The sequence below is a fragment of the Actinomadura vinacea genome, assembly GCF_039532545.1.
Classification (GTDB): domain Bacteria; phylum Actinomycetota; class Actinomycetes; order Streptosporangiales; family Streptosporangiaceae; genus Spirillospora; species Spirillospora vinacea.
This window is the reverse complement of sequence record NZ_BAAARW010000012.1, coordinates 624,593-739,935: the sequence shown is the minus strand read 5'-3', so window position 1 is coordinate 739,935 and position 115,343 is coordinate 624,593. Positions and strand designations below refer to the sequence as shown.

General features: G+C 72.1%; 95 protein-coding genes and 2 tRNA genes (2 of these 97 running past the window's edge). 65 read left to right on the top strand and 32 right to left on the bottom strand.

Annotated features, from left to right (window positions below; all coding sequences use genetic code 11):
* Positions 1-1,449 carry the 3' portion of a glycosyltransferase family 2 protein gene (locus ABD340_RS18730; RefSeq protein ID WP_344590263.1) on the top strand. 45 nt of this gene lie to the left of the window's left edge, so the window shows 1,449 of its 1,494 coding nt (coding positions 46-1,494); the start codon falls outside the window, past its left edge; the stop codon is at positions 1,447-1,449.
* 282 nt (positions 1,450-1,731) lie between these two features.
* Positions 1,732-3,558 (top strand): hypothetical protein, encoded by a 1,827-nt coding sequence (locus ABD340_RS18725; protein WP_344590262.1) that lies wholly within the window; start codon positions 1,732-1,734, stop codon positions 3,556-3,558.
* A 34-nt stretch (positions 3,559-3,592) separates the two neighbouring features.
* On the opposite strand, the gene ABD340_RS18720 is transcribed toward ABD340_RS18725, so the two are convergent.
* A complete protein-coding gene (locus tag ABD340_RS18720) occupies positions 3,593-5,209 on the bottom strand; it encodes an ArnT family glycosyltransferase (protein WP_344590261.1) in 1,617 nt (538 codons plus the stop codon).
* A 150-nt stretch (positions 5,210-5,359) separates the two neighbouring features.
* Here ABD340_RS18720 and metG point away from each other — a divergent pair, with 150 nt between their 5' ends.
* The 9 genes from metG (at position 5,360) to ABD340_RS18675 (ending at position 14,659) form a co-directional block, all read left to right on the top strand.
* Positions 5,360-7,180, top strand: a complete 1,821-nt coding sequence (gene metG, locus ABD340_RS18715; RefSeq protein ID WP_344590260.1) for a methionine--tRNA ligase — start codon at positions 5,360-5,362, stop codon at positions 7,178-7,180.
* Positions 7,177-8,001 carry a TatD family hydrolase gene (locus ABD340_RS18710; protein ID WP_344590259.1) on the top strand — a complete coding sequence of 275 codons (825 nt, stop codon included), beginning with the start codon at positions 7,177-7,179 and terminating at the stop codon, positions 7,999-8,001. Before metG ends, ABD340_RS18710 begins: the two co-directional genes overlap by 4 nt.
* A gap of 186 nt (positions 8,002-8,187) precedes the next feature.
* Positions 8,188-8,985, top strand: coding sequence for a resuscitation-promoting factor (locus ABD340_RS18705; protein WP_344590258.1), 798 nt, complete (start codon positions 8,188-8,190; stop codon positions 8,983-8,985).
* 39 nt (positions 8,986-9,024) lie between these two features.
* Positions 9,025-10,026: a 16S rRNA (adenine(1518)-N(6)/adenine(1519)-N(6))-dimethyltransferase RsmA gene (gene rsmA / locus ABD340_RS18700; RefSeq protein ID WP_344590257.1), complete on the top strand. Its 1,002-nt coding sequence runs from the start codon at positions 9,025-9,027 to the stop codon at positions 10,024-10,026.
* Positions 9,962-11,032 (top strand): glycoside hydrolase family 26 protein, encoded by a 1,071-nt coding sequence (locus ABD340_RS18695; RefSeq protein ID WP_344590256.1) that lies wholly within the window; start codon positions 9,962-9,964, stop codon positions 11,030-11,032. Before rsmA ends, ABD340_RS18695 begins: the two co-directional genes overlap by 65 nt.
* 88 nt (positions 11,033-11,120) lie before the next feature.
* Complete coding sequence (locus tag ABD340_RS18690) at positions 11,121-12,041, top strand: 4-(cytidine 5'-diphospho)-2-C-methyl-D-erythritol kinase (RefSeq protein WP_344590733.1); 921 nt, start codon at positions 11,121-11,123, stop codon at positions 12,039-12,041.
* Between the two features lie 100 nt (positions 12,042-12,141).
* Positions 12,142-12,549: a hypothetical protein gene (locus tag ABD340_RS18685; RefSeq protein WP_344590255.1), complete on the top strand. Its 408-nt coding sequence runs from the start codon at positions 12,142-12,144 to the stop codon at positions 12,547-12,549.
* Positions 12,550-12,591: 42 nt separating this feature from the next.
* Positions 12,592-12,825: a hypothetical protein gene (locus ABD340_RS18680; protein WP_344590254.1), complete on the top strand. Its 234-nt coding sequence runs from the start codon at positions 12,592-12,594 to the stop codon at positions 12,823-12,825.
* Positions 12,826-12,883: 58 nt separating this feature from the next.
* On the top strand, positions 12,884-14,659 hold the full coding sequence (locus ABD340_RS18675) for an ABC-F family ATP-binding cassette domain-containing protein (RefSeq protein ID WP_344590253.1): 1,776 nt from the start codon (positions 12,884-12,886) through the stop codon (positions 14,657-14,659).
* Here the strand turns inward: ABD340_RS18675 and ABD340_RS18670 are convergent.
* Entirely contained in the window at positions 14,656-15,162 is a 507-nt protein-coding gene (locus tag ABD340_RS18670; RefSeq protein WP_344590252.1) for a MarR family winged helix-turn-helix transcriptional regulator, read from the bottom strand. The genes ABD340_RS18675 and ABD340_RS18670 overlap by 4 nt on opposite strands.
* 76 nt (positions 15,163-15,238) lie before the next feature.
* Between ABD340_RS18670 and ABD340_RS18665 the strand changes: the two genes are divergently transcribed.
* Positions 15,239-16,054, top strand: coding sequence for a trans-aconitate 2-methyltransferase (locus ABD340_RS18665; RefSeq protein ID WP_344590251.1), 816 nt, complete (start codon positions 15,239-15,241; stop codon positions 16,052-16,054).
* Positions 16,055-16,285: 231 nt separating this feature from the next.
* Here the strand turns inward: ABD340_RS18665 and ABD340_RS18660 are convergent, their stop codons facing one another.
* On the bottom strand, positions 16,286-17,029 hold the full coding sequence (locus tag ABD340_RS18660) for a TetR/AcrR family transcriptional regulator (RefSeq protein ID WP_425547389.1): 744 nt from the start codon (positions 17,027-17,029) through the stop codon (positions 16,286-16,288).
* A 16-nt stretch (positions 17,030-17,045) separates the two neighbouring features.
* Complete coding sequence (locus tag ABD340_RS18655; protein WP_344590250.1) at positions 17,046-17,999, bottom strand: acyl-CoA desaturase; 954 nt, start codon at positions 17,997-17,999, stop codon at positions 17,046-17,048.
* A gap of 305 nt (positions 18,000-18,304) precedes the next feature.
* Here ABD340_RS18655 and ABD340_RS18650 point away from each other — a divergent pair, with 305 nt between their 5' ends.
* The 14 genes from ABD340_RS18650 (at position 18,305) to rfbD (ending at position 32,109) form a co-directional block, all read left to right on the top strand.
* The gene (locus ABD340_RS18650) at positions 18,305-19,207 is read left to right on the top strand and encodes a sigma factor-like helix-turn-helix DNA-binding protein (protein ID WP_344590249.1); all 903 of its coding nucleotides are present in this window, start codon (positions 18,305-18,307) and stop codon (positions 19,205-19,207) included.
* 19 nt (positions 19,208-19,226) lie between these two features.
* Positions 19,227-19,298 (top strand) — tRNA-Gln (locus ABD340_RS18645).
* Positions 19,299-19,525: 227 nt separating this feature from the next.
* Positions 19,526-20,986 (top strand): bifunctional UDP-N-acetylglucosamine diphosphorylase/glucosamine-1-phosphate N-acetyltransferase GlmU, encoded by a 1,461-nt coding sequence (glmU, locus tag ABD340_RS18640; RefSeq protein ID WP_344590248.1) that lies wholly within the window; start codon positions 19,526-19,528, stop codon positions 20,984-20,986.
* Positions 20,987-21,047: 61 nt separating this feature from the next.
* Complete coding sequence (locus ABD340_RS18635; RefSeq protein WP_344590247.1) at positions 21,048-22,028, top strand: ribose-phosphate diphosphokinase; 981 nt, start codon at positions 21,048-21,050, stop codon at positions 22,026-22,028.
* Between the two features lie 317 nt (positions 22,029-22,345).
* Positions 22,346-22,963: a 50S ribosomal protein L25/general stress protein Ctc gene (locus ABD340_RS18630; protein WP_344590246.1), complete on the top strand. Its 618-nt coding sequence runs from the start codon at positions 22,346-22,348 to the stop codon at positions 22,961-22,963.
* Positions 22,964-23,287: 324 nt separating this feature from the next.
* Positions 23,288-23,860 (top strand): aminoacyl-tRNA hydrolase, encoded by a 573-nt coding sequence (gene pth, locus ABD340_RS18625; RefSeq protein ID WP_344590245.1) that lies wholly within the window; start codon positions 23,288-23,290, stop codon positions 23,858-23,860.
* Positions 23,861-24,082: 222 nt separating this feature from the next.
* Entirely contained in the window at positions 24,083-25,567 is a 1,485-nt protein-coding gene (locus tag ABD340_RS18620; protein ID WP_344590244.1) for a sugar transferase, read from the top strand.
* Positions 25,568-25,652: 85 nt separating this feature from the next.
* Positions 25,653-26,549 carry a 3'(2'),5'-bisphosphate nucleotidase CysQ gene (locus ABD340_RS18615; protein ID WP_344590243.1) on the top strand — a complete coding sequence of 299 codons (897 nt, stop codon included), beginning with the start codon at positions 25,653-25,655 and terminating at the stop codon, positions 26,547-26,549.
* 103 nt (positions 26,550-26,652) lie between these two features.
* Complete coding sequence (cysD, locus tag ABD340_RS18610) at positions 26,653-27,567, top strand: sulfate adenylyltransferase subunit CysD (protein WP_344590242.1); 915 nt, start codon at positions 26,653-26,655, stop codon at positions 27,565-27,567.
* Positions 27,567-27,692 carry a hypothetical protein gene (locus tag ABD340_RS18605; protein ID WP_344590758.1) on the top strand — a complete coding sequence of 42 codons (126 nt, stop codon included), beginning with the start codon at positions 27,567-27,569 and terminating at the stop codon, positions 27,690-27,692. The genes cysD and ABD340_RS18605 overlap by 1 nt, the downstream gene beginning before the upstream one ends.
* Before the next feature lie 44 nt (positions 27,693-27,736).
* Positions 27,737-28,999: a sulfate adenylyltransferase subunit 1 gene (locus tag ABD340_RS18600; protein WP_344590729.1), complete on the top strand. Its 1,263-nt coding sequence runs from the start codon at positions 27,737-27,739 to the stop codon at positions 28,997-28,999.
* Between the two features lie 202 nt (positions 29,000-29,201).
* Positions 29,202-30,269: a glucose-1-phosphate thymidylyltransferase gene (locus ABD340_RS18595; RefSeq protein ID WP_344590241.1), complete on the top strand. Its 1,068-nt coding sequence runs from the start codon at positions 29,202-29,204 to the stop codon at positions 30,267-30,269.
* Positions 30,266-31,246 (top strand): dTDP-glucose 4,6-dehydratase, encoded by a 981-nt coding sequence (gene rfbB, locus ABD340_RS18590; protein ID WP_344590240.1) that lies wholly within the window; start codon positions 30,266-30,268, stop codon positions 31,244-31,246. Before ABD340_RS18595 ends, rfbB begins: the two co-directional genes overlap by 4 nt.
* Complete coding sequence (gene rfbD / locus ABD340_RS18585) at positions 31,243-32,109, top strand: dTDP-4-dehydrorhamnose reductase (RefSeq protein WP_344590239.1); 867 nt, start codon at positions 31,243-31,245, stop codon at positions 32,107-32,109. Before rfbB ends, rfbD begins: the two co-directional genes overlap by 4 nt.
* On the opposite strand, the gene rfbC is transcribed toward rfbD, so the two are convergent.
* The 4 genes from rfbC to ABD340_RS18565 are packed head-to-tail and all read right to left on the bottom strand — an operon-like array spanning position 32,094 to position 36,527.
* Positions 32,094-32,678 carry a dTDP-4-dehydrorhamnose 3,5-epimerase gene (rfbC, locus tag ABD340_RS18580; RefSeq protein WP_344590238.1) on the bottom strand — a complete coding sequence of 195 codons (585 nt, stop codon included), beginning with the start codon at positions 32,676-32,678 and terminating at the stop codon, positions 32,094-32,096. The two genes, rfbD and rfbC, sit on opposite strands and share 16 nt — an antisense overlap.
* A gap of 5 nt (positions 32,679-32,683) precedes the next feature.
* Complete coding sequence (locus ABD340_RS18575; RefSeq protein ID WP_344590237.1) at positions 32,684-34,018, bottom strand: O-antigen ligase family protein; 1,335 nt, start codon at positions 34,016-34,018, stop codon at positions 32,684-32,686.
* A 49-nt stretch (positions 34,019-34,067) separates the two neighbouring features.
* A complete protein-coding gene (locus tag ABD340_RS18570; protein ID WP_344590236.1) occupies positions 34,068-35,882 on the bottom strand; it encodes a right-handed parallel beta-helix repeat-containing protein in 1,815 nt (604 codons plus the stop codon).
* Positions 35,883-35,936: 54 nt separating this feature from the next.
* Positions 35,937-36,527: a hypothetical protein gene (locus ABD340_RS18565; protein ID WP_344590235.1), complete on the bottom strand. Its 591-nt coding sequence runs from the start codon at positions 36,525-36,527 to the stop codon at positions 35,937-35,939.
* 218 nt (positions 36,528-36,745) lie between these two features.
* Between ABD340_RS18565 and ABD340_RS18560 the strand changes: the two genes are divergently transcribed.
* Complete coding sequence (locus ABD340_RS18560) at positions 36,746-39,985, top strand: LamG-like jellyroll fold domain-containing protein (protein ID WP_344590234.1); 3,240 nt, start codon at positions 36,746-36,748, stop codon at positions 39,983-39,985.
* Between the two features lie 240 nt (positions 39,986-40,225).
* Positions 40,226-41,854 (top strand): PQQ-binding-like beta-propeller repeat protein, encoded by a 1,629-nt coding sequence (locus tag ABD340_RS18555; protein WP_344590233.1) that lies wholly within the window; start codon positions 40,226-40,228, stop codon positions 41,852-41,854.
* Positions 41,855-42,083: 229 nt separating this feature from the next.
* On the opposite strand, the gene ABD340_RS18550 is transcribed toward ABD340_RS18555, so the two are convergent.
* Positions 42,084-43,241 carry a DUF1972 domain-containing protein gene (locus ABD340_RS18550; RefSeq protein WP_344590232.1) on the bottom strand — a complete coding sequence of 386 codons (1,158 nt, stop codon included), beginning with the start codon at positions 43,239-43,241 and terminating at the stop codon, positions 42,084-42,086.
* 171 nt (positions 43,242-43,412) lie between these two features.
* Here ABD340_RS18550 and ABD340_RS18545 point away from each other — a divergent pair, with 171 nt between their 5' ends.
* The 3 genes from ABD340_RS18545 to ABD340_RS18535 are packed head-to-tail and all read left to right on the top strand — an operon-like array spanning position 43,413 to position 47,538.
* Positions 43,413-44,582 carry a glycosyltransferase family 4 protein gene (locus ABD340_RS18545; protein ID WP_344590231.1) on the top strand — a complete coding sequence of 390 codons (1,170 nt, stop codon included), beginning with the start codon at positions 43,413-43,415 and terminating at the stop codon, positions 44,580-44,582.
* Positions 44,579-46,195 carry a hypothetical protein gene (locus ABD340_RS18540; RefSeq protein ID WP_344590230.1) on the top strand — a complete coding sequence of 539 codons (1,617 nt, stop codon included), beginning with the start codon at positions 44,579-44,581 and terminating at the stop codon, positions 46,193-46,195. The genes ABD340_RS18545 and ABD340_RS18540 overlap by 4 nt, the downstream gene beginning before the upstream one ends.
* Positions 46,192-47,538: a lipopolysaccharide biosynthesis protein gene (locus ABD340_RS18535; RefSeq protein ID WP_344590229.1), complete on the top strand. Its 1,347-nt coding sequence runs from the start codon at positions 46,192-46,194 to the stop codon at positions 47,536-47,538. Before ABD340_RS18540 ends, ABD340_RS18535 begins: the two co-directional genes overlap by 4 nt.
* A 13-nt stretch (positions 47,539-47,551) precedes the next feature.
* Here ABD340_RS18535 and cysC read toward each other — a convergent pair whose 3' ends face one another.
* On the bottom strand, positions 47,552-49,048 hold the full coding sequence (gene cysC, locus ABD340_RS18530) for an adenylyl-sulfate kinase (protein ID WP_344590228.1): 1,497 nt from the start codon (positions 49,046-49,048) through the stop codon (positions 47,552-47,554).
* A gap of 148 nt (positions 49,049-49,196) precedes the next feature.
* On the bottom strand, positions 49,197-50,048 hold the full coding sequence (locus tag ABD340_RS18525; protein WP_344590227.1) for a class I SAM-dependent methyltransferase: 852 nt from the start codon (positions 50,046-50,048) through the stop codon (positions 49,197-49,199).
* A 401-nt stretch (positions 50,049-50,449) separates the two neighbouring features.
* Between ABD340_RS18525 and ABD340_RS18520 the strand changes: the two genes are divergently transcribed.
* Genes ABD340_RS18520 through ABD340_RS18510 form a run of 3 tightly spaced genes read left to right on the top strand, consistent with a single transcriptional unit; the run spans position 50,450 to position 52,109 of the window.
* A complete protein-coding gene (locus tag ABD340_RS18520) occupies positions 50,450-50,893 on the top strand; it encodes an adenylyltransferase/cytidyltransferase family protein (RefSeq protein ID WP_344590226.1) in 444 nt (147 codons plus the stop codon).
* On the top strand, positions 50,890-51,681 hold the full coding sequence (locus ABD340_RS18515) for a CDP-alcohol phosphatidyltransferase family protein (RefSeq protein WP_344590225.1): 792 nt from the start codon (positions 50,890-50,892) through the stop codon (positions 51,679-51,681). Before ABD340_RS18520 ends, ABD340_RS18515 begins: the two co-directional genes overlap by 4 nt.
* Positions 51,678-52,109, top strand: a complete 432-nt coding sequence (locus ABD340_RS18510; RefSeq protein ID WP_344590224.1) for an FAD synthase family protein — start codon at positions 51,678-51,680, stop codon at positions 52,107-52,109. Before ABD340_RS18515 ends, ABD340_RS18510 begins: the two co-directional genes overlap by 4 nt.
* A gap of 17 nt (positions 52,110-52,126) precedes the next feature.
* Here the strand turns inward: ABD340_RS18510 and ABD340_RS18505 are convergent, their stop codons facing one another.
* Positions 52,127-53,740, bottom strand: coding sequence for an MFS transporter (locus ABD340_RS18505; protein WP_344590223.1), 1,614 nt, complete (start codon positions 53,738-53,740; stop codon positions 52,127-52,129).
* Positions 53,737-54,312 (bottom strand): TetR/AcrR family transcriptional regulator, encoded by a 576-nt coding sequence (locus ABD340_RS18500; RefSeq protein ID WP_344590222.1) that lies wholly within the window; start codon positions 54,310-54,312, stop codon positions 53,737-53,739. The genes ABD340_RS18505 and ABD340_RS18500 overlap by 4 nt, the downstream gene beginning before the upstream one ends.
* A gap of 206 nt (positions 54,313-54,518) precedes the next feature.
* Here ABD340_RS18500 and mfd point away from each other — a divergent pair, with 206 nt between their 5' ends.
* The 6 genes from mfd (at position 54,519) to ABD340_RS18470 (ending at position 63,769) form a co-directional block, all read left to right on the top strand.
* Entirely contained in the window at positions 54,519-58,157 is a 3,639-nt protein-coding gene (gene mfd / locus ABD340_RS18495; RefSeq protein ID WP_344590221.1) for a transcription-repair coupling factor, read from the top strand.
* A gap of 177 nt (positions 58,158-58,334) precedes the next feature.
* Positions 58,335-59,000, top strand: a complete 666-nt coding sequence (locus tag ABD340_RS18490; protein ID WP_344590220.1) for a SurA N-terminal domain-containing protein — start codon at positions 58,335-58,337, stop codon at positions 58,998-59,000.
* 3 nt (positions 59,001-59,003) lie between these two features.
* Entirely contained in the window at positions 59,004-59,984 is a 981-nt protein-coding gene (locus ABD340_RS18485; protein WP_344590219.1) for a MazG family protein, read from the top strand.
* 67 nt (positions 59,985-60,051) lie between these two features.
* Positions 60,052-62,496: a penicillin-binding protein gene (locus ABD340_RS18480; RefSeq protein WP_344590218.1), complete on the top strand. Its 2,445-nt coding sequence runs from the start codon at positions 60,052-60,054 to the stop codon at positions 62,494-62,496.
* 104 nt (positions 62,497-62,600) lie between these two features.
* Positions 62,601-63,542 carry an NADP-dependent oxidoreductase gene (locus tag ABD340_RS18475; RefSeq protein WP_344590217.1) on the top strand — a complete coding sequence of 314 codons (942 nt, stop codon included), beginning with the start codon at positions 62,601-62,603 and terminating at the stop codon, positions 63,540-63,542.
* Positions 63,543-63,565: 23 nt separating this feature from the next.
* Positions 63,566-63,769, top strand: coding sequence for a hypothetical protein (locus ABD340_RS18470; protein WP_344590216.1), 204 nt, complete (start codon positions 63,566-63,568; stop codon positions 63,767-63,769).
* A gap of 30 nt (positions 63,770-63,799) precedes the next feature.
* On the opposite strand, the gene ABD340_RS18465 is transcribed toward ABD340_RS18470, so the two are convergent.
* Entirely contained in the window at positions 63,800-65,227 is a 1,428-nt protein-coding gene (locus ABD340_RS18465) for a sensor histidine kinase (RefSeq protein WP_344590215.1), read from the bottom strand.
* A 78-nt stretch (positions 65,228-65,305) separates the two neighbouring features.
* Positions 65,306-66,253, bottom strand: a complete 948-nt coding sequence (locus tag ABD340_RS18460) for a sulfite exporter TauE/SafE family protein (protein WP_344590214.1) — start codon at positions 66,251-66,253, stop codon at positions 65,306-65,308.
* 342 nt (positions 66,254-66,595) lie between these two features.
* On the opposite strand from ABD340_RS18460, the gene eno reads away from it, so the two are divergent.
* From eno to ABD340_RS18440, 4 genes are read left to right on the top strand one after another with little or no spacing between them, the layout of a single operon-like run.
* Positions 66,596-67,879 (top strand): phosphopyruvate hydratase, encoded by a 1,284-nt coding sequence (gene eno / locus ABD340_RS18455; RefSeq protein ID WP_344590213.1) that lies wholly within the window; start codon positions 66,596-66,598, stop codon positions 67,877-67,879.
* Between the two features lie 6 nt (positions 67,880-67,885).
* Positions 67,886-68,335 (top strand): septum formation initiator family protein, encoded by a 450-nt coding sequence (locus ABD340_RS18450; RefSeq protein ID WP_344590212.1) that lies wholly within the window; start codon positions 67,886-67,888, stop codon positions 68,333-68,335.
* Positions 68,336-68,363: 28 nt separating this feature from the next.
* Positions 68,364-68,930, top strand: coding sequence for a DUF501 domain-containing protein (locus ABD340_RS18445; protein WP_344590211.1), 567 nt, complete (start codon positions 68,364-68,366; stop codon positions 68,928-68,930).
* Positions 68,927-69,859 carry a Ppx/GppA phosphatase family protein gene (locus ABD340_RS18440; RefSeq protein WP_344590210.1) on the top strand — a complete coding sequence of 311 codons (933 nt, stop codon included), beginning with the start codon at positions 68,927-68,929 and terminating at the stop codon, positions 69,857-69,859. Before ABD340_RS18445 ends, ABD340_RS18440 begins: the two co-directional genes overlap by 4 nt.
* Positions 69,860-69,891: 32 nt before the next feature.
* Here the strand turns inward: ABD340_RS18440 and ABD340_RS18435 are convergent, their stop codons facing one another.
* Positions 69,892-70,620, bottom strand: coding sequence for a DUF2510 domain-containing protein (locus ABD340_RS18435; protein ID WP_344590209.1), 729 nt, complete (start codon positions 70,618-70,620; stop codon positions 69,892-69,894).
* Between the two features lie 215 nt (positions 70,621-70,835).
* Here ABD340_RS18435 and ABD340_RS18430 point away from each other — a divergent pair, with 215 nt between their 5' ends.
* The 5 genes from ABD340_RS18430 (at position 70,836) to ABD340_RS18410 (ending at position 76,115) form a co-directional block, all read left to right on the top strand.
* Positions 70,836-71,690, top strand: coding sequence for a uracil-DNA glycosylase (locus ABD340_RS18430; protein WP_344590208.1), 855 nt, complete (start codon positions 70,836-70,838; stop codon positions 71,688-71,690).
* Between the two features lie 276 nt (positions 71,691-71,966).
* Complete coding sequence (locus ABD340_RS18425; protein ID WP_344590207.1) at positions 71,967-73,388, top strand: NAD(P)/FAD-dependent oxidoreductase; 1,422 nt, start codon at positions 71,967-71,969, stop codon at positions 73,386-73,388.
* 45 nt (positions 73,389-73,433) lie between these two features.
* Positions 73,434-74,708: a class I SAM-dependent methyltransferase gene (locus ABD340_RS18420; protein WP_344590206.1), complete on the top strand. Its 1,275-nt coding sequence runs from the start codon at positions 73,434-73,436 to the stop codon at positions 74,706-74,708.
* Positions 74,709-74,910: 202 nt separating this feature from the next.
* Positions 74,911-74,986: transfer RNA gene (locus ABD340_RS18415), tRNA-Leu, on the top strand.
* A gap of 346 nt (positions 74,987-75,332) precedes the next feature.
* On the top strand, positions 75,333-76,115 hold the full coding sequence (locus tag ABD340_RS18410) for a Bax inhibitor-1/YccA family protein (RefSeq protein WP_344590205.1): 783 nt from the start codon (positions 75,333-75,335) through the stop codon (positions 76,113-76,115).
* 253 nt (positions 76,116-76,368) lie between these two features.
* On the opposite strand, the gene ABD340_RS18405 is transcribed toward ABD340_RS18410, so the two are convergent.
* The 4 genes from ABD340_RS18405 to ABD340_RS18390 all read right to left on the bottom strand — a co-directional run bounded on the left by ABD340_RS18405 (position 76,369) and on the right by ABD340_RS18390 (position 80,860).
* Positions 76,369-76,596 (bottom strand): DUF4287 domain-containing protein, encoded by a 228-nt coding sequence (locus ABD340_RS18405; protein WP_285695609.1) that lies wholly within the window; start codon positions 76,594-76,596, stop codon positions 76,369-76,371.
* A gap of 244 nt (positions 76,597-76,840) precedes the next feature.
* Positions 76,841-78,061, bottom strand: coding sequence for an acetyl-CoA C-acetyltransferase (locus ABD340_RS18400; protein ID WP_344590204.1), 1,221 nt, complete (start codon positions 78,059-78,061; stop codon positions 76,841-76,843).
* Between the two features lie 286 nt (positions 78,062-78,347).
* Complete coding sequence (locus tag ABD340_RS18395; RefSeq protein ID WP_344590203.1) at positions 78,348-79,667, bottom strand: outer membrane protein assembly factor BamB family protein; 1,320 nt, start codon at positions 79,665-79,667, stop codon at positions 78,348-78,350.
* A 158-nt stretch (positions 79,668-79,825) separates the two neighbouring features.
* Positions 79,826-80,860, bottom strand: a complete 1,035-nt coding sequence (locus tag ABD340_RS18390) for an SGNH/GDSL hydrolase family protein (protein WP_344590202.1) — start codon at positions 80,858-80,860, stop codon at positions 79,826-79,828.
* Between the two features lie 199 nt (positions 80,861-81,059).
* Here ABD340_RS18390 and ABD340_RS18385 point away from each other — a divergent pair, with 199 nt between their 5' ends.
* Complete coding sequence (locus ABD340_RS18385; RefSeq protein WP_344590201.1) at positions 81,060-82,445, top strand: cystathionine beta-synthase; 1,386 nt, start codon at positions 81,060-81,062, stop codon at positions 82,443-82,445.
* Positions 82,446-82,596: 151 nt separating this feature from the next.
* On the opposite strand, the gene ABD340_RS18380 is transcribed toward ABD340_RS18385, so the two are convergent.
* Positions 82,597-84,750 carry an MMPL family transporter gene (locus tag ABD340_RS18380; protein ID WP_344590200.1) on the bottom strand — a complete coding sequence of 718 codons (2,154 nt, stop codon included), beginning with the start codon at positions 84,748-84,750 and terminating at the stop codon, positions 82,597-82,599.
* Between the two features lie 155 nt (positions 84,751-84,905).
* On the opposite strand from ABD340_RS18380, the gene ABD340_RS18375 reads away from it, so the two are divergent.
* On the top strand, positions 84,906-86,066 hold the full coding sequence (locus tag ABD340_RS18375; protein ID WP_344590199.1) for a cystathionine gamma-synthase: 1,161 nt from the start codon (positions 84,906-84,908) through the stop codon (positions 86,064-86,066).
* Positions 86,067-86,260: 194 nt separating this feature from the next.
* Positions 86,261-87,367 (top strand): alpha/beta hydrolase, encoded by a 1,107-nt coding sequence (locus ABD340_RS18370; RefSeq protein WP_344590198.1) that lies wholly within the window; start codon positions 86,261-86,263, stop codon positions 87,365-87,367.
* Positions 87,368-87,672: 305 nt separating this feature from the next.
* On the opposite strand, the gene ABD340_RS18365 is transcribed toward ABD340_RS18370, so the two are convergent.
* Both ABD340_RS18365 and ABD340_RS18360 read right to left on the bottom strand, forming a co-directional pair.
* Entirely contained in the window at positions 87,673-89,643 is a 1,971-nt protein-coding gene (locus tag ABD340_RS18365; protein ID WP_344590197.1) for a hypothetical protein, read from the bottom strand.
* A gap of 12 nt (positions 89,644-89,655) precedes the next feature.
* Complete coding sequence (locus ABD340_RS18360) at positions 89,656-91,065, bottom strand: magnesium chelatase ATPase subunit I (RefSeq protein WP_344590196.1); 1,410 nt, start codon at positions 91,063-91,065, stop codon at positions 89,656-89,658.
* 156 nt (positions 91,066-91,221) lie between these two features.
* Here ABD340_RS18360 and ABD340_RS18355 point away from each other — a divergent pair, with 156 nt between their 5' ends.
* Genes ABD340_RS18355 through ilvA form a run of 3 tightly spaced genes read left to right on the top strand, consistent with a single transcriptional unit; the run spans position 91,222 to position 94,646 of the window.
* Complete coding sequence (locus tag ABD340_RS18355; RefSeq protein ID WP_344590195.1) at positions 91,222-92,382, top strand: FIST signal transduction protein; 1,161 nt, start codon at positions 91,222-91,224, stop codon at positions 92,380-92,382.
* Complete coding sequence (locus ABD340_RS18350) at positions 92,379-93,422, top strand: ROK family protein (protein ID WP_344590194.1); 1,044 nt, start codon at positions 92,379-92,381, stop codon at positions 93,420-93,422. The genes ABD340_RS18355 and ABD340_RS18350 overlap by 4 nt, the downstream gene beginning before the upstream one ends.
* 12 nt (positions 93,423-93,434) lie before the next feature.
* A complete protein-coding gene (ilvA, locus tag ABD340_RS18345) occupies positions 93,435-94,646 on the top strand; it encodes a threonine ammonia-lyase (protein ID WP_344590193.1) in 1,212 nt (403 codons plus the stop codon).
* Between the two features lie 89 nt (positions 94,647-94,735).
* On the opposite strand, the gene ABD340_RS18340 is transcribed toward ilvA, so the two are convergent.
* The 4 genes from ABD340_RS18340 to hppD all read right to left on the bottom strand — a co-directional run bounded on the left by ABD340_RS18340 (position 94,736) and on the right by hppD (position 100,756).
* Positions 94,736-96,160, bottom strand: a complete 1,425-nt coding sequence (locus ABD340_RS18340) for a M1 family metallopeptidase (protein ID WP_344590192.1) — start codon at positions 96,158-96,160, stop codon at positions 94,736-94,738.
* A 79-nt stretch (positions 96,161-96,239) separates the two neighbouring features.
* The gene (locus tag ABD340_RS18335; RefSeq protein WP_344590191.1) at positions 96,240-97,724 is read right to left on the bottom strand and encodes a M1 family metallopeptidase; all 1,485 of its coding nucleotides are present in this window, start codon (positions 97,722-97,724) and stop codon (positions 96,240-96,242) included.
* A 120-nt stretch (positions 97,725-97,844) separates the two neighbouring features.
* Entirely contained in the window at positions 97,845-99,491 is a 1,647-nt protein-coding gene (locus ABD340_RS18330; protein ID WP_344590190.1) for a M1 family metallopeptidase, read from the bottom strand.
* A gap of 173 nt (positions 99,492-99,664) precedes the next feature.
* Positions 99,665-100,756, bottom strand: a complete 1,092-nt coding sequence (gene hppD, locus ABD340_RS18325) for a 4-hydroxyphenylpyruvate dioxygenase (protein ID WP_344590189.1) — start codon at positions 100,754-100,756, stop codon at positions 99,665-99,667.
* 134 nt (positions 100,757-100,890) lie between these two features.
* On the opposite strand from hppD, the gene ABD340_RS18320 reads away from it, so the two are divergent.
* Entirely contained in the window at positions 100,891-101,382 is a 492-nt protein-coding gene (locus ABD340_RS18320; RefSeq protein ID WP_344590188.1) for an Lrp/AsnC family transcriptional regulator, read from the top strand.
* 7 nt (positions 101,383-101,389) lie between these two features.
* On the opposite strand, the gene greA is transcribed toward ABD340_RS18320, so the two are convergent.
* A complete protein-coding gene (gene greA / locus ABD340_RS18315; RefSeq protein ID WP_344590187.1) occupies positions 101,390-101,890 on the bottom strand; it encodes a transcription elongation factor GreA in 501 nt (166 codons plus the stop codon).
* Positions 101,891-102,076: 186 nt separating this feature from the next.
* Positions 102,077-102,607 carry a DUF4307 domain-containing protein gene (locus ABD340_RS18310; RefSeq protein WP_344590186.1) on the bottom strand — a complete coding sequence of 177 codons (531 nt, stop codon included), beginning with the start codon at positions 102,605-102,607 and terminating at the stop codon, positions 102,077-102,079.
* 217 nt (positions 102,608-102,824) lie between these two features.
* On the opposite strand from ABD340_RS18310, the gene mca reads away from it, so the two are divergent.
* Positions 102,825-103,682, top strand: coding sequence for a mycothiol conjugate amidase Mca (gene mca, locus ABD340_RS18305; RefSeq protein WP_344590727.1), 858 nt, complete (start codon positions 102,825-102,827; stop codon positions 103,680-103,682).
* The gene (locus ABD340_RS18300; RefSeq protein WP_344590185.1) at positions 103,682-104,008 is read left to right on the top strand and encodes a hypothetical protein; all 327 of its coding nucleotides are present in this window, start codon (positions 103,682-103,684) and stop codon (positions 104,006-104,008) included. Before mca ends, ABD340_RS18300 begins: the two co-directional genes overlap by 1 nt.
* Positions 104,009-104,057: 49 nt before the next feature.
* Here ABD340_RS18300 and ABD340_RS18295 read toward each other — a convergent pair whose 3' ends face one another.
* Positions 104,058-104,534 (bottom strand): pyridoxamine 5'-phosphate oxidase family protein, encoded by a 477-nt coding sequence (locus ABD340_RS18295; protein ID WP_344590184.1) that lies wholly within the window; start codon positions 104,532-104,534, stop codon positions 104,058-104,060.
* Between the two features lie 99 nt (positions 104,535-104,633).
* Here ABD340_RS18295 and ABD340_RS18290 point away from each other — a divergent pair, with 99 nt between their 5' ends.
* The 4 genes from ABD340_RS18290 (at position 104,634) to ABD340_RS18275 (ending at position 110,506) form a co-directional block, all read left to right on the top strand.
* On the top strand, positions 104,634-105,581 hold the full coding sequence (locus tag ABD340_RS18290) for a ribonuclease Z (RefSeq protein ID WP_344590183.1): 948 nt from the start codon (positions 104,634-104,636) through the stop codon (positions 105,579-105,581).
* A 25-nt stretch (positions 105,582-105,606) separates the two neighbouring features.
* Positions 105,607-106,965 (top strand): dihydrolipoyl dehydrogenase family protein, encoded by a 1,359-nt coding sequence (locus tag ABD340_RS18285; protein ID WP_344590182.1) that lies wholly within the window; start codon positions 105,607-105,609, stop codon positions 106,963-106,965.
* 44 nt (positions 106,966-107,009) lie between these two features.
* The gene (locus ABD340_RS18280) at positions 107,010-109,010 is read left to right on the top strand and encodes a thioredoxin domain-containing protein (protein WP_344590181.1); all 2,001 of its coding nucleotides are present in this window, start codon (positions 107,010-107,012) and stop codon (positions 109,008-109,010) included.
* A 320-nt stretch (positions 109,011-109,330) separates the two neighbouring features.
* Positions 109,331-110,506 carry a C40 family peptidase gene (locus ABD340_RS18275; protein WP_344590180.1) on the top strand — a complete coding sequence of 392 codons (1,176 nt, stop codon included), beginning with the start codon at positions 109,331-109,333 and terminating at the stop codon, positions 110,504-110,506.
* Between the two features lie 17 nt (positions 110,507-110,523).
* Here ABD340_RS18275 and ABD340_RS18270 read toward each other — a convergent pair whose 3' ends face one another.
* Together ABD340_RS18270 and ABD340_RS18265 are read right to left on the bottom strand one after the other, a co-directional pair.
* A complete protein-coding gene (locus ABD340_RS18270; RefSeq protein ID WP_344590179.1) occupies positions 110,524-111,165 on the bottom strand; it encodes an acyl-CoA-like ligand-binding transcription factor in 642 nt (213 codons plus the stop codon).
* Complete coding sequence (locus ABD340_RS18265) at positions 111,146-112,690, bottom strand: DHA2 family efflux MFS transporter permease subunit (RefSeq protein WP_344590724.1); 1,545 nt, start codon at positions 112,688-112,690, stop codon at positions 111,146-111,148. Before ABD340_RS18265 ends, ABD340_RS18270 begins: the two co-directional genes overlap by 20 nt.
* A gap of 116 nt (positions 112,691-112,806) precedes the next feature.
* Between ABD340_RS18265 and ABD340_RS18260 the strand changes: the two genes are divergently transcribed.
* The 3 genes from ABD340_RS18260 to phoH2 form a co-directional block, all read left to right on the top strand.
* Positions 112,807-113,328, top strand: coding sequence for a hypothetical protein (locus ABD340_RS18260; RefSeq protein WP_344590178.1), 522 nt, complete (start codon positions 112,807-112,809; stop codon positions 113,326-113,328).
* Positions 113,329-113,479: 151 nt separating this feature from the next.
* Entirely contained in the window at positions 113,480-114,370 is an 891-nt protein-coding gene (locus ABD340_RS18255) for an isoprenyl transferase (RefSeq protein WP_344590177.1), read from the top strand.
* Between the two features lie 177 nt (positions 114,371-114,547).
* Positions 114,548-115,343, top strand: partial view of an RNA 5'-3' helicase PhoH2 gene (phoH2, locus tag ABD340_RS18250; RefSeq protein WP_344590722.1) — the 5' portion only. Its footprint extends 524 nt past the window's final position; the window shows 796 of its 1,320 coding nt (coding positions 1-796); its start codon is at positions 114,548-114,550; its stop codon lies off the right edge, out of view.

The window sequence follows — 115,343 nt, the reverse complement described above, 5'->3', positions numbered from 1 at the left end:
GTCGAGACCTGCGTCCGCAAGACGATCGGCTTCTTTGAGGACAACGGGATCGACGGCGAGGTCGTCATCGCCGACAACGGCAGCACCGACGGCAGCCAGCAGCTGGCCCGGGACGCGGGCGCCCGGGTGGTGCCCGTGATCGACAAGGGTTACGGCAACGCCCTGATGGGCGGCATCCGCAGCGCCCGCGGGCGCTACGTCGCGATGGGCGACGCCGACGACTCCTACGACTTCACCACCCTTGGGCCGTTCCTCGAGCAGCTGCGCGACGGCGCCGACCTGGTGATGGGCAACCGGTTCAAGGGCGGCATCGCCGACGGCGCCATGCCGCCGCTGCACCGCTACCTGGGCAACCCGGTGCTGAGCTTCGTCGGCCGGCTGTTCTTCGGCAGCAAGATCGGCGACTTCCACTGCGGCCTGCGCGCCTTCAACAAGGACTCCATCATGCGGCTGGGGCTGCAGACCGGCGGCATGGAGTTCGCCAGCGAGATGGTGGTGAAGGCCACGCTCGCCAAGTACGACATCCGCGAGGTCCCGACCACCCTCTCGCCGGACGGGCGGACGCGGGCGCCGCACCTCAACACCTGGCGGGACGGCTGGCGCCATCTGCGCTTCCTCCTCCTCTACAGCCCGCGGTGGCTGTTCCTGATCCCGGGTCTGGTGTTCATGACACTGGGTCTGATCGCCGGAATCGCGCTTTCGTTCGGGCCGGTCCGGGTCGGGGAGATCGCCTTCGACGTCGACACGCTGGTCGGCGCGGGCGCGGCGATGGTGATCGGCTTCCAGGCGGTGGTCTTCGCGCTGCTCACCAAGATCTACGCGATGCAGGAGGGATTCCTGCCGCATGATCGGAGAGTACAGAAGATCACCGACTGGTGGAGCCTGGAACGCGGACTCGTGCTCGGCGGGCTGCTGGCCGTCGCCGGTCTGGCCGGTCTGGCCGCCTCGCTGTTCCACTGGCGGGTCAACAACTTCGGCGAGCTGGACCCGCGGCAGTCGCTGCGGATCGTCGTGCCGGCGGCGACCGCGCTGGTGATGAGCTTCCAGGCCATCTTCGGCTCGCTGTTCGCCAGCATCCTGGGCATCCGCCGCCGCCAGCACCCGCCGGCGATCGACCCGGCCGACGAGGCCGCGGGAGTGGTGGACGCCGCCGCCCGCCAGGTCGCCGCCGAATCCGCGGCCCAGAAGGCGGCCGAGTCGGACGCCGGCTTGGACGACGAGGCGGGCACCGAGGTGGACGCCGAGGCCGAGAAGGCCCCGGCCGGTAAGACCGCGTCCAAGACCGCCGCCAAGCCGTCTTCGAAGACGGCTCCGAAGACGGCGTCCAAGGCGAGGGCCAAGACCGGGTCCAAGGCGGCCCCCAAGGGCAAGGCCCCAGGTAAGGGCGCGGGCAAGACCCGGACAAAGGACGAGCCGGCTAGCGGATCCGGCGCCGCCGAAGACGAATAAATCCGGACGAACGGGTACATCTCCGGCGTCGGCGCACTTCTTCGTTCTTTCCGCGCGCCTCTCCCGCGCATTCTCCTTAAGGGGGCGGAAACGTGTCCGAGCTCGCGCACCGCCTCTCACGGAAAGGAACGCCGCCGCCACGCTCCGGAGCGGATTCCGACAACTTGCTGAGTGTTTCGCGCGCAAGGGAAGCGGCCGCGCCGGACTGTGACAGGCTGACTCGCTGATGGATCTTTCGCCCGTGCCGGCCGTCAACGCCGTCCTCGCGGACCTCGGCCACTGATGACCACCCAGGCAGCGACCCTTCCCGTCGCACGACCGCCGGCCCGTTCCACGGGCGAGCGCCCGAGCGGCGCGGACCCGCGCTTCCGGCACTGGGGCCTCCTGCTGCTGCTCGGCTGGGCGGCCCAGGTGGCCGTGCGGCTGTGGCTGGCCGCCGGGCAGACGATGCCGGTGGCCACCCCCGACGAGGCGGGCTACCTGTTCGCCGCCCGGGTGCTGACCGGCGGGCCCGAGGCCGACATGTCCTACGGCACGGTCTACCGCGGCGGCTACGCGCTGCTGCTGCTCCCGGCGTTCTGGATCTCCGACGAGCCGGTGACGATCTACCGGATCTGCCTGGTCATCAACGCGCTGATCAGCGCGGCCCTGCTGCCGCTGGCCTTCCTGATGCTGCGCCGGATGGGCCTGTCGCGCAGCTGGTCGTACGCGGTCGGGCACGTCACCGCGCTGCTGCCCTCGGTGGTCTTCTACGCCGAGTTCGTGCTCACCGACGCGGTGCTGCCGGTCGCGGTATTCGGCTGGCTGCTGCTGACGCACTCCTGGCTGACCGCGCCGCCGGGCACCTCCCGGGCGCGGGTGGCGCTGTACGGGGCGTCGGCCGCGATGGTGGTGGCGTACGTGTACGCCTCGCACACCCGCGGCGTGCTCCTGGTCGTCGTGCAGGCCGGGCTGATGGCGGCCGCGGTGCTGCTGCGATGGCGCGACTGGCGCACCACCGGGATCGCCGCCGCCGCGATGGCGGCCGTGGCGGGCGCGGGCGCGCTGCTCAACAACAGCCTGCTGCCCAAGCTGTACCCGGGCGGCGACAACAACCTCAGCGGCAATCTGGAACGCCGCCTGACCAGCCTGGACGGCTACGGCTGGGTGCTGTCGCTGGGCACCGGGCAGGTCTGGTACCAGATCGTGGCGACCGGCGGCATCGCGGGAATCGGGCTGGTCACCGTCTCGGTCCTGGCGGCCCGGCGCGGTACGCCGGGGCGGTTGCGCGCGCTGGCCCTGGCGATCCTGGCGACGATCGCGGGAATCGCGTTCGCGACCTCGGCCGCGCTGCCCGTCGAGTGGCGGATCGGCAACTACGTCTACGGCCGCTATCTGGCGTGCGTGACGCCGGTGCTGTTCGCAGTGGGCGCCGCCGTGCTGCTGCGCGCCGCGCTCCGCACCGTGCTGTGGGCCGCGGCCGCGACGGTGGCGCTGGCGGTGGTGACCGCGAGCGTCGTCCAGTGGTACGCGGGCGATCTGCTGAGCCGCTACACCTACACCCGGTTCGACTTCCCCGAGACCTCGTTCCTGACCTGGAACTGGACGGAATTCCACCTGTGGCGCGCCACGCTGGCCGGGCTGGTGCTGCTGGGGCTGGCGCTGATCGCCGCCCGGCTCCCCAGGCACGGGCGGGGCGTCCTGGTGGTGCTGCTGGTCGGGGTCAACCTGACCGCCGTGACGACGGCCACGATGCAGATCTCCCAGCCCTTGGTACAGGGGCTGACGGCGTACACCGACCTGCGCGACAAGACCGACCTGGACGCGCAGCGTTCGATCGCCCTGGACTGGAACGTCCCCTGGACGGTGCGGCTCGCGCAGTTCTACTGGGCGTGGGACAGCAAGGGCACCCTGTTCGACGCCCGCTGGACCCCGGCGCCGCGCAACGTGGACCTGGTCGTCCTGGCGTGGCCGAAGGGCGTTCCCGCGGAGCAGACGTGGCGGGACGCCCCGGACGGCTGGCGGATCGTCGACAGCCGCCGTACCCCGGAGGGCGACTGGGTGGCGTGGCGCAGCCCGTCCCCGGCGCAGAGCGACCCGGAGCGCATGGTCACCGGCGGCCGCCCGTAAGGAAGGCTTCCACCGGGCCGGCCCAGGCCCAGGCTCAGGAAGAGGCGGCCGGTCCCCAGATCTCCAGGACGCCGTCCGAGGACCGCCACATCAAGCGCCACCCGCCCTGCGCGCTGGGCCGCCAGCCGGCGAAGATCTGCGCCTCCTGGCCGCGCCACTTGGTGAACAGCATCGGCTGCCCGTAGGAGTCCTCAGGCAGCTTGGTGGAAGTGTGCTCGAAGTCGCGGATCCGGCCGTGCCACAGCGTGTCGCCCCACATGGAGCGGCTGTAGAAGGTCAAGGTCTGGGCGAGCCGCCGGTCCGCCCACAGGACGGGCATGTCGCGGTCGTGGCCGGCCAGGTAGCCGCGCAGCTCGTTCCACGCCCTGTCGCGGGGGAGGTACGGGACGGCGCGCACCGCCGACACGGCATAGGTGCCCGCCAGGACGACCGCCACGGCCGGGGCGACGACCGTACGGAGCCGGAACCGGGCCGCCAAGCCCTCGGGGATCCGCCGGACCAGCAGGATCAACGATCCCGTGCCGCCCGCCAGCAGCGCCGGGAAGATCGCGAACCAGTACCGCAGCAGCCAGGCGCGCAGCGAGATGTCCTGCGGGTCCAGGACGCCCGCCAGCAGCGTCAGCGGGGCCGCCAGGGCGAGGAACCACACCAGCGTCAGCGCGAGCCGCCGGTCGCGGGTCACCGCCCAGCCGACGACCGTCAGCACCAGCGCCGCGACGAAGACCATGCCCATCGGGTGCCAGTCGTCCATCGCCCGCACGAAAGACTTCAGCGCCAGCGTCCGGGTCACGTAGTCGCGGGACTGGCCGCCGTGGCTCGCCGCCGACATCAGCCCGGCCAGCGGATCGCCCCACACGATCGCGTTGTGCGTCAGGTTCGCGGCCAGGATCGCGGCCATCGGCAGCCCGACCGTGACGTTGCGCCGCCACGGGATCCGCAGCAGCGCCAGGTAGATCGGGATCGCCAGGAACAGGAACGCCAGGAACTCCCGGACCAGGAACGACGCGCCGAAGCAGGCGCCCGCGGCCAGCAGCAGCCGGGTCTGGGCGCGCCCCGTGCGGCGGCTCGCGACCACCAGCGCCGCCATCCCGAACGCGAACAGCCCCGCGCCCGGCATGTCCGGCAGCATCACCCCGGCCGACCAGGTGACCTCGATCCCGTACGGGTTGGTCATGGTGAAGAACGGGTGGACGATCAGCAGCAGCGTCGTCGCGACCCCGGCCAGGTCGCCGAACAGCGACCGGACGGCCAGGTAGCAGCCCACGAAGAACAGGCAGCCGCCGAGCGCCGCGACGGTGGAGTAGGCGGCCTGCCCGTCGCCGAGCAGCTCCTGCGCGACCCGCGCGGGCAGCACCAGCCCCAGCCGGGTGACCTGGTGCGGGACCTCGTTGAACGGCCACTGGTCGAGCGGGATGTCCGGCCAGTCCCGCGCCGCCAGCCACACGTAGTAGGGGTCGAAGTACATCGGCGGCGGGTTGGTGATCCACTGGGCCAGCACGGTGCACGTCGCGACCAGCGCCGACAGCCACACCGCCCGGCGGCGGGGCCGTCCCCAACCGGCACGGAACCCGCCCGCGAACCGCGCGGCGGGCCCGGTGCGGGCCTCGGTGTCGTCCTGGCCGGCCGGCTCGCGCACCGTGGTCTGGCCCATGCCTGTGATCAACCTCTGCTGTGCGGGTGATGGATCCGAGGGACGGGCGGGGAAAGGGACACCGCCCGGTTCGCAGAGTATCGGCAGGCGCGCCCTGCCCGGGTGGCTATACCGTTCGAGCGGGACCGGTCGGCCCTCTACTCTGGGTGCATGTCCTCGTCGAGCCGACACATCCTGACCGCGCCAGCCTGGCCGTACGCCAACGGGCCCCGTCACATCGGGCACGTCTCCGGATTCGCGCTGCCCGCCGACATGTTCGCCCGCTACCAGCGGATGGCGGGCAACCAGGTCCTGATGGTCAGCGGCACCGACGAGCACGGCACGCCGATCCAGGTGCAGGCCGACAAGGAGGGCGTGACCGCGCGCGAGCTCGCCGACCGCTACAACCGGGTGATCGCCGAAGACCTGCACGGCCTCGGCATGTCCTACGACCTGTTCACCCGCACCAGCACGCGCAACCACTACGCGGTCGTCCAGGAGATCTTCAAGGGCCTGTACGACAACGGCTACATCTTCCCCAAGACCACGATGGGGGCGATCTCGCCGTCCACCGGCCGCACCCTGCCCGACCGCTACATCGAGGGCACCTGCCCGATCTGCGGGTACGACGGCGCGCGCGGCGACCAGTGCGACAACTGCGGCAACCAGCTCGACCCGATCGACCTGATCAACCCGGTCAGCCGGATCAACGGGGAGAAGCCCGAGTTCGTCGAAACCGAGCACTTCATGCTCGACCTGCCGGCGTTCACCGACGTGCTGGGCCGCTACCTGCGCGGCAAGCAGGGCGAGTGGCGGCCGAACGTGCTGAAGTTCTCGCTGAACCTGCTGGACGACCTGCAGCCCCGCGCGATCAGCCGCGACCTCGACTGGGGCGTGCCGATCCCGCTGGACGGCTGGCGCGACAACCCGGCCAAGAAGCTGTACGTGTGGTTCGACGCGGTGATCGGCTACTTCTCCGCCTCGGTGGAGTGGGCGCGGCGCCAGGGCGACCCGGAGGCGTGGCGCGCCTGGTGGCAGAACCCGGACGCCCTGTCGTACTACTTCATGGGCAAGGACAACATCGTCTTCCACTCCGAGATCTGGCCCGCGATGCTCATGGGCTACGGCGGCCAGGGCGACAAGGGCGGCACGCCCGGCTCGCTGGGCGCGCTGAACGTGCCCACCGAGGTGGTGTCGTCGGAGTTCCTGACGATGGAGGGCCGCAAGTTCTCCTCGTCCCGCCAGGTGGTCATCTACGTCAAGGACTTCCTGGAGCGCTACGACGTCGACGCGCTGCGCTACTACGTGGCGGTCGCCGGCCCGGAGAACCAGGACACCGACTTCACCTGGGCGGAGTTCGTCCGCCGCAACAACGACGAGCTGGTGGCGGCCTGGGGCAACCTGGTCAACCGCTCGATCAACATGGCCGCCAAGAACTACGGGGCGATCCCGGAGCCGGGCGAGCTGACCGACGCCGACCGGGCGCTGCTGCAGCGCAGCCGCGGCGCGTTCGGCGCCGTCGGCGCGGAACTGGGCCGGTCCCGGTTCAAGAACGCGATCACCGAGGCGCTGGACGTGGTCCGCGACGCCAACCGCTACCTGTCCGACCAGGCGCCGTGGAAGCTCAAGGACGACCCCGAGCGGGTGAAGTCGATCCTGCACGTGGCGCTGCAGGTGGTCGACGACGCCAAGTCGATGCTGACCCCGTTCCTGCCGAACTCCTCGCAGAAGGTGCATGAGATGCTCGGCGGCGAGGGCACCTGGAGCGCGATGCCGCGGCTGGAGGTCGTGTCCGAGGAAGGCGGCGCCGACTACCCGGTGCTGACCGGCGACTACGTCTCCGAGGCGGTCTGGGAGTCCCGGCCGATCAAGCCGGGCGTGCCGCTGACCAAGCCGACCCCGCTGTTCAAGAAGCTCGACCCGTCGGTCGCCGACGAGGAGCTGGCCCGCCTGGAGGCGGGCAAGGCGCAGAACGGGGGCGACGCCCAGTGAGCAGGGGGCCGGGCGGGGAGGCGTCCCGAGCCTTTCCGCCGCTGCCCGAGCGCCTTCCGGTGGACGTGTTCGACAGCCACTGCCATCTCGACCTGGCCGACACGCCGGTCACCGAGGCGCTGGCGGCCGCGCACGCGGCCGGGATCGCGCGGATCGTCACGATCGGCTGCGACCTGCCGTCGTCGCGGTTCGCGGTGGAGGCCGCCGGCGAGTACCAGGACGTCTACGCGGCGGTGGCGATCCACCCCAACGAGACGACCGGCATCAGCGACGCGGTACTGCACGACATCGAGGCGATGTCGGTCCACCCGAAGGTGCGGGCGATCGGCGAGACCGGCCTGGACCGCTACCGCGACTGGGCCCCGCAGGACGATCAGCAGCGCTCGTTCCGGGCCCACATCGCCATCGCCAAGCGCACCGGCAAGGCCCTGGTCATCCACGACCGGGACGCGCACGCCGACGTGCTGCGCATCCTGGCGGAGGAGGGCGCCCCGGAGCGGGTGGTGTTCCACTGCTTCTCCGGCGACGCCGAGATGGCCAAGGTCTGCGCCGAGCGCGGCTATGTGATGAGCTTCGCGGGCAACGTCACGTTCAAGAACGCCGAGCCCCTGCGGGACGCGCTGCGCGCCGCCCCGCTCGATCTGCTGCTGGTGGAGACCGACGCGCCGTTCCTCACTCCGATCCCGCACCGCGGCAAGCCCAACGCCTCCTACCTGATCCCGCACACCGTCCGGTTCATGGCCGAGGTGAAGGGCGTCGACCTCGCCGAGCTGTGCACGGCGATCGCGGCCAACGGCGAACGCGTCTTCGGCCCATGGTGAGCCGACACCTTTGAACCGACACCGCTGAACCGGCGCCGCTGAACCGGCGCACCTGAACCTCACCCGACCGGGACGCGGGGTCGGGAACATCGCCGTTCGGGTGGCGGGAGAGCCCCGCGGGGCTCTAAGGTCTGGCAGTTGCACAGGGCACCCCCCGGAGCCCTGTCGGCCATGGAGGAAACGAAGGTGCGCCGACCCCCCACGCGCTCTGCGCTGTCCCTGCTCGTGACGGCGGCCCTGCTCGCCGGCTGCGGCGGCGAGAAGGCCCCGTCCACGAGCGCCCCGTCGTCCGCGGCCGCGGACGCGCCCCGGCCGAGCGCCACCCCGCGCAAGATCGTGCTCATGGTGGACAAGAAGAAGTCCGAGGTCATGAGCGCGGGCGCGACCGTGGAGCAGGTGCTGAGCCAGGCCCGCGTCGCGCTCGGCCCCTACGACCTGGTGTCCCCGCCGCGGCAGTCCCCGCCCGGCGAGATGATCAAGGTGGTGCGGCTGCTGTCCAAGCCCGTGACCAAGACGGTGAAGACCAGCGCGCCGCCCATCCGCAAGAAGAGCTCCAAGGTGGCGCCCTTCAGCGAGAAGGTGATGCGCAAGGGCAAGCCCGGGATGAAGGTCGTCCAGATCGCCTACGTGCGGCGGCGCGGCAAGAAGGTCAAGGCGGTGATCTCCGAGCAGGTCAAGCGCAAGCCGGTGGCGGCGATCGTGGCGGTCGGCCCCAAGGGCGCCTCGACCGGCTCCGCCGCCCGGCTCAACTGGGCGGGCCTGGCCAAATGCGAGTCCGGCGGCAACCCCAAGGCCGTCAACCCGGCCGGCTACTACGGGCTCTACCAGTTCTCGATGCAGACCTGGGGCTCGGTCGGCGGGTCGGGCAAGCCGTCCGACGCCAGCGCCGCCGAGCAGACCTACCGGGCACAGCTGCTCTACAACAAGGTGAACGGGCGCTGGCAGGGGCAGTGGCCCAACTGCGGCAGCAACCTCTTCGGCTAACGCGCACGACCCGCCCGGCCGACCTGAGACACTGGAGCCGTGGGGGACGTACAGGCACTTCTCGGACCGGCGGACGTCCGGGAGCTGGCCGCACGGCTGGGCATCCGGCCGACCAAGACGCTCGGCCAGAACTTCGTCATCGACGCCAACACCGTGCGGCGGATCGTGCGGACCGCCGGTCCGGCCACCGACGACGTGGTGATCGAGGTCGGCCCCGGGCTGGGCTCGCTGACCCTCGCGCTGCTGCCGGAGACGCGCCGGGTCGTGGCCGTGGAGATCGACCCGGTGCTGGCCGGGGCGCTGCCCGGCACGGTCGCCGCACGCGCCCCCGGACAGGCCCGGCGGCTGGAGGTCGTCCAGGCCGACGCGCTGCGCCTCACCGGCCTGCCGGGGCCCGAGCCGACCGCGCTGGTCGCGAACCTGCCCTACAACGTGGCCGTCCCGGTGGTGCTGCACCTGCTGGCGACCTTCCCGTCGCTGCGCCGCGCGCTGGTGATGGTGCAGGCCGAGGTCGCCGACCGGATGGTCGCCACGCCCGGCGGCAAGATCTACGGCGTACCGTCGGTGAAGCTGGCCTGGTACGGGGAGGCGCGGCGGGCCGGGGCGGTGGGCCGGTCGGTCTTCTGGCCCGCGCCCAACGTCGATTCGGGCCTGGTGGCCTTCACCCGGGCCGAGCCGCCGCCGACCCGGGCGTCCCGCGCGGAGGTGTTCGCCGTGGTCGACGCGGCGTTCGCGCAGCGCCGCAAGACGCTGCGCGCGGCACTGGCGGGCTGGGCCGGATCGGCCGCGGCGGCGGAACGGGCGCTGCGCGCCGCGGGCGTTGATCCACAAGCTCGTGGCGAAGCGCTGGACGTGGCCGCCTTCGCCCGGCTCGCCCAGTATCGTCCTGGGGGCGTGCTGGACCGGAACGAGGCGGAGGAACATGCTGAAGGGGCGGGCGAAGGGGCGTTCGCGGACGGCGCCGGCGAGGAGGCCCGTGGCGGCGCCGGCGAGGGGGCCCCTGGCGGCCCTGGCGGCGCTGGCGTTCGCGGCGGGCTGTAGCAGCGGCGCGGGCGCGGCACCGACGATCACGAGCACCGCCCGTCCGGGCGTCGCCCCCGTGCCGCCCAAGCAGGGCGCCTACTTCGGCGCCTGGATGCCGCCCGACGCCGCCGGGCCGTCCCCGTCGGGCTCCCCGTCCGGCAGCCCGTCCGAGGCGGCGGGCGGCCCGTCGGGTTCGCCGTCGTTCCGCCCGGTGCCCGGACCGGTGGGCGACCTCGAACGCGACCTCGGCCGCCGGCTGGACATCGTGCAGAGCTACCGGGGCTGGAAGTCCGCCTTCCCGAGCCGCGACGACTCCCAGCTGCTCAACGCCGGGGACCGGTACCTGCTGCTGAGCTGGGCGGGCACCGACACCCGGGAGATCGTCTCCGGCAAGCACGACCGGCTGATCCAGGAGCGGGCCCGCGCCATCAAGGCCACCGGCAAGCCGATCTTCCTGCGCTGGCAGCGCGACATGGACAAGGAGAGCCTGCGCGATTCCAGGATCTACGGGCCGGCCGACTTCATCGCCGCCTGGAAGCACCTGCGCGGGATCTTCCAGCGGGAGGGCGTCGACAACGTCGCCTGGGTCTGGTGCCCCACCGCGGGCGGCTTCGGCTCCCGCAACGCGCCCTCGTTCTACCCGGGCGACGACCAGGTGGACTGGATCTGCGTGAACGCCCAGCCGGGCGGCGAGTACGACTACCGCGACCTGTCGGAGTCGCTCAAGCTGTTCCTGGAGTGGGCCGACGACCGGCCCAAGCCGATCATGGTCGCCGAGTTCGGCGTGCCCAAGTCCTACGGCGTCCGGCGCGCCGAATGGCTCCGCAAGGCCGCCGAGACGCTGCAGAACCCGCGGGTCAAGGCCGTGGTCTACTTCAACTCCGACGAACAGGCGACCGAGTCCAGGGACGAGCGGCGCCGGTACGCCGTCACCGGCGACAACCAGGCCGTCTCGGCGCTGCGCGAACTGGCCACCACGCCGTACTTCAACCCCCGCAACCTCCCGGTGACCAGCGGCGGCTGAGCGGGCCTCGGGCCGGTGGCGGGGACCCGGTGCGCCCCGCCCGCCACGGAGGGGCCCGGGTCCTCTACGCTTCCGTGACGTGACCGCAGTGACCGTACGCGTGCCCGCGAAGGTCAACCTCCAACTCAGCGTGGGGCCGCTTCGCGACGACGGGTATCACGACCTCGTCAGCGTCTTCCAAGCCGTCTCCCTCGTCGACGAGGTGACGGCCGTTCCCGCCGAGCGGCTGGAGGTGACCGTCGAGGCCGCCCCGCACGCCCGGGTGGCGATCGACGGCGTCCCCGTCGACGGCGACAACCTCGCCGCGCGGGCGGCGCTCCTGGTGGCCGAGCGGCTCGGCGTCGAGCCGCAGGCCGCGCTGCGCATCCGCAAGGCCATCCCGGTCGCGGGCGGCATGGCGGGCGGCAGCGCCGACGCCGCCGCCGCGCTGGTGGCCTGCGCCCGGCTCTGGGACGACCGCGAGGACCCCCTGCTCACCCGCGACGACCTGCTGGAGATCGGCGCGCTGCTGGGCAGCGACGTGCCGTTCGCGCTGCTCGGCGGCACGGCCGTCGGGGTGGGGCGGGGCGAGCGGCTGACGCCGGCGCTGACCCGCGGCACCTTCCACTGGGTGTTCGCCACCGCCGACGGCGGCCTGTCCACCCCGGCCGTGTACGCCGAATGCGACCGGTTGCGCGCCGCCCGGGGCGAGCGCGCGCCCTGGCCCGAGGTCTCCCAGGCCCTGATGACCGCCCTGGCCACCGGGGACGTCAAAGGGCTGGGCGCCGCGCTGGACAACGACCTGCAGCCCGCGGCGCTGCTGCTGCGGCCCGCGCTGCGCCGCACGCTGGCCACCGGACGCGACTCCGGGGCGATCGGCGCGCTGGTGTCCGGGTCCGGTCCGACCTGCGCGTTCCTGGCCGAGTCGGAGGAGCACGGGGCCGAACTGGCGGAGGCTCTGGACGACACCGGCGTGGCCCGGTCGGTCGTCCGCGCGCAGGGACCTTTCCCCGGGGCAACAATTATCTGACTGAACCGCCACCGGACCGGCCGCGTCTAAAACCGAAAGCCCTTCACCCCGCAACTGCTCGACCCGTCGGAACCCCCGACCCTTCGGAAAGGGAGACGCGGTGGCCAGTATCACCTTGCTCCTCGTGCTAGTCCTCCTCCTCGCCCTCGTCGTGGTCGTGGGCGTGGTGATCGCGCTCGCCGTCCGCTCGTCCGCCGGACGCGGCCGGGCGCCCGGGTACAACCCGTACCAGCCCGGCGGACCCGGATCCCAGCCTGGCCCGTACGGCTCCCACAACCCGTACGACCCGTACAGCGCCGGCCCGGCTCCCTCTCATGGCGGATACGCGCCGGGCGCCGACCCCTACAGCGGCTACTCCGGCGGACCGTCGCCCGATCCCGGTTCCTCGTCCGGCGGGTCTTACGGCGGCTCCTCGGGCTACGACAGCGGCGGCTCGTCCGGTGGTTCCTCGGGCGGCTCCTCAGGTTTCGACAGCGGGGGCTCCTCCAGCTCGAGTTCCAGCTACTAGCCAGAACTCGCGGCGGCGGAGCGGAACGGAAGGAGAACGGCCATGGATGCCCTCCCAGGTTTGTTCGTCATCGGGGTGATGGTCCTCATCGTGAGCGTCATCGTGCTCGTCAACACGACTGAGCGCGGCCGGCAGAGCAAGCGCCGGCGCGGCAGGGGCGGCGGCGGATTCTTCGGTGGCGGTGGCGGCTACTCCTGCAGCAGCGGCGGCTCGTGCAGCGGGGGATCGTCCTGCGGTGGTGGCGGCGGCTGCGGGGGCGGTGGCGGAGGGTCCTGAACCCTCCCCGGCGCCCCGGCCCAAGGTGCTCGCCGGGGCCACTAGCCTTGAAGATGTCGTGAATCTGATCAACGCTGAGAACGTCACCAAGGCCTACGGCCCCAAGCCGCTGCTCGACGCCGTGTCGCTCGGCCTCGACGAGGGCGACCGCGTCGGCGTCGTCGGCCGCAACGGCGGCGGCAAGAGCACGCTGGTCGAGATCCTCGCCAGGACCGCCGAGCCCGACCAGGGCCGGGTCACCCACGCCCGCGGGCTGCGCCTGGGCTACCTGACCCAGCGCGACGCCTTCGCCGAGGACGCCACCGTACGCGGCGTCGTGCTCGGCGACCGTCCCGAGCACGAATGGGCCGGCGACACCCGCGTCCGCGACATCCTCGCCGGCCTCCTCGCCGACCTGCCGCTGGACGCCCCGCTCGCCGGGATGTCCGGCGGCGAGCGGCGCCGGGTCGCGCTGGCCCGGCTGCTGGTCCCCGAGTCCGACCTGATCGTCCTGGACGAGCCCACCAACCACCTCGACCTGGAGGCCATCGACTGGCTGGCCCGGCACCTGCGGTCCCGCCGCGGCGCGCTGCTGGCGGTCACCCACGACCGCTGGTTCCTCGACGAGGTCACCGAACGCACCTGGGAGGTCGTCGACGGCCAGGTCGAGCGCTACGAGGGCGGCTACTCCGCCTACGTGCTGGCCAAGGCCGAGCGCGACCGGATCGCCGCCGCCACCGAGGCCAAACGGCAGAACCTGCTGCGCAAGGAACTGGCCTGGCTCCGCCGCGGCCCGCAGGCCCGCACGTCCAAGCCCAAGTTCCGGGTGGACGCGGCACAGGCCCTGATCGCCGACGAGCCGCCGCTGCGCGACTCGGTGGAGCTGACCCGGTTCGCCACCGCCCGGCTCGGCAAGACCGTGATCGACCTCGAGGACGCCGCCGTCGAGGTCGGCGGCCGCCCCCTCTTCGAGCGGCTGACCTGGCGGCTCGGCCCCGGCGACCGGATCGGCCTGGTCGGCGTCAACGGCAGCGGCAAGAGCACCCTGCTGCGGCTGCTGGACGGCTCCGTCGCCCCCGGCGCGGGCCGGGTGGTCCGCGGCCGCACCGTCCGGCTCGCCCACCTGTCGCAGAACCTGGAGGAGCTCGACCCGGGCCGCCGGGTGCTGGAGTCGGTCGAGGAGATCAAGCAGCGGATCACCGTGGGCAAGCGCGAGTGGACCGCGAGCCAGCTGCTGGAGCGGCTCGGCTTCCGCGGCGACCGGCAGTGGACGCCGGTCGGCGACCTGTCCGGCGGCGAGCGGCGCCGCCTGCAGCTGCTGCGGCTGCTCATGGGCGAGCCCAACGTGCTGCTGCTGGACGAGCCCACCAACGACCTCGACATCGAGACCCTGACCGAGGTGGAGGACCTCCTCGACGGCTGGCCGGGCACGCTCATCGTCGTCAGCCACGACCGCTACTTCCTGGAGCGGGTCACCGACCATTCCGTCGCGCTGCTCGGTGACGGGCGGGTCTCGATGCTGCCCGGCGGGGTCGAGGAGTACCTGCGGCGCCGCGCCGAGGGCACCGCCCCCACCCGTGCCGCGGCCTCCGGGACGACCGCTGCCGCCGTCACAGAGCCCAAGACCGGCGCCAAGGGCGGCGGGCAGGAGTGGAAGGCCCGCAAGGAACTCGACCGGCTCGAACGCCGCCTCGACAAGCTGGCCGGGCAGGAAGCGGAGCTGCACGAGCGACTGGCCGCCGCGGCGACCGACTACGAGCGGCTCCAGGAGCTCGACGGCCGGCTGAAGGAGATCCAGGCCGAGGCGGCGCAGGTCGAGGAGGAGTGGCTGATGCTCGCCGAGGACGTCGGCTAGGCCTCGGACCCCTCGGGGCTGTCGAAGGGGATCAGCAGCGTCCGCAGCAGCCCCGACAGCGTCTCGCGGTCGTCGGGGGCCAGCCCCTCGAGGATCCCGTGCTCCCGGTCGAGCAGATCCGCGAACGCGGCGTCCACCCGGGTCATGCCCGCCGCGGTGAGCCGCACCTGCACGCCCCGCTTGTCCTGCGGATCGGGATGCCGCTCCACCAGCCCGGCGGCGGCCAGCCGGTCGATCCGGTTGGTCATGGTGCCGGAGGTGACCAGCGTGGCCCGCAGCAGCGCGCCCGGACTCAGCTGGTACGGGGTGCCCGCCCGGCGCAGCGCCGTGAGCACGTCGAACTCCCAGCCCTCCAGCTCGTGCGCGGCGAAGACGGCGCGGCGGGCACGGTCCAGGTGCCGGGCCAGCCGCGACACCCGGCTGAGGACCTGCAGCGGCCGGACATCGAGGTCCGGCCGCTCCTTGCGCCAGGCCCCGACGAGCCGGTCCACCTCGTCCTGCATGCCGGACAGCCTACCTGTCTCGATATCGAGAAGACTTTCTTGACATCAAGATTATCGCCGGGCATCCTGTCTCTTGATGTCGAGACAAGCAGCGGCCGAACCGCCCGCCGCCATCTGGGACCCCGCACAGTACGGGGCCTTCGGCGACGAGCGCGGCCGCCCGTTCACCGAACTGCTGGCCCGGGCCACCCGAACGCCCCCCGCGCCCGCACGCATCGCCGACCTCGGCTGCGGCACCGGCGAACTCACCGCGTCACTCGCCCGCCGCTGGCCGGACGCCGACATCGAAGCCGTCGACAGCTCACCCGAGATGATCGACGCCGCCCGCGCCCGCACCATCCCCGGACGCCTCCGCTTCACCGTCGGCGACATCACCACCTGGCACCCCGAACGGCCCCTCGACCTGATCGTCTCCAACGCCGTCCTGCACTGGATCCCCGAGCACACCGACCTGCTCCCACGCTGGATCGACGCCCTCGCACCCGACGGACGGCTCGCCTTCCAGGTCCCCGGCAACTTCGACGCCCCAAGCCACGCCCTGCTCCGCCAGACCTGCGAAAGCCCACGCTGGCGCGACCGCCTCGGCGGCCTCTCCCGCCCGCACCCCGTCCTCGACCCCGCCGGCTACCTCGACCTGCTCACCCGCCACGGCTGCCACGTCGACGCCTGGGAGACCACCTACACCCAGGTCCTGCAGGGCGACGACGCCGTCCTCGAATGGATGAAAGGCACCGCGCTGCGGCCCGTCCTGACCGCCCTCGGCCCCGACGAGGCCGACCACTTCCTCACCGAATACGGCGCCCTGCTACGCGCGGCCTACCCGGCCACGCCATACGGCACCGTCTACCCGTTCCGGCGCGTGTTCGTCATCGCGGCCCGCGCCGGCCCCTGAACGGCCGCCCACCGTGGGAGGGAAGCGACTCGTTCCCCTGCGGTGTGCCAGCTCGCACGGTGGGCGGCGCCCCAACGGCCGCACACCCCGGGCGCACGACCGATCCCATGATCGCGACGCTGCGCCCACCAAGACCCCGGCCTCGCGAACCGAGGCACGGGCCAACCGGTAACACGGTGACCCCGGCCGGTGGCCGCCCGGACGAACTCCAGGCGGCCACCGGTCAACCGCTCAGCGAGACCCGCGCGACGCCGCCTTCGCGGCCGCCTTCTCCTCGGCCTTCTCCGCCTTGGCCGCCGCCTTCTCCGCCTGCTTCTCCCGGCGCTCGGCCTCCTTGCGCCGGCGCCTGGGATCCAACGACGGGCGCGGCTCCAGACCGGACAACCCGTTCCACGCCAGATTGACCAAGTGGGCCGCGACCTCCTCGCGCTTGGGACGCCGCGCGTCCAACCACCACTGGCCCGTCAGCGCCACCATCCCCACGAGCATCTGCGCGTACATCGGCGCGTACTTCTCGTCATAGTCGCGCCGGTCCAACTCCCGCGCCATCACATGCTCGACCTCACCCGCGATCTCACTCAGCAGGCTCGCGAAACTCCCGGTCCCCGTACCGCCGTGCGAATCACGCACCAGAATGCGGAACCCGTCGGGATTGGTCTCGATGTACTCCAGCAGCGCCAGCGCCGCCTTCTCCAACTTGCCGCGATAGTGGATCGCCGAGCTCAGCGCCTCGGTCACCAGGCCGAGCAACCGCTCGAACTCCCGGTCGACCACCACCGCGTACAACCCCTCCTTACCGCCGAAATGCTCGTACACCACCGGCTTGGAGACGCCCGCCGCGGCGGCGATCTCCTCCACCGACGTGCCGTCCAGCCCGCGCTCGGCGAACAGGGTCCGCCCGATGTTGAGGAGCTGCTCGCGTCTTTCCTTGCCGGTCATCCGCTTTCTGCGCGACCGGGGGGCAGGTTCAGTCACAGGTCAATTGTGACGCTCACCCAGGCCGCTTCGCGCGCCTGGCGTCGAGCCGCTCGGCGTCCGGCCAGCGCACACCGTGCGCCCAGCCCGCCTTCTCGAACACCCAGATGACCCGGGCACTGATGTCGACCTGACCCTTGAGCACACCGTGCCGCGCGCAGGTCGGGTCGGAGTGGTGCAGGTTGTGCCACGACTCGCCGAGCGAGGGGATCGCCAGCCACCACACGTTGCGGGACTTGTCGCGGACCTCGAAGTCCTCGTTGCCGAAGGTGTGGCAGATCGAATTGATCGACCAGGTCACGTGCTGCACCAGCGTGAGCCGCACCAGCCCGGCCCAGAAGAACGCGGTGAACGCGCCGGCCCAGGACATCGTCAGCAGCCCGCCGAGCACCCCCGGCAGCAGCAGCGTCACCGCGACCAGGCCCGGGAAGGCCTTGTGGATCCGGACGATGTCGCGGTCGTTCAGCAGGTCCTTGGCGAACCGCTCCTTGGACGTGCGGTTGCCGTCGAACAACCAGCCGTAGTGCGCCCACGCCAGCCCCTTGGCGAGGGCCTTCCAGTCATTGCCGAACCGCCACGGCGAGTGCGGGTCGGCCTCCTTGTCGGAGTGCTTGTGATGCCGCCGGTGGTCGGCGACCCAGGTGATGACCGGACCCTCCATCGCCAGACTCCCGGCCAGCGCCATCGCGATCTTCAGCGGGCGGCGGGCCTTGAACGAGCCGTGCGTGAAGTACCGGTGGTAGCCGACGGTGATCCCGGCGGCCGAGACGAAGTAGAAGACCGCCGTCAGCGCGATGTCGGTCCAGCCCAGGAAACGGCCCCAGGCCAGCGGCACCGCGGCGAGCAGGGCGAGGAACGGCACACCGGTGAAGACCCCGACGAGGATCCGTTCGAGCCTTCCCGACGGCTCCGGCTCGATCTCGGGTCGGCGCTGCGGGCGGGGCGGATCGAGGACGGGGGCTGAAGACATGCGTCACCACTTCCCTGCTTTCTCCGGGTCGCCTTACCTACGCCAACGTAACCTACGCTTGCGTAGGTTGACAGTGTCCGATGCGTAAAATCACGGTGGACTCGTGCCCCGTGCGGCCCTTGAATCACCAGGTCAGACGGGTCGCCGGACGGCGCCCGTCACCGGCCCCAGAGAGCGTCCGGACGCCTCCTTCAGGATGTAAGTGCTCACATAAAACTGCACTAAACCTACATAATTCGGGCAGGTGAGCTTGCCCACAGTCATATCTGACCGGCCCGCCCCCCCGTCTGCAGGCGTTCCCCGAGGTGGGGCCATACATCCTGACAAGATGTAACTATCTGAAGTCAGATGACTTCGGATTGTCACCATCGCGCCGTACTGTCGAACGCATGGTCGAAAAACTCCCCGAAGAACTCCGCGAACTGGCCATCTCCCTCCGCAAGGAAGGCCGCACCTACCGCGAGATCGCCGGATCACTGGGCGTCTCCATCAGCACCTGCTCCCTATGGCTCCGCGACGTCCCCGCGCCGCCGCGCCCCGGCCACGAACAGGAGCGCGTGGCCGCGATGTGGCAGTCGCGCTGGGCTCCGTACCACGAAGCGCGAGAACGAGAGCGCCATGAGACCAAGCTCGCCGCCTCCTCCGAGTTCGGAGATCTCGACGAGCGTGACATCCTGCTCGCCGGCGCGCTGGTCTACTGGTGCGAGGGTTCGAAGGACAAGATCTACCGCCGTCAGGAGCGGCTGGTCTTCATCAACAGCGATCCCGCGCTGGTCCGCTTCTTCCTGAGGTTTCTGCAGGTCGCAGGGGTACCTCGCGAGCACCTCAGGTTTCAGCTGCACATTCACGAGACGGCCGACATCCCGGCTTCCACGCGTTTCTGGGCAGAGCTGACCGGCACGCCCGAGGACGCCTTCCAGAAGCCGGTGATCAAGGGCCACAAACCCAAAACCAAGCGTAAGAACCTCGTAGAGGACTACCACGGGTGCCTGTGCGTCCGTGCGGTGCAGAGCGCCGACCTCTACCCTCGCGTCGAGGGCTGGGCTTACGGCGCCATGCTCGGCGCCGAGGAGGCTGCTGCTCACTTCGCCCGTCGTTCCGAGGCGGCTCTCGATAGGCTGGCGGACGATCAATCATCCGCCCGGCTAACTGGGGTGAGGGTTGAAGCCCCAAACCGGTATCGTGAACCGGGCGAGCAGCCCCCTTAAGGGGGACATGTCCGAACTATCCGCCGTGGCGTAATTGGCAACGCATTGGGTTTTGGTCCCAAAGTTCCAGGTTCGAGCCCTGGCGGCGGAGCTCAATGTTCGAGTGTTGAACGGCGGGTCCGGCCCACAGCGGGCCGGGCCCGCCGCCGTTCTGGGGGTGTGGGTGCCCGGCGGGGTGACAGTTCCGGGCTGGGCGGTATCCTTCCGGTGTCGGGCGTGTTGCGAGCCTGTTTGAGCAGGTAGATCTAGGTGGGCGAGGCCCCCGTGATCGACGCCCGAGCCAAACCGATCCCGTCCGCACTGCCGAGGAGCCTCCACGTGAGTGCTAGCCGCCCGGCTGCCGTCATTGTCCTTGCCGCGGGCGAGGGCACCCGTATGAAGTCCCGCACCTCCAAGGTTCTCCACGAGCTGTGCGGGCGCCCCATGCTCGGTCACGTGCTGGCCGCCGCCCGCGCGCTGGACCCCGGCCGCCTGGTGGTGGTCGTCGGGCATCGCCGCGAGCAGGTGGTCGCCCATCTGGAGCAGGCCGAGGCGGAGACGTCCCCGCGGCCCGAGCCCGTGGTGCAGGAGCGTCAGGGCGGCACCGGGCACGCCGTCCGGATGGCCATGGAACGGCTGTGGGACGGCGGCGGGCCGAGCGGGACCGTGGTGGTGACCAACGGCGACCACCCGCTGCTGCGCGGCGAGACGCTGGCCGAGCTGGTGCGGGTGCATGGTGCCGAGGGCAACGCCGTGACCGTCCTGACCACCGAGATGCCCGACGCGACCGGCTACGGGCGCATTCTTCGCGAGGGTGACGGGTCGGTCGCCGCGATCGTCGAGCACAAGGACGCGACCGAGGTGCAGCGGGCCGTCCGTGAGATCAATGTCGGCATGTACGCCTTCGACGGCGCGTTGCTGGCCGACGCGCTCAAGCGGGTGACCACCGACAACGCCAAGGGCGAGGAGTACCTCACCGACGTGGTGGGGATCCTGCGCGGCGACGGGCATCGGGCGGGCGCGTACCTGACCGCCGACTGGGTGGAGACCCAGGGCGTGAACGACAAGGTGCAGCTGGCGCAGGCGCGGCGGCAGTTGAACGACCGGATCCTGGAGGCGCACATGCGGGCCGGGGTCACGATCGTCGACCCGGCCTCGACCTGGATCGATGTGGACGTCACCGCCGAGGCGGACGCGGTCGTCCACCCGGGCACGCAGTTGCACGGCCGTACCCATCTGGGCGAGGGTGCCGAGGTCGGGCCCGGTTCCACGCTGACCGACACCCTGGTGGGGGCCGGTGCGCGGGTGGTCAACACGGTCGCCGACGGTGCGGAGATCGGTCCTGAGGCGTCGGTGGGTCCGTTCGCCTATCTGCGGCGGGGTACGCGGTTGAGTCGCAAGGTCAAGATCGGCGCGTATGTGGAGACCAAGAACGCCGAGGTGGGTGAGGGCAGCAAGGTGCCGCACCTGACCTATGTGGGCGACGCGGAGATCGGCGCCGGTTCCAATATCGGCGCGTCCAGCGTGTTCGTGAACTATGACGGTGTGGAGAAGCACCGTAGCGTGGTGGGAGACCACGTGAAGGTCGGCAGCGACACCATGATCGTCGCGCCGGTCACGATCGGCGACGGCGCCTATACGGCGGCCGGGTCGGTGATCGTCCAGGATGTTCCGCCTGGTGCGATGGCGGTGGCCCGCGGGCGGCAGCGCAACATCGAGGGCTGGGTGGAGCGGAAGCGTGCGGGGACTCCGGCGGCCGAGGCCGCCCGCCGGGCCTCCGGGCGGGACCGCGCGGAATGACGCGGCATGTGGGCACGACACCCACGGGAAGTACAGTTCCATTGAGGGGGAGTTGTCAGAGGTGAGTGGGATCAAGGCGAGCGGCCAGAAGAAGCTGATGCTCTTCACCGGCCGTGCTCACCCGGACCTGGCCAAGGAAGTAGCCGACAACCTCCATGTCGAGCTCACGCCGACCTCGGCGTACGATTTCGCCAACGGCGAGACTTTCGTGCGTTTCTTGGAGTCGGTGCGCGGTTCCGACGCGTTCGTGATCCAGAGCCACACGGCGCCGATCAACCAGTGGATCATGGAGCAGCTGATCATGGTGGACGCGCTGAAGCGCGCGTCGGCCAAGCGGATCACGGTGGTGGCGCCGTTCTTCGGATACGCGCGGCAGGACAAGAAGCACCGTGGACGCGAGCCGATCTCGGCCCGGCTGATGGCCGACCTGTTCAGGACGGCGGGGACCGACCGGCTGATCACGGTTGATCTGCACACCGCGCAGATCCAGGGTTTCTTCAACGGTCCGGTCGACCATCTGTTCGCGCTGGACCTGCTGGCCTCGCATTTCGAGAGCCGGCTCGACCTGTCGCAGGTGACGGTGGTGGCGCCGGACGCCGGGCGGGTGCGGGTGACCGAGCGGTGGTCGGACCGGCTGGGCGGCGTGCCGATGGCGATCATCCACAAGAAGCGCGATCCGGACGTGGCGAACGAGGTCAAGGTGTTCGACGTCGTCGGTGAGGTCGAGGGCCGCACCTGCGTGGTGGTCGACGACATGATCGACACCGGTGGCACGATCGTGAAGGCGGCGGACGCGCTGTTCGACAACGGTGCGACGCGTGTGGTGGTGGCGGCGACGCATGGCGTGCTGTCGGGTCCGGCGGTGGACCGGTTGAAGAACTCGCGGATCTCCGAGGTGGTGCTGACCAATACGCTGCCGATCCCGCAGGAGAAGCAGTTCGACAAGCTGACGGTGCTGTCGATCGCGCCGCTGGTGGCGCGGGCGATCAATGAGGTGTTCAGTGACGGGTCGGTGACCAGCCTGTTCGGCGGGCACAGCTGAGTCGGGCAAAGACACGGGCAAGGATGCGGGCCTGGGACGATCTCGGTCGTCCCGGGCCCGTGCCGCGTCCGGAAGCGATGATCTTCGCGGTCGGTCCGGCCCCACTGGCTTTGCGTGTTGGGACGATCGGCTAGACTTGCTGAATCCGCGTATGGCCCGGGTCGTTCAGTGCGGCTCCGTGCGAGGTTTCGCACTCCCCGGGCAACGCAAAGAATCTTCGAGGCGCCTGACGCATCGAGCAACGCCTGATTCGCTCTGTCCGTAGCGGACGTCCAGGTTCGGACGGCCGTGGATCGCAACAACGAGGAGTTTTCGCCGTGTCCGAGGTACGTATCGCCGCCGAGCCGCGCACCGAGTTCGGTAAGGGTGCCGCGCGGCGCACCCGCCGGGCCGGCAAGGTTCCCGCCGTTCTTTACGGTCATGGCACCGACCCGCAGCACATCTCGCTGCCCGGCCATGACCTGATGCTGGCCCTGAAGACGCCGAACGTGCTGCTGCGCGTGGAGGGCGTGGGGGCGGGGTCGGAGCTGGCGCTGCCCAAGGACGTGCAGCGCGACCCGATCAAGGGCTTCCTCGAGCATGTCGACCTGCTGCTGGTCAAGCGGGGCGAGAAGGTCGGGGTGTCCATCCCGGTGCAGATCGAGGGCGATGTGGTCGCGGGCGGCCGGCTGGTGCAGCCCGAGGTCGAGATCGCGGTGGAGGCCGAGGCGACCCGGATTCCGGAGTCGGTGACGCTGGACATCTCCGCTCTGGAGATCGACTCGCAGGTGCTGGCGCGGGATCTGAAGCTGCCGACGGGTACCACGCTGGTGGCCGACGAGGAGCTGCTGATCGTGCAGATCGTGGACGCCTCGATCTCGGCCGGCGCGGCCGAGGCGGAGGCCGAGGGCGAGCCCGCGGAGGCGGCCGCCGAGGGTGGCGAGCAGGCCGAGTGAGCGATGCCGCCACGGGTTTCGTGGCGCACTGTCTTCCGAACGGCCCCCGCGGCGTCAGCGCCGCCGGGGGCCGTCGGCCGTGAAAGATGGTGAGAAGCGTGGTGGCACTGGGTGCGAGGGGTCTGCTCAGGTGACGCATACGTTCAGCGTCGCGAGCGCGTCCGGAGGCCAGCAGGATCGAAGCCGGAGGCGAGATCCGGCTGATCGCGAAGCGATGCAGCGCTCGCCGCTTGCGCGACCAGCGACGAGCCGCCAGGCGAGGAGCGCAGCTCGCGCGAGCCGTGAACTCGGGACGAGCCGCTAGGCGAGGAGGGCAGCTCGCGCATGCAATCAACACTTCTGGTGGTGGGGCTGGGGAATCCTGGTCCTTCGTACGCGGGGAACCGGCACAACGCCGGGTTCATGGTGCTGGACGCCTTGGCGGCGCGGGTGGGTGGCCGGTTCAAGGCGCACAAGGCGCGGTGTGACGTGCTGGAGGGGCGCCTGGTGGGGGCTCGTGCGGTGCTGGGGAAGCCGCGGGGTTATATGAACGAGTCGGGCGGTCCGGTGAAGGCGCTGCGCGATTTCTATAAGGCGCCGGTGGAGCACTTGATCGTCGTCCATGATGAATTGGACATTCCGTATGGGGCGGTGCGGCTGAAGCGTGGTGGCGGCGATAACGGTCACAACGGGTTGCGGTCGATCACGCGTGCGTTGGGCGACAAGAATTACTTGCGGGTACGGTTCGGGGTGGGGCGGCCTCCGGGGCGGATGGACGCGGCGGCGTTCGTGCTGAAGGACTTCTCCGCGGCCGAGCGCAGGGAGTTGGAGCTGAACGTGGAGCGCGCCGCGGACGCGGTGGAGGCGCTCGTGACGGTGGGCTTGGAGGCGGCCCAGAACTCCTTCCACGCGTCTTGAGTGATCCCTGTCATCTGGCTGAACAGCGGCATTTCCCTATCACTCTGATGGACATCAACAAGCCGGGCTGTCACGGCGTATCGGGCGCATTTTTGTCATCGTGCTCGTAAGATGCAGGACAAACGCGCTTCAGGTGACATGTGAACCTTCCCTGCCGCTCGGCCGTCTCTGTGGTGGACCGTGCGTTATGGGGCGCATGCGGCAGGGGTGGTGAGAGTTCCGATGGCGGTCGTTGACAAGGTCAGGCTCGAGGAGTCCCCGACTGAGCCGGCCCGGGTTCTCCGTCCGATAGGGACGCGGTGGACCGGCCGGTACCGGGGGACGGCCGCTTGGCTCGACTTCCTGAGCATGCTGTCGGCCGGTGTGATCGCGTTCGTGTTGCGGTTTCCGGGCTTTCCGAGTGATCCGACGGTGCCGTATGCGGTGCTGACGGTGGCGTTGCCGGTGCTGTTCGTGGTGACGCTGGTGCTGTGCCGGGCCTACCAGCCGCGGTTCGTGGGTGTCGGGTGGGAGGAGTTCCACCGGGTGCTGCGTGCCGGGTTCGTGTTGACGGCGACGGTGGCGATCGGGGCGTACGCGACCAAGACCGAGGTGGCGCGGGGCTATGTGGTGATGGCGCTGCCGTTGGGCACCTTCCTGGCGCTGGTGGCCCGCTACCGGTTGCGCAAGTGGCTGCACAAGCGGCGCTGGAAGGGCGACTGCATGCGGCGGGTGATCGCGGTCGGGCACCGGACGTCGGTGGCCGATCTGATCCGGCTGCTGCGGGAGAAGCGTTATCACGGGATGGACATCGTGGGGGTGTGCCTGCCGCCCGGGCCGGCCTCCGGCGACGACGCGGTGAGCGAGGTCGAGGGCGTCCCGGTGCTGGGTGACTTCAACCAGGCCGCCCTTGTGGTGCACGCCAGTGGCGCCGACTCGGTGGCGGTGCTGGCGTGCCCGGAGATGGACGGGGTGGCGCTGCGGCGGCTCGCGTGGCAGATCGAGCGGGACGATGTCGAGCTGGTGGTGGCGCCCGCGCTGATGGACGTGACCGGTCCGCGGATCTCGATCCGTCCGGTGGCGGGTCTGCCGCTGCTGCATGTGGATCATCCGGAGCTGGACGGTTCGCGCAAGGTCCTCAAGGGTTTCGTCGACCGGGCGGCGGCGGGTGCCGGGTTGCTGGCGCTGAGTCCGCTGCTGCTGGTGGTGGCGTTCCTGATCAAGGTGACGAGTGCGGGGCCGGTGATGTTCCGGCAGACCCGGGTGGGGCGTGACGGCCGCGAGTTCACCGTGCTGAAGTTCCGCACGATGGTGCAGGACGCGGAGGCCCGCAAGCGCGAGTTGAAGGCTTACAACGAGCACCCGGAAGGGGTGCTGTTCAAGATGAAGGCCGATCCGCGGATCACCGCGGTGGGCCGCCGGTTGCGCCGGTACTCGCTGGACGAGCTGCCGCAGTTGTTCAACGTGCTGCGCGGGGAGATGTCGCTGGTGGGGCCGCGTCCGCCGTTGCCGGACGAGGTCGCCAAGTATGGCGGTGACGTGTACCGGCGGCTGGCGGTGAAGCCGGGGATGACGGGGTTGTGGCAGGTGAGCGGGCGTTCGGATCTGACCTGGGAGGAATCGGTCCGGCTCGATCTGCGTTACGTGGAGAACTGGACGCTGGCGCTCGATCTGCAGATCATGTGGAAGACGTGGTCGGCCGTGTTCAAGGGCTCGGGGGCGTATTGACCCGACCCGGCTCGGGGGCGGGTTTCCGGTGTGCTTCACAATGTAGACCGGACCGATAGGACGAGCCGGGAATGTGATGGGGTCTATGACGGAGCAGCCGGCGGCGGACACCGCAGGGGATCATGATTTGGCCGCGGAGCTGGCCGGGCGCGCCGGGGAGCTGCTGCTCGGCGTGCGCGGGGAGCTCGGGTTCGGCGACACACGGGCGCTGAAGGACACCGGTGACCTGAGGGCGCACGAGTATCTGATGGGGGAGCTGGCGCGGCGCCGTCCCGGTGACGCGATCCTGTCGGAGGAGGGCCGGTCGTCGGTCGCCGCGAAGCGGGCGCGTGGCGATGACCGTTCTCCGACCGGGAACACCGCCGATGAGGTGCGGCTGGCGGCCGACCGGGTGTGGATCGTGGATCCGCTGGACGGGACGCGGGAGTTCTCCGAGGAGGGGCGGGCCGACTGGGCCGTCCATGTCGCGCTGTGGGAGAAGGGGCGGCTCGTAGCGGGTGCCGTGGCCCTTCCGGCGCAGGGGCGTACGTTGCGGACCGCGCCCGGTGGGGCGTTGGACGAGCCTTCGGACGGCGGGCGGGCCGCCGGGCTGCGTGTCTCGGCTCCGGAGCCTGGCCGGTTGCGGGTCGCGGTGAGCCGCAGCCGTCCTCCCGAGTTCCTGGAGCGGCTGGCGGTGCGGCTGGGCGAGGCCGGTGTCGAGGTCGAGCTCGTGCCGATCGGCTCGGCCGGGGCGAAGATCGCGGCGGTGCTGCTGGCGGAGGTCGACGCGTACGTGCACGCGGGCGGCCAGTACGAGTGGGATTCGGCGGCCCCGGTGGCGGTGGCGGTGGCCGCGGGCGCGCACGTGTCGCGGATCTCGGGCGCCGCACCGGCGTACAACCAGAAGGACCCCCGGCTGCCGGATATCCTGGTGTGTCATCCCGGGTCGGCGTCGACGCTGCTGACCGGCATCCGGGATGTGACGGCGGCCCCGCCGGGCTGACCCCCGGTCCCCGTCCGCGTCCCGCGGGCCCGTCCCCGACCGAAGCCCCCGAATACCCACCCACCGGCGCACTGCAAGACGAGCGTGGAGAGAGCCCCAGACCATGCAGCGTTGCGATTACCTGCTGTCCCAGCTAGACGTGCTCGAAGCCGAGTCGATCCACATCATCCGGGAGGTGGCCGCCGAGTTCGAGCGGCCGGTCCTGCTGTTCTCGGGCGGCAAGGACAGCATCGTGATGCTGCGCCTGGCGCAGAAGGCGTTCGCGCCGGCGCCGGTCCCGTTCCCGGTGATGCATGTCGACACCGGTCACAACTTCCCCGAGGTGATCGAGTTCCGGGATCGGCTGGTGGCCGAGCTCGGGGTGCGGCTGGTGGTCGCCTCCGTCCAGGACTCGATCGACCAGGGCCGGGTGGTGGAGGAGACCGGGCGGCGCGCGTCCCGGAACCGGCTGCAGACCACGACGCTGCTGGACGCGATCGAGGAGCACCGGTTCGACGCGGCGTTCGGCGGGGCGCGGCGGGACGAGGAGAAGGCCCGCGCCAAGGAGCGGGTGGTGTCGTTCCGCGACGAGTTCGGGCAGTGGGATCCCAAGAGCCAGCGGCCCGAGCTGTGGAATCTGTTCAACACCAGGATCCGGCAGGGCGAGCACGTCCGGGTGTTCCCGCTGTCGAACTGGACCGAGTTGGACATCTGGGATTACATCCGGCGTGAGCCGCTGGAGCTGCCGCCGATCTACTTCGCGCACACCCGGACGGTGTTCGAGCGCGACGGGATGCTGCTGGCCGATCTGCCGTACGCGAACCGGGGCGAGGACGAGCCGCCGTTCGAGGCGATGGTGCGTTACCGCACGGTCGGCGACGCTTCGTGCACGGGTGCGGTGAAGTCGGCCGCGGCGACCCTCGACGAGGTGATCGAGGAGATCGCCGCGACGCGGATCACCGAGCGCGGCCAGACCCGTGCCGATGACCGGTCGAGCGAGGCCGCGATGGAGGACCGCAAGAAGGAGGGGTACTTCTGATGCGCTGGTCGGGGCCGAGGAGATCGCGGCACAGTACCCATTTCACCGAGCGCGGCCAGACCCGTGCCGATGACCGGTCGAGCGAGGCCGCGATGGAGGACCGCAAGAAGGAGGGGTACTTCTAATGTCCGGCACGACCGCGCCCGTTCCCGGTGGTGGGGCCAAGCAGATGGACATCCTGCGGTTCGCGACGGCCGGGTCGGTGGACGACGGGAAGTCGACGCTGATCGGGCGGCTGCTGTTCGACTCCAAGTCGATCTTCGAGGATCAGCTGGAGTCGGTGGAGCGCACCAGCGCCGACCGCGGCGAGGAGTACACGAACCTGGCGCTGCTGACCGACGGGTTGCGGGCCGAGCGGGAGCAGGGCATCACGATCGACGTGGCGTACCGCTACTTCGCGACGCCGCGGCGCAAGTTCATCATCGCCGACACGCCGGGGCACATCCAGTACACCCGGAACATGGTGACCGGTGCGTCCACCGCCGATCTGGCGATCATTCTGGTGGACGCGCGCAAGGGCATCCTGGAGCAGTCGCGGCGGCACGCGTTCCTGACGACGCTGCTGAAGGTGCCGCACCTGGTGGTCGCGGTCAACAAGATGGACCTGGTCGGGTACGACAAGGACGTCTTCGAGCGGATCGTGGACGAGTTCACCGCGTTCGCGGCGAAGCTGGAGGTGGCCGATCTCACCTTCATCCCGATCTCGGCGCTGCACGGCGACAACGTGGTGGAGCGCAGCGGGAACATGCCGTGGTACCAGGGGACGTCGCTGCTGCACCATCTGGAGCATGTGCACATCGCCTCGGACCGGAACCTGATCGATGTGCGGTTCCCGGTGCAGTACGTGATCCGTCCGCACGCCTCCACCGATCCCGAGCTGCACGACTACCGCGGTTACGCGGGGCAGGTCGCGGGCGGGGTGCTCAAGCCGGGGGACGAGGTGGTGCATCTGCCGTCCGGGCTGACCACCACGATCACCGGGATCGACGGGCCGAACGGTCCGGTGGAGGAGGCGTACCAGCCGATGTCGGTCACGCTGCGGCTGGCCGACGACATCGACATCTCGCGCGGCGACATGATCGCCCGGCCGAACAACCGGCCGGAGACGGCGCAGGATCTGGACGCGATGGTGTGCTGGATGACGCCGGACCGGCGGCTGGCGCCGCGGATGAAGCTGGTGATCAAGCACACCACCCGTACCGCGCGGGCGATGGTCAAGGACCTCAACTACCGGCTGGACGTGAACACGCTGCACCGCGACGATTCGGCGGACGGGCTGGGGCTGAACGAGATCGGCCGGATCTCGCTGCGGGTGACGCAGCCGCTGTTCGTGGACGACTACTCGCGCAACCGGCTGACCGGCGGGTTCGTTCTCATCGACGAGGCGACCAACAACACCGTCGCGGCGGGGATGATCATCGGGGCGCGGTAGCGGGCCGGTCGGTCCGTTCGGGGGGGGCGGTCCGGGTCCGGCCTCGGACCGGTCCCGGCCACCCGCGCGGGGGGTCAGGGCGGCCTCGACTGCCGGTACTGTCGATGGGCGGCCGGTGTTCCCGGCATCCCCATCCTCCCCCCGCATCCTTTGGAGCTGCGTTGAATCCGTCCGTTCCCTCCCGCAGCGGCCGGGACGTCCTGTGAAGGCGCTGGTGCTGGCGGGCGGTGCGGGGTCCCGGCTGCGGCCGATCACGCACACCTCGGCCAAGCAGCTGGTGCCGGTGGCCAACAAGCCGGTGCTGTTCTACGGCCTGGAGTCGATCCGGGACGCCGGGATCCGCGAGGTCGGCATCGTCGTCGGCGACACCGCCGCGGAGATCCGGGGGGCCGTCGGGGACGGCTCGGAGTTCGGGCTCGAGGTGACCTACCTGCCGCAGGAGGCTCCGCTCGGGCTGGCGCACGCGGTGCTGATCGCCCGTGACTTCCTCGGTGACGAGGACTTCGTCATGTACCTGGGCGACAACTTCATCGTCGGCGGCATCAGCGACCTGGTGGAGCGGTTCCGGCGGGAGCGTCCGGCGGCGCAGATCATGCTGACCCGGGTGTCGGATCCGCGCGCGTTCGGGGTGGCCGAGCTGGACGGCTCGGGCCGGGTGATCGGCCTGGAGGAGAAGCCGGAGCGTCCCAAGAGCGATCTGGCGCTGGTCGGGGTGTACCTGTTCGGCCCGGACGTGCACGGGGTGGTGGCGGGGCTCAAGCCGTCCTGGCGGAACGAGCTGGAGATCACCGACGCGGTGCAGGGGCTGATCGACTCGGGCCGGCGGGTGGAGTCGACCATGATCTCCGGTTACTGGAAGGACACCGGGAACGTGACCGACATGCTGGAGGTCAACCGGCTCGTCCTGGAAAGCGTCGAACCTACTGTGGAGGGGAGCGTGGACGAGGCGAGCGAGCTGATCGGCCGGGTCGTGGTGGAGCCGGGCGCGTCGGTGTCGGGGTCGCGGCTGGTCGGGCCGGTGATCGTGGGGGCGGGCTCGGTGGTCCGCGACTCCTACGTGGGCCCGTTCACCTCGATCGACCGGGACTGCTCGGTGATCGACAGCGAGATCGAGTACTCGATCGTGCTGCGCGGCGCGTCCATCGACGGGGTCGGCCGGATCGAGCGTTCGCTGATCGGCCGGGAGGTCGAGGTGACGCCGGCGCCCCGCGCTCCCAAGGCGCACCGTCTCGTTCTGGGGGACCACAGCAAAGTGCAGATCAGCAAATGAGGGTCCTGGTCACCGGCGGTGCCGGTTTCATCGGGTCGCACTACGTGCGGGAGCTGGTGTCGGGCGCGTACCCGGCCTGGGCGGGCGCGGAGGTCACCGTGCTGGACAGGCTGACCTACGCGGGCAATCTGGCCAATCTGGAGCCGGTCGAGGGCGATGTCGGCTTCGTGCACGGCGACATCTGCAACGACGAGCTGCTCGCGCACCTGGTGCCCGGCCACGACGTGGTGATCAACTTCGCGGCGGAGTCGCACGTGGACCGGTCGATCGCCAGCGCCGGGGAGTTCGTGCGCACCAACGTGCAGGGCGTGCAGGCGCTGATGCGGGCCTGCCTCGATGCCGGGACGCCCCGCGTCGTGCAGGTGTCCACCGACGAGGTGTACGGCAGCATCGACGCGGGTTCGTGGGACGAGTCGGCGCCGCTGGCGCCCAACTCGCCGTACTCGGCGGCCAAGGCGGGCGGTGACATGATCGCCCGCGCGTACGCGCGCACGCACGGCCTGCCGGTCAGCATCACCCGCTGCGGCAACAACTACGGGCCGTACCAGTACCCGGAGAAGGTCGTCCCGCTGTTCGCCACCAACCTGATGGACGGCCGCGCGGTGCCGCTGTACGGCGACGGCGGCAACGTCCGCGACTGGATCCACGTGGCCGACCACTGCCGCGGCATCCAGCTGGTGGCCGAGGCGGGCGAACCGGGCGGGGTTTACCACATCGCGGGCACCGAGGAGCTGACCAACCTCCAGCTGACGGAGCGTCTGCTGGACGCGTTCGGAGCGGGCTGGGACATGGTGGAACGCGTGCCCGACCGCAAGGGCCACGACCGCCGCTACTCCCTCGACGACGCCAAGCTGCGCGCGCTCGGCTACGCCCCGCGGGTCGGGTTCGAGGACGGCCTGGCGGAGACGATCCGCTGGTACGAGGACAACCGCGACTGGTGGGAGCCGCTCAAGAAGAGGGTCGAGGACGCGCGATGACCTGGCTTGTCACCGGTGCCGGGGGGATGCTCGGCACCGATCTGGTAGCGCGGCTGGGCGGGGACGCCGTCGCGCTGACCCGCGCCGACCTGGACCTGCGCGACGCGGCCGCGGTGCGCGCGGCGGTGCTGCGGCACCGCCCGTCGACGGTCGTCAACTGCGCCGCCTGGACGGCCGTCGACGACGCCGAGTCCGCCGAGGACGCGGCGCTGGCCGTCAACGGCACGGCCGTGGCGGCGCTGGCCGGGGCGTGCGCCGAGGCGGGCGCCACGCTCGTGCAGATCTCCACCGACTACGTCTTCGACGGGCGCGCCGACCGCCCGTACGCCGAGGACGCCCCGACGGCCCCGGTGAACGCCTACGGTCGTACCAAGCTGGCGGGCGAGCGGGCGGCGGCGGAGGCGGGCGCGTACATCGTCCGGACGGCCTGGCTGTACGGGGCGCACGGCCCCAACTTCGTCAAGACGATGGTGCGGCTGGCCGCCGAGCGGGACACGGTGGGCGTCGTCGACGACCAGGTCGGCCAGCCCACCTGGGCCGGCGACCTGGCCGACCGGATCGTCGCCCTGGCGGCCTCGGGCGCCCCGCCCGGCGTCTACCACGGGACCGGCTCGGGCCGGACGACCTGGTACGGGCTGACCCGTGAGATCTTCGCGCTGCTCGGCCTGGATCCGGACCGGGTCCGGCCGGTCACCAGCGCCGAGTTCCCCCGTCCCGCGCCGCGTCCGGCGTTCAGCGTGCTGGGCCACGACGGCTGGGCGCGGGCCGGCCTGCCGCCGATGCGCGACTGGCGGGACGCGCTGCACGCCGCCTGGCCGGAGCTGGCCGGGCCCGCTCCGGTCGGGGCTCAGGAGCGGCGGTAGAAGTCGAGGCACTCCCGGTAGTCGGGCAGCAGTCCCGACTTCTGGGCCTCGGCGAACGAGGGCGCGGCGGCGTCCTTGGCGGACAGGACCGGCTCGACCTCTTCCGGCCACGCGATGCCCAGCTCCGGATCCAGGGGGTGCACGCCGTGCTCGCGTTCCGGCGTGTAGGGGGCCGAGCACAGGTAGACGACCATCGTGTCGTCGGTGAGCGCCATGAACGCGTGTCCGAGGCCCTCGGCGAGGTAGACGCAGCTCCGGTTTTCGGCGTCCAGCCGCACGGACTGGTGCTGCCCGAACGTGGGGGAGCCGGTCCGGATGTCGACGGCGACGTCCAGGATCGCGCCGCGCACGCACGTGACGTACTTGGCCTGGCCGGGCGGCAGGTCGGCGAAGTGGACGCCGCGCAGCGCCCCTCTGGCCGAGACCGAGCAGTTCGCCTGCGCGAGGTCGAAGGTGTGCCCGGTCCGTTCCAGGAGGTCCTGCCGGAACCACTCGTGGAAGGATCCTCGGCCGTCACCGTGCACGCGCGGGGTGAAGACGTAGGCGCCTTCGATGGTCAGGGGGTCCACGGGCGCTAGCCTAGGGCCTCTCCGTGTTCGGCGGCGGTCGCGGTGACGGCGGGCGTGGCGGGCTCGATCGGGTCGCCGCCCTGGCGGCGCAGCACCTCCGTCCACGCGATGAGGACCATCAGCCAGATTCCCGAGACGTTGGCGGGCGCCGCCAGGTATTCGGTGGTGATGCTGTTCACCAGGAAGAACACCAGGATGCCCAGAAGCATGCCCGCGTCGGTGCGCAGGGTCCGGTTGCGGACCAGCAGCAGGCCCACGAAGCCGATCGTGAACAGCAGCACGACGAAGATCGCGAGGCCGACGGTGCCGTTGTCGACCATGGCGTTGATGAACGCGTTGTGCCCGCCGCCCAGGCCGATGTCGTCCAGGAAGAGCCCCCGGGACGCGCCCAGCCCGTGCCCGAAGATGGGCTGCTCCCGGTAGGCCTGCATCGCCAGCGTCCACAGCTCGGTGCGGGAGTTGAGGGAGGCCAGCTTCTCCGCGGTCTCGCCGCGCGCGACAAAGGCCATGATCTTGTCGGAGAACGCCAGCGTCGCGACGGTCGCGACGGCGACGCCCAGCACGGCGACGTCCACCCGGCCCTTGGGGCCGCGCGAGGTGGCCAGCAGCACCAGCAGGCCCACCGCGCACCCGGCCGCCGCGCCGCGCGTGCCGGTGGCCACCAGGGCGCCCGCCAGGACGGCCAGCGCGGCCAGATAGGCGAGGGGATGCCAGAGCCGGTGCCGCGGATTCTCCCAGCGGAGCAGGTAGCCGACCGTGAGGAGGATCGCCACCGCCAGGTAGACGCCCGCCGTGACCGGGTGGACGAACAGCCAGTTGAAGCGGTCCTCGGTGCGCGAGGTGCGGGGGAAGGGGTGAGCGACCCCGATCGCGACCGACGCCAGCACGAGCGCGATGAAGGCGTGCGCGAACCGGTGCAGGTCGCGTGCTTCGGCCCGGGTGGCGATCGTGTACGCCACGCACATGGTGATGAGCAGCTGCACGCCGCGGACGATGCCGAGCGACATGAACGGCGACCACAGCGCCGACATCGCCCAGTACACGGCGAACCCCCAGGCCGCCAGCAGCAGCCCGGTCGTGGGCCGGGACGGGGGCCGCAGCCCGAACCGGTAGTAGAGGTAGAGCGCCGCGAAGCCGTACACGGCGATCTCCACCAGCACGGTCAGGTCGGCGCTGCCGCCGACCGCCTGGTCCGCCTCGCGGTTGCGCAGCTTGTAGTCGCTGGCCAGCATGAGCGCCAGCGGCAGCATGACGGCCCACCACCCCGAGGTCGGCACGGCCTGGCGACGGTGCCGGCCCGGGAGGAGGGTCGGGCGCGGGAACGGGCCCGTGGTGGTCATGGGCGCCTCCTGGCGGTCACGAGCGGACTCAGAATACGGGCGGCACGCCCTAGTCGGCGCGCAGGTTCCAGGCGCCCATGTGCCGCGTGCCGGCGGGCCGGTCGAGCTTTCCGGCGACCTCGGCGGGCAGCGGCAGCGCGTTCGCGGCGGCCGCTCCGGCGACCGAGCCGTCCAGCGCGCCGTCGGCCGTGGCCGCGTTCCCGGCGTCGTAGGCCAGGCCGCGCTGCTCCTGGCCCGTCGTGGACCGGAACGCGGCCAGCCCCGTGAAGGCGGCCGGGGCGCCCGCGCCGCGCGACCAGGTGATCAGGCGGCGCGGCGACCCGGCGTCCGGGCGGACGTAGACGTTGCCGTTCGCGACGATCCCCCGCCCGCCCGCCGACCGTTGGGGGGAGTGGTCCTCCACGCACAGCAGGCACGGCGCGTCGCCGCGGGCGTCGGCCAGCACGTTGTTGCCCACCGTGATCTGCCCGAGCCGCCAGGTCATGCCCGGGTCGGGGAACGGCCGGCGGGGGTCCCGGCCGGGCGTGCCGGGACGGTCCGGGCGGCGCAGGTCCTGGACGAGGTGGACGGTGCGGCCGTTTCCGGCCAGCGTGTTGTTCCAGATCGCGACGTCGGCGGTGTCGTTGACGCGCACCCCGTCGCCGCCGTTGCCGCGGACGACGTTGCCCGCCACGACCGCCTTGGCGCTCAGTTCCAGCACGATCCCGTGCCCGGTGTTGCGGACGATCCGGTTGCCGGTGACGGTGGCGTCGTGCACGGACTCGTCCAGCCAGACGCCCTTGCCGAGGTTGTCGGCGAGCACGCTGTCGCTGACCTCGACCGTCCGGGACCGGGTGATCTTGATGCCGCCCGACACCGGCGCGGACTTGAACCGTTCGAGGTTGTTGCGGTGCGCGCGCACCAGCTCGATCCGCAGCTTGTCGGCGTGGTTGGCGTGGATGCCGAGCATGCCGTTGCGGGTGGCGGTGAACCGCCGGATCGTGGCGCGCGGGCCGAGCACGCTGAGCCCGGTGGTGGCCGAGTCGGTGACGGCCACGTTCTCCAGGGTCGCGTCGGCGCCGACGACCTTCACGCTGCCGAGGCCGGGCAGCGAGGTGGCGTAGCGGCGGACCCCGATGCCGCGCAGCGTCGACCCGCCGGCGCGCAGCGTGATGGCATCGCCCAGGGTGCTGGCGCGCACGTTCCGGCCGCGCGGGTCGGTGCCGAGGTAGAGCCTGCGGGCGCCTTCGTCGACGTAGAAGGTGCCGTCCTTCACCTGGTCGCGCGAGGCGACCTGGCGCTGCGCGGTGTTGTCGACCCACACCTGGTCGGGGTGGGCGGCCATCGGGTAGGCCGGGTCGACGAACTGGAAGTCCTTGTCGCTGTTCACGCGGGCCCCGGAGGTGTAGGTCGGGCTGGAGTCGAACTTGGCCGCCCAGCCCTCCTTCACCCAGACCCCGTCCCGGGACGCCCACCCGTCGACCGGAGAGCTGCCGTCGAACCAGACCGCCTCGCCGGGGTGGGCCTGGATGGTGAGCCGCTTGCTCTCCGGGACGGTGACCGACTCGTGGTACGTCCCCGCCCGCAGCACGACCGTCCCGCCGGCGCGCGCCTTCCTGATGGCCTCGGCCACCGTGCGCAGCGGCTTCTTGGCCGTGCCCTGGGCCGTGTCGTCGCCGGAGGGGGAGACCACGACCGCGTTGGCCGGGACCTTGTACGCGCTGGCGCCCACCGTGACCGCCCCGGGCGGGCCGGTCGCCCGCGCGGGCGAGGGCGGCGCGTCCTCGGCCCCCGGCAGCTGCCAGGCCAGCAGGCCCGCGGCGACGAGCGCCGGCAGCGCCCCGAACATGGCGACCTGCGCCCAACGCGACGTCGATGACGGCATACGGCGCCCCCTATCCCCGAAGTGCCCGCTATACCCGAAGTGCCGGTACGTCCACTATTGCTTGAGGGAGCCCGCGAAGACGGCCGTCTTGTGCTTGTCGCTGAAGGCCACGTTGAGCACGACCGTCCCGAACCCGGCCGTGGGCAGGTCGAAAGCGTAGGAGGCGGTGCGCTGCTTGCCCGCCGCGACCGTCCCGTAGAAGTCGTTGAGGTCGGCGTAGGAGGTGGGGCTGGCCTGGGCGCGGGACTTGCCGTACTGGGCCAGCACCCGCACCTTGTTGAGGTCGAGCGGCTGCCCGGACCCGTTGGTGAAGCGCAGCGTGAAGATGGTGAGGGTCTTGCCGGTCATCTCGCCCGGCCCCTTCGCCTTGTTCTTCACGTACTTGATGTCGGTGATCGCGACGCTGATCTTGTCGTTGTAGGTGACCGGCTTGCGCAGCCCCGTCATGCTGCTGAACGCCTGGGCGCCCGGCGCGCTGGTGGCCTCCGCCTCCGGCTGCTCGCTGGGCGGCGGCGGCTTGGGCCCCGACGCCTCCTTCTTGTCGCCCGAGCAGCCCGTCAGGGCCAGCGCGAACGCCAGCGCGAGCGCCGCTCCCCGGCCCGCCGAGCGCGGATTGGTGAACGGGCGCGATCCCGATTGGGACATGCGGATATCTCCTCGATCATGGTTCTGAGGGAGCCGGCGGCCTCGACGGCGGGGGGACCGGGGCGCGCCGGTAGTGGCCAACCAGTTTAGACATGGCCTCGGTTAATCTTCCCTTCGTCCTGTTAATCGCGTCTTCTTTGTCTTCTGACTAATTGCACGGGGACGTTGTACTGGGGGTAATCGAACCGGTGAGAGTTCTCGCAGCGCGCCTATGCCACGTGCGCACACCCGTCCGGCGGGCCGCCGTCGCGGCCGTCACCGCCGTCTGCGCGGCGCTGCTGGGCGTGCCGGGGGCGCCCGCGGGAACGGCCGCGGCCGACACCGCGCCGCCGGCGGGCACGCCGCCGACGGTGAGCGCGGACCCGCTGCCGACCTGGCAGGTGAACGGCGTCGTGTGGAGCATGGCCACGGTCGGGAACACCGTGTACGCGACCGGGAACTTCACCAAGGCGCGCCCGCCGGGCACCGCCGCGGGCAGCGCGCAGGAGGTCGACCGGCAGAACATCCTGGCCTTCGACGTCACCACCGGCGACCTGGTCGAGTCCTTCGACCACTCCTTGAACGGGCAGGGGCTGCGGATCGTCGCCTCGCCCGACGGCCGGCGGGTCTACGTCGGCGGCGAGTTCACGCAGGTGGACGGGCAGCCGCGCAGCCGCCTCGCCGCGTTCGACACCGCCACCGGCGCGCTGGTCGCCGGCTTCGCCCCGACGGTGTCCAACAAGGTGCGGGCCATCGCCGCGACCGACTCGACGGTCTACTTCGGCGGGAACTTCTTCAATGTCAACGGCAGCGGCCGTACCCGGCTCGCGGCCGTGCGGGCCTCCGACGGCGGCAACGTCGACTGGCGGCCGACCGCCGACGACGACGAGGTGTTCGCGATGGCGCTGGCGCCGGGCGGGTCCCGGGTGCTGGTCGGCGGACGGTTCCAGCAGCTCAACGCCACCGCCAAGGTCGGCATCGGCGCGATCGACGCCACGACCGGCGCGCTGGCGCCCTGGAGCAGCCGGCCGATCCCCACCCGCCAGGGCGACAAGTTCTCCTACGTCACCGACCTGTTCGTCTCCGGCGACACCGTCTACGCCTCGGCCAACGGCGAGGGATGGCACTGGTTCGACGGCCGTTTCGCGGCCAAGGCCCAGACGGGCGACCTGGTGTGGCTGGACAACTGCTACGGCGCCAGCTACGGGATGTTCGCACAGGGCCAGTCGGTCTACAGCGTCTCGCACGCCCACGACTGCTCCTCGCTCGGCGCGTTCCCCGAGACCGACCCGCAGACCTGGCACCGGGCGCTCGCCGAGACGTCCTACCCGACCGGTACCGACAAGGCGCCCCCGGGGGCGGGCAGCAACTATAGCGGGCAGCCGGTCCCGAGCCTGCTGCACTGGTTCCCGACACTGGCGATGGGCACGTTCACCGGGCAGAACCAGGCCGCCTGGGCCGTCACCGGCAACTCCGACTACGTCGCCATGGGCGGCGAGTTCCCGCGGGTGAACGGCACGCCGCAGCAGGGGCTGGTGCGGTTCGCGGTCAAGGACAAGGCCCCCGACAAGGAGGGGCCGCAGCAGCCCGACCTGGGCACGCCGTCGGCGCAGCCCGTCCCGGGCGGCAAGGTCCGCGTGACCGCGAGGACCACGTGGGACATGGACAACGAGAACCTCACCTACGAGCTGCTCCGGGACGGCGGCACCACGCCCGTCGCGTCCACTCGCAAGGCGTCGACGTTCTGGAACCAGCCGACGGTCGCGCTGTTCGACACGACGGCGGAGGCGGGCAGCTCGCACACCTACCGGGTCCGCGCCAAGGACGCCTTCGGCAACGCCGTGACCAGCGCCGCGTCCAACTCCGCCTCGCCGGGCGCGGGTACGTCCGGAGCCTACGACGGCCTCATCGCCGGGGACGGCGCGGACGCGTACTGGCGCCTGGGCGAGGGCAGCGGCCCCGCCTACGACCACGCCGGCGCCAACGACCTCACGCCGGCGTCGGGCGTCACCCGCGGGCAGGCCGGAGCCATCGCCGGGGACGCCGACAAGGCGGTGCGGTTCAACGGCACCACCAACGGCACGGCGTCCAGCGGCGCCGCCCCGACCCCCGGCGACTTCAGCGTCGAGGCGTGGGTGAAGACGACCAGCACGACCGGCGGCAAGCTCATCGGCTACGGCAACCGCAACAGCGGGGCCAGCAACGTCTACGACCGCCAGCTCTACATGACCAACGACGGCCGGATCGTCTTCGGCGTCTACCCGGGCGCGTCCAAGACGATCCAGAGCGGGACGGGCCTCAACAACGGGCAGTGGCACCACGTCACCGGCACCCTCGACTCCGCCGGCGGCATGAAGCTGTACGTGGACGGGCGGCAGGTCGCCGCCGACGCGAGCGTCAAGAGCGCCAACGGCCACACCGGCTACTGGCGGGTGGGCGGCGACAGCATCGGCGGCTGGCCGAGCAAGCCGACCAGCGACTACCTCAACGGCACCCTGGACGAGGTGGCGGTCTACCCGCGCGCGCTCAGCGCGGCCGAGGTGACCGAGCACCACGGCGTGGGCGCGGGCACGGTCACGCCTAACAAGCCGCCCACGGCCGCGTTCACCTCGTCCTGCGACCAGGAGGCGTGCACGTTCGACGCGTCCGGGTCCGCCGACACCGACGGCTCGGTCGCGAGTTACGCCTGGGACTTCGGCGACGGCCGGGCCGGCACCGGCGCCACTCCCGCGCACACCTACGACGCCGCGGGCGAGTACACGGTGAAGCTGACCGTCACCGACGACGACGGCGCCACCGGCGAGGCCGCCCGCACGGTCACGGTCACCTCGCAGACCCTCGCCTCCGACGCGTTCGACCGGACCGTGGCCTCCGGCTTCGGCACGGCCGACACCGGCGGGGCCTGGAGCGGGCTCGGCACCGCGGGAGCGCTGTCGGTCTCCGGCGGCGCCGGACGCGTCCAGCTCGCCGCTCCGGCCAGCAGCGGCGGCGGATACCTCAACGGCGTCGGCACGACGGGCGCCGACGTCTCCGTCAAGGTCTCCACCGACAAGGAGGGCACCGGCAACGGCGTCTACTTCTGGACGCTCGGACGCCGCGTCACCGGAGCAGGGGAGTACCGGGCCAGGATCCGGCTGCGGCCCTCCGGCGCGGTCTCGCTCTGGATCAGCCGCACCGACGCCGCCCAGGCCGAGACCGCCGTCGTCGCCGAGCAGAACGTGGCCGGCCTGACCTACGCGCCCGGCCAGGCGCTGCGGCTGCGCATGCAGGCCACCGGCACCTCGCCGACGACCCTGCGGGCCAAGGTGTGGGCGGACGGCGCCGCCGAGCCGGCCTGGCAGCTCACCGGCACCGACGACACCGCCGGAATGCAGGCGGCGGGCAGCGTCGGGCTGCGCGCCTATCTCGCGGGCAATGCCACCAACGCGCCGTCCGTGATCACGGTGGACGATTTCCGGGCCACCCGGATCGAGGACTGACGGGCGTCCCCATCAGGGGACTGCGACGCGCGAAGGCGCCCCGGGGTTGTCATCCCCGGGGCGTTTTCTTTTCGTGCTCCGGGGAAAAGCGCGCTGACCTAGAACAACGGAGTCCGGCGTTTCCGGTACCGGTCACGATTTCATAAGGTGCCCGCAGACGGTATGGGGCGAGGCATTAGTATCTCGGGGCCAGTGTGACCGTCGTGGTCACAGGGGGCTTCTGATCAGGGGAACCGATTCGTGAGAGCTCTAGTGCTTCCGCGCCGGACCGGGCGTAACGGCCTGCTGGCCGTGACCGCGTCCGCCGCACTCATCGGCGCTTCCGTGTCACCCGCCGGCGCCGACACCGCGCCGCCGCAGGGGACGCCGCCGACCGTGAGCGCCGACGCGCTGCCGACCTGGCAGGTCAACGGCGTCGTGTGGAGCATGACCACGGTGGGCAACACCGTGTACGCGACCGGCAACTTCACCAAGGCGCGCCCGCCGGGCACCGCCGCCGGCAGCGCGAAGGAGGTCGCCCGGAACAACATCCTGGCCTTCGACATCAGGACCGGGAACCTCATCACCTCGTTCAACCACTCGCTGAACGGGCAGGGGCTGCGCATCGCCCGCTCGCCCGACGGCAAGCGCGTCTACGTCGGCGGCGAGTTCACCAAGGTCGACGGGCAGGACCACAGCCGCCTCGCCGCGTTCGACACCGCCACCGGCAAGCTGGTCACCGCGTTCAAGCCCAAGGTGTCCAACAAGGTGCGGGCGATCGCCGCGACCAACAACTGGGTCTTCTTCGGCGGCAACTTCTTCAACGTCAACGGCAAGTCGCGGACCCGGCTGGCCTCGGTCAAAGCGGCCGACGGCGCGCTCAGCGAGTGGCGCCCGACCGCCGACGACGACGAGGTCATGGCGATGGCGATCAGCGGCTCCCGGGTCCTGATCGGCGGCAAGTTCCAGAAGCTGAACGGCACCGCCAAGGTCGGCATCGGCGCCGTCAACGGCTCCACCGGCGCGATGCTCCCCTGGAGCAGCCGCCCGATCCCCACCCGCCAGGGCGAGCGGTTCTCCTACGTGACCGACCTGTTCGTCTCCGGTGAGAACGTCTACGGCACCGCCAACGGCGAGGGCCACCACTGGTTCGACGGGCGGTTCACCGCCAAGGCCGCGACCGGCGAGCTGGTCTGGCTGGACAACTGCTACGGCGCCAGCTACGGCGTCTACGTCCAGGGCCAGTCGGTCTACAGCGTCTCGCACGCCCACGACTGCTCCTCGCTGGGCGCGTTCCCCGAGACGGAGCCGACGACCTGGCACCGGGCGCTGGCCGAGACCAGCTACGCCACGGGCGAGGACAAGGCCCCTCCCGGCTCCAACAGCAACTACCGCAACCAGCCGGTCCCGAGCCTGCTGCACTGGTTCCCGACCCTGGCGATGGGCTCGTTCACCAAGCAGTACCAGGCCGCCTGGGCCGTCACCGGCACCTCGCAGTACGTCGCGATGGGCGGCGAGTTCCCCCGGGTCAACGGCGTCAACCAGCAGGGCCTGGTGCGGTTCGCGGTGAAGGCCAGCGCGCCGAACAAGTCCGGCCCCCTCAAGGCCGAACTCGGCACGCCCAAGGCCGTCAGGAACGCGGTCTCCAAGCAGACGACCGTCTCCTGGAAGACCACCTGGGACATGGACAACAAGAACCTGACCTACGAGGTTCTGCGGGACAACGGCACCACCCCGATCGGGACGGTCAAGCGCGACTCCAACTTCTGGACGATGCCGACCGCGACGTTCACCGACACCTCCGCGCCCGCGGGCAAGCACACCTACCGGATCCGCGTGAAGGACCCCTTCGGCATCGCGGTGACCAGCGCGGCGTCCAACTCTGTGTAATTGTGGAGGGGCGTTTCATTGTGGGGGGCGACCCCCCACACCCCCCGGGACGGAGGAAAACGCCTCCTCCGCTCCGCTGGCGCTCCGCTCCGGGCCGGACAGTGGACAAGCGGCCGGGGAGCGGTTGGTGGGCCAGACACAAAGGCGCCCCCGGCGAGTTCATCGCCGGGGGCGTTTGGCGCTCGGGTCCGGGGCCGGTGGCCGGATGTGGCCAGGCCCCGGTGCGCGGTCAGTCGTCGCCCCGGCTTCCGCGACGCCGCTTCGGGCGGACGGTTCTGCGGGTGAGCCTGCGGGCCCGGAGGTCCTCGCAGAGGCGCTCGTAGGCGACGGCGACGTCGTCCCAGACGTAGTGCTCGGCCGCGCGCTTGCGGGCCGCCTGGCCGCGGTCGGCGGCGGCGCCCGGGTCGGCCTCGGCCACCTCGACCTCGTGCGCCAGCGACTCGGCGTCGCCGAAGAAGCGGCCCGCCTCCTCGCCCAGCACCTCGCGGTTGAAGTTGACGTCGTAGGCGACCACCGACGCGCCCGCGCCCATCGCGCGCAGCAGCGAGGGGTTGGTGCCGCCGACCGAGTGGCCGTGCAGGTACGTCAGCGCGCCCGCGTACAGGGCGTCGAGCAGGTCCTGGTCCCACACGCCGCCGAGGAACCGGATCCGCGGGTCGTCGCCCGCCAGGTCCTGCACGCGCTTGGTGTACTCGTCGGCGTACGGCGCCGAGCCCACCACGACCAGCGGTCGGACGGCCGCGCTGCGCCGGTAGCCCTCGACCGCGAGATGGACGTGGTTCTCCGGCTCGAACCGCGCCACGACCAGGTGGTACTCGCCGGGCCGGTAGCCCGCCTCGGCCAGCTTGGCGGTGTCGGTCTCCGCCAGGATCGGCGCGCCGTAGGCGATGAAGACCGAGTCGGCGCCGAACCGCTCGGTGTAGTAGTCCTGGATGCCGCGCGCGTCGGCGATCAGCGCGTCCGACCAGCGCACCGCCAGGCTCTCGGCCTTGCGGTAGTAGCCGCGGCCCGTGCCGCTCCACTTGGTCCGCTTCCACTCCAGGCCGTCGACGTGCGTGGCCACCGGGACACGCATCGTCCGCAGCACCGGCAGCAGCGGCGAGTTCGCCGCGTTGAACACCAGCGCCACGTCCGGGCCGCGCCGGGTGACGCGGCGCCAGGCGGCGTGCGCGACCGACAGCCCCGTGTGGCTCAGCGTCTCGGCGACCTTGCTCCGGACCGCGGGCAGGTGCACCAGCCGCATTCCCAGATACTCGCGCTCGGGGTGCCGTTCCCCCCGGCAGTAGACGGTGACCTCGTGCCCGGCGTCCACCAGCCGCCGGCCGATCTCTTCGACCGCGGTCTCGAATCCGCCGTAGCGCGCCGGTACCCCGCGAGTCCCAATCATGGCGATGCGCACCGTGACCCTCCGCCTCCTCTTCGCATACCATTCGGTCTTTTTTCGCCGGCGCCGCTAACGGATGCCGGTGTCAGGCGTCTTGACGGTAAAGCAGAGTTAATCTGAGCATGGCGCGAAACTGGTATCCAGGGTGACTGGATTACCAGAAGGAGGGGGAAGTTGGGCGATCGAGACCCGAGCTCAGTGGTGGTGCTTGCGCACCCCTCGCCCGATCTCTACGGCTCCGACCGGATGCTGGTGGAGTCGGTCCGGGCCCTGGTGCCGGCCCGGCGGGTGGTGGTGACGCTGCCCGCCGACGGCCCGCTCTCGCAGGCACTGCGGGAGGCGGGGGCCGAGATCGAGATCCTGCCGGTGCCGGTGCTGCGCAAAGCGTACATGTCGCCGTTCGGCCTGGTGAGGCTGACGGCGGCGGCCTTGCGCGCCCTTCCGGCCGCCCGGCGGCTGCTGCGCCGGACGAAGGCCGAGGCGCTGTATGTGAACACCGTCACCATCCCGCTGTGGCTGGTGGCGGCCCGGCTCGCCCGCGTCCCGGCGCTGTGCCACGTGCACGAGGCCGAGGACGGCGTGCCCGGGCCGGTCCGGGCGGCGCTGAGCGCGCCGCTGCGGCTGGCACGTTCCGTCGTGGTCAACAGCCGCGCCAGCGCCGCCGCGCTGGGCGGGGCCGGACGCCGGAGCCAGATCGTCTACAACGGCGTCGACGAGCCCTCCGAGGTCACCGAGCCGCGCGCCGTGCTGACCGGGCCGGTGCGGATCGCGCTGGTCGGACGGCTGTCCCCGCGCAAGGGCTCCGACCTCGCGGTGCGCGCGGCCGGGCTGCTGCGCGAGCGCGGGTACGACGTGACGCTCACCCTGGTCGGCGACGTCTTCCCAGGCTACGAGTGGTTCGAGCAGGAACTGCGCGAGCTGGCCGGCGACGCGCTGCGCGACGGGAACGTGGTGCTGGCCGGGTTCCGTTCCGCGGTGTGGGACTCCTTCGCCGAAGCGGACGTCGCGATCGTGCCATCTCGGGTCGAACCGTTCGGTAACGTCGCGGTGGAGGCGATGCTGGCCGGCCGGCCGGTGGTCGCCGCGGCCACCCAGGGACTGACCGAGATCGTCACCGACGGGGAGAACGGCGTGCTGGTCGCGCCCGACGACCCCGCCGCGCTGGCAGACGGCCTCGCCCGTCTGCTGGACGACTGGGACGGCGCCCTGGCCATGGCCAAGCGCGCCCGCGCGGACGCGGCCCGGCGGTTCGGCAAGGACCGCTACCACCGGGAGCTGCGAGAGGCAGTCCGCGCGCTCACCGACCCCGCTGCCGCCCCCGTTAGGACTTCGATCACCCGATGACAGCACAGACCCCCGCCACACCGGAGATCAGCCTCGTCGAGGCCGTCTGGCGCTTCCGGCTGATGTCGCTCATCATCGTGCTGGTCAGCGTCGTGGTCGCGGCCGGTGCCACCCAGATGCTGCTCGGCAGCGTGTCGGCGACCGCCAGGTTCGCCGTCACCGACCCGACCAACAACAACAACGTGCTGCGCATGGGCGTGGTGTCCGGGCAGGGCTACGCCACCTACACCGCGCAGCGGGCCGCGTTCGCCGGGTCCACCCCGGTGCTGGCCCGCGCCGCCGCCATCGTCAAGGAGAAGGGCGGCACGGCGATGTCGGGGGAGGCGCTGCGCGGCCGCGTGCAGACCTCCAGCAAGCCCGACGGAGGCGTGGTGATCGTGACCGCCTCCGGCGCCGACATGCGCGAGGCGGCGATGGCGGCCAACGCGGTGGTGCAGGCCTACCAGGAGGTCACGGTCAGCACCAACACCGACCGGCTGGACAAGCAGCTGGCCAACCTGCAGGCCGCGCAGAAGAAGATCAACGACCAGCTGGAGCTGGCCCAGGCCGGCAGCCGCAACCAGCGGTTGCTGACCAGCAACCTGGCCAAGCTCCAGTCGCAGGAGGCCGGGGTGGTGTCGGCCCGCGCCAACGCCAACGACGGCGTGCAGTTCGTCGACACCGCCGACCCGTCCGCCGCCTCGCCCAGCCAGCTGCCGCGCAACGCCGCGATCGGCGCCGCAATCGGGCTGATGCTGGCGTGCGTGGTGTCGTTCCTGCGTGCCGCGACCCCGGCCCGGCGCCGCTTCGTCCCGGGGACGGCGCCCATGCCGGCCGGCGGCGGCGGTCCCGGCCTGCCTCCCGGCGGCGGCGGTGGCGGGTTCGGCGAGCTGCCGCCGGGCCCGCAGGGCGACGGCGATCTCCGCGCCGAGATGGAGCCGCCGGTCGCCCGCGCCGAGCTGCCCCGCCCGGCGAGCGCGCCGCGCCGCTCCAGGGCCGCCGAGACCCCGGGCGGACGGCCCCGGTCCGGCGGCGGCCGCGGCACCCGCCGCGCCGGGCGCGACCTGCCGCCCGACTCCGGACGGGGCTGGGCGCCCGAGGACACCCACGGCACCGCCGGGCCCCCGCCGGCGCCGATGGCGCCCGCGCCCCCGGCGCCGTCCCCCGCGCCGTCCCCCGCGCCGTCCCCCGCGCCGTCTCCGGCACAGTCTCCGGCGTCCACCGAGTCGCTGCTCGACCGCGCCGAGACCCTGCTCGGCGGCCCCGAGGGCAACGGCTCCCGGCCCGCCAACGGTTCCAGGGCGGGCGGCCCGCCCCGGTCGTCAGCCCGCCCGTCGGGCAACGGCTCGTCCGGGCACCCGGTCGCCGGCAACGGCGCCCCGCCGCGCTCGAAGAGCCCGCGCGCCAAGGGCGGCTCGCACGCCAAGGGCGCGGTGCCCGAGCAGGACCGGCCGTCCTCGGACGTGCCGGTCGAGCTGTGGGGCGAGGGCGGCGACCCGACCCGTACCGTCGAGGACGGCATCATTTCCAAGGGCAAGGACGCCGCGTCCATCCTCAAGGACGTGAGCAAGGAAGCCGAGAAGGGCAAGAACAGCAAGAACGGCGCGTCGCCCCTGTCGCGCTACGACAGGTGAGTCCCGGCCCCTCCGGCCGTTTCGGACGCAAGCTGGGAAAGCTGCTTTCGTCGGCGGGCGGGGCGGTGACCGTCCAGTTCGTCACGGCAGGCGGCAGCCTGGTGGTGCAGGCGCTGGCCGCGCGGGAGCTGGGCGCGCACGGCTACGGCGGGTACGCGCTGCTCGTCGCCGTGCTGGTGATGATCACCGCGGTGCAGACCAGCTTCGTCGGCGACACCCTCACCGTCTACGACCGGTTCGAGCCGCGGGTGCGCGGCGCGCTGCTGCTGTCGGTGGCCGGGACGGTCGTCGCGGGCGCCCTGGCCGGCGCGGTGGTGGCGGTCGCGCTGGGCCTGGCCGGGCCCGCCGGGATCGCGCTGTTCGCGGTGCTGGTGGCGGCCTGGCTGCTGAACGAGACGCTGCGGCGGATCTTCACGGCGCGGATGGAGTTCTGGCGGCTGGCCGCCAACGACTGCTGCTACCTGCTGGGCACGTTCGCGACCCTGGGCGGCGCGCTGGCGCTGGGCGCGGACGCCTCGCTGGAGCTGCTGCTGGCCGCGATGTGCGCGGGCTGCGCCTGCTCGATCATGCTGGCGGCGCTGCGGCTGCCGGAGGAGGAGTTCGCGTCCGCCCCGCCGCGCGGCACCGCGCTGCGGGAGATCATGGGGTTCGCGTGGTGGCGTTCCGTCCAGGCCGCGATCCGGCCGAGCGCGCTGCTGGTCGCCCGGATCTTGATCGCCGGGTTCGCCTCGACCGCCGCGCTGGCCGGGATCGAGGCGGCTCGGCTGCTGCTGGCCCCGGCCCTGACGTTCGTGAACGGCGCCGGCTGGTTCCTGCTGGGCGACTTCGCCAAGGCCGAGCGGGAGGGCCGTCCGATGCGGGCCGTGCAGGCGCTGCGCGCCTGCGTCCTGATGGCGGGCATCGCGCTGGTGATGAGCGTCGCGGGCGTCCTGCTGGCGGGCCCGCTGGGCCCGGTGGTCACCGGCGGTACCTTCGCGGTGGACGGGACCGCGCTGGCAGGGTGGGGCCTCTACGCGGTCTGCTTCGCCTGCACGCTGCCGCTGGCGAGCCTGGCCACCGCGCGGAAGCGGTCCCGCACGGTCTTCGCCATCCGGGGCGCCGAGGCCCTCACCGGGCTGGTCGTCCTGACGGTCCTGCTGGCCCTGGACGAGGGGAACGCGGCGCTCGCCCCGTACTGCCTTGGGGCCGGCGGCCTCGTCTCGGCGGCGCTGCTGTGGCGGATGCTGCGCCGCGGCGACCCCGCCCCCGATCAGCCGACCCCGCGGACGAGCTCGCGGGCCGCGCCGGCGGTGGCGGCGGCCGTGCCGGAGTCCTCGGGACGGGGCATGGCCGGGAGGCCGTGACGGCGGCGCGGCTTCAGGCGCCGGTGCGGGTCCAGCCGCCCGCCGCCAGCAGGTCGAGCACCTCGGCCACGGCCTCGTCCGGGGAGAGCCGGGAGGTGTCCAGCACCAGATCGGCGTCGTCGGGCTCCTCGTACGGGTCGGAGATCCCGGTGAACTCGGGGATGAGCCCCGCCCGCGCCTTGGCGTACAGCCCCTTGCGGTCGCGCCGCTCGCACTCCTCCAGCGGCGTCGCGACATGGATCAGCACGAAGTCGCCCGCCGCGCGCACCATCCGCCGCACCTCGGCGCGCGTGGCGGCGTACGGGGCGATCGGCGCGCAGATGGCCACCCCGCCGTGCCGGGTGACCTCGGCGGCCACGAATCCGATCCGCCGGATGTTCAGGTCGCGGTCGGCCTTGGAGAAGGTCAGCCCGGCCGACAGCAGCCGCCGCACCACATCGCCGTCCAGCAGCGACACGGTACGGCCGCCGCGCTCGACCAGCGCGTCGGCCAGGCCGCGCGCCACCGTGGACTTGCCGGAACCGGACAGGCCGGTGAAGAAGACGGTGAGGCCGCGCTCGTGCTTGGGCGGACGGGCCACCGCCAGCTCGGCGGCGACCGCGGGCGGGGTGAACCAGTCGGGGATCGGCTCGCCGGCGTCCAGCAGCTCCTCCAGCCGCTCGGCGGTCAGCTCGGCCTGGACGTGGTCGGGTTCGATGCGGGCGACCGGGCGCCACACCTCAACGTCGGCGTCGTAGGCCCACGGCTCGGGCACCGCTACCGGGACCGCCGTGCCCTCGGCCTCCTCCGCGGCCAGCAGGTGCGTGGCGCCGTAGGCCGCGGCGACGTGCGCGCGCAGCAGCAGGTCGCGGCGGGCGGCGTCGCTGGAACCCGCACCGGTGGCGTCGCGGAGGGGCAGCGGCACCGGGACCACCTCGGTGCCCTCCGGCAGCTCCTTGCGCACCGCCAGCAGCGCCCGCACCAGCGCCTCGTCGTGCCGGCCGGCCAGCAGCGGCAGGACCAGCACCCGGGCGTCCAGCCGCTCGGCGACCTGCCGGAGCTGGCCGAGCTGCTTGCGGTGCAGCGGTTCGCGGGTCGCGACCGCCAGCGTGTTCCCCTCCCGCGGAGGGATCTCGTCCGGGCGGCGGCGCAACCGGTGGAACGGTCCGTGCGCGGGCGCGCGCAGCGGCTCCAGGGTGCCCGCCAGCCGCCAGCCCTGGGAGGTCGGGTCCTGCCAGGCCTCGGCGACGTCGAGCACCGCCAGCGGCACGCCCTCCGGGTCCTGCAGGACGATCCGCTCGTCCGCGGTCAGCTCCTTGGGCACCTCCAGCGTGACCGGCACCGGCCACGGGGTGCCGTCGGCCAGCCGTCCGCCCGCGATCACCATCGCGGTGTCGTACGAGCCGAGGAACCCGGCCAGCGGGCGGTACACGCCGGCCAGCAGCAGCTCCAGGTCGGCGAGCTCGGTCGCGGACGGGCTCCATGCGGGCAGGTCGCGCAGTGTGTCGGGAAGGCCGGCTTCGGCGGTCACCGCGGTCTCCGATCCCGCCCGGCATCGCTACCGGGCTGGTCCAGGTCAACAGGGGTTTCCGCAGAAAAATACCGACCGGAGGCCGGTGCGCGCACCTCGGCGCGGGCGCGGCCGCCCGGATCGGCTGCTCAGATCGGCTCAGATCGGCTCAGATGACACGGGCGAACCGGTTCTCGGGCTTGCGGATCACGAGCGTCACCTCGCTGTGCCGGGCGCTGAACCGGCCGCCGCTCAGCAGCGCCACCAGCCGGCAGAGCAGCCACACCGGACGGCCGGTCGCAGCCCCGAGCGCGTCCGGGCCGTCGGACGAGACGTACTCCTCGCTGATCACCAGGCCGCGCATCGCGCAGTACCACCGCATGCCCTGGCGGGACGCGACCCGCTCGTAGACCGCCCGGGGCGGCGGGGCCGGCTGCCGGGCCGCGGCCGGTTCCGGCCGCGGGGAGGTGGCCGCCGGGTCCCGCGGGACGGGGCGCAGCGCCTCGCGCCGGCCCAGCCCGCGCCACAGCGGCTCCCGCAGCCAGCGGGGCAGCCGGCGGTCGAGGAACCCGAAGGCGGAGTCGCGGTCGCGCAGCCGCACCAGCAGCAGCCCGCCCGGCTTGAGCGCGGCCACGAACCGGTCGAGGACCAGCTCGGCGTGCGGCACCCGCTCGATCAGGAAGGGGGCGTGCACGATGTCGTAGGCGCGCGGCGGCATCGGCACCGTGCGCAGGTCGCCCAGGTGCCAGGCATCCAGGTCGGCGCGGGCGCGGGTGTGCGCGCGCAGCGCCGGGGCGTCCCGGTCGACGCCGGTGGCCTGGTGGTCGCGGCCGCCCAGATCGAGGCCCCGGCCCCAGCCGCACCCGGCCTCCAGCACGTGCACGCGCTGCAGCGGCCGGTCGTGCGCGTACCGCCGTGCCCGGTCGGAGCACAGGTCGCCGGCCTCCAGCGGAGCCGGATGCGCGTCGGCGACCCGCCCCACCGCCGCGCGGCGCGGGAGTCCCCTCATCGAGCCGATCATGCGACCCGCTCCTTTCCGGATGGTCGACCGTCGGGGGGCGACACTGCGTTCGAGTGACACTGGGCGTTCGAGTGACACCGCGGTTGTTCGAGTGACACTGCGGTTGGGCGACACTGCGTTGCGGGGGGCCGGTCACGGATCCGACACACCTGCTCTCGCAGAGTAATCGTGCGACTGCGGACTGTCCTCCATTTGTCCATTCTCGGCAAGTGACGTGTCGCCTTCCGGCCATGGTCGTTTCCGTGGCCGGGGGCCAAACCGGTCGATACCAACCGGCGGACGCAAGTGTTACTTCAGGTGAATTGAGAGCTGCTAACGTACGCCTGATTCCGTAGGTCAGATAGGCCGGATAGGCCGGATGCGCCGCCATGTCGGCCTTTGCGCTTTTTCAGGGGGAATACATGCAGGGCGTGGTCGGCTACTCGCCAGGAGTGTTCGACCTGTTCCATGTCGGGCACCTCGATCTGCTGCGCCGCGCCGCGGCCGGGTGCGACCGGCTCGTGGCCGGCGTGCTCACCGACGAGCTCGCCGCGGAGCTGCACGGCGTCCGCCCGGCCGTCCCGCTGATCGAGCGGATGGAGATCGTCGCGAACGTGCGGCAGGTGGCCGACGTCGTCCCGCTGGGCGAGGCCGGCCTGCACCGCGCGTGGCGGTCGCTGGCCTTCGACCGGCTGTTCACCGGCGCCCCGGACGGCTTCGCGGCCGGGGACGCCGAGCGCGCCCTGGCCGGCACCGGCGTGCGGGTCGTGCGCTTCGACGGGCTGGCCGAGACCGGCAGCCCGGTACTGCGGGGCGCGCTGCGCGGCGCCCGGCACGGCTCCGGCCCGAGGACGTCGGTCGCGTGAGCGCCCCCGCCGCCCCCGCCCCGCCGCCGCGCCGGTTCAGCGCCGCGCTGACCCGGCTCGCGTCCGCGCAGAAGAGCGCCAAGGGCGCCCCCGCCTACTCCCGCTTCGTCAACCGGAAGCTGGGCCGGCTGCTGGCCGCGGCGTCGTACGTGGTCGGGCTGACGCCCAACCAGGTCACCGCGATCAGCGCCGCGTTCACCTTCACCGGCATCGCCCTCATCGCGCTGGTCGACCCCGCGCCCTGGCTGGGCGCGGCGGTGTGCCTGGCGCTGGTCGTCGGGTACGCCTTCGACGCCGCCGACGGCCAGCTGGCCCGGCTGCGCGGCGGCGGCTCCAAGTCCGGCGAGTACCTGGACCACATGGTCGACAGCGCCAAGATCTCCGCGCTGCACCTGGCCGTGCTGGTCTCCTGGTACCGGTTCGGCGACCTGGACCGGGCCGCCTACCTGCTCGTCCCGGTCGGCTTCACCGTGGTGGCCGCGGTGATGTTCTTCGGGATGATCCTCAAGGACCTGCTGGCCCGCGCGCACCGCGCCGCGACCGGCGCCCCCGCCCCGCCCGCCGCCGCGCCGTCCACGCTGCGCTCGCTGCTGGTGATCCCGACCGACTACGGGCTGCTGTGCGTGGCCTTCCTGCTGATCGGGCTCCCCGCGGTGTTCCAGCCGCTGTACGGGCTGATCTTCCTGGGCAACCTGCTGTTCCTGATGGCCGCCTCGGTCAAGTGGTTCCGCGAGGTCGGCGCGCTGGACGCGCCCGCCTCCGCCGACCGCGTGCCGGTGCCGCGGTGAGCGCGCAGGGGGGCCGGCCTGTCGTCGGGTACGTGCCGGGCGCTTACGACATGTTCCACATCGGCCACCTCAACATCCTCAAGCGCGCCCGGACCGAGTGCGACCGCCTGATCGCCGGGGTGGTCACCGACGAGGTGCTGGAGAAGGCCAAGGGGCGGCCGCCGATCGTCCCGCTGGCCGAGCGGCTGGCGATCGTCGGCGGCATGGCGTGCGTGGACGAGGTCGTCACCGACGTCTCCAGCGACAAGGTCGTCATGTGGGAGCGGCTGGGCTTCGACGTGCTCTTCAAGGGCGACGACTGGAAGGGCACCGAGAAGGGCGACCGGCTGGAGGCCGATCTCGGTGCCCGCGGCGTGCGGGTGGTCTACTTCCCCTACACGGTGCACACCTCCAGCACCGCGCTGCGCCGCCTGATCACCGGCTCCTGAGACCGCGGTCCGAGGATTCAGTGGTCTGAGTCGGAGATGTCCAGATCGCTCGGGGTCAGGAACCACACCAGCAGCCCGGCGGCGAGCAGCAGCGCCCCGCCGGCCAGGCTCGCCCCCTCCAGCGAGGCCGTGAACGAGGCCTGGGCGCGTGCGGCCAGCTCGGCCCCGGCGGCGCCCGCCTGCGCGGCGACCTCCATCGCCCCGCCGAGCGACTCCCGCGCGTCCACGGCCGCGGCGCCGGTCACGCCCCGTTCCGCCAGCCAGGACGGCGGCAGGTCGCCGCGGTAGGCGGCGGCGGCCACGCTGCCCAGGACGGCGACGCCGAGCGCGGCGCCCAGCTCGTAGCTGCACTCGTCGACCGCGGCGGCGCTGCCGGACTTCTCCGGCGGCGCCCCGACCATGATCACCGCCGAGGCGATGGCGAGCGCCCCCATCCCGGCGCCGGTCAGCGCCAGCGCGGCCGCGACGGCGAGGTACGACAGCGGCCGCGGCCCCAGGACGATCACCAGGTAGCCGACGCCGCTGACGGCCAGCCCGCCGGCCAGCACGCTCCGGGCGCCGATCCGGGCGGCCAGCGCGGGCGCGGCGGGCGCCATGATCGCGGCGCCGACCGCGGCGGGCAGCAGCCGGACGCCCGTCTCCAGCGGGCCGTACCCCTCGACCAGCTGCATCCACTGGGCGAGCAGCAGCATGACGGCGGCCACCGCCAGGCTGGTGCACAGCGCGGTCAGCGCGCCGGCGGAGAACGCACGGTCGCGGAACAGCCGGACCTCCAGGATCGGGTACGGGGTCCGCGCGCACCAGCCGACGAACAGGGGCAGCGCCACGGCGGCGATCCCGGCCGCGACCAGCGCGCCGGTGTCGCCGAGCCCGTCCTTGCCGAAGTGCTTGATCGCATAGACGAGTGCGACCATGCCGACGATCGACAGGACCGTGCCGACCGCGTCCCAGCGGCCCGGCCGGGGCGCGCGGGACTCGGGCAGCAGCCACAGCGCGGCGGCGACCGCGACCACCATGACCGGCACGTTCACCAGGAACGCCGAGCGCCAGCTGAAGTGCTCCAGCAGCGCGCCGCCGACGATGGGGCCGAGCGCGGAGCCGACCGCGGCGGTCGCCGCCCAGACGCCCAGGGCGGTGGCGCGCTCCTTCGGCTCGGTGAACAGGTGGCGGATCATCGACAGCGTGGACGGCATGATCATCGCCCCGCCGATCCCGAGCAGCGCCCGCACCGCGATGACCTCGCCCGGGCCGTCGGCGAGCAGGACGGCAGCCGAGGCCAGCCCGAACACGGCGAACCCGCTGATCAGCATGAGCCGCCGCCCGAAGCGGTCGCCGAGCGCGGCCACGGTGACCAGCAGGCCGGTCACCACCAGCGAGTAGACGTCCAGGATCCACAGCAGCTGCACCGAGTCCGGCCGCAGGTCGGCCGACAGCGCGGGCAGCGCCACGTTCAGGATCGTGATGTCCATCACGATCAGCAGCAGGCTGGCCGACAGCACGGCCAGCCCGGCCCAGCGCCGCGGGTGCGCGGGCGGCACGGCGGACGGCGCGGCGGGCGGCCGGCCGGACGGGGCGGAGGGCCCGCCGGCCGTGGCGGGGGAGCCGAGGCCGCCGTCGGAGAGGCGCGTCATGAGGTCTCCTCCGCCGCCGGGCGGAAGCCGTCGAAGAACGTCGTGAACAGCAGGCGCTCGATGTCGCGCGGGGCCACGTCCCCACGCAGCAGCCGGTCGCGCAGCGCGACCAGCAGGCCGAACAGGGCGCCGCTGATCCACCGGGCGGGCAGGTCGGCGCGCAGCATCCCCGCGCGCTGGAGCGCGGCGTAGAAGGCGATCTCGCGGTCCTCCAGCCGTTCGCCGCGCTCGACCAGGGCGGGCAGGTCGGCGATGAGGTGCACGGTCAGCGCGAAGCCGTGCTCGTCGACCACATTGAGGAAGCCGCGCAGCAGCGCGCGGAGGGCGGTGTCGAGCGCGGCGGGGTCGCCGGACGCGGCGGCCGCCTCGATCCCGGCCTCGTCCTGGATGGCCTCCCAGCGGTCGAGGGCGCGCCGGGCGATCGTGTGCAGCAGCGTCTCCCGGGTGGCGAAGTGGCGGTGCAGGGTCGCCCGGCTGACCCCGATCCCCTTGGCGAGGTCGCCCATCGAGGCCGTGTGGTGCCGGTTCAGGTGCCGTGTGGCGGCGGCGAGGATGGTCTCTTCGTCGGCCATGTGCGTCAACTCTGTTTCTTATGAGACAACTTCGTCGCAAACGATACATGTCCGACGCAAACGGCCCGCCCGGGGACCGCCACGCGGCGCCCGTCCGGGGCGCGTAGTCTGGTACAGCACCGGGATCTGGAGAGATCACCGGTTCTTCGGGCTGCCTCGCGACCGGCGGGGCGCCCGCCCGGCGGGAATTGAGTGTGCGGGCGAAGATGACGCTTTCTGGACTTGTTGATCTGGCGTGTTCCGGGCCTGAACTGGAGCGCGCACTCAAAGAAGTACGCGTCGACCACGACGTGGTGGCGCCGCCGGCGGTGTGGCCGATCATGGCGTCGGCGCTCAGCCGCGCGCTGACCGAGCGCGACCCGGGCGGCGTGGTGCTCGCGGTGACCGCTACCGGCCGTGAGGCCGAAGACCTGGCCGCCGCCCTCACCAGCCTGCTCGACCCGGAGCGGGTCGCGCACTTCCCGGCCTGGGAGACGCTGCCGCACGAGAAGCTGTCGCCGCGCTCCGACACCGTCGGGCAGCGGCTGGCCGTGCTGCGCCGCCTGGTCCACCCCGAGGCCGCCGGCGACGGCGCCGCGGGGCCCGGCAAGTCGGGACGGCTGGAGGTCGTGGTCACCCCCGTCCGGGCCGTGCTCCAGCCCATCGTGTCCGGCCTGGCCGACCTGGAGCCGGTACGGCTGCGCGGCGGCGAGGACGCCGACCTGGAGGACGCCGTCCACCGCCTGGTCGAGGCCGGCTACCACCGCGTCGACCTGGTCGAGAAGCGCGGCGAGATCGCCGTGCGCGGCGGCATCCTGGACGTCTTCCCGCCCACCGAGGAGCACCCGCTGCGGGTGGAGTTCTGGGGCGACACCGTCGAGGAGATCCGCTACTTCAAGGCCGCCGACCAGCGCTCCCTCGAGATCGCGCAGGACGGGCTGTGGGCCCCGCCGTGCCGCGAGCTGCCGCTGACGCCCGAGGTGCGCGAGCGCGCCCGGCTGCTGGCCGAACGGCACCCGGCCCTGGAGGAGATCCTCACCCGCATCGCCGACGGTGACACCGTCGAGGGCATGGAGGCGTTCTCGCCCGTCCTGGCCGAGCGCATGGAACTGCTCACCGACCTGCTGCCGGCGGGCTCGGCGCTGCTGGTGTGCGAGCCGGAGCGGATCCGCACCCGCGCGGTCGAGCTGGTCCGCACCAGCCAGGAGTTCCTGGAGGCCAGCTGGGTGACCGCCGCCGCGGGCGGGGAGGCCCCGATCGACCTGGGCGCCGCCGCGTTCCGCTCGCTGGAGGAGGTCCGGCTGCACAGCACCGAGCTGGGCCTGCCCCGCTGGACGGTCACCGCGCTGAATCCCCTCGGCGCGGGAGGCGCCGAGGACGCGTCCCCACTGGACGGCACGGCACTGGACGGCACGGCGCTGAATAACACGGCGCTGGATGACACGGTGGACGTGCTCAACCTGGGCGTGCAGCCCGCCGAGGCGTACCGCGGCGACACCGCCCGCGTCATGGGCGACCTCAAGCGCTGGATCGACGACGGCTGGCGGGTCGTCCTGGTCACGCCCGGCCACGGGCCCGCCGAACGGCTCGTCCAGCTCGTCGGCGAGGAGGGCCTGGGCGCCACCCTCACCGACCTGGACCGGCCGCCCAGGACCGCGGTCGTGAACGTCACCACCGGCCTGCTGGAGAACGGCTTCACCTGGGAGAGCGTCAAGCTCGCCGTGGTCACCGAGGCCGACGTGTCCGGGCAGAAGTCCTCCACCAAGGACATGCGGCGGATGCCGTCCCGGCGGCGCGGCGGCGTCGACCCGCTCCAGCTGCGCGTCGGCGACTACGTCGTGCACGAGCAGCACGGCGTCGGCCGCTACGTGGAGATGGTCAGCCGCACCGTCCAGGGCGCCACCCGCGAGTACCTGATCCTGGAGTACGCCAAGAGCGACCGGCTGTTCGTCCCCACCGACCAGCTGGAGGAGCTCACCCGGTACGTCGGCGGCGAGGCGCCGAGCCTGCACCGGCTCGGCGGCGCCGACTGGCAGAAGGCCAAGTCCCGGGCGCGCAAGGCGGTCAAGCAGATCGCCGGCGAGCTGATCCGGCTCTACTCCGCCCGGATGGCCAGCCCCGGCCACGCCTTCGGGAACGACACGCCCTGGCAGCGCGAGCTGGAGGACGCCTTCCCGTACGTGGAGACCCCCGACCAGCTCGCCGCCATCGACGAGGTCAAGGAGGACATGGAGAAGCCCGTCCCGATGGACCGGCTGATCTGCGGCGACGTCGGCTACGGCAAGACCGAGATCGCGGTCCGCGCCGCGTTCAAGGCCGTCCAGGACGGCCGGCAGGTGGCGGTGCTGGTGCCGACCACGCTGCTGGTGCAGCAGCACCTGTCGACCTTCTCCGAGCGGTTCGGCGCCTTCCCCGTCGTGGTGAAGCCGATCTCCCGGTTCCAGACCGACGGGGAGATCGACGAGACGCTGCGCGGGCTGGCCGAGGGCTCGGTGGATGTGGTCGTCGGCACGCACCGCATCCTGTCCGCGCAGACCCGCTTCAAGGAGCTCGGCCTGGTCGTGATCGACGAGGAGCAGCGCTTCGGCGTCGAGCACAAGGAGGAGCTGAAGCGGCTGCGGACGCAGGTCGACGTGCTGGCGATGTCGGCCACCCCGATCCCGCGGACGCTGGAGATGGGCCTGACCGGCATCCGGGAGATGTCCACCATCCTCACCCCGCCGGAGGAGCGGCACCCGATCCTCACCTTCGTCGGGCCGTACGAGGAGAAGCAGATCGCCGCGGCCGTCCGCCGCGAGCTGCTGCGCGAGGGGCAGGTGTTCTTCGTCCACAACCGGGTCCGCTCGATCAACAAGGTCGCGGCGAACCTGGCGCGGCTGGTCCCGGAGGCGCGGATCGCCACCGCGCACGGCCAGATGAACGAGCACGAGCTCGAGAAGGTCATGGTGGACTTCTGGGAGAAGAACTACGACGTCCTGGTCGCCACCACGATCGTCGAGTCCGGGCTGGACGTGCCCAACGCCAACACGCTGATCGTCGACCGCGCCGACATGTACGGGCTGTCGCAGCTGCACCAGCTGCGCGGCCGGGTCGGCCGGGGCCGGGAGCGGGCCTACTCCTACTTCCTGTACCCGCCGGAGGTCCCGCTGACCGAGACCGCGCACGAGCGGCTGGCCACCCTCGCCCAGCACACCGAGATGGGCGCCGGCATGTACGTGGCCATGAAGGACCTGGAGATCCGCGGCGCCGGCAACATCCTGGGCGCCGAGCAGTCCGGGCACGTCGCCGGCGTCGGGTTCGACCTGTACGTGCGGATGGTCGGCGAGGCGGTGCGGGAGCTCAAGGAGGGCGGCGAGGGCGTCCCGGAGATGCCGGAGACCAAGGTCGAGCTGCCGGTGGACGCGCACCTGCCGCACGAGTACGTCCCGGGCGAGCGACTGCGGCTGGACGCCTACCGCAGGATCGCCGCGATCACCTCCGAGGACGAGATCGGCGCGGTGCACGAGGAGCTGAAGGACCGGTTCGGGCCGCTGCCGGTGCCGGTGCTCAACCTGCTGGAGGTCGCCCGGTTCCGGGTCCGGGCCCGGAAGGCGGGCCTCACCGAGGTCACCCTGCAGGGCAACTTCGTCAAGTTCTCGCCGGTGGACCTGCCCGAGTCCCGCCAGGTGCGGCTCCAGCGGCTCTACCCCAGGAACGTGCTGAAGCAGAACGTCAAGACGCTGCTGGTGCCCACGCCCAAGACGGCGCCGCTCGGCGGCCGCCCGCTGCGCGACATGGAACTGCTGAAATGGGCCGCCGACCTGGTCGAGGCCCTGTTCCTGGAGCCGCCCGGCGGCACCATGGGCCCAGGGCCTGTCTCGAAGTAACCTCGGGTACCGCGCGAGTGCGCTACCTGGCCGGTGAGGCGATGCCGGAGGCGAGCTTCACCGGGCAGATCGCGAAGCGATGTCGCGCTCGCACCAAGCACGGTCAGGGTGCGAGCCGCCAGGCGAGTGCCCTGGGCCGGGATTGCAAAAACACAGCCCGACGAGATGGGAGGATCCGTGTCCGGTAGAACGATCAAGGCCGTGGCCGCCGCGGCGGTGGCCGCCGCCGCGCTGGCGGGCTGCGGCGGCGGTGAGATGAAGGTGGGCTCCGCCGCCCTCGTCGGCGACGAGCGCATCGCCGTCTCCACCCTCAACGGGGCCGTCAGCGACTGGCAGCGCGAGTTCCGCGCCGACCCGATGGCCAACCGGATGCGGGCCGACCCGGGCAGCTTCGGGCAGGGCGGCACGGCCGAGCCGCTGTCGGAGACCGATCTGCGCCGCGCCCTCGACCTGCTGGTCCGGTTCCGGATCGCCGACGAGGTCGCCCGCCGGCAGAACCTCCCGGTCTCCGCGGGCCGGGTCGACCAGATCGTGGACGACATGAACCAGAGCGGCGGCGCGGCGTCCACCGTCCGCGCCGTCGGGCTGCCCGCCCGCTACACCCGGGACGTGGCCCGGCTGGTGGCCGTGGAGCTCGACCTGGGCAAGCGGTTCGGCGGCACCGACGACCCGCGCAGCCCGCAGAGCATGGCGGCCGAGGCCCGGGTCGACGCCGTCCTCACCGGCACCGCCGGGAAGATGAAGATCAAGATCAATCCGCGGTTCGGCTCCTTCGACCCGAACCGGGTCTCGATCAGCCCCGTCACCGCCCGCCTGTCCGCCCCCGAGTCGGGTACCCGCTGAGCCATGGACGCCAATCTGATCCTGCTGGCGACCACCCACCGGGTGGCGCCCGGCCTGCTGACCTGGAGGGCGTGGGAGGCGCTGCGCTCGGCCGGGCGGGTGCTGGCCGGGGCGGCCGACCACCCGCTGCTGCCCTACCTCCTGGACGCCGGGGTCGAGGTCCAGGTGACGGCGCCCGACGCCCGCGAGCTGGTGGACGCGGCGCGCGCCGAACCGGTCGTGTGGCTGGCCGCGCCGGACGGCGACGAGCGGCTGATGCGCCGCGTCGGTGAGATCGCGGTCGGCGACCCGCTCGACATCGAGGTGCTGCACGGCTCCTACGACCTGCCGGGCGCCCGCCTGCTCGACCTGGTCTCGGTGATGGACACGCTGCGCCGCGAATGCCCCTGGGACGCCGAGCAGACCCACGCCTCCCTCGTCCGGTACCTGCTGGAGGAGGCCTACGAGGTCGCCGAGACCGTCGAGGAGGGCGACTACGGCGCGCTCCGCGAGGAGCTGGGCGACGTGCTGATGCAGGTGGCCTTCCACTCGGTGGTGGCGGGCGAGCGCACCGACGAGACCGCGTTCACCATCGACGACGTGGCGGCGGGGATCGTCGACAAGCTGGTCCGGCGGCACCCGCACGTGTTCGGCGACGTGACCGTGTCCGGCGCCGACGAGGTCAACGCCAACTGGGAGGAGATCAAGGCGGCCGAGCGGGCGGCCAAGGCCGAGGCCGGCGACGGGACGGCGCCCTCGGCGCTGGACGGCGTGCCGATGGGCCAGCCCGCGCTGTCGCTGGCCGCCCAGCTCCAGCGGCGGGCCGCCCGGGAGGGCGCCCCCGAGGACCTGGCGCCCGCCGGGGACGGCGTCGCGGAACGGCTCTTCGCGCTCGTCCGGGAGGCGCAGGACCGAGGGCTGGACCCGGAGGCGGAATTGCGGGCGGTCTCCCGGGTATTCCGTGACCGTGTCCAAGCCTGGGAACAGGAGCGGAACACCGGATAAGGCGGCGGGCGCCCGGAAGATCGCTGTTTGGGTGGTCCGCCGGGTGCGGCTTGTCTACGCTGAGCCCGTGCTGGCTGACGCTCAGGACGACGCCGAGGACGGTTCCACGGGACTTTGGCGCGCGGCCGAGGCCGGCCGGCCCGCCGGCGCCGACCGCGCCCGGGTCATCCGCGGGCTGGGCGGCCTCAGCGTGCTCGCCGGCGTGCTGGTCGCGCTGGTCGCGCTGCCGGCCATGTGCCTGACCGGGGTCGGCGCCCGCGACGCGGCCCACTGGTTCCAGAGCGAACCGGAGGACCTCGACACCGCCGGCGTCCCGCAGCGGTCCCGGATCCTGGCCGCCGACGGCAGCACCATCGCGACCTTCTACTACGAGAACCGGATCGACGTGCGGATCGACCAGGTCGCCCCGATCGCCCGCCGCGCCGTGCTGGCCATCGAGGACAGCCGGTTCTACGAGCACGGCGCCCTGGACGCCCAGGGCACGCTGCGGGCGCTGGTCAGCAATCTCGACTCCGGCCAGGTCACCCAGGGCGGCTCGGGCATCACCCAGCAGTACGTGAAGAACCTGCTGCTCACCACGTCGCAGTCGACGGAGGAGCAGCGGGCGGCCAAGGAGGTCACGGCCGCCCGCAAGGTCCGCGAACTGCGGTACGCGGCGGCGCTGGAACGCCGCTACTCCAAGGACGAGATCTTCGCCCGCTACCTCAACATCGCCTACTTCGGCGGCGGCGCGTACGGCATCGAGGCCGCCTCCCGGTACTTCTTCTCCAAGTCCGCCGCCCGGCTGAACCTGCCGGAGGCGGCGCTGCTGGCCGGGGTGATCCGCTACCCCTACGCCTACGACCCCGAACGCCGTCCCGGCGCCGCCAAGGACCGCCGCGACACCGTCATCAGGCGGATGGCCCAGCTGGGCTGGATCACCCGCGCCGAGGAGTCCGCCGCCCTCCGCCGGCCGCTCGGGCTGCGCGTCCACCGGACCCCCAGCGGCTGCGTCACCAGCACGGCCCCGTTCTTCTGCGACTACGTCCAGCGCGAGATCCTCACCGACCCCGTCTTCGGCGCCACCGCCAAGGAACGCGAGAAGCTGCTGAAACGGGGCGGGCTCACCATCCGCACCACCCTCGACCGCAGGACCCAGAAGGCCGCCCAGCGCGCCGTCGACCGGCACGTGCCGCGCAAGAACTCCGCCCGCAAGGCCGCCGCGGAGGCGCTGGTCGAACCCGGCACCGGCGAGATCAAGGGCATGGCCGTCGACCGGCGGCTGGGCTCGGACAAGGAACGCGGCAAGACCTGGATCAACTTCGCCGCCGACGCCAGCCACGGCTCCAGCATCGGGATGCAGGCCGGGTCCACCTTCAAGGCGTTCACGCTGGCGGCCGCGCTGGAGGACGACATGCCGTTCGGCACCCGGCTGATGGCGCCGCGCGCCTTCACCCCGTCCGGGTTCCGCGACTGCGAGGGCCGTCCGCTCAAGAGCAGCGAACGGCTGCGCAACTCCGCCGACGGCGAGGGCGGCAAGCGGTTCAGCCTGGTCACCGGCACGCACCATTCGGTGAACACCTTCTTCCTCGTCCTGGAGCGCGAGGTCGGCCTCTGCGAGACGGTCAAGATGGCCGAGCGGCTGGGCATGCGGCAGGCCGACGGCAAGCCGATGGAGCAGTACCCGTCGTTCACGCTCGGGTTCAACCAGGTCTCGCCGCTGCGGCTGGCCGCCGCGTACGCCACGTTCGGCGCCCGCGGCCGGCACTGCGAGCCGATCGCCATCAAGCAGATCACCGACCCCGCGGGGAAGCGGCTGAAGGTGCCGTCCGCCAACTGCCGGCAGGTGCTGGACAAGGGCGTCGCGGACGCCGTCAACCACGTCCTGCGCGGCGTCCTCACCAAGGGCACCGCGCGCGGCATGGGCCTGGGCCGGCCCGCCGCCGGCAAGACCGGCACCGTCGACAACTTCTCCGCCGCCTGGTTCGCCGGCTACACACCCGACCTGGCCGCGGCCGTCTGGGTCGGGGACCCGCGCGGCGGCTACCGCCACCCGATGACCAGCCTGTGCATGGACGGCCGCTGCTACGGCCCGGTGTTCGGCGCCACCATTCCCGCGCCGATCTGGCGGGACAGCATGGTCGGCGCGCTGGCCGGACGGCCCGCCTCCGGCTTCCACCGGCCGCCCTCGCACTACTTCAGCAAGGGCTCCGGGGAGGACCGGGTCGAGCTGCCCGACGTGCGCGGCCTGGAGGTCGCCGAGGCGATCGCCAAACTCCGGTCCGCCGGCTTCAGGGCACGGATCGGCGCGGCCGTCGAGTCCGGCGAGTACCCGCGCGGCCGCGTGGCCGAGATGTCCCCCGGCCCCGGCCGGGCCGAGCCGGGCGGGACGGTCACGCTGCGTCCCAGCAAGGGCGACGACGCGGCGCCGCCCCGCACCCCGGAGCCGTCCGGCCCGCCCGGCCCGGGCGGACCGGGCGGGCCGCAGCTCCCGATCCCGACGATCCCGCCGGTCCAGCGTCCCGCGGATTGAGGGCGATGACCGGCATGATTGTGTGACGGGTCCGGCGGCCGGGTAGATCCTTCGGCGGTACGGGGCCGTCGGGGGACCCGTCCAGGGGAGCGGGGAAGATCGTCATGCGTGCCATCGCCATTGCCGAGCTCGGCGCCGCGCCGGTGCCGATGAACCTTCCGGTGCCGGCACCCGGGCCCGGGGAGGCACTGGTCAAGATGGTCGCGGCCGGGCTCAACCCGCTCGACTGGAAGATCGCCGACGGGATGCTCAAGGACTCGGTGCCGCACACCTTCCCGCTGGTCATGGGCGTGGACGGCGCGGGCGTGGTCGACGCCGTCGGCGAGGGCGCCCGGTTCCCGGTGGGCGAGCAGGTCTTCGGCCGGTTCTTCGGGGTTCCGCGCGGCCTGGGCACCTACGCCGAGTACACGATCGCGTCCCCCGAAGACGCCGTGATGCCGATGCCGGAGGGCCTCCTCTACAGCCGGGCCGCCGCGCTGCCGACCCCATGCATGAGCGCGCTGGCCATCCTCGACGAGGCCGATCTGGAGCCGGGCCGCTCGGTCCTGGTCGTCGGCGCCACCGGGGGCGTCGGCCGGCCGGTGGTACGGCTGGCGTCCGCCCGCGGCGCCACGGTCATCGCCACCGCCCAGCCGGATCTGGCCGAACGGCTGCGGGAGCTGGGCGCGGCCGAGACCGTCGACCACACCGCGGGCGATCTGAACGAGCAGGTCCGGGCGCTCCGCGGCGACGGCGTGGACGCGATCATCGACCTGGTCGGCGACCGGGCGGCGGCCGAGCGGCTGGCCGCGCTGCTGCCCCCCGGCGGCGTGTACATCAGCACGGTGTGGGCGCTGAACCCCGACGCCATGGCGGCCCAGGACCTCCGCGGCGTCAACCTTGAGTACACCCCCACCTTGGAGCTGCTCGAACGCGCCGTGGACCTGGTGGGCAAGGGCGAGATGGCGGTCGACGTCGCGGAGGAGATCCCCCTGGCGGAGGCGCCCGCCGCGATCGCGCGCAGCCGTTCGGGCAGCATCCGTGGCAAGACCGTGATCCGTCCCTGAGGCGGTTGCAGGGGGAGGCGACCATGAGCGAAGAGGAGAAGCGGACCCGGCTCCGCCAGATCGAGGAGACCCTGGCGACGGTGCGCGGCGAGCTGGGCGACCGCTCCGACGACCCGCAGGACTACGGCGACGCCGGCCAGGACCTCGTGGCCCGCGAGGAGCACGCCGCCCAACTGGAGGCCCTGGAAACCGAACGAGACCGCCTACTGGAAGAACTGGGCGAGTGATCGTCGTGTTCCCCAGGGCCTCCACTTAGATCAACGCGGCTCGCCAGAAGATGCGGGCAGCTGGAGGACGAATCTGGCGCCGGGTCTGCCGTCCGGGCGTCCGGTCAGGACGAGGGATCCGCCGTGTGCGATGGCGATGTCGCGGGCGATCGCCAGGCCCAGGCCGGTGCCGCCGGCGTCGCGGTGCCGGGATTCGGCGAGCCGGGTGAAGCGTTCGAAGACCCGTTCCTGGTCGGCGGGCGGGATGCCGGGGCCGTCGTCGTAGACCTCGATGACGGCGGTGCGGGGCGAGTCGGCGGCGCCCGCGTGCGGGACGAGGCCGACGGTGACGGTCACCTCGCTCTCGGCGTGCCGGTCGGCGTTGTCGAGGAGGTTGGTCAGCAGCCGGGCCAGTTCCGACCGGCCGCCGCGGACGATCACCGGTTCGCCGCCGGTCACCGTGAACCGGGACCGCCGCGGCCGGCTCAGCACCTCCTGGTCGGCCAGCGCCTGGAGGTCGATCTCCTCCATGGCGATCCGCGGGTCGGACTCCAGGCGGGAGATGGCCAGCAGGTCGTCCAGGACGGCCTGCAGCCGCTCGGCGTTGACCAGGATCGCCTCCAGGGTCTCGTACTGGTCAGGGGGGCGCTCCGGGTCCGACAGCGCCAGTTCCAGTTCCATCCGCAGCCCGGTCAGGGGGCTGCGGAGCTCATGCGAGGCGTCGGAGACGAAGCTGCGCAACCTGGCGACCGCGCCCTCCAGCCGGTCCAGGGTGGCGTTGACGCTCTCGGCGAGCCGGGCCACCTCGTCGTTGCGGTCGGGCACCGGTACCCGGCGCTGGAGGTCGGTGGCGGTGATCTCGTCCAGTCGGGCGCGGATCTCCTCTACGGGGCGCAGCGCGCGCCCGGCCGCCTGCCAGGTCACGTAGCCCGCCAGCAGCATCAGCAGCGGGATCGACAGAAACGCCAGCAAGGCCCCGCGAGGACTCGGTATCAGGCCGGGTTCGGGGGCCATGGCGTAGACCAGGTACCCGTACGGGCCTCTCTCGACCCTGTAGACGACCACCAGGTAGCAGGGCCCGTCGGGTGCCTCGATGTCGCAGCTGCGCCCCTCCCGCCTGGTGAGCATCGGATCGGGCGGCGGGAAGTCGACCCGCGGGTAACCGGCCATCCCGTTGGTCGTGCTCACGATCACGCCCCGGCCGTCCACGACCTGGATGAGCTCCACGGAGATCAGCCGCGGGACGAGCCGGCCCACCTGGATGAGCCGGACGATCTGGCTGCCGGATCTGGCCAGGTCCCCCTTCGTGTCCCGCACGTCGTGCTGACGGAGCAGCACCAGCACACCGATGCAGAGCGCGACCGCGAGGACCCCGGCCACCAGCACCGCCCAGGCGGTCGTCCGGACGCGGATCGCGGGGTCGAGCAGCCCGCCGCGGCGTGCCCACGGGGTCCTGGCCGCAGCCCGGTCGCGTCCCACCGGAGAAGCGTTCCCCGGGGCGGGTAAAAGGGAGCCCCGCCGAGGGTAAACCTCGGCGGGGCTCGCGACGGGCGGCGGTCAGGTGGACGCGGCGGCCTTGTCGGCGTCGGGCGGCGCCTGGTCGGCGGGGACGGCGGGCTCGGCGGCGGGCGGCTCCTGGCCGCGCTCGGCGAGGTGCTGCCGGATGGAGTAGGCCAGCGCCGCGGCCCACACGGCGTAGATGACGGCGTAGAAGGCGTACCGGACGCCGTCGGGCGCGTCGATCCAGTCGCCGCGCAGCAGGGTGCGGGTGTTGGTGAGGATGATGATGCCGCCGACCGCGCTGCCCAGCACCCGCGGCGGGACGTGCCGCACCAGCCAGGCGGCGATCGGGGCGGCGATCACGCCGCCGATCAGCAGCGCGGCGACCCAGCCGTAGTCGATGTCCTCGGAGCCGATGCCGACCAGGAATCCGAGGCTGGCGGCGACGGCGATGAGGAACTCGCTGGTGTCGACCGAGCCGATGGTCTTGCGCGGCTCGAGCCGTCCGCTGGCCAGGATGGCGGGGGTGCCGACGGGCCCCCATCCGCCGCCGCCGGTGGAGTCGACGAATCCGGCGACCAGGCCGAGCGGGCCGAGGAACCGCTTGCGCAGCGGCTTGCCGAGCTGGTCCTTGCGCAGGCCCCAGGCGGTGAAGCGGACGAGGATGTAGACGCCGAGCGCGAGCAGGATGATGGACATCACAGGCTCGGCGGTCTCGGTGGACAGCTTGGACAGGAAGGTCGCGCCGGCGAAGGCGCCGACCGCCCCGGGGATGCCGATCTTGGCGACGACCCGCCAGTCGACGTTGCCGAACCGCCAGTGCGAGGCGCCCGAGACCAGCGTGGTCCCGATCTCGGCCAGGTGGACGGTGGCCGAGGCCGCGGCCGGGTTGGTGCCGATGGCCAGCAGCAGCGTGGTCGATGTGACCCCGTAGGCCATGCCGAGGCTGCCGTCGACGAGCTGGGCGCCCAGGCCGACGAGGGCGAGCAGGACGAGTTTGCGCACGGGCTTCACCACCAGGGGTGTGTGTGGAGAGGAGGAGGGGGCTGGCGGGCGTCAGGGAACGCCTTGGCTTGATCTATTTCCTACTATTCTAGTTCTGTTGGTTTTCATAGTAGACATTCCACGGATTGTCACGTCAAGTGGGCCTCCGTCCGGCATCGGCCGCCGGATCGGCCGCGGCAGGGCGCCGATATGGGCGGTTCCGGGGGAACAGGCGTGCCAGTTGGGCGGGGCGCGGGCCGCGCGGATAGGCTCGGGTGCCGTACGCCCGCGGTCTCCGCGACCACGTGCCGGCGAACGCACCGACATAACGCACCAGCAGAACGCACCCACAGGGAGATGCCCGTGTCGTCGATCGAGGCCGTCCTCGCCCGGGAGATCCTGGACTCTCGCGGCAACCCGACCGTCGAGGTCGAGGTGCTGCTCGCCGACGGGACCGAGGCGCACGCCGCCGTCCCCAGCGGCGCCTCCACCGGCCAGTTCGAGGCCGTCGAGCTGCGCGACGGCGACGAGCGCTACGGCGGCAAGGGCGTGCGCAAGGCGGTCAAGGCCGTCAACGACACCATCGACGAGCGCCTGGTCGGCTATCCCGCCGACGAGCAGCGCCTGATCGACCAGCTCCTGCTCGACCTCGACGGCACCCCCGGCAAGTCCGAGCTGGGCGCCAACGCCATCCTCGGCGTCAGCCTGGCGGTGGCCAAGGCCGCCGCCGAGTCGGCCGGGCTGCCGCTGTTCCGGTACGTCGGCGGGCCGAACGCGCACCTGCTGCCGGTCCCGATGATGAACATCCTCAACGGCGGCGCGCACGCCGACAGCAACGTCGACATCCAGGAGTTCATGATCGCGCCGATCGGGGCGCCGACGTTCTCCGAGGCGGTCCGCTGGGGCGCCGAGACCTACCACGCGCTCAAGTCCGTTCTCAAGGGCAAGGGCCTGAGCACCGGCCTCGGCGACGAGGGCGGCTTCGCCCCCGACCTGCCCAGCAACCGCGAGGCGCTCGACCTCATCCTGGAGGCCGTCCGCAAGGCCGGGTTCACCCCGGGCCGCGACATCGTGCTGGCCCTCGACGTGGCCGCCACCGAGTTCCACTCCGGCGGCTCCTACGGGTTCGAGGGCGCCAAGCGCTCCTCGGAGGAGATGGCCTCCTACTACGCCGAGCTGGTGGACGCCTACCCGCTGGTGTCCATCGAGGACCCGCTCGACGAGGAGGACTGGGACGGCTGGAAGGCGCTGACCGACGCCGTCGGCTCCCGCGTCCAGCTGGTCGGCGACGACCTGTTCGTCACCAACCCCGAGCGGCTGGCCCGCGGCATCGGCTCCGGCGCCGCGAACGCGCTGCTGGTCAAGGTCAACCAGATCGGCACGCTGACCGAGACCCTGGACGCGGTCACGCTGGCGCAGACCAGCGGCTACCGCTGCATGATGAGCCACCGGTCCGGCGAGACCGAGGACACCACCATCGCCGACCTGGCCGTCGCCACCAACTGCGGCCAGATCAAGACCGGCGCCCCCGCCCGCAGCGACCGGGTGGCCAAGTACAACCAGCTGCTGCGCATCGAGGAGCTGCTCGGCGACGCCGCCCGCTACGCCGGCGCCGCCGCGTTCCCGCGCTTCGACCGGCAGGGCTGATCGGCCTTGGCGCGGGACGGCGAGGACCGTACCGCCGCCTGGGGACCCCGCGAGGAGTCCCCGGGCGGCGTGCGCCGCGGCGGCAACCCGGCCCTGACCAGCCGTGCCGCGATCCTTGCGGTGGTGGTCTGCGCGATCGCGCTGAGCCTGGCCTACCCGGTGCGCGAGTACGTGGCGCAGCGCCGGCAGATCGCCGAGCTGAAGCACAAGGAGCGCGTGGCGCAGAAGCAGGTGGAGGATCTCACCCGGCACAAGCAGCGGCTGGGGGAGGAGTCGTACATTAAGCGCGAGGCTAAACGAAGGTTCCATTACTGCGAGCCGGGCGTGAAGTGCTACATCGTGCTCGACGGCGGCGGGGGTGCCGGGCAGCGGCCGCAGCGCGCCGGGACGCCGGCGAAACCGCCCTGGTACGAGACGCTCTGGCGGTCGGTGCAGGCCGCCGACCGGCCGCGCTGACCAGGCCCCGGGGGACGAACGGGTTCGGATGATCGACGAAAGTGACGAGGCCGCGATCGCGGCGCAGCTGGGCCGTCCGCCGCGCGGAGTGCGGCGGGTGGCGCACCGCTGCCCCTGCGGTGCTCCGGCGGTGATCGAGACGGCGCCGCGGCTGCCCGGCGGCACCCCGTTCCCCACCCTCTTCTACCTCACCTGCCCCAAGGCCGCCTCGGCCATCGGCACGCTGGAGGGTTCGGGCGCGATGCGGGAGATGCAGGAGCGGCTGGCCGCCGACCCGGAACTGCGCGCCGCCTACACCGCCGCGCACGAGGACTACCTGCGCCGCCGCGACGAGGCCGCCCGCGACGAGGGCGTCGAGCCGCTGCCGCCCGGCACGCAGAGCGCGGGCGGCATGCCCGAGCGCGTCAAGTGCCTGCACGCCCTGGTCGCGCACGAGCTCGCGGTGCCGGGCGCCAACCCGTTCGGCCGCGAGGCCCTGGACGCGCTGCCCGAATGGTGGCGCTCCGGCCCGTGCTCCGGCCAGTGCTCCGGCCCGTGCGCCGCCCCCGACCACCTCGGCTCGGACACCGAGTCCGACACCCAGGAGGCCCGATGACTCGCGTCGCCGCCGTCGACTGCGGGACCAACTCCGTCCGCCTGCTGATCGCCGACGTCGTCACCGGCGACGACGGCGGGACGCTCACCGACGTGGAACGCCGGATGGAGATCGTCCGGCTGGGCCAGGGCGTCGACGAGACCGGGCGGCTGGCGCCGGAGGCGCTGGACCGCACGTTCACCGCGATGCGCGGGTACGCCGAGCTGATCGACCGGCACGGCGCCGAGAAGACCCGGGTGGTGGCGACCAGCGCGACCCGGGACGCGGCGAACCGGGCCGACTTCGTGACCGGCGTGGTGGAGATCTTCGGCGTGGTGCCCGAGGTGATCACCGGTGACGAGGAGGCCGCGCTGTCGTTCACCGGCGCCACCCGGGAACTGGCCGCGCTGCGCCCCGCCCGCCCCTACCTGGTGGTCGACATCGGCGGCGGCTCCACCGAGTTCGTGCTGGGCAGCTCGTCGGTCCAGGCCGCCCGGTCGGTGGACATCGGCTGCGTGCGGCTGACCGAGCGGCACCTGCGCGACGGGGACCCGCCCTCGCCGGAGCAGATCACCTCCGCGGTGGCCGACATCGAGAGCGCGCTGGCCCTGGTCCGCGAGACCGTCCCGGTGGACGAGGCCCGCACGCTGGTGGGCCTGGCCGGGTCGGTCACCACCGTCGCCGGGATCGCGCTGGACCTGCCGGAGTACGACTCCGAGCGGATCCACCTGTCCCGGATCACCGCCGCGCAGGTGCACGAGGTGACCCGCGACCTGCTGCACGCCACCCGGGCCGAGCGGGCCGCGATCGGCGTCATGCACCCGGGCCGGGTCGACGTGATCGGCACCGGCGCCCTCATCCTGGACCGCGTCATGCGCGAGTACGGCTTCGGCGCGGTCGTGGTCAGCGAGCGCGACATCCTGGACGGCATCGCCTGGTCCCTGGCCTGACCCCCGGCCCGCCCGGGCCCGCTCAGCGCGGGTCAGGAGCCGCGCAGGACGGCGAGCAGCGCGGGGATGAGCACCGCGTTCGGGTTCTGCTGCGGCACGTACAGGACCGGTGCCGTCCCGGCGGACTGCCGGATCCAGACCCGGCCGTCCTCCAGCACCGCACCGGCGATCGCCGACCAGCTCAGCGACACCCGCCCGCCGCGGACGCCGCCGGGGTGCACGCTCAGGCCGTGCGCCACGTCGACCGCGTCGCCGTCCCGCACGCGGCGGGCGAGCTCGTCCACGAGGCGCTGCTCGGCGCACATCCGGCACAGCTCGACCAGATCACGCCAGACGGCCTCCGCCGTGGCGTCCGCCCGGCCGGGGACGTGCACCGCCACGTCCTCGAACACGACCTCGACGCGCGGGCCGCCGTGGAAGGGGTGGCGCCCCACCTGGAAGATCCACTGGACGGCGGGCGCCCGCTCGTGCCCGCCGGGGGCGGTCGCGGCCCAGTAGGCGACCCATTCCACGTGCGCCCAGGGCATGGACACGCCGGCGTAGGTCACCGCGTGCTCGTCGGCGCGCAGCAGCGCCCCGCGGACGATGGCGTCGACCGGCCGCTGGTAGGAGGAGACCGGCTGCCACGCGGGCGCCGCGGGCGGGTCCGGCCGCCGGGACGCGGGCGGCTCGGGGTTGAGGTGCTCGGTCCAGTGGTCACCGTTCCACCAGCGCAGGCTGCCGCTTCCCTGAGGGTCGGGATACCAGCCCGGTTGGGACAACGCTCGCCTCCGCTCGCACGGCGCGCCGGATCTCGCACGGCACGCCGGAATCAGCCACCCCCCGACCGGCGATCCGCATCGTACCGAGACCTTCCGCGGACGTTCCGCGCCGTGCCGGGACCTGCGGCGTCCGGAACCGGCCCCCGCGGCCCTCCCCGCACCGCCCGCTCCGGACGGTGATCGGCGGGTGCCCGGACGTGCGAGGATCGGGGACCATGACCAGCACGCAGCCGGGTCCGTCCGGGAGGAGGCCGTTCGTGCCGCCGGGGTCGGGCTGGCCCGAGGATCCCGCCGCCCCGGACACCCCCGTCGCGCACGGCCCGGCGGAGGTGGCGGAACTGGCCGCGGCCGCGCCGGGGCTGGCCGGGCTGTGCGCCCGCCAGTCGGTGTGCCGGGCCTGCGACCGGCTGGTGGAGTGGCGGGAGCGGGTCGCCGTCGAGCGGCGCCGCGCGTTCGAGACCGAGGAGTACTGGGGGCGTCCGGTGCCCGGCTGGGGCGCGGACGAGCCCCGGATCCTGATCGTCGGGCTGGCCCCCGCCGCGCACGGCGGCAACCGCACCGGGCGGATCTTCACCGGGGACCGTTCGGGCGACTGGCTGTTCGCGTCCCTGCACCGGGTCGGGCTGGCCGCGCTGCCGGCCAGCGTCCGGGCCGGGGACGGGCAGCGGCTGCTGGGGGCGCGGGTGGCGGCCACCGTCCGCTGCGCGCCGCCCGGCAACAAGCCGACCCCGGCCGAACGCGCCGCCTGCCTGCCCTGGCTGGCCCGGGAGGTGGCGGAGGTGGCGCCGTCGGTCCGGTGCGTGGTCGCGCTCGGCGGTTACGCCTGGCAGGGCGCCTGGCCCGCGCTGAAGCAGGCGGGGTACGGGCTGCCGCGGCCGCGGCCCGCGTTCGGGCACGGCGTGCAGATCGAGATCACCTCTCCCGAGGGGGCGGCCGTGGCGATGCTGGGGTGCTACCACCCCAGCCAGCAGAACACCTTCACGGGCCGGGTCACCGAGGCGATGCTGGACGAGGTCTTCACCCGCGCCCGCGAGCTGGCGGGCCTGCCGCCCGCGCCCCAGGGCCGGTGAGAGCCGCCACGTGAGCTTGGTCACGCCGGCTGCGCGAACGGCGGGGCAGGGCCGTGGCCAAGCGGACGGAACGCGATCTCGCCCCCCGCGAGCGATCATGCGTTCCGGCCGCTTGGCGCCCCCGTCGGGCCCTGTCCCGCCGCCGTTCCCTCGATACATCCAGTGAGATGCCGCCGGGGCCCAAGATGTTCGCCGGAAACGCGGGGATTTCGTGGATCTTGTCCTTCTGTGGTCGGGGTGGCGTGACCCCCGTCCCGGAGCGGGTACCGGACGGTCATGGCTGCTGAACGACGAACGGACTCCGCCAAGCACGTCGTGATCGTCGGCGGCGGTTACGTCGGCATGTACACCGCGCTCCGCCTGCAGAAGAGGCTGCGCGGCGAGCTGCGCCGGGGCGAGGTCGTCATCACCGTCATCGAGCCCCAGTCCTACATGACCTACCAGCCCTTCCTCCCCGAGGCGGCGGCGGGCAACCTGGAGCCCCGGCACGTGGTGGCCCCGCTGCGCCGCGTCCTGCGCCGCTGCCGGATCGTCAACGGGCACGTGACCCGGATCGAGACCGCCCGCCGCCGGATCGGGTTCGTGCCCGCGGGCGCGGAGGCGGCCGGCGTCGTCCACGAGATGGCCTACGACCACCTGGTGGTCGCGGCCGGATCGGTCTCCCGCACCCTGCCCATCCCCGGGCTGGCCGAGTGCGGCATCGGCTTCAAGACCCTCGAGGAGGCCATCTACCTGCGCAACCACGTGATCCGGCAGCTCGACGTGGCCGCGTCCCTCACCGCCGGCTCGGCGGATTCGCCCGCCGGCGGGTCCGCCACAGCGTCCGCCACCGAGACCGCCGAGAGCATCGAGAGGGCCCGCCGCAGGGCCCTCACCTTCGTGTTCGTGGGCGCCGGATTCGCCGGCGTGGAGGCCCTCGCCGAGCTGGAGGACATGGCCCGGGACGCCTGCAAGTGGTATCCGAACCTGGACGCCGACGACATGCGCTGGATGATGGTCGAGGCCACCGACCGCATCCTGCCCGAGGTCGGCCCCGAGATGGGCCGCTGGACGGCCGAGGCGCTGCGGCGCCGCGGCATCGAGGTCCGGCTCGACACCCTGCTGAAGTCAGCCGAGGACCGGCACGTCGTGCTCAGCGACGGCGAGGAGTTCGACGCCGGCACGCTGGTGTGGACGGCCGGGGTCAAGCCCCACCCGGTGGTCGGCGAGGGCGACCTGCCGATCGACGACAAGGGCCGGATCAAGGCCACCGCCGAGCTGACCGTCGAAGGCCTGGACGGGGTGTACGCGGCGGGCGACAACGCACGCGTGCCCGACCTCACCCACGAGGGCGAATACTGCGCCCCCAACGCCCAGCACGCCGTCCGCCAGTCCAAGCGCCTCGGCGACAACATCGTGGCCGACCTGCGCGGCAAGCGCCGCAAGCCCTACAAGCACGCCTACGTCGGCTCCGTGGCCGGGCTCGGCCTGCACAAGGGGGTGGCCAACGTCTACGGGCTCAAGGTGCGCGGGCTGCCCGCCTGGTTGATGCATCGGACCTACCATCTGTCCCGGATGCCGACGACCAACCGTAAGATGCGGATCACCGCCGACTGGACGCTGGCGCTGTTCTTCCGCCGCGAGATCGTCTCGCTGGGCGAGCTGGAACGGCCCCGCCACGAGTTCGAACTCGCGGCCGGGCGGCGGAGCGACGCGTGACCCGGTGACACCCGTCACCCGGTCGGGAAGGAGGTACGGCCGCCGATGCAGGACGGTGTCGCCTCCCGGCTGGCCCCGCTGCTCACCAAGATCATGCTGGGTGACGAGCGGGACGCCGCCGCCGGCGAGCTGCCCATCCGGGTCCAGGCCTGGGACGGCAGCGTGGTGGGCCCCGCCGGGGCGCCCGCGTTCGTGATCCGGCACCGCCGGGCGCTGCGCCGGCTGCTGTGGAAGCCCGGCGAGATGGGGCTGGTCCGCGCGTACGTGGCCGGCGAGCTGGACATCGAGGGCGATGTGTTCGCCGCGCTCGGCGCCGTCCAGCGGGTGATGCGCAGCGGCGACGAGCCGATCCGGCTGAGCAGCGACGACAAGCGCGAGATCGTCCGCACCGCGGTGATGCTCGGCGCCGTGGGGCCCGAGCCCAAGCCGCCGCCCGAGGAGTTCCCGCCCGGCCGCCGCGGCGAGCGCGGCTCCGGGCCGCTCCAGGAATCGGCGGGCTTCTTCGCCCGGATGCTCGGCCCCGGGATGGCGCACGCCGGCGGGCTGTGGGACGAGGCCGTCGACCTCGACGACGCCCAGCGGACCGCGCTGGAGTCGGTCACCCGACGGCTCGGCCTGTTCCAGGGCGCGCGGGTCCTCGACCTCAACGCCGGATGGGGTGCGCTCGCCTGCCACCTCGCCGAGTACCACGGCGCCCGTGTCGTCGCCCTGACCCGCAACGCCGAGCAGGCCGCCCATCTGGAGGAGCGCGCCGCCGCGGCCGGGCTGGACGGGCGGGTGACCGTGCACGGCTGGGACCTGGACGCCGCGGGCGGCGGCCCCTTCGACGCCGTCGTCGGGCTGTCCGCCGCCGAGCCGCTGGACCACGCCGTCCCCCGCGTGTACGAGCTGCTCGCGCCGGGCGGGCGGCTGGTGCTCCAGCAGCCGGTGCGGCGCCCCGGCCCGCACCGGGTCCGGCGCACGTTCACCACCAGCTACATGTTCCCCGAGGGCGGCGAGCTGGTCCCGCTCGGCGAGTTGGTCGGCGCGGTGGAGGACACCGGGCTGGAGGTCCGCGGCGTCGGCGCGCTGCGCGAGCACCACGCCCGCACCCTCCGCGCGTGGGCCGCCAACCTGGAGCGGCACTGGGCCGAATGCGCCGGGCTGGCCGGCGACGGCCGCGCCCGGGTCTGGCTGCTGTACCTCGCCGCCTCGGCGCTGGCCTGCGAGAGCGGCCGGGTCGGGGTGCACGAGATCCGCGCGATCCGCCGCGACCGGGACGGCCGCGCCGGCACCACCCTGGTCGAGGGCCGGGCCGTACCGGGCTTCGCGGCGCCGTGACGTGCCGTCCCTGCCTCGGGCCGCCGTTTCCTTTACGGTAGGCCGGCGTGGGACCGGGAAAATATCGCGTAGACCGCCGACCGGCCACGCCAGACTCGCGAGCATCGGACACACGGTTAGAATCCGGAGAAAAGCGGTGCCGGGTAAATATTGCTTCTCTGGGACTTCAATCTGAATCAATGTAACCCGGTATGATTACGCCGCCCCTGTAGCCCAATGGCAGAGGCAGGCTCCCTAAAAGAGCTTTTGTGTCGGTTCGAATCCGACCGGGGGCACCATCACCCGGCCGGCGCCTCCACACCGAGGCGCCGGCCGGCCTGTGTTCATTCAATCCCGGCCCAGGGATACTCGCCTGGCGGCTCGTATCCCTGACCGTGCTTGGTGCGAGCGCGACATCGCTTCGCGATCTGGCCGGTGATGCTCGCCTCCGGCTCGCCTCACCGGCCAGGTAGCGCGCTCGCGTGGTAGTTGGGGCCACTTCGAGACACACCGGTACGGCGTGCGCGCAAGGGGGCGCCCGTGATCGCGTCCGGCTTGATACCGACCCGTCACCCGCCAGGAACCTTCACACCTGCTCATCCGTCTAGACTGATCGGAAAGGTCGCCCCACAGTGGAGGCTCCAGATGGAGAGCAGAAACCCCGCCTTCCGGGGTAACGCCTTCGGGCAGCAGGGCGGGAACGGCGCCCCGTCCGCCCACCAGTTGCAGAACATGTACGACGCGCCGCCGGCCGTCCGGCCGATGACCATCGACGACGTCGTGGTCCGCGGCTTCCTCACGCTGGCGACGCTGGTGGTCACCGCCGCGCTGGCCTGGGTGCTGGTCCCGACCGAGCTGGCCATGCCGGTGCTGGTGGTCACGCTGGTCGCCGAGCTGGGCATCTGGGCGTTCATCACCTTCGGCCGCAAGGCCAACGCCCCGCTGGTGCTGGCGTTCGCCGCCGTGTACGGCGTGGCGGTCGGCATCATCAGCCACGCCTACAACGACGTCTACAACGGCGTGGTGTTCCAGGCGGTGATCGGCACCGCGCTGGCGTTCGGCGCCATGCTCGCCGTCTACTCGCTGCGGATCATCAGGGTCACCCCGAAGTTCACCAAGTTCGTGATCGCCGCCGGGCTGGCGATGGTCGGCCTGATGCTGGTCAACCTGCTCGTGCAGGTCTTCGGCCCCGACAGCGGGATCGGCATCCGCGACCCGGGCAACCCGATGGCCTACGTGTTCAGCGTCGCGGCGATCCTGGTCGGCTGCTTCTTCCTGCTGCTCGACTTCGACTCGATCGAGAAGGGCGTCCAGCAGGGCGCGCCGGAGAAGTTCGCGTGGTACTGCGCGTTCGGCCTGGTGCTCAGCCTCGTCTGGATCTACCTGGAGATCCTGCGCTTCATGTCCTACTTCACCGGCCGCGACTGACGCCTGGCGCAGCCGGTCCCTCCCGAGCGCCCGCGCCCCGCGAGAAAGCGCCCGCGGACACAGCGATCAGCCCCCTGCCGGTACGAGCGGCAGGGGGCTGATCTGTTGCGGACCGGCTCGGCGCCAGGGCCGTACCGCATCGCGGCTACGGTGGCGGGGATCATCCCCTTGGCGGGCCGGACCGCAACACGCAGAGACGCGCGGGGGACGCGCGTGCGGACTGCGCAGAGGGTTTGTGGAGTTGTGCAGCCTTTCAGTAGTGGCGTGCGCGACGGGTGCGCTCGTGCTCGCGCACCAGGGCCGCCGCGTAGCCGTGCGAGAGGCCGTGCTCGTCCGCCAGCCAGTTGCTGCGCTCATCGCATCGGACGAAGCTCGGACCGTTCTCGATGGTGGTGAACCACTCGGGGATGTCACGTCCTGTGACTTGCGGAATACGGGCTATCAGCTTGCTGTGCGTCTCCGGCGAGTGGTTCAGTGACAATTGGCACCTCCAGGTCGCGGGGCTCTTCCTGGCACTCTGCAACACCTCCTCCGATGTGACAACCCCCTAACGGGGACCTATCCATGACGTTACGTAGATCATTCGTAACGTGACGATCGCCTGTGAACGCGCAGGTGGCCCGGGCGTGTGCGCCCGGGCCACCCGTCAGACGTTTACCGCCGGTTGGTGTACGCCCGCTGAACACCCGTCCCGCCAAGGGGTTCGGGCCACCGCCGGCCGGTGCTCAGCCGAGCCGCTCGACCACCATCGCCATGCCCTGGCCGCCGCCCACGCACATGGTCTCCAGCCCGAACTGCTTGTCGTGGAAACGCAGGCCGTTGAGCAGCGTGGAGGTGATGCGCGCGCCGGTCATCCCGAACGGGTGGCCGACCGCGATGGCGCCGCCGTTGACGTTGAGCTTGTCGAGGTCGATGCCCAGCTCCTCGGCCGAGGGCAGCACCTGCGCGGCGAACGCCTCGTTGATCTCGACCAGGTCGATGTCGTCGATCGTCATCCCCGCCTTGGCCAGCGCCTTGCGGGACGCCTCCACCGGGCCCAGCCCCATGATCTCCGGGGACAGCCCGGTGACCCCGGTGGACACGATCCGGGCCAGCGGCGTGATGCCCAGCTCGGCGGCCTTGGTGTCGCTCATGATGACGACCGCGGCGGCGCCGTCGTTGAGCGGGCAGCAGTTGCCCGCGGTGACCGTGCCGCCGGGCCGGAACACCGGCTTCAGGCCGGACACCTTCTCGTAGCTGGTGCCGGGCCGCGGACCGTCGTCCTTGCTGACGACGGTGCCGTCGGGCAGCGTGACCGGGGTGATGTCCTGCTCCCAGAACCCGTTGGCCAGCGCCTTCTCGGCCAGGTTCTGCGAGCGCACGCCGAACTCGTCCTGCGCCTGCCGGGAGACGCCGCGCAGCTGCGCGACGTTCTCGGCGGTCTGCCCCATCGCGATGTAGATGTCGGGCAGCGCGCCGTCCTCGCGCGGGTCGTGCCAGGTTTCGGCGCCGTCGTCGGCCCGCCCGGCGGTACGCGACTCGGCGTCGTCGAACAGCGGGTTCTTGGTGTCGGGCAGCCCGTCGCTGCTGCCCTTGCTGAACCGGCTGACGGTCTCCACCCCGGCCGAGACGATCACGTCGGCCTCGCCCGCCTTGATCGCGTGCAGCGCCATCCGGGTGGTCTGCAGCGAGGACGAGCAGTAGCGGGTGACGGTCGCGCCGGGCACGCCGTCCCAGCCGAGCAGCACCGCCACCACCCGGGCCATGTTGTAGCCCTGCTCGCCGCCGGGCAGGCCGCAGCCCAGCAGCAGGTCGTCGATCTGGGCCGGGTCCAGCTGCGGGACCTTGGCCATCGCGGCCTCGATCATCTGGGTGGTGAGGTCGTCGGGACGGATGTCCTTGAGCGATCCCTTGAAGGCGCGGCCGATCGGCGAGCGCGCGGTGGCGACGATGACTGCCTCGGGCATGTGCGGTCTCCCTGTCTGAGCGGCCTGGGTCCCGGGCGGCCTGGCTCGGCGACCCCCGGCCTCCGGGTTACTCACCGGTCATCATCGCAATCTAGCCGCTGCCCGATCCCCCGTACATCACGGGGGTCCTAGGCCACCGCGCGAGCGTGCTACCTGGCCGGTGGGGCGATGCCGGAGGCGAGCCTCACCGGGCAGATCGCGAAGCGATGTCGCGCTCGCCCAAGCACGGTCAGGGTGCGAGCCGCCAGGCGAGTGCCCTGGGCCGGGATTGAAATAAACACAGCGGTCAGGCCCCGTACATGCCCGGCGCGCTGCCGGATCCGTCGCGGACGCCGTGCACCGCGCCGCGCTCGTCCCGCCACACCCGCCAGCCGTCGGACGACCCGGTGTACCAGAGGGGCGGCGCCCCCGGCGCGGCGGCCTTCTTCCCCGTGGCGACGTCGTAGGCGCACAGTGCCGCGATCGGGTAGAAGCCGCGCAGCCCGGTGATCCTCAGCTCCGGCGGGTTCATCGAGCAGAACGACCAGGCGCGCAGCGCCGGGTCGGTGACCCGGGCGCCGTTGCTCAGCTCGTAGGCGGAGCCCGGCTTGCCCTGGACGACGAACCCGAGCTTGCTCATGTCGGCCGGAAGCGACAGCCACCACAGTGACCGGGGGGCCTTGTCCGCGCCCAGCGTCGCGGTCGTCCGGCCGGAGCCCGGATCGATCCGCTCGAACGCGCCGAACCCGCCGCGCGGCGTGATCTGCCGGGCGAAGAGTCCCGTGGCCGGGTTCGGGCTGGGGTAGATCCGCAGCAGCCGCTTGCGCGTCCACACCTGCTTGCCGTCGGCCAGCCGCAGCCCGAAGAACCCGTACGGCGACAGTGTCCCGCCCTTGCGCGCCTGGTAGGGCGCCATGTAGCCGACGAGCACCTCGCCCGCGCCGCCCGGCGCCTTCGCCGTGCCGAACGCCCAGCCGCCCGACAGGTTGACGCCGGAGCCGACGGCCCGGTCGACCGGGAACGTCCACAGCGTCCGCCCGGTCCGCAGGTCGCGCGCCTCCAGTGTCGGCTTCTTGGCCATCCGGAACAGCACCGCCCTGGACGCGTCCTGGTGTTCTACCTCGGCGATGCCCGGAGTGCGCCACAGCGGCCGTCCGGTGGCCGGGTCGAGCGCCACGAACTGCGCGTTCTTGCGCGCGGTGAACTCCGACAGGCACACGTTCGGGCCGCAGCGCACCGGGCCGAACGTCGAGTCGACCGGCCGCGCCCACCGCTCCGTGCCGGTGCGGGCGTCCCGCGCCACCAGCGTCGCGTTCCACTTGCCCGTCTTGCGCGGTTCCACGGCGGTGACCAGGCCCTTGCCGGGGGTGCCGGTCACCGCGGGCGGCTGGACGCCCATGCCGGACAGCCGCCCGACCATGGTCGCCGGGCGCGACCACAGCCGCCGGCCGCCGGCCAGGTCGAACACGCTGGTCTCCAGCGAGCCGTCGGTGCGCAGCCCGGTCACCGCGGTCACGCCCGCGCCCGCCATCGGGCGGCTCACGGAGTTGACGCCGGTGCCGGTCCATCCCTGCGCGGCGAGGGCCCCGCGGTCGGGGTCGCCGGAGCAGCCCGCCGCCAGGAGCAATGCCCCCAGTGTTGCGATATGTACCGGAATGGCTGCGGAGGGTAGCGGTCGGTGGGCAGGCAGAGCCATTGGTTTTCCCCCTGGGAGGCGCGCCGTGAAGGACGCCGTGATCCGTGATGGACGTGCGTGGCCGCGACCCTGGACGGGCGGGACCGCCGTCAGGCGGTTCCCGGCGCCAACGCCGTGGGGCCGCCGCCGGGCTCGCCGGAATCGCCTGTGCCCGTGGCGCCCTCGACCCTGCGGCGCCGCAACAGCATGGCCCAGCGGCCCCGGGGACCGCGCTCGCGCCCCGCCACCCGAGCCCCGGCGACCTCCGTACCGGGCTCCTCCGCGGCCTCGGCGGCCGCGAGGTAGACGGGGAGGATGCCGAGCCCCCGCTCGGGGAGCGCCTCGATCTCCGGCTCCAGCCCCAGGGCGGCCGCCATCGACGGTAGCACCGCCGCGGCCGCCGCGGCGTAACCTCGCGCGGACGGATGGTAACGATCCGCGCTGAACATCTCCCGCGGATCGGCGGCGAACTCCCGCCCCAGCAGGTCCCCCAGGGACACCGAACGGGCGCCCCGCTCCACCGCCGCGATCGTCTGCGCGGCCGCGAGCTGCCGGCTGGCCCGCCGCGCGAACCACCGCAGCGGCTGCATCAGCGGCTTCACCGACCCCAGATCAGGGCAGGTGCCGACCACCACCTCGCACCCGGCCTCGCGCAGCCGCTCCACGGCCTCCGACAGATGCCGGACCGACTCGGGCGCCGGCACCCGGTTGGTCACGTCATTGGCGCCGATCATGATGACGGCGACGTCCGGACGCACCTCCAGCGCCCGCCCGACCTGCCCCTCCAGCATCGAGGACTGGGCACCCGAACGGGCCACGTTGGTCAGCCGCACCGGCCGTCCCGCGATCGACGACAGCCCCGCCGCCAGCAGCGCCCCCGGCGTCTCCCCGGGGGTGTGCACGCCCAGCCCCGCGGCGGTGGACTCGCCCAGCATGACGAACGACAGCGGCTCCCCGGTCAGCGCGGCGCCGTACGCGCCGTCCGCGACCGGCGGCTCGCCGTTGGGCGTGGCCAGGATCATCTTGCGGGCCAGGAAGGCCTCCAGCCTGATCAACCCGTACGTGAGCCCGCCCACCGCGGTGAGCCCGCCGCCCCCGTACGCCGCGGCCGTCGCGATCCGCCGCGCCTTCAACGCTCTCAGCATCCGCGCTGACCCTCCGTCACTGCCGCGGGCCCGTCCCCCCGCGGGTTCGATGCCCTTGACCGCCGATCTGGGCTACCGTCGAGAACTGGAATCTATCCGAATCCACATCCTCCGTCCTCGCAGGACACACGCCTGCCACAGGGGTTGAACGGGGACGCAACATAGTGGAACCGACACACTGAACCGACAAGGACGTTGCGTGCGCGTACACGATTCGCTCGTCGAGCTGATGGGTGACACTCCGCTCGTTCGACTGCGCAAGGTGACCGCCGGGCTGCCCGCGAGGGGCGCCCCGCAGGTGCTGGCCAAGGTGGAGTACCTCAATCCCGGGGGGTCGGTGAAGGACCGCATCGCGGTCCGGATGATCGACGCCGCCGAGGCCTCCGGCGAACTGCGCCCGGGCGGCACCATCGTCGAGCCTACCTCGGGGAACACCGGTGTCGGCCTGGCCATCGTCGCGCAGGAGCGCGGCTACAGGTGCGTGTTCATCTGCCCCGACAAGGTCGCCAAGGACAAGATCGACGTGCTCCGGGCCTACGGTGCCGAGGTCGTGGTCTGCCCGACCGCCGTCTCGCCCGACCACCCCGACTCCTACTACTCGGTCTCCGACCGGCTCGCCGCCGAGATCCCGGGCGCCTGGAAGCCCGACCAGTACCGCAACGAGAACAACCCCCGCTCGCACTACGAGACGACCGGCCCGGAGATCTGGGAGCAGACCGGGGGCGAGGTCACCCACTTCGTGGCGGGCATCGGCACCGGCGGCACCATCAGCGGCGCCGGCCGCTACCTCAAGGAGGTCTCCGGCGGCCGCGTCCAGGTGGTCGGCGCGGACCCGGAGGGCTCGGTCTACTCCGGCGGCAGCGGCCGCCCCTACCTCACCGAGGGAGTCGGCGAGGACATCTGGCCCGAGACCTACGACCGGACGATCTGCGACGAGGTGATCGCGGTCTCCGACAAGGACTCCTTCCTCATGACCCGCCGGCTCGCCCGCGAGGAGGCCCTGCTGGTCGGCGGATCCTGCGGGATGGCGGTGGTGGCGGCGCTGCGGCTGGCCGCCCGGGTCGGCCCGGACGCGGTGATCGTGGTGCTGCTGCCGGACGGCGGCCGCGGCTACCTCTCCAAGATCTTCAATGACGACTGGATGGCCGACTACGGCTTCCTCACCCCGTCCACCGAGGAGGCCCGGGTCGGCGAGGTGCTCACCCGCAAGGACGGCGCCCTGCCGGAGTTCGTCCACGTCCACCCGAACGAGAGCGTCGAGACGGCGATCTCGATCATGCGCGAGTACGAGGTCTCGCAGCTGCCGGTCATGAAGGCCGAACCCCCGGTCATGGCGGCCGAGGTGGTCGGCTCGATCGTCGAGAGCGACCTGCTGGACCTGCTGATCAAGGACCGCGGCCGGCTCGGCGAGCCGATCGAGGCCCACATGTCCGCCCCGCTCCCGATGATCGGCTCGGGTGAGCCGGTGAGCAAGGCCGTGGCCCTGCTCGAGCGCTCCGGCGCCGCGGTGGTCCTGGTGGACGGCAAACCCGAGGGCCTGATAACCCGTCAAGACCTCATCGCCTTCCTGGCGAACGCGCGCTGAATCGCCCGTCCGGGAAGTGCGAAGCGCCGGAGGCGTCGGCCTCCGGCGCTTCATTCACAGGGAGTCGGGTTGCGGTTCCCGGTCGTGTGGGCGGCTTTTCTAACCGTGGCCCCGCAACCCGACGTCTTGGGCCGCTCCCGGGCGGGAGCGGTCAGTGGCCGATCCCCGAGGGCTGCTTGATGTCCTCGACCGGGTCGGCGGCGGGCTGCTTGGGCTTGCCGACGCGTGCCGGCCACCAGGCCTTGTTGCCAAGGAGGGCGGTGACGGCGGGGACCAGGAAGATCGACATCACGAAGGCGGCCAGCGCGATGCCCATCGCGATCGAGAAGCCCATCTGCTGCAGCATCGAGACCTGGGCCAGCAGCATCACCGAGAAGGTGCCGGCCAGGATCAGCCCCGCCGCGGCGACCGTGGGACCGCCGTGCTGGACCGCCAGGGCGGCGGCGCGGCGCGGCTCGTGGCCCTCCTTGGCCTCCTCGCGCAGCCGGGCGGTCATCAGGATGTTGTAGTCCGTCCCGATGGCCAGCACGAACAGGTACAGCATGATCGGCAGGTGGAAGATCTCCCCGGGCTGGCCCATCAGGCCCTGGAAGACGTACACCGCGGCGCCCATGGTCGCGGCGAAGCCGAGCAGCACCGCCGGGACCAGGTAGAGCGGCGCCACCACCGAGCGCAGCAGGAGCAGCAGGATCAGCGCGATCAGCACCCCGGCCACCGGCAGGATGACCGACAGGTCCCGGTTGACCACCTTGTTGATGTCGCCGTAGATCGCGGTCTCGCCGCCCACCAGCATCTTGGTGCCCGGCGGGGTGAGCTTGTGCACCGCGGGACGCAGATCGTCCTTGACGAAGCTGATCGACTCGTTGCTGACCGGGTTCTTCTTCAGCAGGAGGTCGACCTGGACGACCTTGCCGCCGGGAGCGGGCTGGGCGGGCTGGACGTTGCCGACGCCCTCCAGCCCCTTGGCCTGCTGCGCGAAGGAGTCGAGCGTCGCCTTGGGGATCGGCTGGCCGTCGGTGGACTGCAGGTAGACCTGGACCGGCTTGGTCAGGCCGGGCGGGAAGCCGCCCTCCATCTCCTTCATGGCCTGCGCGGACTCGGTGTCCTGCGGGAAGCTGGACTGGAAGTCGTAGTCGGCCTTGAACCCGAACGCGCCGGCGGCCAGGGCCACCATCAGCGCGCCGGAGCCGAGGGCGACCAGGGCCGGGCGCCGCCCGACCATCCGGCCCATACCGGAGGAGATCCGCTCCTTGGGCTGCTTCTTCCAGGACTTGGACGGCCAGAACACGGCCGTGCCCAGCAGCGAGATCAGTGCGGGGAACACCGTCAGCGAGGTGATGCCCATCACCAGCACGCCGATGGCCAGCGACGGGCCCCAGGCCGCGAAGATCCCGAACGAGGCGAGCATCAGCACCAGGAACGTCACCGCGATCGCGGCCGCGGCGGAGGTGATGACCTCGCCGACCCGCTCCATCGCGCTGATCATCGCGGTCTTCTTGTCCTCGCCGGCGCGCAGCCGTTCCCGGTAGCGGAACAGGATGAACAGGTAGTAGTCGGCGCCGACGCCGAACAGCACGATCGTCATGATGATCTGCAGGCTGTCGTCGGCGGAGAAGTCCAGCACCTTGGACGCCACGCCGATCAGGCCCATCGAGATCATCTCGGTCACGACGATGACCAGGATCGGCAGGACCGCGGCGATCGGCGCCCGGAAGATCACCAGGATCAGCCCGATGATCAGGACGAACGTGGCGATGGACACGATCGCCATGGACGTGGTGAAGGAGTCCTCGTTGTCGGTGAACGCGGCGATCTCACCGCCCACCTTGGCGTCCAGATCGCCGCCCAGCGTGCTCGGCAGGTCCTTGCGCAACTGCTTGATCGCGTCGCCCTGCTTGGTCTGGTCGGCCGGGGTCAGACCCTTCATCGGCACGTTGACGATCTGCACCGTGCCGTTGGGCGCCACCGCCTGCGGGCTGGTCATGAAGCCCTGGACGGTCGGGTACTTCTTGGCCGTGAGGTCCTTGGCGGCCTGGGTCACCTTGGCGGTGTCGGCAGGGGTGAGCTTGCCCCCGTCGGCCCGTTTGACCACGACCAGAGCGGTCGTGTCGGCCTGTTGGGGGAAGGCCTTCGCGGCCACCTCGCCGGCCTGCACCGCCTCGTAACTGGACGGCAGGAACTCGCCCTGGTCGGACTCTGTCTCGAGCTTGGGGGAGAAGGCGACGATGACGACTGCGGCCACCACCCACGTCACGAGCGTCCACCACGGGTGTCTCACGACGAATCGCGCAAGCCGTGCGAACATGCGTCTTCCTTAGATTTGGGTTCTGGGGGGTTACGCTCCAAATTTAGGGATCGATTCGCCGGAAGTAGTCAGCCGGTGAGCCGAATTAAGGGCTGATACCTGCGGGGGATCGCCTCCTCCTCCAGGAGGGCGGGCCGGTGGATAGCCTCATGCGTATGGATAAGGACGTTCACCAGGGGTTCGAGACCCTGGCGATACACGCGGGGCAGGAGGCCGACCCCTCGACGGGTGCGGTCGTGACCCCGATTTACCAGGTCTCCACGTACAAGCAGGACGGCATCGGGGGCCTGCGCGGGGGCTACGAGTACTCCCGTTCGGCCAATCCGACGCGTACCGCGCTCGAGGTATGCCTCGCCGAAGTCGAGGCCGGCACACGCGGGCTGGCGTTCGCCTCCGGGCTCGCCGCCGAGGACGCTCTGCTGCGCGCCCTCTGCCGGCCCGGCGACCATGTGATCATCCCGGGGGACGCGTACGGCGGGACCTACCGGCTGTTCGCGAAGGTGGCCGAGCCGTGGGGGCTGGCCTACGATCCGGTGCCGCTCGGCGACGTCGACGCGGTCCGCGCGGCGGTCCGGCCCGACACCAGGATCATCTGGGTGGAGACGCCGACCAACCCGCTGCTGGGCATCGCCGACATCGCCACCCTGGCCACCGTCGCGCACGAAGCGGGAGCGCTGCTGGTGGTCGACAACACCTTCGCCTCCCCTTACCTGCAGCGCCCGCTCGCGCTCGGCGCCGACGTGGTCGTGCACTCCACCACCAAGTACATCGGCGGCCACTCCGACGTCGTGGGCGGCGCGCTGGTCACCGCGTCCGCGGAGCTGGGGGAGCGGCTGGCGTTCCACCAGAACGCCATGGGCGCCGTCGCCGGGCCCTTCGACGCCTGGCTGACCCTGCGCGGCCTCAAGACCCTCGGCGTGCGGATGGACCGGCACTGCTCCAACGCCACCGCCGTCGTCGACATGCTCACCCGGCACCAGGCCGTCCGCCAGGTGCTCTACCCGGGGCTGTCCGAGCACCCCGGGCACGGGGTCGCGGCCAAGCAGATGCGGGCCTTCGGCGGCATGGTCTCGTTCCGGACGCACTCGGAGGAGGCCGCGGTACGGGTCTGCGAAGCCACCAAGCTGTTCACCCTCGGCGAGTCCCTCGGCGGCATCGAGTCGCTGATCGAGCACCCGGGCCGGATGACGCACGCCTCGGCCGCCGGATCCCCGCTGGAGGTCCCCGGCGACCTGGTACGGCTGTCGGTCGGCATCGAGGACATCGACGACCTGCTCCGCGACCTGGAACGGGCGCTGGCCGCCGCCACGCTCTGAAGCACCCCGTGGCGTGACCATGGCGTGACCGCGCGGCGTTCCCCGAGGTGGCACGGGGCCGCGCGGAACGCCTGAGGCCCCTGCGCGGCATTCCGTGAATCCGCCCCGATGGGGGATTTCCTCGGCGTTGCGGCCCCGGTGGTGATCAAGGCTCTATGATGTGCGCGCCAGGTTCCGCCAAGAAAGGGCCCGGAGTGCGCAAAGTACTGGTGTGCGGTGCGGCGTTCGCCGCGACGTGTATCTCGGCCGTCGCCGTTTCCGGCGTCGCCCAGGCGACGCCTGGGCCCACGCCGACGCCCGTCCCATCGGCGTCCACGCTGCCCGGCCTGCCAGGCTCGACCCCGGCACCCGGATCGCAGGCCCCGGCCGCGCCGGACTCGTCCAGCCCGTCCACTTCGCGGCCCTCCACGGGACAGCAGCCGCCGGCGTCCACCGGCACGGCCGACACCGTCGTGTCCGCCCGCGCCGTCATGGTCACGCCGAAGCTGCCCAAGGCCGGCACCTACGCCTACGGCACCCACCCGCGCCAGCGCCTCGACGCGTACTGGCGTCCCGACGCCGCCCAGCCGGCCCAGGGGCAGCAAGCCCAGGCCCGGCCGCCGGGCCCGGCCATCCTGGTCTTCCACGGCGGCTCCTGGATCTCCGGCGACAAGTCGTCCTGGAAGTACTTCGCCCGCCGCCTCACCGCCCAGGGCTACACCGTCTTCTCCGCCAACTACCGGCTGGCCACCCAGGCCGCCTGGCCCGCCCAGCGCGACGACGCCGCGGCCGCCCTCGACTTCGTCAAGAAGAACGCCGCCCGCTGGAACATCGACCCCAACCGCGTCGTGGCCATCGGCTCCTCCGCCGGCGGCCTCCTGGCCAGCCAGCTCGGCACCTTCGGCGAAGGCGCCCAGCGGGTCCGCGGCGTCCTGACCCTCTCACCGGTCAACACCCCGTACCTGGCCTACACCGACGGCCTCAAGGTCACCGCGACCCCCAGCCAGCGCGGCCTGCGGCGCGCCGTGACCCAGCTCGTGGGCTGCACCCCCACCGAAGCCGACCCCACCTGCTGGCAGCGCGTCGAAGACGCCGACGCCGCCAGCCACGTCACCGGCGGCGACGCCCCCATGCTCGCCATGCACGCCGCCTCCGAACTCGTCCCGGCCACGCACAGCACAGGCCTGGCCGCCTCGCTCCGCGGCGCCGGCGTCCCGGCCAGCGTCAAGATCGTCCCAGGAACCGGCCACGCCTCCGAACTCCTGAACGACCCCACCGTCTACCCCGCGATCCTGAACTGGCTGAAGGCCAGAACCAGGTAGCTGTGTTTACCTGGGGGGCCACCCCCCAGCCCCCTGCAACCCCCGGCAGGGGCTCCGCCCCCACACCCCCGTTGGGGCTTCGCCCCTTGCCCCAGCGAGGGCGAGCGCGGGTTGGGGATTGTCCGGCATCCGGGTCGAAGTGGCATCAGGTAGCGCGCGAGCGCGCTACCTGGCCGGGGAGGCGACGCCGAAGGCGAGCCTCACCGGCCAGATCGCGAAGCGATGCCGCGCTCGCCCCAAGCACGGTCAGGGATGCGAGCCGCCAGGCGAGTATCCCTGGGCCGTGATTGCAATAAACACAGCGATCAGCGGCGGCCGCGCCGGACCCTCAGGTAGTCGCTGACCACGTACTGGCCCAGCCGTTCGGCGTCGGGCGCGAAGACGCGGCCGCCGTTGCGGCGTGCCACCTCCTCCACGAACGACACCAGCCGCCTGTCGTCGGCCAGCATGAAGAAGTTCATGCACGCCCCGCGCCGGGTCATCTTGTCGACCTCGGCGAGCGTCAGCACCAGCGTGTCCGGAGAGGGCGGGTAGTCGAACAGCGACCGGCCGTCCGGACGCAGGTGGGCGGTCGGCTCGCCGTCGGTGACCACCAGGACGATCGGGTCGAAGTCGGGGTGCCGGTCCAGATGGCGGCCGGCGATCATCAGCGCGTGGTGCAGGTTGGTGCCCTGCACCATGTCCCAGTCGAGCCCGGCCATCTCGGTGGGGTGGAGCGTCCTGGCGTAGTTGGAGAACCCGATGATCTGGATGGCGTCCTGCGGGAACTTGCTCGTCACCAGCGCGTGCAGGGCGAGGGTGGTCTGCTTGGCCGCCGCCCATGTGCCGCGCAGCACCATCGAGTACGACAGGTCCACCAGCAGGCACACCGCGGCGGCGCTGCGCCGCTCGGTCTCCTGGACCTCGAAGTCGTCCACGCTCAGCCGGACGCCTCCGCCGCCGGAACCCGGCGCCTCCATGGCGTTGCGGCGGATCGCGTTGCCCACCGTGCGGACGACGTCCAGCGGCTGCTCGTCGCCGAACCGCCATTCGCGGCTGGACCCGGTCAGCTCGCCCGCCTGGCCCGCGTCGCGCTGGTCATGGTCGCCCTGCCGGCCCGCGGTGAGCTGGGAGAACACCCGGCGGAGCGCGGTGTCGCCGAGACGGCGCACGGCCTTGGGGGTCAGTTCGAGCTTGCCGCGCTTGCGCTGCAGGTAGCCCTGCCGTTCGAGTTCGGCCTCGATCCGGCGGAGCGCGTCCAGGTCGTCGACCGCGCGGCGGCCCAAGGCGCGGCGGACGGCCTCCTCGTCGATGTCGTCGAGCCGGGCGCCGGGGTAGTCCTGGGCGAGGGCGGCCTCCAGTTCGGCCAGGTCGGCCAGTTCGGCCAGGGCCGTGGTGGCGTCGGCCATGCCGAGCGGCTGCTCGCCCGACATCCGCTCGGGGGTGCCCCAGCCCAGGTCGGGACGGCGGGCGCGGAGCGCGTCGTTCAGCCGGGCCATCTCCATCGCCAGCCCGGCGTCCTGCATGACCTGGTCCATCAGCCCGGCCAGCTCGGCGCGCTGCTCGGGGCTGAGCGAGGCCAGCAACTGGTCCATCGCGGCGGCGCGGCGGGCCAGGGAGTCGACCAGCTCCTCCAGGTTGCGGGGCTGATCGGGGAACATGTCCCCGTACTCCCCCATGAACCGGTCGAAGTCCTCCTGCGTGTGCTCGCCGCGGGCGTCCTTCTCCAGCATCTGGTTGAGCGCGGCCATCATGTCCTTGACCCGCTCCATGGCGCGCGGGTCCTGGCTTTCCAGGGCCTGCTTGATGCCCTGGAACTGGGAGTCCAGGATGTCCTTCCGCAGCAGGTCCTTCAGCTGCTCGAACGTGGCACGGGCCGCGTCGGACTTCCAGTCGTAGTCCGACAGCCGGCGGATCGCCTGCGAGGTGTCCTGCGGCAGCGTGTCCAGCTCGGCCTCGCGCAGCCGGGCGTCGTCGCTCGGGTCGGGGAACAGCTCCGCCCGCTCCTGCCCGATCGCGGTGTCCAGCAGTGCCCGGGCCTGCTCCAGGGTGCCGTCGAGCCGGCCCTGGTCGCGCAGTGCCTGCCGCCGCTCCCGCACCTGGCGGAGCAGGTCGTCCAGGCTGCGCCGTCCCTCGGCGCCGGGCAGCCCGCGGCGCAGCAGGTCGCGCAGTGCCTCTTCTGGGCGGGTGCCCTCCAGCACCGAGTCGCCCATCGCGTCCAGGGCGTCGCGTACGTCGTAGGGCGGGGCGAGCGGGTCAGGGCCGTCCTCGTACGCTCCGTAGCGGTATCGGCTCATCGCACTCCCAACTCACGTGTGGTACGTGGCCGTGCCGTCGCCTCCGCCCGCCCCGACGTCCTTGGACAGCCGGCGGGTGAGGTAAAGGCCTTCCAGGGCGAACTCGAGCGCGGCCGCGGCCTGCTCGGGAGACTCCCCGCTCATGTCCAGCCGCTCCATGATCTTCGCCAGCCCGGGGACCTGGCCGATCCGGCGCAGCAGCTCCGCCGCCGGAACCAGCTCGCCCGACTCGACCAGCTCGCCGGAGTCGAACTTGTCGAGCAGCCCGGTCAGGTCGGCCGGGCCCAGCGTGCGCCGGTAGGTCTCGGCGATCGCGCGGCGCAGCAGATGCTCCAGCACCTCCTGCTCGCGGCCCTCCTCGCTGACCTCGAACTCCACCTTGCCCATCAGCGACGGAACCACGGACGGCAGGTCGCACACCCGGGCCACGGCCCGCTCCTCACCGGTCAGCGCGGCCCGGCGCGCCGCACCGGCCGCGACCGTCTCGGCGCCCGCCAGGGCGAACCGCGCCGACACGCCGGACCGGCCGTCCACCGCCGTCGACTCGCGGACCAGCCGGGTGAACCGGGCGATCACCTCGACCAGGTGGCCGGGCACCTCCGCCCCGTCGGCGAACTCGGCCTCCTGGCGGATCAGCTCCAGCTCGGTGTCCAGCTCCAGCGGGTAGTGGGTGCGGATCTCGGCGCCGAAGCGGTCCTTCAGCGGGGTGATGATCCGGCCCCGGTTGGTGTAGTCCTCCGGGTTGGCGCTGGCCACCAGCAGCAGGTCCAGCGGCAGCCGCAGCGCGTACCCGCGGACCTGGACGTCGCGCTCCTCCAGCACGTTCAGCAGCGCCACCTGGATCCGCTCGGCCAGGTCGGGCAGCTCGTTGATGGAGAAGATCCCGCGGTTGGTGCGCGGCACCAGCCCGAAGTGGACGGTCTCGGGGTCGCCCAGCGTGCGGCCCTCCGCCACCTTGATCGGGTCGACGTCGCCGATCAGGTCGCCGACGCTGGTGTCGGGCGTGGCCAGCTTCTCGCCGTAGCGGTCGTCGCGGTGCAGCCACGCCACCGGCAGGTCGTCGCCGGCCTCGGCGGCCAGCCGTCGGCAGCGCACGCACACCGGCTCGTAGGGGTGGTCGTTGATCTCGCAGCCCGCCACCACCGGGGTCCACTCGTCCAGCAGCCCGCCCAGGGTGCGGATCAGCCGCGTCTTGCCCTGGCCGCGCTCGCCGAGCAGCACCAGATCGTGCCCGGCCAGCAGGGCCCGCTCCAGATGGGGCAGCACCGTCTCGTCGAACCCGACGATGCCGGGGAAACGGGGCTCGCCGGATCTGAGCCGGGTGAGGAGGTTGTGACGGATCTCGGCCTTCACCGAGCGCTGGACGTGGCCGCTGGTACGCAGGCCGCCCAGTGTGCTCTCACGAGGTTCGGTTGGACGCACGCGATCGACATTACGTCGCCGGATCGTCGAATCGCACCCTCGCCCGGCGATTCCCGTCCGGGGACGGGGCCCGGGATTCGTTTGGGTCCCGGAGACGAGAAGGGGGAGACTGGAGGAGTGAAGGATCGCGCGAACCGCACGAGGGAGGCGCCGCCGATGACCAGATTCGGTGATGGCCTGGCCCTCGGCCCCGATCTGTCAGCCGCCGCCCGCACCGCGGTGGAGAAGGCCCTGGCCCCGCTGAGCGCGCCGCCCGACCTGGTGTGCGTGTTCGTCTCGGCGGAGGATCCGGACGCCGTCGAGGCCGCCGGGCTGGTGGCGATGGAGGCCGCCGGCGGCGCGGCGGTCGTCGGCTGCAGCGCCAACGGCGTCATCGGCGGCGGCCACGGGATCGAGGAGGCCAGCGCGGTGAGCGCCTGGGCGGCGGTGCTGCCCGGGGCCCGGCTGGAATCGTTCCGGCTGGAGACCCTCAAGACCGAGGACCGGCTGATCGTCGTCGGGATGCCCGAGGGCCACGACGACGACGTGGTCGGCGTGCTGCTCGCCGACCCCTACACCTTCCCGGTGGACGCCTTCGTCGAACGGTCCGCCGAGGCCCTGCCCGGCCTGCCGCTGGTCGGCGGGATGGCCGACGGCCGCGGCCGCGGCGACACCCGGCTGTTCGCCAACGGCGAGGTGTTCGCCGACGGCGCCGTCGGCGTGGTCCTCGGCGGTCAAGTCACGGCCGCCACGCTGATCAGCCAGGGCGCCCGTCCGGTCGGCCCCGACATGGTGGTGACCAAGGCCGACGAGAACGTCCTGTACGAGCTGGCCGGCACGCCCGCGCTCGACAAGCTGGAGCAGATCGTGCTCGGCCTGCCCGAGGAGGAGCAGGAGCTCGCCGGGCGCGGGCTGCTGATCGGGGTGGCCATGGACGAGTACGCCGACGAGCACGAGTACGGCGACTTCCTCGTCCGCGGCGTCGTCGGCGCCGACACCGACAGCGGCGCCATCGCGATCGGCGACGTGGTCGAGGTCGGCCGCACCGTCCGGTTCCAGGTCCGGGACGCCGGCGCCGCCGAGGAGGACCTCGCGGCCCTGCTGGAACGGTTCGATCTCGAGCCGGTCGAGGGCGCGCTGCTGTTCTCCTGCAACGGCCGCGGCCGGGCCATGTTCCCCGACTCCGATCATGACGCCCGCGTGCTGAACCGCGTGTTCGGGGCCGCGGGCGTGGGCGGGTTCTTCGCCGCCGGCGAGATCGGCCCGGTCGCGGGACGCAACCACGTGCACGGCTTCACCGCGTCCATCCTCGCCTTCGGCCCGAGCGGAGACAGATGACCGGACATCCCGCCCTGGCGATCGACATCGGCGGCACCAAGCTCGCCGCGGCCATCGTCCACCCGGACGGCCGGATCGCCGCACACGACCGGACCGCCACCCCCTCCCCACCGCCCGAGCGCCCGAAGGGCGGTGGGGAGTCTTCGCCGGGGGGTGTGGGGGGTCGTCCCCCCACAATGAATCGGCCGCCCGAGCGCCCGGAGGGGGCCGAGGCCATCTGGTCGGCGCTGGTGGCACTCGTCGACAAGGTGTTCGCCGACGCCGGCGCGCCGTCTCTGGCGGGGGTCGGGGTCGGGTGCGGTGGGCCGATGACCTGGCCCGCCGCGGAGGTCTCTCCGATCAACATTCCGGCCTGGCGCGGCTTTCCGCTGCGCGAGCGCCTCCGTGCCCGCTATCCGGGCCTGCCTGTGCGCGTCCACAACGACGCGGTCTGCGTCGCCATCGGCGAGCATTGGCGCGGCGCCGGGCAGGGGCACGACAACGTCCTGGGCATGGTCGTCTCCACCGGTGTCGGCGGCGGCCTCATCCTCGGCGGCCACCTCATCGACGGGGGCACCGGCAACGCCGGCCACATCGGACACGTGATCGTCGATCCCGACGGGCCGCCCTGCGGCTGCGGCGGCCGCGGCTGCCTGGAGGCCGTCGCCCGCGGCCCCGGGCTCGCGGCCTGGGCGCGTGAACAGGGCTGGCGGGGGGACGAGGACGACCCCACCGGCGCCGACCTCGCCGAGGACGCCCGCGCAGGCCACCCCGTGGCCGCCGCCGCGATGCGCAGGGCAGGCAGGGCCCTCGGCCTGGCCATCGCCTCCGCCACCCACCTGTGCGATTTGGACGTCGTGACGGTAGGCGGCGGCGTATCCCAAGCAGGCGACCTTCTTTTCACCCCGTTGACCGAGACATTCAACACCCACGCCCGCATGGACTTCGCTCAACGTGTGCGTATCGTCCCCACCGCATTGGGCCAGACCAGCGGCCTTGTAGGAGCCGCGGCCCTCGTTTTCCGCGCTTCCCGCTACTGGGGGCCCTCAGATAAACAATGAAAAGATGGGGGTATGTCACTCGTCAGTGTTGACGATATTCGTGCGGCCCGCACGTTGTTGCAGGATGTCGTGGTCCCCACCCCCTTGATGCATTCTCGGGCGTTGTCCGAGGCCATCGGGGGGCCGGTGTACCTGAAATGCGAGAACCTGCAGCGGACGGGGTCGTTCAAGATTCGCGGGGCGTACGTGCGGATCGCACGGCTCAGCGAGGGGGAGCGCGCCCGGGGGGTGGTCGCGGCCAGCGCGGGCAATCACGCGCAGGGGGTCGCGCTGGCGGCGTCCATGCTGGGGTGCAAGGCGACCGTGTTCATGCCGCAGGGGGCGCCGCTGCCGAAGGTGGCGGCGACGCGCGCGTACGGCGCGGAGGTGGTGTTCCCCGGGCCGACCGTGGACGACTGCCTCGCGGCGGCGCAGGAGCACTCCGAGCGGGACGGGGCCGTGCTGATCCACCCGTTCGACCACCTGGACGTGGTGGCGGGGCAGGGCACGATCGGGCTGGAGATCCTGGAGGGGTGCCCGGACGTCCGGACGGTCGTCGGCGCGGTCGGCGGGGGCGGGCTGATGTCGGGGGTGGCGGCGGCGCTGAAGCAGGGCGCCGATCACGACATCAAGGTGGTGGGCGCGCAGGCCAAGCGGGCTGCGGCGTTCCCGCCGTCGCTGGCGGCGGGACGGCCCGTGCGGGTGGAGGTGCAGCCGACGATGGCGGACGGGATCTCCGTGGGGCGTCCCGGCGATCTCACCTACACCCTCGTGAACGAGCTGGTCGACGCCGTGGTGACGGTGACCGAGGAGTCGATCTCGCAGGCGCTGCTGCTGTGCCTCGAACGGGCCAAGCAGGTGGTGGAGCCGGCGGGCGCGGCGGGCGTGGCGGCGCTGCTGGAGCACTCGTACGCGGTGCGGACGCCGGTGGTGGTGCTGCTGTCGGGCGGGAACATCGATCCGGTGCTGCTGGCGAAGGTGCTGCGGCACGGGCTGGCGGGCGCGGGACGGTACCTGGTGGTGCGGTGCCGGCTCACCGACCGTCCGGGCGCGCTGGTGACGCTGCTGGGCGAACTGGCCGGGCTGGGCGTGAACGTCCTGGACGTGATGCACGAGCGGGTCGCCGCGCGCCTCCACGTCGAGGAGGCGGAGGTGCTGATGCACCTGGAGACGCGCGGCGCCGAGCACAGCGAGGAGGTCCTCGGCCGGCTGAGGGACAAGGGTTACACCTTGACCCTCAGCTGACCGGCCCCCGGAGCGCCAGCGGAGGGGGACGGTCAGCTTGCTCTTGCCGGGGGGTGTGGGGGTCGTCCCCCCACTGAGGTGCTGACCGTTTAGAGGGAAGGCTTGCCGGAGGTGTAGACCCACTTCTGGAACAGGTCGTCGAGCTGCTCGCCGGAGGTCTTCTCGGCGAACCGGATGAAGTCCTGCGTGGAGACGTTCCCGTCGCGGTTGGCGGTGGGCCAGGCCTTGACCAGCTTGGCGAAGTCGGCGTCGCCGATGGCCTTGCGCAGGACGTGCAGGGTCATCGCGCCGCGGTCGTAGACGGTCGGGTGGAAGATGTTGTCGCGGCCGGGGTCGGCGGTGAGCGGCTTCCACAGGTCGTTGTCGGCGGGCGTGGCGTAGACCTCGTCGAAGCTCTTCTGGACGGGCTTGCCGTTGTACTTCTCGAAGTACAGCCACTCGGAGTAGGTGGCGAAGCCCTCGTTCAGCCAGATGTCGGCCCACCGCTCGGGCGTGAGGCTGTCGCCGAACCACTGGTGTCCGAGCTCGTGGGCGATGAGGTCGGGCCGCGGGATCGTGCCGGGGCGGCTGCCCAGGTCGTACACGGGGCGGCCCTGGGTCTCCAGCGCGTAGCCGACGCCCGCCTTCACGGCGATGCCGCCGGTGGAGGAGAACGGGTACTTGCCGTAGTGGCCGGCGAGGAAGTCCTGGATGTCGCCGGTCTGGGTCTGGAACGACTTGGCCAGGTCGGAGCCGATGCCGAGGGCCTTGTCGGTGGCGGTGATGTTGGGGACGCCGCTCTTGGTCCTGCCGCTGATCACGTCGTACCTGCCGATGGCGACCATGCTCAGCTCGCTGGCCATGGGCTGCCGCATCCGCCAGTGCGAGACCGTCCAGCCGCCCTTGGCGGCCTTCCCCGCGAAGTCGCCGTTGGCGAGCGTGACCAGGTCCTTGGGGGCGGTCAGCGTGAAGCTGTAGGTGGCCTTGTCGTTGGGGGTGTCGTTCACCGGGTAGACGGTCGCGGCGCCGATCGGCTGGTTGAGCATGACGGCGCCGTCGGGGGTGGGGATCCACCCGGAGGTGCCCAGCGCGTCGTCGTTGATGGTCTGCGGAACGCCGGAGTAGGCGACCGTGACGGTGAACTTGCCGTTCTCGCGCAGGCCCTTGGACGGGGTGATCTCCAGTTCCTGGGCGCCGGTCCGCTTGAAGGCGGCCTTGGCGCCGTTCACCCGCAGCGAGTTGATCGTCAGCGGGCCCAGGAAGTCCAGGTTGAACCGGGACAGGTTCTGGGTGGCGCGGGCCTGGATGGCGGTGACGGCCTGGATCGCCTTGGTGGCCGGGTCGTACTTCAGCCCGATGTCGTAGTGGGCGACGTCGTAGCCGCCGTTGCCCATGTCGGGGAAGTACGGGTCGCCGGCGCCGGGCGCGCCCGGGGTGAACCGGGTGGGGGCGGCCCCCGCGGGCACCGCCGAAACCAGGAGTCCCGCGGTGGCGGTCAGCGCCACGGCGGCCAGTGCTCGGGGGGTTCTGCTCATCGACCTCGTCCTTGAAGTGACGTCACATTCGCCCCAAAAATTTCAGCCGCCCGGCCGCCGGATCAAGCGCGGTTCGGTCTCAATTGGGGCCGGTTCGGGCCATGCTTTTGGGCTGGACGGGCTTTCCCGGCCGGTAGAGCCATTCGTGGAAGACCGGCCGCAGCCGGCGTTCGGCGACCCGCTCGGCGTGCCGGATGAAGTCGGCGGTCGTCGCGTGGCCGTCCCGGCGGGTGGGCGCCCAGGTGCGCAGGATCTCGAAGAACGCGCGGTCGCCGACGGCGACGCGGAGCGCGTGGACGGTCATGGCGCCGCGGATGTAGGTGGGGAAGTACTTGAACATGCCCTTGCGGCCGGGCGCGCCCGGCCGCTGCCTCCACTGGGGGTCGTTCGCGGGCAGCGCGTACGCCTTGGTGAACTCCTGCGCGGCGGTCGGGCCGCCGTGCTGCTCGGTCCAGAGCCATTCGGCGTAGGTGGCGAAGCCCTCGTTCAGCCAGATGTCCTGCCAGCGCCGCAGGCTGACGGCGTCGCCGAACCACTGGTGCGCGATCTCGTGGACGATCAGCCTGGTGTCGGCGCGCTGCGGGTAGACCGGCCGGTTCTGCGTCTCCAGCGCGTACAGGACCGGGACGTTGTCGACGATGCCGCCGGTCGAGTCGAACGGGTAGCGGCCGAACATCCGCACGCCCCAGTCGGTCACCTGCCCGGTGGTCCGCTGGAACCAGGCGATGTCCTGCTTGACGGTCGGGTCGACGGCGGTGAAGGTGCGGATGCCGCCCGGGGAGCGGCCGTCCCGGGTCTTGAACCGGCCGATCGCGATCATCGCGAGGTAGCCCGCCATCTGCCGCTTGGACCGCCACCGGAACGTGGTGGTGCGGGCGTTCCCGGCCTTGGCCGCGGGGGCGCGGACCGGCTCGCCGTTGGCGACGACGGTGAGCCCCTTCGGCACGGTGATCGTGTACGCGTGCAGGGCCTTGTCGCTGGGGTGGTCGTTCAGCGGGAACCAGGTGGCCGAGCCCTGCGGCTGGGACAGCGTGATGGCGCCGTCGGGGGTGCGCATCCAGCCGCTGCCGCGGCCGTCGGGCGCGCCGTCGTAGGCGACCGCGACGGTGAACGGGGCGCCCTTCCGGATCCCGGCCTTCGGTGTGACCGTCAGTTCCTGGCCGGCGCGGCGCCACGAGGCCGGCATCCCGTCGACGGTGACGTTCCGCACCTGGTTGCCGACGAAGTCGAGGTTGAAGCTGCACAGGTCCTGGGTCGCCAGCGCCCGGATCGTGGTGGTCGCGGAGATGCGGCCGCTCGGCCGGTACCGCAGCCGGACGTGGTAGTGGGTGGCGTTGTAGCCGCCGTTGCCGGCGCTCGGGAAGTAGGCGTCGCCGATCCCCTCCGCGCCCGCGACGAACCGCGCGTCCCGCGCGGGCGCGCCTGGCCCCGCGCCGGGCCCGTCGGGCACGTCCGCGGGCCGGGCCGTCGCGGGCGTCGCCGACGCGGCGGTCAGGGCGGACGCGGCGAGCGCGGGGACCAGGAGCAGCGAGGCGGCCGTGCGCGCCTTATGGGTGTTCACCACGCGGCCCACCTTGGCGCGCGCGTCACGGGGACGCGCGCCGCCCGGCCGCGCCTTTCCCCATCTCTTGCCGCTTCGTGGGCCTCGCTAGAGATCGAACAGGGGATCCGCGCCCTGCACGGGCTAGAGCTTGGGGCGGCCCCGCTCGTACAGCCAGGCGTTGAAGAACGAGTCGAGCTGCTGGCCCGACACGCGCTCGGCGACCGCGATGAACTGCTGCGTGGTGGCGTTGGAGTAGCGGCGCTCCTTCGCCCAGGTCTTCAGGATGTCGAAGAACTTCTCGTCGCCGACCTTGGTCCGCAGCACGTGCAGCGTCGCCCCGCCCCGGTCGTAGACGGTGCGCCCGAACATCTGGGCGCGGCCCGGGTTGCCGGTCGGGACGTCCCACAGCTCGCGGTTGCCGGCGTCCTGGTAGACGGAGTCGAAGTGCTGCTTGACCGTCTGGCCGCCGGACCTCTCGTCCCACATCCACTCGGCGTAGGTGGCGAAGCCCTCGTTCAGCCAGATGTCCTGCCAGCGGGTGACGCTCACGCTGTCGCCGAACCACTGGTGCGCCAACTCGTGCGCCACGATCGACTCGTCGGCGCCGAACGACCCGTACACGGGGCGGGTCTGGGTCTCCAGTGCGAAACCGACGTTGGCGTTGTCGACCATGCCCCCGGTGGAGCCGAACGGGTAGGGCCCGAACAGCTTCGCGAACTCGTCGGTGATCTGGGAGTTCTTGGCGTAGAACTGGTCCAGGTTGAGCCCGCCGACCGTCGGGTCGACCGCGGAGATGTTGGTGATGCCGCCGGGCGTCTTGCCGGTCCGCACACTGAACCGGCCGACGGTGACGGTGGCCAGGTAGGTGGCCATCGGCTGCTTGACCTGCCAGGACGTCGTGGTGCGCTGCGCCGCCTTCGCGCCCGCGGGGACGATCGGCGGCGCGGTCGGCGGACCCTCCGGCGGTCCTTCCGAGGGCGCCTGCCCCGGCGGGATCTGCTCGGGCGGCGGCGCGCCGCCCGTCCCGCCCCCTCCGCCGTCCGACCCCTGGACCGGCGTGGTCGGCTCGCCGTTGGCGATCGCCGTCAGCCCGTCCGGGACGGTGATCTGGAAGTCGAAGGTGGCCTTGTCGCTGGGGTGGTCGTTGCTGGGGAACCAGTTGTGCGCCCCGCTGGGCTGGCACGCCACGAAGACGCCGTCGGACGTGCGGATCCACCCGTACCGGCCGAGGACCGGGTCGGCCACCGGCCGCGGCGTGCCCGCGTACCGCACCGTGGTGGTGAAGACGGAGCCCTTCTCCACCGGCTTCGCCGGGGTGATGATCAGCTCGTCGCCCTCGTGCCGCTGCTGCGCCGCGGCCCCGTCGACCTGCACTCCGGACACCTGCAGCCCGGTCAGGTCGAGGTTGAAGCGCTTGAGCCGCTCGGTGGCCTTCGCCCTGATCTCCGCGGTGCCGTCCAGCTCCCGCGCCCCGCCCGGAGTGATCGCCAGCCTCAGGCCGTAGTGCTGGACGTCGTAACCGCCGTTGCCGTTGCCCGGCGTGTACGGGTCGCCGACGCTGTCGGGTCCGGCCGGGCCGGACGGCGGCTGCGGGGAGGCGCCGACCGGCGGCTCGGCGCTGGGATCGTCCAGGACGATCTGGCAGCCCGTCAGCGCGCCCGCGATGGCGAGGGCGGCCAGGCCCGCGGTTCCGCGCCGGGCGCGGCCCGGTGCGCCGTCGCGGCGACCGCTGAGGAGACCGCGGCGGGGACCGCGTGAGGGACGGGGCGTACTTCCGGCCGTATGCACGTTGCCCAGAGTGCCCGGAGCGGGCACTCTGGGCAACTCGGTTGAATCTCGCACCCGGGGGACGGGGGCGCGCGAGTTCAGGCTCACAGAGCGATGCCCTTCCCGCGGAGGCACCCCGCCAACCCGTCCCGGCGAGGACCGGCCAGAGGTTTTACCGGCCGCGGCATCCCCGATCACAGGTTGCCGCGGCGCTCCTGCTCCCGCTCGATCGCCTCGAACAGCGCCTTGAAGTTGCCCTTGCCGAAGCCCAGCGAGCCGTGCCGCTCGATCAGCTCGAAGAACACGGTCGGACGGTCCTGGACGGGCTTGGTGAAGATCTGCAGCAGGTAGCCGTCCTCGTCCCGGTCCACCAGCACGCCGCGTTTCTGCAGCTCCTCCACCGGCACCCGCACCTCGCCGATCCGGGCGCGCAGCCCGGGGTCCTCGTAGTAGGAGCCGGGGGTGTCCAGGAACTCCACGCCGGCGGCCCGCATCGCGTCGACCGAGGAGAGGATGTCGTTGGTCGCCAGCGCGATGTGCTGCACCCCCGGCCCGCCGTAGAACTCCAGGTACTCCTCGATCTGGGACTTCTTGCGGCTCTCGGCCGGCTCGTTCAGCGGGAACTTGACCTTGCGGGTGCCGTCCGCGACGACCTTGGACATCAGCGCCGAGTACTCGGTCGCGATGTCGTCCCCGACGAACTCGGCCATGTCGGTGAAGCCCATGACCCGGTGGTAGAAGTCGGCCCACTCGTCCATCCGCTCGACGTTGCCGACGCAGTGGTCGATCGCCTGGAAGTACCGCTTGGCGGGCGGCGGGATGATCGGGCCGGCGGGCGCGTGGCCCGGCAGGTACGGGCCGGCGTAGTTGGAGCGGTCGACCAGCGAGTGCCGGGTCTCGCCATAGGTGGCGATGGAGGCGATCACGACCTTGCCGTGCTCGTCCTCCAGCACGTGCGGTTCCTCGATCCCCCTGGCGCCGTTGGCCAGCGCGTGCCGGTAGGCGGCCTCGGCGTCGGGGACGGTGATCGCCAGGTCCAGCACGCCGTCCCCGTGCGCGGCGATGTGCCGGCCCAGGTCGGTGCCCGCCCGCACCGGGCCGCGGAGGACGAACCGGGCGCCGCCCGACTCCAGGACGTGCACGGCCTCGTCCGGGCTGCCGTTCTCCGGCCCGCGGTAGGCGACCCGGCGCATCCCGAAGGCGGTCGAGTAGTAGTGCGCCGCCTGCTTGGCGTTCCCGACGGCGAAGATGACGGCGTCCATGCCCATGACCGGAAAATCATCCATACGGCCAATGTCGATAACCGGCTACAGAGTGCGCAAGAGTGACTTGATCTGCTGGACAATCTGTAGGGTGATGTGCCGGAAGGTTCGGCCGATCTGTACAGGATGACCACCGTGGCGGGGAGGTGCCGGAAGCGATGATCGACGAGCTGGACGGCCGGGTGATCGCGCTGTTCGCCGCCGAGCCCAGGATCGGGGTGCTGGAGGCGTCCCGGCGGCTCGGCGTGGCGCGCGGCACCGTCCAGGCGCGGCTGGACCGGCTGGTCCGGGACGGCGTGATCCGCGGCTTCGGCCCGGAGATCGACCCCGCCGCGCTCGGCTACGGGGTCACCGCGTTCGTGACGCTGCAGATCCGGCAGCCCGGCGGGCACGACCCGGTCGCCGAGCGGCTGGCCGGGGTGCCCGAGGTGATCGAGGCGCACACCATCACCGGCGGCGGCGACATGCTCTGCCGCGTGGTGGCCCGCAGCAACCAGGACCTGCAACGGGTCATCGACATGATCGTCGCGGTGCGCGGGGTGGAGCGGGCGTCCTCGGTGATCTCGCTGGCCACCCAGGTGCCGCAACGCACGCTCCCCCTGGTCGCCGCAGTCGCCCAGGGCGAGCGCCCTGGGCCGGGACTGCGATGAATAAGCGTCAGGAGCCCGCGTAGGGGGTGGCGTCCAGGATCTCCACCGTCATGCTGCGGCCGTTGGGCAGCGAGTAGGTGGCCTTGTCGCCGACCTTCTTTCCGTTGATGGCCGCGCCGAGCGGGGAGTTGGGGGAGTACACGTCTATCGGTGCCCCGCTCTCCTCCCGCGAGGCGAGCAGGAACGTGACCTCCTCGTCGTCGCCCTCGAAAGCGACCGTGACGGTCATGCCGGGGCCGACGACCCCCTCGGTGCGGGGAGCCTCCCCGACGCGCGCGTTCTCCAGGATGCCCTGCAACTGGAGGATGCGTCCCTCGATCTTGCCCTGCTCCTCCTTGGCCGCGTGGTAGCCGCCGTTCTCGCGCAGGTCGCCCTCCTCCCGCGCCGCCTCGATCTTCTGAGCGATCTCGATGCGGCCCGGGCCCGACAGGTGGTCCAGCTCAGCCTTGAGCCGGTCATACGCCTCCTGGGTGAGCCAGGTGACGTTGTCAGCGCGGGTCTCGGTCACGGGTACTCCTCATCCACATGTTGCGATCCTCGCTCGTCCCGGCTGGGAGGAGCGACACATCGACATGAAGTGCGGCCGGGTGAAACCTCTAGCCTATCCGGTGTGTGCGGGTAAAGGTTCCCTGAACACGGCGCACGCAACCCGCCAAACACCGTCTGGCTTTTCGCCAGGTCACACCCGTGTGATTCACACCTTCCGGCAGTCCTTTACCCGGGCGCCGGTGGCCCGCTTGGACGTCCGCAGCGTGTCCGTCCGGCTGATCTTCTTGGTGCCGGCGGGAATGGTGATCTGGGACGAGGCGACAATGGCGAAATCGGTGTCGAAGGCGTCCACCGTGCAGCGCACCACATCCCCCTCGGCCTTGGCCACCGCATAGCTGACCTGTACCGACGAATCGCTCTGCACCACGTAGGTGATGGTCTGGGAGGCGATGCCCGGGGTGTTGTTGGCGTTCCCCATGATCACAGCCCAGCCGCCGGCCAGGACGGCCGCGAACACCCCGATGACCACGTAGCCGAGCGGCCCGCGGCGCTTCCCGTCCTCCGGGCCGCGCCCGCCGCCCGAGGAGCCGCCGTCCGCCGGGGTGCCGGGGCCGCCGCCCGACGTCCCGGGCCAGTCCGCCGCGCGGCCGCTCTCGGACGCCCCTTCCGCGCCCTCGCCGCCGGGCTCGGCGGCCTGGCCTGCTGCTGCGGCTCCTGGTGTGACGCTCGTGGACATGCCGGGAATCTCCATGCGGGACGCGGACGTTGTCAGGGACAATTCTCTTCTGTAGAGACGCGCGCCCCGCACCGGGGGCCGCTCATCACGGTATCTGCTGGTAAACGATGCTAATGGTCAGTGAGAGGGAGTACCCCAGGTGTCCGAGCCCATCGATGCCCCCATCGATCAGTTGACGCTCGACCCGTCCGGCGGACCCGGCGAGACGCTGCGGCTGATGGCCGTGCACGCCCACCCCGACGACGAGTCCAGCAAGGGCGCGGCCACCATGGCCCGCTACGTCGCCGACGGGGTCGAGGTCCTGGTGGTGACGTGCACCGGCGGTGAGCGCGGCGACATCCTCAACCCGGCGATGGACCGTCCCGAGGTCAAGGCGAACATCGGCAAGGTCCGCGAGGAGGAGATGGCGCGGGCCCGGGAGATCCTCGGGGTGCGGCAGAGCTGGCTGGGCTTCGTCGACTCCGGTTTCCCCGAGGGCGACCCGCCGCCGCCCCTGCCCGAGGGCTGTTTCGCGGTGCAGCCCCTGGAGGTGGCCTCCGAGCCGCTGGTGCGGGCCGTCCGCGAGTTCCGCCCGCACGTGATGCTGACCTACGACGAGAAGGGCGGCTACCCGCACCCCGACCACGTGAAATGCCACGAGGTGTCGGTGGAGGCGTTCGAGGCGGCCGGCGACCCGGACCGCTACCCGGGCACCGGGGAGCCGTGGCAGCCGCTGAAGCTCTACTACCACATGACCTTCCACAAGGAGCGGATCCTGGCGCTGCACGGGGCGATGGAGCGGCTCGGGCTGGAGTCGCCGTACACCGAGTCGCTCAAGCGGCTCGACGACGCCCCGCCGCCGCTCTGGACCGTGACGACCCGGGTGCCCTGCGCCGACCAATTCGAGACCCGCGACAAGGCGCTGCTCGCGCACGCCACCCAGATCGACCCCGAGGGCTTCTGGTTCGCCTGCCCGCTGGACGTCCAGCGCGAGGTATGGCCGACCGAGGACTACCATTTGGCCAGGTCCCTGGTCGACACCGAGCTGCCGGAGGACGACCTGTTCGCCGGCATCCGGGAGAAGGTGTGTTTGTAGTGCCCGTACTCGCCAACCCTTCCTTTCCGCTCAACAACGACACGGTGACGCCGGGCTTCCTCGGCTTCGGGGTGTTCCTGGCGCTGCTGGTGGCGCTGGTCTTCCTGGTCCGCTCGATGAACAAGCAGATCGGCAAGATCCAGGCGCCGCGCGAGGCCGACCTCAAGCAGCGGGAGTGGGAACGCGCCCAGGCGGCGTCCGCCTCCAAGCCCAAGGCGAAGGCCGAGTCCGAGGACAAGTCCGAGGCCGAGGTCAAGGCCCGGTCCGGTGCCAAGGCACCCGGCAAGGCCTCCGACGACGAGCCCGCCCCCGGCGCCGGTACCTGAACCGGCGCCCGGCGGAGGGCCGGCACGGGCCCGCCGGCACGGGCCGCGGTCAGCTCTTGCCGTGGTCCCAGCTCATGACGCGGTCCGGCTCCATCACGACGATCACGCGCTTCGCCAGCGCCGGCTCCAGGCCCGCGACGAACGCGGGATCGACCGGCGCGCCGATCTCCGGCACCGGCAGCCCGGCCATCCGCGAGCCGACCACGACCCCGACCTTCGTGCGGACCTCCGGGTCCTCGATGACGACGCCCTTGCCGTGCAGCGCGACCCCGCGCAGCTCGTTGTACTCGGTGCCGTCCTCGACCAGGCAGGTCATCGCGGGGTCGCGGCGCAGGTTGAGGACCTTCTGCGAGGTGCGGTAGGTGGTGAAGGCGATCTTCCCGTCCAGCAGCGTGTAGAACATGGTGACCAGATGCGGCGCGCCGTCCTTGCCGTTGGTGGCGACCTGGACCTTGAAGTTGGCGGCGAGGAAGTCGGCGACCTCCCGCTCGGTCATCCTGATCTCCGCTCGCTTGTTGCTGCCCACGGGCATCTCCTCCTGGCTGCCGGCCGCGCGTCCGGGCCAGCATAGCCAAGCGATGTAACCAAGCGCTTGCCTGGGTGGCCTACCGGCACCATGGGGGGCATGTCCGCCCGTGATCTGATCGTCCTCGGCACCGCCGGCGCGGTGCCCACCAAGACCCGCAACCAGAACGGCTACCTGCTGCGCTGGGACGGGCACGGCCTGCTGTTCGACCCGGGGGAGGGCACCCAGCGGCAGATGACCCACGCCGGGGTCAGCGCCACCGACCTCACCTGGATCTGCGTGACGCATTTCCACGGCGACCACTGCCTGGGGGTGCCCGGCGTCGTCCAGCGCATCGCCCGCGACGGCGTCCGGCACGAGGTGACCGCCGTGTTCCCGGCGAGCGGGGCCGTGTACTGGCGGCGGCTGCGGTACGCGGCCTCCTTCCACGACACCGGGGTGATCCGCGAGCTGCCGGTGTCGGGCGAAAGCATGGTGCTGGACACCGGCGACGCGCCCTTCACCCTGACCGCGCGCCGCCTGGACCACTTCGTCGAGTCGTACGGCTACCGCCTGGAGGAGCCCGACGGGGTGACGATGCTGCCCGCCGAGCTGGCCGCGCGCGGCGTGCGCGGGCCGCTGGTGCGGCGGCTCCAGGAGGACGGCGCGGTGACCGGCCCCGACGGCCGCACCGTCACGCTGGAGGAGTGCAGCGTCCGCCGGCCCGGGCAGAAGGTCGCGTTCGTCATGGACACCCGGCTGTGTCCGGCGGTGCACGAGCTGGCCGCGGACGCGGACATGCTGATCATCGAGTCCACGTTCCTGGACGAGGACCTGCGGCTGGCCGAGGAGCGGTCGCACCTGACCGCCGGGCAGGCGGGCGCCGTGGCCGCCGCGGCCGGGGTGCGGCATCTGGTCCTGACGCACTTCTCCGAGCGGTACGGGCCCGAGGACGAGGAGCGCTTCCGCGGCCAGGCGGCGGAGTCCTTCCAAGGCGAGATCACGCTGGTCCACGACCTGGACCGGATCCCGGTGCCGCGGCGCCGCACCGTCCCGCTGAATAGGTGACGACCGCCTGGGGAGAAGTCCGGGCATGGCTGACGAAGTCGATGTGGTGGTCATCGGGCTGGGCCCGGGAGGAGAGGACGCCGCCGGGCGTCTCGCGGACGCGGGGCTGGCGGTGGCCGCGGTGGAGTCCCGGCTGGTCGGCGGCGAATGCCCGTACTACGCCTGCGTCCCGACCAAGATGATGGTGCGCGCGTCGGATCTGCTGGCCGACGGCCGCCGGGTGCCGGGCATGGCGGGCGACGCGACGGTCCGGCCGGACTGGTCGCCGGTCGCGGCCCGGATCCGGGACGACGCGACCGACGACTGGGACGACAAGGTCGCCGCGGACCGGCTGACCGGCAAGGGCGTCACCCTGGTCCGCGGCCGGGGCCGCATCACCGGGTCGCACGAGGTCACCGTCGGCGACCGGACGCTGCGCGCCCGCCGCGGCATCCTGATCAACATCGGGTCGGAGCCGGTCGTGCCGCCGATCGACGGGCTGGCCGGAACCCCGTACTGGACCAACCGCGAGGCCGTGCGCGCCACCGCCGCGCCCGGGTCGCTGATCATCGTGGGCGGCGGCTTCGTCGGCGCGGAGCTGGCGCAGGTCTTCGCCCGCTTCGGCAGCCGGGTCACGATCCTGGAGGCCGGCGACCGGCTGCTGGCCAGGGACGAGCCCGAGTCGTCGCAGATGATCGCCCAGGTCTTCGAGAAGGACGGCATCAAGGTCCGGACCCAGGCGCGTGTGGACGCCGTCCGGCACGAGAACGACGCCTTCACCCTCCACCTGGACGGCGAACACCTGACCGGCGACCGGCTCCTGGTCGCGACCGGCCGCCGCAGCGATCTCAAGAGCCTGGGCGTCGCCGCGGCCGGGCTCGACGAGGACGCCAGGGGGATCGAGGTGGACGGCCGCATGCGCGCCGCCCCCGGTGTCTGGGCGATCGGGGACGTCACCGGCAAGGGCCAGTTCACGCACGTGTCGATGTACCAGAGCGCGGTCGCGGTGCGCGACATCCTCGGCCAGGACGGGCCGTCCGCCGAGTACCGCGCGGTGCCCCGGGTCACCTTCACCGACCCGGAGATCGGCGCGGTCGGGCTGACCGAGGCGCAAGCCCGGGAGGCGGGTCTGACCGTCCGCACCGGCTTCGCCCCGCTGAGCGCGGCCGCGCGCGGCTGGATCCACAAGGTGGGCAACGAGGGCTTCGTCAAGCTGGTGGAGGACGGGGAGCGCGGCGTCCTGGTCGGCGCGACCACCGCGGGCCCGACCGGCGGCGAGGTGCTCGGCGCGCTTGCCGTGGCCGTCCACGCGCAGGTCCCGACGGCCACCCTGCGCGGGATGATCTACGCCTACCCGACCTTCCACCGCGCCATCGAGGCCGCCCTCGCCGACCTGGAAGGGTGAGCCCGGGGGCGTGAACCCGCGGCCGGATCGGGCAGGATCGGGGCATGAACCGCCTCAAGGACGCGACCAGTCCCTATCTGCTCCAGCACGCCGACAACCCGGTCGACTGGCGAGAATGGTCGCAGGAGGCGTTCGCCGAGGCCGGGCGCCGCGACGTGCCGATCCTGCTGTCCGTCGGGTATGCGGCCTGCCACTGGTGCCACGTGATGGCGCACGAGTCGTTCGAGGACCCGGCGACGGCCGAGTTGATGAACTCGATGTACGTCAACGTCAAGGTCGACCGGGAGGAGCGGCCCGATGTCGACGCCGTCTACATGGAGGCCACCCAGGCGATGACGGGCCAAGGCGGCTGGCCCATGACGGTGTTCATGACGCCCGAGGGGCATCCGTTCTACTGCGGGACGTACTTCCCGCAGGTCCAGTTCCAGGCGCTGCTGCGGGCCGTCCACAAGGCGTGGACGGAGCAGCGGGACGAGGTCGTCGGGCAGGGCCGGCAGGTCGTGGCGGCGCTCACCTCGCAAAGCGGCCTGACGGGGCAGGGGGAGCCGCCCGGCCCCGAGAAGCTCGCGGCGGCCGTCCAGGTGCTGGCGCGGTCGTACGACACGGCGCGGGGCGGTTTCGGGGGAGCGCCCAAGTTCCCGCCGTCCATGGCGCTGGAGTTCCTGCTCCGGCACCACGCGCGGACCGGGGACGAGCAGGCGCTCGCCATGGCCGGGCACACGCTGGAGGCGATGGCCCGCGGCGGCATGTACGACCAGCTCGGCGGCGGGTTCGCCCGTTACTCGGTGGACGACGCCTGGGTGGTGCCGCACTTCGAGAAGATGCTGTACGACAACGCCCTCCTGGCCCGGGTCTACGCGCATTGGTGGCGGCTCACCGGAAATCCGTTCGCGCGGCGCATCGCACTGGAGACCTGCGACTGGATGCTGCGCGACCTGTACACGCCTGACGGCGGCCTGGCGTCGGCTCTGGACGCCGACAGCGAGGGCGTCGAGGGCAAGTTCTACGTGTGGACGCCCGAGCAGTTGCGCGAGGTCCTCGGCGACGAGGACGGCGCGTACGCGGCCGAGCTGTTCAACGTGACCGCGTCCGGGACGTTCGAGGGCGGCGCTTCGGTGCTTCAACTGCTGCGCGACCCCGAGGACTTGGAAAGGTACGAGCGTGTGCGCGCCGCTCTTCTGGCGTCGCGGGAGCAGCGGATTCCTCCGTCCCGTGACGACAAGGTGGTGGCCGGCTGGAACGGTCTTGCGGTGGCGGCGCTGGCCGAGTGCGGGGCACTGCTCGACCGGCCGGATCTGGTCAGCGCGGCGGCGGAGGTGGCCGGGCTGGTCACGCAGCTGCACATCAGCGACGGCCGTCTGGTGCGGACGTCGCGGGAAGGCGCCGCCGGGGCGAACGCGGGCGTCCTGGAGGACTACGCCGACGTCGCCGAGGGCCTGCTCGCCCTGCACGGAGTCACCGGGGAAGCGATGTACGTCCGGCTGGCGGGGGAGCTGCTCGACACCGTCCTGGACCGGTTCGGCGACGGCGCCGGGGGCTTCTACGACACCGCCGACGACGCCGAGCGGCTGTTCCGCAGGCCGCAGGACCCGACCGACAATGCGACGCCGTCCGGGCAGTTCGCGGCGGCGGGGGCGCTGCTGTCGTACGCCGCGCTCACCGGTTCGTCCCGGCATCGGGAGGCTGCGGCGGCGGCGCTGGCCCCGGCCGGGCTGCTGGCGGACAAGCACGCGCGCTTCGCGGGCTGGGGCCTGGCGGTGGCCGAGGCGCACGCCGCGGGCCCGCTGGAGATCGCGGTGGTGGGCGCGGCGGACGACGAGCGGTGCCGCTCGCTGCACCAGGCCGCGCTCATGGCGGCCGCCCCGGGCACGGTGGTGAGCGTTGGCGCGCCGGGGCCGGACGGCGGGCCGGGGGAGGCCGGGGTGCCGCTCCTGGAGGGCCGGGGACTGGTGGACGGCGCCCCGGCGGCCTATGTCTGCCGCGGCTTCACATGCCGGCTGCCCGTCACCACGCCCGCGGACCTGGCGCGTGAGCTGCGGGCCTGACCGCCGCGACCGCCCGTCCGCGCATTCGGGCGTTGGACCGGTGGTCCGATTTGTGCGACTGTGACCTTGATCTCGTGAACTCTTGGTGTTACCACTGAGTAGCAGAGACGGGCTGGTGAAGTGTGGCCATTCCGACAAGGGTGACGCACGGCGCCACGGGTATCGCATGTGTGATTCGGACATGTGTGATTCGGGCCGGTGGAAGGGCCGATCTCGACCGGGACCGTGCCGTTGCGCCATAGTCGGCCTTAGTCTCCGACCGCAGTGGCGGTCGAGCCGTAGCCGCAGGGCCGCCAGGCCGGGGTATGAGGAGTGTTGCCGTGCGCAAGCCGGACCGCCGGGTTGTTCCGACGATCATCGGCGTTTCGGTGGTGACCACGCTGGCCGCGAACGGCGCGGTGCTGGTGGCGCACGAGCGGACCCGCCCCGACCTGAGCACCCGGGCCGAGCACCAGAGGCTCGTGGCCGCCTCCGGCAGCACCCGGCTGACCCCGGCCGCCGTCGCCCCGCTCGGCAAGCGGCTCGACCCGCACATCCTGGTCGCCGCGCCGACCGCGCTGCCCGCCGACACCGTCGCCGAGGTCCGCGGGCTCAAGGGCGTGGCGGGCGTCGAGGTCGTCGACGCCGTGCAGGCCATGGTCGCGGGACGGCGGGTGGGCCTGCTGGGCGTCGAGCCGTCCACCTTCCGCAACTACACCCCGAAGCCGACCGCCCAGTCCGACGCCCTGTGGCGCAACGTGGCCGCCGGCGACGTGGCGGTCTCCTTCACCATGGGCAGCGACGGCGGCGTCGAGCTCGGCACCCAGGTGCCGGTCGGCGGAGAGCAGCGGCCGGAGACCCGGGTGCGCGTCGGCGCGTACGCCACCATGGGCATCGGCGACGTCGACGCGATCGTCTCCCGGACCACCGCCCGCGCCCTGGGCGTGCCCGCCGCCAACGCGATGATCGTCAGCGTGCCCAAGGGCAAGAGCGGCGACTACGTCAAGCGGCTCAAGAAGGTGCTGCCCAAGCAGGCCAAGACGACCGAGATGAACCCGAGCGTCGACTACCCGAAGGCGGAGAAGGTCCCGTCCGCGAGCGGCCGGGTGATGACGGCGTCGCAGGTCCGGACCGTGATCCGCGCCGCGCAGACCCGGCTGGGCTGGCCGTACGTGTGGGGCGGCGAGTCGGAGGCCGAGGGCGGCTACGACTGCTCCGGGCTGATGCAGTTCGCGTTCGCCAAGGCCGGGATCAGGCTGCCCCGGGTCGCCGCCGACCAGGCCCGCGCCGGCTGGGTGATCCCGTACAAGAAGGCGCAGCCCGGCGACATGCTCATCTGGGCCAACGACCCCACCGCGCCCGGCTACATCTCGCACATCGCGCTCTACCTCGGCGACGGCAAGATGATCGCCGCGCCGCGCCGGGGCACGGTGGTGCAGGTGCAGGACGTCTACACGCGCAACATGAAGGGCGCCGTGCGGGTCAACCCGCGGCACGCCGGCGGCCTCGCCGGCTGAGTCGCCTCAGGCCCGTCTCAGGGGAGCGGGAGGCCGTCGCCCAGGAACTTCAGATTCTGGTCGACCAACTCGGGCAGGTCCACGTCGGCGTCGCTGTCGAGCCAGGTGTACATCGCCGAGTGCAGCACGCCCAGCACCGCCCAGCAGAACGCCTGGACCCGCATGTCGGCGCGGTCCAGCCCGGTCCGCTCCGACACCAGGTCGACCATCACCGCCAGGGTGCCGCTGCGCATCGACTCGAACATGCGCGCGCGCAGTGCCGGCTCGGCCATCATGAGCCGCACCCGGTCGATCATCGGCTCCCGCTCGTTCTCGTACACGAACGGGAAGACCGCGCGGAACGCGGCGCGCAGCGCGTCCATCACGCTCACATCCGGCGGCTGGGCGCGGAACACCTCGGCCAGGATCGGGTCGTACTCGTCGTCGAGGACCACGTCCTCCTTGGTGGGGAAGTAGCGGAAGAACGTGCTCGGCGAGATCTCCGCCGCTGCGCAGATCTGGTCCACCGTGGTCGCGCCGTAGCCCCGCTCGGTGAAGAGCCGGAGGGCGTGGTCCTGGATCGCCCTCCGGGTCCGCAGCTTCTTGCGTTCCCGCAGCGGCAGCCGCCGCAGGTACTCGTCGAACCGCTCCAGGGAGCGCTCAGGAAGCGACGTGCTCATGCACCGATTCTGGGGTATCGGCGGACGGGCGCGCACGCTCCCGTCCGCGGCCGGGCTGGAAGGCCGCCACGAGCACCGCCACCGCCAGCGTGCCGAGCGCGCACACCGCCAGCGCCGCGGACATGCCGTGCACGTAGGCGTCCCGGGCCGAGGCCAGCGCGGCGGTGTCGCCCAGCCGGGCGGCGACGGCGGCCGCGCCGCCGATGGAGTCGCGGGCGGTCTCGGCGGCCTGCGGGGGCAGCCCGCCCGGGTCGAACCGGTCCCGGTAGACCGACGACACCAGGCTGCCGAGCCCGGCGATGCCCAGCGCGCCGCCGGTCTGGCGCAGTGCCTGCACCAGCCCGGAGCCGCGTCCGGCCTGGTTTTCGGGCAGGCAGGACAGCACGGTGTCCATGGCGGGGACCATGGTCAGCCCGATGCCCAGGCCCACCACGCTCAGCCAGAACGCGGTGAAGGGGTAGCCGTCGCCGACTTCGGTCAGCGCGCCCAGCCCGAACCCGGCGGCCAGCAGGAACAGCCCGGCGACCATGATCGGCTTGGCCCCGGTGCGCCCCGTCCCGATCAGCCTTTCGGTGACGAGCCCGCCCAGCATGAGGCCCGCCAGCATCGGGATCAGGCGCACCCCGGTGCCCAGCACGTCGTTGCCCTGGACGACCTGGAGGTACTGCGGCAGCACGAACAGCACCCCGGCCATGACGACCGTTCCCAGGACGCCCGCGATCAGCGCCCACACGAAGCGGCGCTCGCGGAACAGCCCCATGTCCATGATGGGCTCGCGGGCCCGCCGCTCCCACAGCGCGAACGCGGTCAGCAGCGCCGCGCCGCCGCCGATCGAGCCGAGCGTGAAGGGGTCGGCCCAGCCCCGTACCGGGCCCTCGATCACCCCGTACACCAGCGCCACCAGGCCGGCCATCGACAGCGCCGACCCGGCCCAGTCGATGCGCGGCGCGGCGGGGTCGCGGGACTCGGGCAGCAGTAGCGCGACCGCGATGCCGCCGATCACCACCATCGGCACGTTGACCAGGAAGATCGAACCCCACCAGAAGTGCTCCAGGAGCCAGCCGCCCAGCAGCGGGCCCAGCGGCAGGCCCAGCGCCATCGACGCCGACCAGACCGCCACCGCCCGGGTGCGCTCCTCCGGCGGGAAGATCGCCGGCAGCATCGACATCGACAGCGGCATCACGACCGCCGCGCCGATCCCCATGACGGCACGCGCGGCGATCACCGCGCCCGCGCCGTCGACCAGCGCGCCGGCCAGCGAGCCCGCGCCGAACAGCGCGAGCCCGGCCAGCAGCAGCCGCTTGCGGCCGAACCGGTCGCCCAGCAACCCGGCGGGCAGCAGCAGCGCCGCGAAGACCAGCGCGTAGGAGTCGACGATCCACTGCAGCTCGCTGGTGCTCGCGTCCAGCTGCTCCGACAGCGTGGCCAGCGCCACGTTCAGGATCGTCAGGTCGAAGCCCAGCGTGAGGAGGGCCAGCGAAAGCGCGCCCAGTCCCCACCAGCGCCGGGCGTCCCGCATCGTCATGAGGGTCACCTCCAGATAGTAGTAGCTCCGAAGTGAAAGTAACTCTCATAAGAGAGTCTGTGTCAACACGGTGGCGGGCTCGACCATGCCCCTGAAGGGGGTGTAATTTTGATTACATGACTACGAACGAAGCGGCCGGCGAGCTCCGGGGCTGGTTCGCGGGCCGGCTGCCGGAGTCCTGGTTCGAGGGCGTTCCGGAGATCGTTCTGGACCGGGAAGAGGTCAGCGTGGTGGGGCGGTTGCCCGAGCCGCGCGCGGCGGAGGGGGCGGGCGACAGCGAGCGCGCCGGGGTGCTCGCCGGCCACGTCAACCGGTTCCGCGAGGAGACCCGCGACCAGCGCATCGCCATAGCCCGCGAGGCCGAGCACCGGTTCGGCCTCAAGGTCTCCTGGGGTGCCGCGTGCGGCGACCACCGGGAGATGTTCACCACGCTGTCGGTGCCCGTCATGACGCGGCTCCGCCAGCCCGAGCGCCGCGTCCTCGACACCCTGGTCGAGGCGGGCGTCGCGCGCAGCCGCAGCGACGCCCTGGCCTGGTGCGTGCGGCTGGTCGGCAAGAACACCGACGAGTGGCTGTCCGAGCTGCGCGACGCCCTGGAGTACGTCGAGCGCGCCCGCGCCGCGGGCCCCAGCGCCTAGCCTTCAGAGGGTCGCCGACCACCCTCGGGGAGTTTCACCGGAGTTCGTCGGGCTCGCGCGCAATGGTCGATACGGTGGGATATGTATCCCCGCCGGGGCCATAATTGGGCATCTTTTCGGAGCAGGTGCGGTCGCGCGAAGGGAAGCCCGCATGGGGGTTCGGCGAGATGGCAGGGACCGGGGCGGACAGGGGGACACGGTGCGGCACCAGTCCGGGACCGGCGACGAGGGCCCGAAGGAGAAGCTGAGCTCGGCGATCCGGCGCAGCGGCCCGTACGCCGCCATCCGCGACGCCGTCTACCGCATGTACGAGCGGCGCGTCGAGTCGTCCCTGCCGGCGACCGGCATCATCCCGCGCCACGTCGGGGTGATCCTGGACGGCAACCGCCGCTGGGCCCGCTCGATGGGCATCGACGACGTCAACACCGGCCACCAGCGTGGCGCCGACAAGATCTCCGAGCTGCTGCACTGGAGCACCGAGGCCGGCGTCGAGCGGGTCACGTTGTGGCTGCTGTCCACCGACAACCTCACCCGGCCCGCCCGCGAGCTGGACCCGCTGCTGGAGATCATCGAGAACACCGTCCGCAAACTCGCCGACGACGGCTGGCACGTGAAGCCGGTCGGCGCCCTCGATCTGCTGCCCGACAAGACCGCTCGTGTCCTGAAAGATGCCGGTGAGGCCACATCCGGCGCTCCCGGCCTGATTGTGAACGTCGCCGTTGGGTATGGAGGTAGGCGTGAGATCGCTGATGCGGTGCGCTCTCTGCTCCTCGAGCAGGCGGGCAAAGGCACCAGCATCGAGGAACTCGCCGAGATCCTCGACGTGGAGCACATCGCGGAGCATCTCTACACGCGCGGCCAGCCGGACCCCGACCTGGTCATTCGCACCTCGGGGGAGCAGCGACTCTCCGGCTTCATGCTCTGGCAGAGCGCCCACTCGGAGTTCTACTTCTGCGAGGTCCACTGGCCGGACTTCCGCAAGGTCGACTTCCTGCGGGCGCTGCGCTCGTACGCCGCGCGTCATCGGCGCTTCGGTACCTAAGGGCCGTCCGGCACCGCTCCGGGGGGCCTCGCGTCCCCAGGGGCCGCCGCCGGCCACCGCCCCGGGCCAGGGCCTCCCTGACCGCACGGGGGCGGACTGTGGCGCCACCGGTAGTTCCCCTCTTCTCAGGGAGATCGAGTGGCCACAACCTCCGCGCGCCGTCCCGAAGACCACGGGATCCCCACCGGGGCGGCCTCCGTCCCGGACCGGCGCACGTACGTCCTCGACACCAGCGTCCTGCTCGCCGACCCGGGAGCGATGACGCGGTTCGCCGAGCACGAGGTCGTACTCCCCATCGTCGTCATCTCCGAACTCGAGGCCAAGCGCCACCACCCGGAGCTCGGCTACTTCGCCCGCCAGGCGCTGCGCACGCTGGACGACCTGCGCCTGGACCACGGCCGCCTGGATGAGGCGATACCGCTCGGCGAGCTGGGCGGCACCCTGCGGGTCGAGCTCAACCACTCCGACCCCAGCGTGCTGCCCGACGGGTTCCGGCTGGGCGATAACGACACCCGGATCCTGTCGGTGGCCGGCTGGCTGGCCAAGGAGGGCCGCGACGTCGTGCTGGTCTCCAAGGACCTGCCGATGCGGGTGAAGGCGTCGTCGGTCGGACTGGCGGCGGAGGAGTACCGGGCCGAACTGGCGGTGGTGGAGTCCGGCTGGACGGGGATGCGGGAGCTGGAGATCTCCGGCGGCCAGGTCGAGGAGCTGTACGAGGCGGGCACCGCCGATCTGGAGGAGGCGCGCGAGCTGCCCTGCCACACCGGGCTGCGGGTGCTGTCGGAGCGCGGCTCGGCGCTGGGCCGGGTGCAGGCCGACAAGTCCGTGCGGCTGGTGCGCGGCGACCGCGAGGTGTTCGGGCTGCGCGGCCGTTCGGCCGAGCAGCGGGTCGCGCTGGACCTGCTGATGGACGAGGACATCGGGATCGTCTCGCTGGGCGGCCGGGCCGGCACGGGCAAGTCGGCGCTGGCGC

Coding starts and splice junctions, on each gene's coding strand:
- ABD340_RS18725 (WP_344590262.1), top strand. CDS start 1,732: ATGACCACCCAGGCAGCGACCCTTCCCGTCGCACGACCGCCGGCCCGT.
- ABD340_RS18720 (WP_344590261.1), bottom strand. CDS start 5,209: ATGGGCCAGACCACGGTGCGCGAGCCGGCCGGCCAGGACGACACCGAG.
- metG (WP_344590260.1), top strand. CDS start 5,360: ATGTCCTCGTCGAGCCGACACATCCTGACCGCGCCAGCCTGGCCGTAC.
- ABD340_RS18680 (WP_344590254.1), top strand. CDS start 12,592: ATGGATGCCCTCCCAGGTTTGTTCGTCATCGGGGTGATGGTCCTCATC.
- ABD340_RS18670 (WP_344590252.1), bottom strand. CDS start 15,162: ATGCAGGACGAGGTGGACCGGCTCGTCGGGGCCTGGCGCAAGGAGCGG.
- ABD340_RS18665 (WP_344590251.1), top strand. CDS start 15,239: ATGTCGAGACAAGCAGCGGCCGAACCGCCCGCCGCCATCTGGGACCCC.
- ABD340_RS18655 (WP_344590250.1), bottom strand. CDS start 17,999: ATGTCTTCAGCCCCCGTCCTCGATCCGCCCCGCCCGCAGCGCCGACCC.
- pth (WP_344590245.1), top strand. CDS start 23,288: ATGCAATCAACACTTCTGGTGGTGGGGCTGGGGAATCCTGGTCCTTCG.
- ABD340_RS18620 (WP_344590244.1), top strand. CDS start 24,083: ATGGCGGTCGTTGACAAGGTCAGGCTCGAGGAGTCCCCGACTGAGCCG.
- ABD340_RS18615 (WP_344590243.1), top strand. CDS start 25,653: ATGACGGAGCAGCCGGCGGCGGACACCGCAGGGGATCATGATTTGGCC.
- cysD (WP_344590242.1), top strand. CDS start 26,653: ATGCAGCGTTGCGATTACCTGCTGTCCCAGCTAGACGTGCTCGAAGCC.
- ABD340_RS18605 (WP_344590758.1), top strand. CDS start 27,567: ATGCGCTGGTCGGGGCCGAGGAGATCGCGGCACAGTACCCATTTCACC.
- ABD340_RS18600 (WP_344590729.1), top strand. CDS start 27,737: ATGGACATCCTGCGGTTCGCGACGGCCGGGTCGGTGGACGACGGGAAG.
- rfbB (WP_344590240.1), top strand. CDS start 30,266: ATGAGGGTCCTGGTCACCGGCGGTGCCGGTTTCATCGGGTCGCACTAC.
- rfbD (WP_344590239.1), top strand. CDS start 31,243: ATGACCTGGCTTGTCACCGGTGCCGGGGGGATGCTCGGCACCGATCTG.
- ABD340_RS18575 (WP_344590237.1), bottom strand. CDS start 34,018: ATGACCACCACGGGCCCGTTCCCGCGCCCGACCCTCCTCCCGGGCCGG.
- ABD340_RS18570 (WP_344590236.1), bottom strand. CDS start 35,882: ATGCCGTCATCGACGTCGCGTTGGGCGCAGGTCGCCATGTTCGGGGCG.
- ABD340_RS18565 (WP_344590235.1), bottom strand. CDS start 36,527: ATGTCCCAATCGGGATCGCGCCCGTTCACCAATCCGCGCTCGGCGGGC.
- ABD340_RS18550 (WP_344590232.1), bottom strand. CDS start 43,241: ATGATTGGGACTCGCGGGGTACCGGCGCGCTACGGCGGATTCGAGACC.
- ABD340_RS18540 (WP_344590230.1), top strand. CDS start 44,579: ATGACAGCACAGACCCCCGCCACACCGGAGATCAGCCTCGTCGAGGCC.
- ABD340_RS18525 (WP_344590227.1), bottom strand. CDS start 50,048: ATGATCGGCTCGATGAGGGGACTCCCGCGCCGCGCGGCGGTGGGGCGG.
- ABD340_RS18520 (WP_344590226.1), top strand. CDS start 50,450: ATGCAGGGCGTGGTCGGCTACTCGCCAGGAGTGTTCGACCTGTTCCAT.
- ABD340_RS18505 (WP_344590223.1), bottom strand. CDS start 53,740: ATGACGCGCCTCTCCGACGGCGGCCTCGGCTCCCCCGCCACGGCCGGC.
- ABD340_RS18500 (WP_344590222.1), bottom strand. CDS start 54,312: ATGGCCGACGAAGAGACCATCCTCGCCGCCGCCACACGGCACCTGAAC.
- mfd (WP_344590221.1), top strand. CDS start 54,519: ATGACGCTTTCTGGACTTGTTGATCTGGCGTGTTCCGGGCCTGAACTG.
- ABD340_RS18485 (WP_344590219.1), top strand. CDS start 59,004: ATGGACGCCAATCTGATCCTGCTGGCGACCACCCACCGGGTGGCGCCC.
- ABD340_RS18475 (WP_344590217.1), top strand. CDS start 62,601: ATGCGTGCCATCGCCATTGCCGAGCTCGGCGCCGCGCCGGTGCCGATG.
- ABD340_RS18470 (WP_344590216.1), top strand. CDS start 63,566: ATGAGCGAAGAGGAGAAGCGGACCCGGCTCCGCCAGATCGAGGAGACC.
- ABD340_RS18445 (WP_344590211.1), top strand. CDS start 68,364: ATGATCGACGAAAGTGACGAGGCCGCGATCGCGGCGCAGCTGGGCCGT.
- ABD340_RS18440 (WP_344590210.1), top strand. CDS start 68,927: ATGACTCGCGTCGCCGCCGTCGACTGCGGGACCAACTCCGTCCGCCTG.
- ABD340_RS18430 (WP_344590208.1), top strand. CDS start 70,836: ATGACCAGCACGCAGCCGGGTCCGTCCGGGAGGAGGCCGTTCGTGCCG.
- ABD340_RS18425 (WP_344590207.1), top strand. CDS start 71,967: ATGGCTGCTGAACGACGAACGGACTCCGCCAAGCACGTCGTGATCGTC.
- ABD340_RS18420 (WP_344590206.1), top strand. CDS start 73,434: ATGCAGGACGGTGTCGCCTCCCGGCTGGCCCCGCTGCTCACCAAGATC.
- ABD340_RS18410 (WP_344590205.1), top strand. CDS start 75,333: ATGGAGAGCAGAAACCCCGCCTTCCGGGGTAACGCCTTCGGGCAGCAG.
- ABD340_RS18400 (WP_344590204.1), bottom strand. CDS start 78,061: ATGCCCGAGGCAGTCATCGTCGCCACCGCGCGCTCGCCGATCGGCCGC.
- ABD340_RS18390 (WP_344590202.1), bottom strand. CDS start 80,860: ATGCTGAGAGCGTTGAAGGCGCGGCGGATCGCGACGGCCGCGGCGTAC.
- ABD340_RS18380 (WP_344590200.1), bottom strand. CDS start 84,750: ATGTTCGCACGGCTTGCGCGATTCGTCGTGAGACACCCGTGGTGGACG.
- ABD340_RS18375 (WP_344590199.1), top strand. CDS start 84,906: ATGGATAAGGACGTTCACCAGGGGTTCGAGACCCTGGCGATACACGCG.
- ABD340_RS18365 (WP_344590197.1), bottom strand. CDS start 89,643: ATGAGCCGATACCGCTACGGAGCGTACGAGGACGGCCCTGACCCGCTC.
- ABD340_RS18355 (WP_344590195.1), top strand. CDS start 91,222: ATGACCAGATTCGGTGATGGCCTGGCCCTCGGCCCCGATCTGTCAGCC.
- ABD340_RS18350 (WP_344590194.1), top strand. CDS start 92,379: ATGACCGGACATCCCGCCCTGGCGATCGACATCGGCGGCACCAAGCTC.
- ilvA (WP_344590193.1), top strand. CDS start 93,435: ATGTCACTCGTCAGTGTTGACGATATTCGTGCGGCCCGCACGTTGTTG.
- ABD340_RS18340 (WP_344590192.1), bottom strand. CDS start 96,160: ATGAGCAGAACCCCCCGAGCACTGGCCGCCGTGGCGCTGACCGCCACC.
- hppD (WP_344590189.1), bottom strand. CDS start 100,756: ATGGATGATTTTCCGGTCATGGGCATGGACGCCGTCATCTTCGCCGTC.
- ABD340_RS18320 (WP_344590188.1), top strand. CDS start 100,891: ATGATCGACGAGCTGGACGGCCGGGTGATCGCGCTGTTCGCCGCCGAG.
- ABD340_RS18310 (WP_344590186.1), bottom strand. CDS start 102,607: ATGTCCACGAGCGTCACACCAGGAGCCGCAGCAGCAGGCCAGGCCGCC.
- mca (WP_344590727.1), top strand. CDS start 102,825: ATGGCCGTGCACGCCCACCCCGACGACGAGTCCAGCAAGGGCGCGGCC.
- ABD340_RS18290 (WP_344590183.1), top strand. CDS start 104,634: ATGTCCGCCCGTGATCTGATCGTCCTCGGCACCGCCGGCGCGGTGCCC.
- ABD340_RS18285 (WP_344590182.1), top strand. CDS start 105,607: ATGGCTGACGAAGTCGATGTGGTGGTCATCGGGCTGGGCCCGGGAGGA.
- ABD340_RS18280 (WP_344590181.1), top strand. CDS start 107,010: ATGAACCGCCTCAAGGACGCGACCAGTCCCTATCTGCTCCAGCACGCC.
- ABD340_RS18270 (WP_344590179.1), bottom strand. CDS start 111,165: ATGAGCACGTCGCTTCCTGAGCGCTCCCTGGAGCGGTTCGACGAGTAC.
- ABD340_RS18265 (WP_344590724.1), bottom strand. CDS start 112,690: ATGACGATGCGGGACGCCCGGCGCTGGTGGGGACTGGGCGCGCTTTCG.
- ABD340_RS18260 (WP_344590178.1), top strand. CDS start 112,807: ATGACTACGAACGAAGCGGCCGGCGAGCTCCGGGGCTGGTTCGCGGGC.
- ABD340_RS18255 (WP_344590177.1), top strand. CDS start 113,480: ATGGGGGTTCGGCGAGATGGCAGGGACCGGGGCGGACAGGGGGACACG.